Origin of the sequence: Nocardia sp. CC213A (assembly GCF_030766805.1) — a bacterium.
Classification (GTDB): domain Bacteria; phylum Actinomycetota; class Actinomycetes; order Mycobacteriales; family Mycobacteriaceae; genus Nocardia; species Nocardia otitidiscaviarum.
This window is the reverse complement of record NZ_JASFXA010000019.1, coordinates 56525-170603: the sequence shown is the minus strand read 5'-3', so window position 1 is coordinate 170603 and position 114079 is coordinate 56525. Positions and strand designations below refer to the sequence as shown.

The 114079-nt window shown below is 69.1% G+C and carries 102 protein-coding genes; 53 read left to right on the top strand and 49 right to left on the bottom strand.

Annotation, left to right across the window (positions count from 1 at the left end; translation table 11 throughout):
- Both QJS31_RS29280 and QJS31_RS29275 read right to left on the bottom strand, forming a co-directional pair.
- On the bottom strand, positions 1-1231 hold a 1231-nt coding region (locus QJS31_RS29280; protein ID WP_306358225.1), incomplete at its 3' end, for a hypothetical protein.
- A gap of 164 nt (positions 1232-1395) precedes the next feature.
- Complete coding sequence (locus QJS31_RS29275) at positions 1396-3627, bottom strand: MMPL family transporter (protein WP_306358224.1); 2232 nt, start codon at positions 3625-3627, stop codon at positions 1396-1398.
- 99 nt (positions 3628-3726) lie between these two features.
- On the opposite strand from QJS31_RS29275, the gene QJS31_RS29270 reads away from it, so the two are divergent.
- The gene (locus tag QJS31_RS29270) at positions 3727-4341 is read left to right on the top strand and encodes a TetR/AcrR family transcriptional regulator (RefSeq protein WP_282780007.1); all 615 of its coding nucleotides are present in this window, start codon (positions 3727-3729) and stop codon (positions 4339-4341) included.
- A 152-nt stretch (positions 4342-4493) separates the two neighbouring features.
- A complete protein-coding gene (locus tag QJS31_RS29265) occupies positions 4494-5744 on the top strand; it encodes an MFS transporter (protein WP_306358223.1) in 1251 nt (416 codons plus the stop codon).
- A 54-nt stretch (positions 5745-5798) separates the two neighbouring features.
- Here QJS31_RS29265 and QJS31_RS29260 read toward each other — a convergent pair whose 3' ends face one another.
- Both QJS31_RS29260 and nhaA read right to left on the bottom strand, forming a co-directional pair.
- Positions 5799-6257 (bottom strand): hypothetical protein, encoded by a 459-nt coding sequence (locus QJS31_RS29260; protein ID WP_282780003.1) that lies wholly within the window; start codon positions 6255-6257, stop codon positions 5799-5801.
- A gap of 303 nt (positions 6258-6560) precedes the next feature.
- Positions 6561-7886: a Na+/H+ antiporter NhaA gene (nhaA, locus tag QJS31_RS29255; protein WP_306358222.1), complete on the bottom strand. Its 1326-nt coding sequence runs from the start codon at positions 7884-7886 to the stop codon at positions 6561-6563.
- Between the two features lie 194 nt (positions 7887-8080).
- On the opposite strand from nhaA, the gene QJS31_RS29250 reads away from it, so the two are divergent.
- The 6 genes from QJS31_RS29250 to QJS31_RS29225 all read left to right on the top strand — a co-directional run bounded on the left by QJS31_RS29250 (position 8081) and on the right by QJS31_RS29225 (position 13446).
- Complete coding sequence (locus tag QJS31_RS29250; RefSeq protein ID WP_306358221.1) at positions 8081-8863, top strand: superoxide dismutase family protein; 783 nt, start codon at positions 8081-8083, stop codon at positions 8861-8863.
- Positions 8864-8959: 96 nt separating this feature from the next.
- The gene (locus QJS31_RS29245; protein WP_306358220.1) at positions 8960-9379 is read left to right on the top strand and encodes a PRC-barrel domain-containing protein; all 420 of its coding nucleotides are present in this window, start codon (positions 8960-8962) and stop codon (positions 9377-9379) included.
- A gap of 11 nt (positions 9380-9390) precedes the next feature.
- A complete protein-coding gene (locus QJS31_RS29240; protein WP_306358219.1) occupies positions 9391-9948 on the top strand; it encodes a hypothetical protein in 558 nt (185 codons plus the stop codon).
- Between the two features lie 136 nt (positions 9949-10084).
- Positions 10085-10660, top strand: a complete 576-nt coding sequence (locus QJS31_RS29235) for a vitamin K epoxide reductase family protein (protein WP_282779994.1) — start codon at positions 10085-10087, stop codon at positions 10658-10660.
- Complete coding sequence (locus tag QJS31_RS29230) at positions 10657-11019, top strand: SPW repeat protein (RefSeq protein WP_282779992.1); 363 nt, start codon at positions 10657-10659, stop codon at positions 11017-11019. Before QJS31_RS29235 ends, QJS31_RS29230 begins: the two co-directional genes overlap by 4 nt.
- Positions 11020-11151: 132 nt before the next feature.
- Entirely contained in the window at positions 11152-13446 is a 2295-nt protein-coding gene (locus QJS31_RS29225) for an esterase-like activity of phytase family protein (RefSeq protein ID WP_306358230.1), read from the top strand.
- 32 nt (positions 13447-13478) lie between these two features.
- Here QJS31_RS29225 and QJS31_RS29220 read toward each other — a convergent pair whose 3' ends face one another.
- Positions 13479-14147 (bottom strand): response regulator, encoded by a 669-nt coding sequence (locus QJS31_RS29220; RefSeq protein ID WP_282776606.1) that lies wholly within the window; start codon positions 14145-14147, stop codon positions 13479-13481.
- Complete coding sequence (locus QJS31_RS29215; protein ID WP_306358218.1) at positions 14144-15712, bottom strand: sensor histidine kinase; 1569 nt, start codon at positions 15710-15712, stop codon at positions 14144-14146. Before QJS31_RS29215 ends, QJS31_RS29220 begins: the two co-directional genes overlap by 4 nt.
- Positions 15713-15870: 158 nt before the next feature.
- Here QJS31_RS29215 and QJS31_RS29210 point away from each other — a divergent pair, with 158 nt between their 5' ends.
- From QJS31_RS29210 to QJS31_RS29190, 5 genes are all read left to right on the top strand, one after another.
- Positions 15871-16875 carry a Bug family tripartite tricarboxylate transporter substrate binding protein gene (locus tag QJS31_RS29210; protein ID WP_372341719.1) on the top strand — a complete coding sequence of 335 codons (1005 nt, stop codon included), beginning with the start codon at positions 15871-15873 and terminating at the stop codon, positions 16873-16875.
- A complete protein-coding gene (locus QJS31_RS29205; RefSeq protein ID WP_029926703.1) occupies positions 16872-17393 on the top strand; it encodes a tripartite tricarboxylate transporter TctB family protein in 522 nt (173 codons plus the stop codon). Before QJS31_RS29210 ends, QJS31_RS29205 begins: the two co-directional genes overlap by 4 nt.
- A gap of 1 nt (position 17394) precedes the next feature.
- Positions 17395-18900, top strand: coding sequence for a tripartite tricarboxylate transporter permease (locus QJS31_RS29200; protein ID WP_306358216.1), 1506 nt, complete (start codon positions 17395-17397; stop codon positions 18898-18900).
- A gap of 96 nt (positions 18901-18996) precedes the next feature.
- Entirely contained in the window at positions 18997-19515 is a 519-nt protein-coding gene (locus QJS31_RS29195; protein WP_306358215.1) for a TrmH family RNA methyltransferase, read from the top strand.
- 145 nt (positions 19516-19660) lie between these two features.
- A complete protein-coding gene (locus QJS31_RS29190) occupies positions 19661-20185 on the top strand; it encodes a DUF5753 domain-containing protein (protein ID WP_282776617.1) in 525 nt (174 codons plus the stop codon).
- 7 nt (positions 20186-20192) lie between these two features.
- Here the strand turns inward: QJS31_RS29190 and QJS31_RS29185 are convergent, their stop codons facing one another.
- The 3 genes from QJS31_RS29185 to QJS31_RS29175 all read right to left on the bottom strand — a co-directional run bounded on the left by QJS31_RS29185 (position 20193) and on the right by QJS31_RS29175 (position 22246).
- Entirely contained in the window at positions 20193-20654 is a 462-nt protein-coding gene (locus QJS31_RS29185; RefSeq protein ID WP_282776619.1) for an SRPBCC family protein, read from the bottom strand.
- Complete coding sequence (locus QJS31_RS29180) at positions 20635-21540, bottom strand: RNA polymerase sigma-70 factor (protein ID WP_282776621.1); 906 nt, start codon at positions 21538-21540, stop codon at positions 20635-20637. Before QJS31_RS29180 ends, QJS31_RS29185 begins: the two co-directional genes overlap by 20 nt.
- A 115-nt stretch (positions 21541-21655) precedes the next feature.
- Positions 21656-22246, bottom strand: coding sequence for a phosphoribosylanthranilate isomerase (locus QJS31_RS29175; protein WP_306358214.1), 591 nt, complete (start codon positions 22244-22246; stop codon positions 21656-21658).
- 69 nt (positions 22247-22315) lie between these two features.
- On the opposite strand from QJS31_RS29175, the gene QJS31_RS29170 reads away from it, so the two are divergent.
- Positions 22316-23035, top strand: coding sequence for a TIGR02206 family membrane protein (locus tag QJS31_RS29170; RefSeq protein WP_282776673.1), 720 nt, complete (start codon positions 22316-22318; stop codon positions 23033-23035).
- On the opposite strand, the gene QJS31_RS29165 is transcribed toward QJS31_RS29170, so the two are convergent.
- Positions 23016-23579 (bottom strand): type 1 glutamine amidotransferase domain-containing protein, encoded by a 564-nt coding sequence (locus QJS31_RS29165; RefSeq protein ID WP_282776625.1) that lies wholly within the window; start codon positions 23577-23579, stop codon positions 23016-23018. The genes QJS31_RS29170 and QJS31_RS29165 overlap by 20 nt on opposite strands.
- 4 nt (positions 23580-23583) lie before the next feature.
- Here QJS31_RS29165 and QJS31_RS29160 point away from each other — a divergent pair, with 4 nt between their 5' ends.
- From QJS31_RS29160 to QJS31_RS29140, 5 genes are all read left to right on the top strand, one after another.
- The gene (locus QJS31_RS29160) at positions 23584-24966 is read left to right on the top strand and encodes a hypothetical protein (RefSeq protein WP_306358213.1); all 1383 of its coding nucleotides are present in this window, start codon (positions 23584-23586) and stop codon (positions 24964-24966) included.
- Positions 24967-25111: 145 nt separating this feature from the next.
- Positions 25112-25978 carry a metal ABC transporter substrate-binding protein gene (locus QJS31_RS29155; RefSeq protein ID WP_143984292.1) on the top strand — a complete coding sequence of 289 codons (867 nt, stop codon included), beginning with the start codon at positions 25112-25114 and terminating at the stop codon, positions 25976-25978.
- A complete protein-coding gene (locus QJS31_RS29150) occupies positions 25975-26739 on the top strand; it encodes a metal ABC transporter ATP-binding protein (RefSeq protein WP_282776629.1) in 765 nt (254 codons plus the stop codon). The genes QJS31_RS29155 and QJS31_RS29150 overlap by 4 nt, the downstream gene beginning before the upstream one ends.
- A gap of 2 nt (positions 26740-26741) precedes the next feature.
- On the top strand, positions 26742-27626 hold the full coding sequence (locus QJS31_RS29145; RefSeq protein ID WP_282776631.1) for a metal ABC transporter permease: 885 nt from the start codon (positions 26742-26744) through the stop codon (positions 27624-27626).
- 45 nt (positions 27627-27671) lie between these two features.
- Entirely contained in the window at positions 27672-28181 is a 510-nt protein-coding gene (locus QJS31_RS29140) for a nitroreductase family protein (protein WP_306358212.1), read from the top strand.
- A 7-nt stretch (positions 28182-28188) separates the two neighbouring features.
- Here QJS31_RS29140 and QJS31_RS29135 read toward each other — a convergent pair whose 3' ends face one another.
- The 9 genes from QJS31_RS29135 to QJS31_RS29095 all read right to left on the bottom strand — a co-directional run bounded on the left by QJS31_RS29135 (position 28189) and on the right by QJS31_RS29095 (position 38000).
- Positions 28189-28926: a DJ-1/PfpI family protein gene (locus QJS31_RS29135; RefSeq protein ID WP_282776635.1), complete on the bottom strand. Its 738-nt coding sequence runs from the start codon at positions 28924-28926 to the stop codon at positions 28189-28191.
- A gap of 15 nt (positions 28927-28941) precedes the next feature.
- On the bottom strand, positions 28942-29898 hold the full coding sequence (locus QJS31_RS29130; RefSeq protein WP_306358211.1) for a GlxA family transcriptional regulator: 957 nt from the start codon (positions 29896-29898) through the stop codon (positions 28942-28944).
- A 77-nt stretch (positions 29899-29975) separates the two neighbouring features.
- A complete protein-coding gene (locus QJS31_RS29125; RefSeq protein WP_306358210.1) occupies positions 29976-31598 on the bottom strand; it encodes an FAD-binding oxidoreductase in 1623 nt (540 codons plus the stop codon).
- A gap of 69 nt (positions 31599-31667) precedes the next feature.
- Positions 31668-32702 (bottom strand): Gfo/Idh/MocA family oxidoreductase, encoded by a 1035-nt coding sequence (locus QJS31_RS29120; protein ID WP_306358209.1) that lies wholly within the window; start codon positions 32700-32702, stop codon positions 31668-31670.
- Between the two features lie 99 nt (positions 32703-32801).
- The gene (locus tag QJS31_RS29115) at positions 32802-33581 is read right to left on the bottom strand and encodes a MerR family transcriptional regulator (RefSeq protein ID WP_282776641.1); all 780 of its coding nucleotides are present in this window, start codon (positions 33579-33581) and stop codon (positions 32802-32804) included.
- 89 nt (positions 33582-33670) lie between these two features.
- Complete coding sequence (locus QJS31_RS29110; RefSeq protein ID WP_306358208.1) at positions 33671-35188, bottom strand: NAD(P)/FAD-dependent oxidoreductase; 1518 nt, start codon at positions 35186-35188, stop codon at positions 33671-33673.
- Positions 35185-36105, bottom strand: a complete 921-nt coding sequence (locus QJS31_RS29105; RefSeq protein ID WP_282776644.1) for a ferritin-like domain-containing protein — start codon at positions 36103-36105, stop codon at positions 35185-35187. Before QJS31_RS29105 ends, QJS31_RS29110 begins: the two co-directional genes overlap by 4 nt.
- A 1-nt stretch (position 36106) precedes the next feature.
- Complete coding sequence (locus QJS31_RS29100) at positions 36107-37000, bottom strand: SDR family oxidoreductase (RefSeq protein WP_306358207.1); 894 nt, start codon at positions 36998-37000, stop codon at positions 36107-36109.
- 1 nt (position 37001) lies between these two features.
- Positions 37002-38000: an alpha/beta hydrolase gene (locus QJS31_RS29095; protein ID WP_306358206.1), complete on the bottom strand. Its 999-nt coding sequence runs from the start codon at positions 37998-38000 to the stop codon at positions 37002-37004.
- 188 nt (positions 38001-38188) lie between these two features.
- Here QJS31_RS29095 and QJS31_RS29090 point away from each other — a divergent pair, with 188 nt between their 5' ends.
- The 3 genes from QJS31_RS29090 (at position 38189) to QJS31_RS29080 (ending at position 39114) form a co-directional block, all read left to right on the top strand.
- Positions 38189-38356 (top strand): hypothetical protein, encoded by a 168-nt coding sequence (locus QJS31_RS29090; protein ID WP_186000576.1) that lies wholly within the window; start codon positions 38189-38191, stop codon positions 38354-38356.
- A gap of 41 nt (positions 38357-38397) precedes the next feature.
- Positions 38398-38784 (top strand): 50S ribosomal protein L7/L12, encoded by a 387-nt coding sequence (gene rplL / locus QJS31_RS29085; RefSeq protein ID WP_282776649.1) that lies wholly within the window; start codon positions 38398-38400, stop codon positions 38782-38784.
- A gap of 102 nt (positions 38785-38886) precedes the next feature.
- The gene (locus tag QJS31_RS29080) at positions 38887-39114 is read left to right on the top strand and encodes a hypothetical protein (RefSeq protein ID WP_282776651.1); all 228 of its coding nucleotides are present in this window, start codon (positions 38887-38889) and stop codon (positions 39112-39114) included.
- A gap of 18 nt (positions 39115-39132) precedes the next feature.
- Here the strand turns inward: QJS31_RS29080 and dapA are convergent, their stop codons facing one another.
- Positions 39133-40071, bottom strand: coding sequence for a 4-hydroxy-tetrahydrodipicolinate synthase (gene dapA, locus QJS31_RS29075; protein WP_306358205.1), 939 nt, complete (start codon positions 40069-40071; stop codon positions 39133-39135).
- Positions 40072-40090: 19 nt separating this feature from the next.
- Between dapA and QJS31_RS29070 the strand changes: the two genes are divergently transcribed.
- Positions 40091-40960: a LysR family transcriptional regulator gene (locus QJS31_RS29070; protein WP_282776654.1), complete on the top strand. Its 870-nt coding sequence runs from the start codon at positions 40091-40093 to the stop codon at positions 40958-40960.
- A gap of 135 nt (positions 40961-41095) precedes the next feature.
- Here the strand turns inward: QJS31_RS29070 and QJS31_RS29065 are convergent, their stop codons facing one another.
- Complete coding sequence (locus tag QJS31_RS29065; protein ID WP_306358204.1) at positions 41096-42247, bottom strand: serine hydrolase; 1152 nt, start codon at positions 42245-42247, stop codon at positions 41096-41098.
- A 424-nt stretch (positions 42248-42671) separates the two neighbouring features.
- Between QJS31_RS29065 and QJS31_RS29060 the strand changes: the two genes are divergently transcribed.
- Positions 42672-43238, top strand: coding sequence for a hypothetical protein (locus tag QJS31_RS29060; protein ID WP_282776657.1), 567 nt, complete (start codon positions 42672-42674; stop codon positions 43236-43238).
- 161 nt (positions 43239-43399) lie between these two features.
- Entirely contained in the window at positions 43400-43591 is a 192-nt protein-coding gene (locus QJS31_RS29055; RefSeq protein ID WP_029926649.1) for a hypothetical protein, read from the top strand.
- Positions 43592-43604: 13 nt separating this feature from the next.
- Here QJS31_RS29055 and QJS31_RS29050 read toward each other — a convergent pair whose 3' ends face one another.
- On the bottom strand, positions 43605-44747 hold the full coding sequence (locus QJS31_RS29050; protein ID WP_306358203.1) for an acyl-CoA dehydrogenase family protein: 1143 nt from the start codon (positions 44745-44747) through the stop codon (positions 43605-43607).
- Between the two features lie 70 nt (positions 44748-44817).
- Between QJS31_RS29050 and QJS31_RS29045 the strand changes: the two genes are divergently transcribed.
- Together QJS31_RS29045 and QJS31_RS29040 are read left to right on the top strand one after the other, a co-directional pair.
- A complete protein-coding gene (locus tag QJS31_RS29045; RefSeq protein WP_282776661.1) occupies positions 44818-45420 on the top strand; it encodes a TetR/AcrR family transcriptional regulator in 603 nt (200 codons plus the stop codon).
- A gap of 547 nt (positions 45421-45967) precedes the next feature.
- Positions 45968-48445, top strand: coding sequence for a phosphoketolase (locus QJS31_RS29040; protein ID WP_306358202.1), 2478 nt, complete (start codon positions 45968-45970; stop codon positions 48443-48445).
- A 9-nt stretch (positions 48446-48454) separates the two neighbouring features.
- Here QJS31_RS29040 and QJS31_RS29035 read toward each other — a convergent pair whose 3' ends face one another.
- Together QJS31_RS29035 and QJS31_RS29030 are read right to left on the bottom strand one after the other, a co-directional pair.
- Positions 48455-49036 (bottom strand): TerD family protein, encoded by a 582-nt coding sequence (locus tag QJS31_RS29035; RefSeq protein ID WP_282776664.1) that lies wholly within the window; start codon positions 49034-49036, stop codon positions 48455-48457.
- A 79-nt stretch (positions 49037-49115) separates the two neighbouring features.
- Positions 49116-50135: an LLM class flavin-dependent oxidoreductase gene (locus QJS31_RS29030; RefSeq protein ID WP_306358201.1), complete on the bottom strand. Its 1020-nt coding sequence runs from the start codon at positions 50133-50135 to the stop codon at positions 49116-49118.
- A gap of 104 nt (positions 50136-50239) precedes the next feature.
- Between QJS31_RS29030 and QJS31_RS29025 the strand changes: the two genes are divergently transcribed.
- The 3 genes from QJS31_RS29025 to QJS31_RS29015 all read left to right on the top strand — a co-directional run bounded on the left by QJS31_RS29025 (position 50240) and on the right by QJS31_RS29015 (position 52850).
- Positions 50240-51805 carry an adenylate/guanylate cyclase domain-containing protein gene (locus QJS31_RS29025; RefSeq protein WP_306358200.1) on the top strand — a complete coding sequence of 522 codons (1566 nt, stop codon included), beginning with the start codon at positions 50240-50242 and terminating at the stop codon, positions 51803-51805.
- Positions 51806-52059: 254 nt separating this feature from the next.
- Positions 52060-52440, top strand: coding sequence for an RNHCP domain-containing protein (locus QJS31_RS29020; protein ID WP_306358199.1), 381 nt, complete (start codon positions 52060-52062; stop codon positions 52438-52440).
- On the top strand, positions 52440-52850 hold the full coding sequence (locus QJS31_RS29015; protein WP_306358198.1) for an RNHCP domain-containing protein: 411 nt from the start codon (positions 52440-52442) through the stop codon (positions 52848-52850). The genes QJS31_RS29020 and QJS31_RS29015 overlap by 1 nt, the downstream gene beginning before the upstream one ends.
- Before the next feature lie 100 nt (positions 52851-52950).
- Here QJS31_RS29015 and QJS31_RS29010 read toward each other — a convergent pair whose 3' ends face one another.
- Entirely contained in the window at positions 52951-53235 is a 285-nt protein-coding gene (locus QJS31_RS29010) for a hypothetical protein (RefSeq protein WP_039818931.1), read from the bottom strand.
- Between the two features lie 358 nt (positions 53236-53593).
- Here QJS31_RS29010 and QJS31_RS29005 point away from each other — a divergent pair, with 358 nt between their 5' ends.
- Genes QJS31_RS29005 through QJS31_RS28995 form a run of 3 tightly spaced genes read left to right on the top strand, consistent with a single transcriptional unit; the run spans position 53594 to position 61984 of the window.
- Positions 53594-54223, top strand: coding sequence for a GNAT family N-acetyltransferase (locus QJS31_RS29005; RefSeq protein WP_306358197.1), 630 nt, complete (start codon positions 53594-53596; stop codon positions 54221-54223).
- Between the two features lie 55 nt (positions 54224-54278).
- Entirely contained in the window at positions 54279-60620 is a 6342-nt protein-coding gene (locus tag QJS31_RS29000; RefSeq protein WP_306358196.1) for an SDR family NAD(P)-dependent oxidoreductase, read from the top strand.
- Complete coding sequence (locus QJS31_RS28995; RefSeq protein WP_306358195.1) at positions 60617-61984, top strand: aminotransferase class I/II-fold pyridoxal phosphate-dependent enzyme; 1368 nt, start codon at positions 60617-60619, stop codon at positions 61982-61984. Before QJS31_RS29000 ends, QJS31_RS28995 begins: the two co-directional genes overlap by 4 nt.
- 6 nt (positions 61985-61990) lie before the next feature.
- Here the strand turns inward: QJS31_RS28995 and QJS31_RS28990 are convergent, their stop codons facing one another.
- Positions 61991-62980 (bottom strand): polysaccharide deacetylase family protein, encoded by a 990-nt coding sequence (locus QJS31_RS28990; RefSeq protein ID WP_306358194.1) that lies wholly within the window; start codon positions 62978-62980, stop codon positions 61991-61993.
- Between the two features lie 106 nt (positions 62981-63086).
- Here QJS31_RS28990 and QJS31_RS28985 point away from each other — a divergent pair, with 106 nt between their 5' ends.
- On the top strand, positions 63087-64694 hold the full coding sequence (locus QJS31_RS28985; RefSeq protein WP_306358193.1) for a putative glycoside hydrolase: 1608 nt from the start codon (positions 63087-63089) through the stop codon (positions 64692-64694).
- A 22-nt stretch (positions 64695-64716) separates the two neighbouring features.
- On the opposite strand, the gene QJS31_RS28980 is transcribed toward QJS31_RS28985, so the two are convergent.
- The 5 genes from QJS31_RS28980 to QJS31_RS28960 all read right to left on the bottom strand — a co-directional run bounded on the left by QJS31_RS28980 (position 64717) and on the right by QJS31_RS28960 (position 68294).
- A complete protein-coding gene (locus tag QJS31_RS28980; RefSeq protein ID WP_306358192.1) occupies positions 64717-65571 on the bottom strand; it encodes a 3-hydroxyacyl-CoA dehydrogenase in 855 nt (284 codons plus the stop codon).
- Positions 65571-66221, bottom strand: coding sequence for a TetR/AcrR family transcriptional regulator (locus tag QJS31_RS28975; RefSeq protein WP_282776769.1), 651 nt, complete (start codon positions 66219-66221; stop codon positions 65571-65573). The genes QJS31_RS28980 and QJS31_RS28975 overlap by 1 nt, the downstream gene beginning before the upstream one ends.
- 125 nt (positions 66222-66346) lie before the next feature.
- Positions 66347-66847 carry a hypothetical protein gene (locus QJS31_RS28970; protein WP_306358191.1) on the bottom strand — a complete coding sequence of 167 codons (501 nt, stop codon included), beginning with the start codon at positions 66845-66847 and terminating at the stop codon, positions 66347-66349.
- Between the two features lie 86 nt (positions 66848-66933).
- Positions 66934-67410, bottom strand: a complete 477-nt coding sequence (locus tag QJS31_RS28965) for a PaaI family thioesterase (RefSeq protein ID WP_306358190.1) — start codon at positions 67408-67410, stop codon at positions 66934-66936.
- A gap of 35 nt (positions 67411-67445) precedes the next feature.
- Positions 67446-68294 (bottom strand): SGNH/GDSL hydrolase family protein, encoded by an 849-nt coding sequence (locus tag QJS31_RS28960; protein ID WP_306358189.1) that lies wholly within the window; start codon positions 68292-68294, stop codon positions 67446-67448.
- 436 nt (positions 68295-68730) lie between these two features.
- Between QJS31_RS28960 and QJS31_RS28955 the strand changes: the two genes are divergently transcribed.
- Genes QJS31_RS28955 through QJS31_RS28945 form a run of 3 tightly spaced genes read left to right on the top strand, consistent with a single transcriptional unit; the run spans position 68731 to position 71308 of the window.
- Positions 68731-69696, top strand: a complete 966-nt coding sequence (locus QJS31_RS28955) for an alpha/beta hydrolase (RefSeq protein ID WP_306358188.1) — start codon at positions 68731-68733, stop codon at positions 69694-69696.
- Between the two features lie 58 nt (positions 69697-69754).
- Positions 69755-70351 carry a QsdR family transcriptional regulator gene (locus QJS31_RS28950; protein WP_039818920.1) on the top strand — a complete coding sequence of 199 codons (597 nt, stop codon included), beginning with the start codon at positions 69755-69757 and terminating at the stop codon, positions 70349-70351.
- 57 nt (positions 70352-70408) lie between these two features.
- Positions 70409-71308, top strand: a complete 900-nt coding sequence (locus tag QJS31_RS28945; protein ID WP_282776757.1) for a DUF3558 family protein — start codon at positions 70409-70411, stop codon at positions 71306-71308.
- Positions 71309-71321: 13 nt separating this feature from the next.
- On the opposite strand, the gene murJ is transcribed toward QJS31_RS28945, so the two are convergent.
- Complete coding sequence (gene murJ / locus QJS31_RS28940) at positions 71322-72932, bottom strand: murein biosynthesis integral membrane protein MurJ (protein WP_306358229.1); 1611 nt, start codon at positions 72930-72932, stop codon at positions 71322-71324.
- Positions 72933-74021: 1089 nt separating this feature from the next.
- Here murJ and QJS31_RS28935 point away from each other — a divergent pair.
- The 4 genes from QJS31_RS28935 to QJS31_RS28920 all read left to right on the top strand — a co-directional run bounded on the left by QJS31_RS28935 (position 74022) and on the right by QJS31_RS28920 (position 77538).
- A complete protein-coding gene (locus tag QJS31_RS28935) occupies positions 74022-75023 on the top strand; it encodes an alpha/beta hydrolase (protein WP_306358187.1) in 1002 nt (333 codons plus the stop codon).
- A 191-nt stretch (positions 75024-75214) separates the two neighbouring features.
- A complete protein-coding gene (locus QJS31_RS28930; protein WP_282776754.1) occupies positions 75215-75595 on the top strand; it encodes a hypothetical protein in 381 nt (126 codons plus the stop codon).
- Positions 75596-75798: 203 nt separating this feature from the next.
- Complete coding sequence (locus tag QJS31_RS28925) at positions 75799-76089, top strand: hypothetical protein (protein ID WP_306358186.1); 291 nt, start codon at positions 75799-75801, stop codon at positions 76087-76089.
- 9 nt (positions 76090-76098) lie between these two features.
- Positions 76099-77538: an HNH endonuclease signature motif containing protein gene (locus QJS31_RS28920; RefSeq protein WP_306358228.1), complete on the top strand. Its 1440-nt coding sequence runs from the start codon at positions 76099-76101 to the stop codon at positions 77536-77538.
- Positions 77539-77682: 144 nt separating this feature from the next.
- On the opposite strand, the gene QJS31_RS28915 is transcribed toward QJS31_RS28920, so the two are convergent.
- The 4 genes from QJS31_RS28915 to QJS31_RS28900 all read right to left on the bottom strand — a co-directional run bounded on the left by QJS31_RS28915 (position 77683) and on the right by QJS31_RS28900 (position 82204).
- Positions 77683-77895, bottom strand: coding sequence for a DUF397 domain-containing protein (locus QJS31_RS28915; RefSeq protein WP_282776751.1), 213 nt, complete (start codon positions 77893-77895; stop codon positions 77683-77685).
- A complete protein-coding gene (locus QJS31_RS28910; RefSeq protein WP_282776749.1) occupies positions 77892-78767 on the bottom strand; it encodes a helix-turn-helix transcriptional regulator in 876 nt (291 codons plus the stop codon). Before QJS31_RS28910 ends, QJS31_RS28915 begins: the two co-directional genes overlap by 4 nt.
- Before the next feature lie 561 nt (positions 78768-79328).
- On the bottom strand, positions 79329-80846 hold the full coding sequence (locus QJS31_RS28905; protein ID WP_306358185.1) for a YfcC family protein: 1518 nt from the start codon (positions 80844-80846) through the stop codon (positions 79329-79331).
- Complete coding sequence (locus QJS31_RS28900; protein WP_282776745.1) at positions 80843-82204, bottom strand: M20/M25/M40 family metallo-hydrolase; 1362 nt, start codon at positions 82202-82204, stop codon at positions 80843-80845. Before QJS31_RS28900 ends, QJS31_RS28905 begins: the two co-directional genes overlap by 4 nt.
- 139 nt (positions 82205-82343) lie before the next feature.
- Here QJS31_RS28900 and QJS31_RS28895 point away from each other — a divergent pair, with 139 nt between their 5' ends.
- Complete coding sequence (locus QJS31_RS28895) at positions 82344-83336, top strand: LLM class F420-dependent oxidoreductase (RefSeq protein WP_306358184.1); 993 nt, start codon at positions 82344-82346, stop codon at positions 83334-83336.
- Positions 83337-83350: 14 nt separating this feature from the next.
- Positions 83351-84889, top strand: coding sequence for a serine hydrolase (locus QJS31_RS28890; RefSeq protein ID WP_306358183.1), 1539 nt, complete (start codon positions 83351-83353; stop codon positions 84887-84889).
- Here the strand turns inward: QJS31_RS28890 and QJS31_RS28885 are convergent.
- Positions 84859-85668 carry an SAM-dependent methyltransferase gene (locus QJS31_RS28885; protein WP_282776741.1) on the bottom strand — a complete coding sequence of 270 codons (810 nt, stop codon included), beginning with the start codon at positions 85666-85668 and terminating at the stop codon, positions 84859-84861. The genes QJS31_RS28890 and QJS31_RS28885 overlap by 31 nt on opposite strands.
- 161 nt (positions 85669-85829) lie before the next feature.
- Here QJS31_RS28885 and QJS31_RS28880 point away from each other — a divergent pair, with 161 nt between their 5' ends.
- On the top strand, positions 85830-87977 hold the full coding sequence (locus QJS31_RS28880) for a bifunctional diguanylate cyclase/phosphodiesterase (RefSeq protein ID WP_306358182.1): 2148 nt from the start codon (positions 85830-85832) through the stop codon (positions 87975-87977).
- A 7-nt stretch (positions 87978-87984) separates the two neighbouring features.
- Here the strand turns inward: QJS31_RS28880 and QJS31_RS28875 are convergent, their stop codons facing one another.
- Entirely contained in the window at positions 87985-88938 is a 954-nt protein-coding gene (locus QJS31_RS28875) for a DNA polymerase domain-containing protein (protein WP_282776737.1), read from the bottom strand.
- Positions 88939-88963: 25 nt separating this feature from the next.
- Positions 88964-89872, bottom strand: a complete 909-nt coding sequence (locus tag QJS31_RS28870) for an AraC family transcriptional regulator (protein ID WP_306358181.1) — start codon at positions 89870-89872, stop codon at positions 88964-88966.
- A 73-nt stretch (positions 89873-89945) separates the two neighbouring features.
- On the opposite strand from QJS31_RS28870, the gene QJS31_RS28865 reads away from it, so the two are divergent.
- Positions 89946-90632, top strand: a complete 687-nt coding sequence (locus tag QJS31_RS28865) for a class I SAM-dependent methyltransferase (RefSeq protein WP_306358180.1) — start codon at positions 89946-89948, stop codon at positions 90630-90632.
- A 68-nt stretch (positions 90633-90700) separates the two neighbouring features.
- On the opposite strand, the gene fadD32 is transcribed toward QJS31_RS28865, so the two are convergent.
- Positions 90701-92572 (bottom strand): long-chain-fatty-acid--AMP ligase FadD32, encoded by a 1872-nt coding sequence (gene fadD32 / locus QJS31_RS28860; protein WP_372341720.1) that lies wholly within the window; start codon positions 92570-92572, stop codon positions 90701-90703.
- Between the two features lie 102 nt (positions 92573-92674).
- Positions 92675-93922, bottom strand: coding sequence for a KasA/KasB family beta-ketoacyl-ACP synthase (locus QJS31_RS28855; RefSeq protein WP_282776732.1), 1248 nt, complete (start codon positions 93920-93922; stop codon positions 92675-92677).
- 262 nt (positions 93923-94184) lie between these two features.
- On the opposite strand from QJS31_RS28855, the gene QJS31_RS28850 reads away from it, so the two are divergent.
- Complete coding sequence (locus QJS31_RS28850) at positions 94185-95525, top strand: AarF/ABC1/UbiB kinase family protein (protein WP_282776731.1); 1341 nt, start codon at positions 94185-94187, stop codon at positions 95523-95525.
- A gap of 49 nt (positions 95526-95574) precedes the next feature.
- Here the strand turns inward: QJS31_RS28850 and QJS31_RS28845 are convergent, their stop codons facing one another.
- The 3 genes from QJS31_RS28845 to QJS31_RS28835 all read right to left on the bottom strand — a co-directional run bounded on the left by QJS31_RS28845 (position 95575) and on the right by QJS31_RS28835 (position 98899).
- Positions 95575-96408, bottom strand: a complete 834-nt coding sequence (locus QJS31_RS28845) for a DUF72 domain-containing protein (protein ID WP_306358179.1) — start codon at positions 96406-96408, stop codon at positions 95575-95577.
- A gap of 177 nt (positions 96409-96585) precedes the next feature.
- Positions 96586-98091 carry a glycerol kinase GlpK gene (glpK, locus tag QJS31_RS28840; RefSeq protein WP_282776728.1) on the bottom strand — a complete coding sequence of 502 codons (1506 nt, stop codon included), beginning with the start codon at positions 98089-98091 and terminating at the stop codon, positions 96586-96588.
- A gap of 43 nt (positions 98092-98134) precedes the next feature.
- Entirely contained in the window at positions 98135-98899 is a 765-nt protein-coding gene (locus QJS31_RS28835; protein ID WP_282776726.1) for an IclR family transcriptional regulator, read from the bottom strand.
- A gap of 200 nt (positions 98900-99099) precedes the next feature.
- Here QJS31_RS28835 and glpK (QJS31_RS28830) point away from each other — a divergent pair, with 200 nt between their 5' ends.
- The 4 genes from glpK (QJS31_RS28830) to QJS31_RS28815 all read left to right on the top strand — a co-directional run bounded on the left by glpK (QJS31_RS28830) (position 99100) and on the right by QJS31_RS28815 (position 104898).
- Entirely contained in the window at positions 99100-100617 is a 1518-nt protein-coding gene (gene glpK, locus QJS31_RS28830) for a glycerol kinase GlpK (protein WP_282776725.1), read from the top strand.
- Positions 100618-100665: 48 nt separating this feature from the next.
- A complete protein-coding gene (gene glpD / locus QJS31_RS28825; protein ID WP_029926585.1) occupies positions 100666-102345 on the top strand; it encodes a glycerol-3-phosphate dehydrogenase in 1680 nt (559 codons plus the stop codon).
- Positions 102346-102566: 221 nt separating this feature from the next.
- Positions 102567-103385, top strand: coding sequence for an MIP/aquaporin family protein (locus QJS31_RS28820; RefSeq protein WP_282785483.1), 819 nt, complete (start codon positions 102567-102569; stop codon positions 103383-103385).
- An 88-nt stretch (positions 103386-103473) separates the two neighbouring features.
- Positions 103474-104898 (top strand): WGR domain-containing protein, encoded by a 1425-nt coding sequence (locus QJS31_RS28815; RefSeq protein ID WP_282785482.1) that lies wholly within the window; start codon positions 103474-103476, stop codon positions 104896-104898.
- Between the two features lie 104 nt (positions 104899-105002).
- Here QJS31_RS28815 and QJS31_RS28810 read toward each other — a convergent pair whose 3' ends face one another.
- Complete coding sequence (locus QJS31_RS28810; RefSeq protein ID WP_282785481.1) at positions 105003-105311, bottom strand: hypothetical protein; 309 nt, start codon at positions 105309-105311, stop codon at positions 105003-105005.
- Positions 105312-105698: 387 nt separating this feature from the next.
- Here QJS31_RS28810 and QJS31_RS28805 point away from each other — a divergent pair, with 387 nt between their 5' ends.
- Entirely contained in the window at positions 105699-109049 is a 3351-nt protein-coding gene (locus QJS31_RS28805; RefSeq protein WP_282785480.1) for a BTAD domain-containing putative transcriptional regulator, read from the top strand.
- A gap of 172 nt (positions 109050-109221) precedes the next feature.
- Here the strand turns inward: QJS31_RS28805 and QJS31_RS28800 are convergent, their stop codons facing one another.
- The 3 genes from QJS31_RS28800 to QJS31_RS28790 form a co-directional block, all read right to left on the bottom strand.
- The gene (locus tag QJS31_RS28800; RefSeq protein ID WP_029926580.1) at positions 109222-109557 is read right to left on the bottom strand and encodes an Lsr2 family protein; all 336 of its coding nucleotides are present in this window, start codon (positions 109555-109557) and stop codon (positions 109222-109224) included.
- Between the two features lie 142 nt (positions 109558-109699).
- Positions 109700-110248, bottom strand: coding sequence for an Rv3235 family protein (locus QJS31_RS28795; protein ID WP_282786006.1), 549 nt, complete (start codon positions 110246-110248; stop codon positions 109700-109702).
- A 106-nt stretch (positions 110249-110354) separates the two neighbouring features.
- Positions 110355-111872, bottom strand: coding sequence for an NAD(P)/FAD-dependent oxidoreductase (locus QJS31_RS28790; RefSeq protein WP_306358178.1), 1518 nt, complete (start codon positions 111870-111872; stop codon positions 110355-110357).
- Between the two features lie 70 nt (positions 111873-111942).
- Here QJS31_RS28790 and QJS31_RS28785 point away from each other — a divergent pair, with 70 nt between their 5' ends.
- Both QJS31_RS28785 and QJS31_RS28780 read left to right on the top strand, forming a co-directional pair.
- Entirely contained in the window at positions 111943-112965 is a 1023-nt protein-coding gene (locus tag QJS31_RS28785; protein WP_282786008.1) for an AraC family transcriptional regulator, read from the top strand.
- A 103-nt stretch (positions 112966-113068) separates the two neighbouring features.
- A complete protein-coding gene (locus tag QJS31_RS28780) occupies positions 113069-113257 on the top strand; it encodes a hypothetical protein (protein ID WP_228808054.1) in 189 nt (62 codons plus the stop codon).
- A 1-nt stretch (position 113258) separates the two neighbouring features.
- Here QJS31_RS28780 and QJS31_RS28775 read toward each other — a convergent pair whose 3' ends face one another.
- Positions 113259-114062: a nuclear transport factor 2 family protein gene (locus tag QJS31_RS28775; protein ID WP_306358177.1), complete on the bottom strand. Its 804-nt coding sequence runs from the start codon at positions 114060-114062 to the stop codon at positions 113259-113261.
- Between the last annotated feature and the right edge of the window lie 17 nt (positions 114063-114079).

Below are 114079 nucleotides of genomic sequence, written 5' to 3'. Positions count from 1 at the left end.
GCGTCGACATCGAGACCGGTCGCCCGGTGCCGGTGACACCGGGCACCGGTGCGCCGCCGGTCGCCGCCGCGGGTGCCGCGCCGCCGGAGCCCGCTGCGGTGCCACCGGTGCCGCCGGATCCGCCGGACCCGTTCGGCTGCGTCGGAATGTCGATCCCCGCCACCATCACCTGGGGTTCGGGCAAGGTGGGCAGCCGACGCATCGACCACGGCAATCCCGAGCCGTAGGTCTGGTACATGTTCCGCCGGTACTGCGGAGTGGGGTCCACCACGGTCGTATCCGAGCTGTAGGTCGTCATATTGCCCACACCGACGCCCACCATCTCCAGCCCGCCGGGTTCGATGGTTCCGGCCGGGTTCTCCGCTTCCTGCGGCATGCTGACCCGGGTCGCCTCCAGCCACCCCGACGTATACGCGAGATTGTCGCCCATCAGGCGCATGCTCTCCCACAGCGTCGACATACTGCGCGTGTAGTTGTGCACCGACGCCACCGCCGCCTCGCCACCCGCACCGCGCCACTGCTCGGCGGTGACCGAGTCCATGCGGTTGATGAACTCGAGGAACGTCTCCCGCAGCTGATCCGCCATCCATTCCCAGATACCGGACCAGTTCGCCGTCCGCTGCGGCGATGACGAATCGGCGATGCTCTGGCCGAGTTCGTAGAGGAATTCGTACGACTTGTTGGCGGCGCTCTCGACCGTGACAGTCGTGACGTCGAAGGCGTCGTGGTTCTGCAACCGCTGCGTCTGGGGTGTGATGTCATGTGCGGTGCCATCGGCCGGGACGGAGTATTCGGACCGGCTGTCGAGCGGTCCGGGGATCGCGGTTCGCTCCGGCGGCCCACCGGGCAGTTCCGTGGGGCGCTCCGGCACCGAGAGATCATCGAAGCTGTCGGCGTTCTCGCCCTCGGCGATGGCGTAGGTGCGCCCGGCGGCGACGAACGTGTCGACCATATCCTCGAGAATGCCGATATGGCTCCCGAGCAGTCGGTGCAACTCGCTGCCCTTCATCGCGAATCTGGAAGCCAAGGTGGAGCCGGAGGACAGATTCGAGACCGGCTCGTTCTCCTCCACCTGCTCGGCGACCAGCCGGATCGCGCGCAGTTCGCCGATCACCGCCGAGGCCAGTTCGGCGGCCTCGTACGCGGCGTCCGGTTCGAATTCGAGTTGCCCGGTCTGTGCGCGTTCGCGGAGCACCGGCCAGGGGTCCGTTGGGTTCTGGGTCTCGCTCATGTGATCGCTCTCCTACTGGTGATCGACCGGACATCGCTCGGAATCGCTGTGCACGAGCAGATTTCGACCCCATGGTGCGGCGGTACCCGGCCCGCCAACCAGGGCCGCGCCAAGCCTGGGCCGGGGATGCCCCGGATGGGCGATCGACCGCACCCCGAAACGACCTAACCGACCGGAATCCACGGCTCGCCCCCTGCCCGCACCGGCGGCCCGGGCGCGTCATCGGCATGGGAATCGAAGCGGGCGGCCAGTTTTCGCAGTGGTGCGGGGGCCCACCAGTTGGCGCGACCGGCCAGGCGCATGAAGGCAGGCACCAGGATCGCGCGGATGATGGTGGCGTCGACGATGATGGCCACCGCCGTGCCGATGCCGAGCATCTGGAGGTACATGACGCGGCCGGTGGCGTAGAGCGAGAAGGAGACGGCCAGGATGACCGCGGCGGCGGTGATGAGCGGGGCGGCGCGTTGCAGGCCCTCCAGGACGGCGCGGCGGTTGTCACCGGTGGCGCGGTAGCGCTCGGCGATGCGGGACAGCAGGAAGACCTCGTAGTCCATGGACAGGCCGTAGGCGACGCAGAACAGCAGGATGGGGAAGGCGGGGTCCAGGGTTCCGATCGGGGTGAAGCCGAGAAGCGTTGCGAGCGCGCCGTTCTGGAAGACGACAACCAGCGCGCCGAACATGACCGACAGGCTGAGCAGGTTCAGCACAATGGCTTTCAGCGGAATCAGCAGACTGCCCGACATCAGGAACACCAGCACGAAGGTGACCACCGCGATGAGCACCGCGACCAGGGGGATGCGGTCGGTCAGCGTCGCACGGAAGTCGGTGAGTTCGGCCGGGTAGCCACCGACCAGCACGGTGTCGAACGGCGCGGGGACCGCGCGCAGCTGCGCCACGAAACCGGGGACGTCGGTGCCCGCGAGCACCTCCCGCAGCGGAATCGCCTCCAGCCGCGCGCCGCTGTCGCCGACGAACCGTTCCGGATGCGGCGCGGCGCGCACCTCACGACCGTCCACGTAGACGCCGGCGGCCGAATTCACCTGTGCCACACCGTCGACGCGGGACAGCTCGGCGGCATACCGGGCGATGCCGTCCACACCAGCCTGCCGACCGTCCGGCGCGACGAAGTGGATGGCGTCATTGGCTTCGACGGTGAAGCCCGCGCGTAGTTCGTCGTACGCCTGCCGGGTCGAGGCGCTGGGCGGCAGCACGCGATCGTCGGGCAGACCGATGCGCATACCGAGTGCGGGCGCGGCGAGGGCGGCGATCAGCAGCAGACCGGCGATCGAGAATCGCACCGGATAGCGCATGACCGCATCGCCGAAGCGATACCAGAAACCGCGCTCGGTCTCGGCGGTGGCGCGGGGGCGACGCGGCAGCGCGCGATGACCGATCACGGCCAGCGCCGCGGGCAGCAGCACCAACGCACCGAGGCAGGCCATCAGCACCACCAGCACACCCGCGTACGCGAACGACCGCAGGAACGAGTACGGGAAGACCAGCAGCACCGCCAGCGCCGCGGCGACCGTCGCGCCGCTGAAGAGCACCGTGCGTCCGGCGGTGCGCACCGAGGTGATGACGGCATCGGAAACCGTTGCACCCCTGCCGAGTTCCTCGCGGAACCGGGTGATGACGAACAGGCTGTAGTCCACGCCCAAGCCGATCCCCATCACCAGCGTGATATTCGCCGCGAAGGTCGAGACGTCGGTGAGGGCGGCGACCCCGCGCAGCGCGGCGAGGGTGGCGACGACCGAGAACACGCCGACGCCCAGCGTGCACAGGGCGAGCCGGGTACGACGGAACAGCAGCAGCAACAGCAGCAGCATCACGGGCAGGATGATCATCTCGGCGCGCAGGAAGTCCTGCGCGGCCTGGGCGCTGATCTGGCCCGATGCCGCCTCCGCGCCCGCGACCTGAACCCGCACGACATCTTCGGCCCTGGTGTACGCGGGCAGCAGCCGATCCACGATCTCGGCCCGCGCGGCGGTGGCGTCGCCCGCGACGTGAGCGAGGACCACCGCCTGCCGCCCGTCCGCGCTGCGCATGGTCGGGTCACCGTCCTGCGACCAGTACGACCAGGCATCGGCGACCGCGGGGTCGGCGCCTAGTTCCGCGGTGAGTTCGCGCCCCGTGTCGGCGACGGCGGCATCGTCCACACCGCCCGCGGCAGCCGTCACGAGCAGAATGAAATTGGCATTGCCCGTGTGGAATTCGCGCTGCAAGAGCTCCTGCGCACGCACCGATTCGGTGCCGGGAGCCTCCCATCGGTTCAGGATCATCGCACCCATCGCGCCCGCGCCGATCACCGCAAGCACGATGGTGAGCAGCAGCCCGGCGGCCAGCACCGGCCGGGGTCGGTGGGCGAGAAGGGTGCCGAGTCGGTGCAGTACAGGCATGGGTGGACTCCGTCGGTCTGCTAGCCTTGGCGAATACGAGATACCTCTCGTGTTTTTGAAATTACGAGAGATCTCTCGTATTTGTCAACAGGAGGTGTGGTGCCCGAAGGCCGTTCCGTCCGCCGCCAGGAGCGCGGCAGGCAGCGCATGTCCGTCATCCTGGACGCGGCACTGGAACTGTTCGGCGAACTCGGCTACGAGGCGACCTCGACCAATGCCATCGCCACCCGCGCCGGGGTCTCCCCCGGTTCGCTCTACCAGTTCTTCGCCAACAAGGAGGCCATCGCGGAGGCCCTCTCGACCCGACTGGTCGACGCCTTCCGCGCCGCGCACGCCTCCGCCTTCGATCGCGCCGACCTCGCCGACCTCCCCCTCGACGAACTCGTCGATCACCTACTGGACCCGCTCATCGCCTTCAACCTCGACAACCCCGGCGCCAAGGCCCTGTTCACCAACCCCGACATGCCCGCCAGCCTCGCCGCGGGCACCAGACCCCTCCAGCAGGCCGTCCTCGGCCGCGCCGAATCGGTCATCGCCGTCCGCTACCCCGACCTGCCGATCGAGGACCGCCGCCGCGGCGCGCTCATCGCGGTGCAGATCGTGCGGGCGACCATGCCCGCCATCATCGCCGCGACCGAACCCGAACGCACGGCCCTGATCCGCGAGACCAAACGCGCCCTGCGCGGCTACCTCACCGAACTCGCTCCCCGCTGAGGCGGTGTTACACCCATCGACAGTGGGCTAGGGACGATGGTCATCAGGGTCGAAACCCACCGCCTCTGCTGACGACCACGCGGTGCGGCCGATGCTCGAGGTGCCGACGAAACGGACGGCACCGATGACACGACCGGATGCGGGATGTGGCGATGAGCACAGCCGAAGAGAACCTGGAAATACCTGCGACAGAACCGGTTCCGCCCACCGAGAAGGCCGAGCCCACGTCGGCGCGGGGACTCCTGATGCTCACCCTGGCGACGGTCGGGTTCGCGCTGAACTTCTGGGCGTGGGCGCTGTTGAGTCCGTTGGGACCGTCGTTCAAGGATGCGCTGGATTTGAGCTCGTTCGCACAAGCGGCACTGGTCGCGGTGCCGGTGGTGGTCGGATCGCTGGGGCGAATCCCGGTCGGTGCGTTGACCGATCGCTTCGGTGGGCGGGTGATGTTCCCGCTGGTGTCGATGTGCACGATCATGCCGGTGCTGTTCGTGGGGCTGATCGGCCATCAGTCGTTGGCCACGTTGCTGGTGGGCGGGTTCTTCCTCGGAATCGGCGGCACCGCCTTCGCGGTCGGCGTGCCATTCGTGAACTCCTGGTTCCCACCCGGACGGCGCGGGCTCGCGATCGGGCTGTTCGGTGTGGGCACGGGCGGCACCGCGATCAGCGCGTTGACCACCGTCGCGCTGGTCGACGCGGGTTCGGTGTCGACACCGTTCCTGGTCACCGCGGCCGCACTGCTGATCTACGCGATCGTGGCGGCGCTGATCCTTCGTGATGCGCCCGGCCGGGTCGTCCCGACCGAGCCGCTGACCCGACGGCTGAGCTCGACCGCGCGCATGACGGTGACCCGGCAGGCGGCGGTGTTGTACGCGGTGACGTTCGGCGGCTACGTCGCCTTCTCCGTGTACCTGCCGGCCTATCTGAAGACCGCGTACGGGCTGACACAGGCGGACGCGGCGGCGCGGATGGCCGGTTTCGTCCTGCTGGCGGTGGCCATGCGTCCGGTCGGCGGCTGGCTGGCCGACCATCTCGGGCCGATTCGAGTGCTGGCCACCGCCATGGCCGTGGTGACCGTCGCTGCCGCGGTACAGGCATCCACGCCCGCCTTGATGCCGGTGGCCACCGCGGCGTTCCTGTCGATGGCCGCGGCGCTCGGCGCCGCCAGCGGCGCGGTGTTCGCACTGGTGGCCCTGCTCGCCCCGGCCGAACGGGTCGGATCGGTCACCGGAATGGTCGGCGCCGCGGGCGGTCTGGGCGGCTTCGTGCCGCCGCTGGTGATGGGCGCGGTGTACGGGGCGCTGGGCTCCTACGGGCTCGGATTGGCCGCGTTGGCGGTGGTGGCGGCCGCCACCGGCGTGTTCACCCTCACCGCCGTCCGCGAACAGTCACCAACGCCCGCGTGACAGCACGCGGGTAGCGACTGCCGACCACCTCGTCGGTGCTGCTACTCGCGGCGATCAGCTACCGAAACCGACCAGTGCGTCGGACAGGTTCTGCACCTCGAGCACCTCGAGTGCCTGCTGGCGGATATCCGGGCAGGTGTTGGTGGTGGCCTCGTCGACGATGGTGGTATCGGCGATCACCTCGTCGTTGAGCCCGTCGTTGCGGACTGCCCAGTTCTGCACGGTGCCGTTGAAGGAGACCTTGGCCAGTGTCGCGCCCTGGTCGCGCCAGTTGTCGAGTTCGGGCTCGATCATGTCGCAGAGTTGCTGGGCTGCGGCGGGCGTCACCACGTCCTCGTCCCCGCCGGGAGTGGTCGTGGCCGTCGCCGTGGTGGTGAGATCCGGTGTGGTCATGGTGGTGGTGTCCTGGACACCGGGCTCTTCGTCGTCGCCGCAGGCCGCCAGCATCGCCCCGGCCGCGATGAACCCGGCGGCCACGGTGGTACGAACGATCTTGTTGCAGGACATCGGCATAGCCGCCTCCTCGTAGTTTGGGAACCTCTACGGCGGCGTTACCCAGCCCCGGCCGATTGATGCGGGCGTTGCGTCGCGCCGTAACGGGTGATGGTCGACGAGTGATGCTCGCCGGAGCGGATGTGATCGCGCCCCGACGCTGTCCGGCTCCCCGTATTACCCACGCCCCAGTTCCGACAGGCTGTTCACGGCGCGTTCGGCGGCGGTGTAGCTGTCGAACTCGGCCACCGTGACAAGATCCGTGGTCTTCTCGAATTTCGTGGTCATCGCTTCCTCCCCGAGGTCGGGTGTTGTCGTTGTCGTTCATTCGTGCTGTTTCTCTTGTTCGGCCTCTTCCTCATGCTCGGCGCGCCGGTAGGCGCGGTTGCGGATGCGGAGGATGACGGCGGCCAGGACCGCGGCGGTCAGGGAGCCGCACAGGACGCCGATCTTGGCGTGTTCGGCATGCGGGCTGCCGGGGCCGAAGGCGAGTTCGGAGATGAGCAGGGAGACGGTGAAGCCGATGCCCGCCAACAGGGCCGCACCGTAGACGTCGATCCAGCGCAGTCCGGGGTCCAGCCGCGCGCGGGTCCAGCGGGCCGCGGCGAAGGTCGTCCCGAAGATGCCGAAGGACTTGCCGAGCACCAGACCGGCGACAATGCCGATCGCCACCGGGTCGGTGAGCGCCTCGGTGAGACCGCGCAGCCCGCTGACCGACACCCCGGCCGCGAACAGGGCGAACACCGGTACCGCCAGTCCGGCCGCGACCGGTCGCCAGCGTTCCTCGAGCCGTTGCGCGGGATAGGGGTCGCGATCGCCGCCGCGCACCGGGACCACCGCGCCCAGCAGCAGTCCCGCGACGGTGGCGTGCACGCCGGCCCCGTGCACCATCGCCCAGGTCACGATCGCCAGCGGTAGCAGCAGCCACCACCTTCGCGGCCAGCGCCGCACCACGAACGCGAAGGCGAGCAGGGCGAGCAGCGCACCACCGAAGTACGCGGGGGTCAACGTCCCCGAGTAGAACACGGCGATGATGGTGATGGCGATGAGGTCGTCCACGACCGCCAGCGTGAGCAGGAAGGTGCGCAGCGAGGGCGGCAGATGGGTGCTGATCAGGCCGAGAATGGCGACCGCGAAGGCGATATCGGTCGCGGACGGAATGGCCCACCCACGCAGCGCGTCCACCCCCGTGCTCACGATGATCGCCACGTACACCAGCGCGGGCACGATCATGCCGCCCAGCGCGGCCGCCACCGGCAGGATCGCCCTGCGGAAGCGGCTCAGCTCACCGGTCACGAACTCCTGTTTGAGCTCGAGCCCGGCGACGAAGAAGAAGATCGCCAACAACCCCCCGGCCGCCCACTCCCCCACCGACAGGTGCAGATGGGCGACGTGCGGCCCGAAGGTGAAATCACGGACCGTGGCGTAGGCGTCCTGCCAGGGCGAGTTCGCCCACGCCAGGGCGAGCACCGTCGCCGCGAGAACCAGTGCGCCGCCGACGGTTTCGCGGCGCAGCAGGGCGGCGACCCGGGTGTCCTCGGGCGGCGGCGGAATCGGGAACAGCAGATTGGTCGACGGCTGGCTCGCGGCCACCGACGAGCCGGTCGCGGCCTCCCGGGGCGACCCGTCCCGACCCCCGTTCGACGCCATCCGCATCCCTCCGTCGCAGTGTCGAATCGTCGGCTCTCGATATGCCGCGACTACCCGGTGCACCCGGCTTCAACCGAATGATCGCGCCGACCCGAGCATTACCGCCGCCACAGTGGTTAACCGCCCGACAGAGGCCCCGAAGACGAGATCAACCCGAACGACACCCTCAGCATCCGAGAAACAGGAGTGAGCCCATGCCGCGTAGTCAGCCACGCGCACACGCCGGTCGGTCGCCACGCCGCACGGCGCTGCCACACCGGAGAACGACGCCTCGCGACCGGCTCCGACGAGCCACCCGCTCCCATCTGGTCACCGCCGTGCTGGCGGTGGGCTGCGCGGTCGGCCTCACCGCCGGATGCGTGGCCGATCAGCAGCCCAGCGACACCACGGGCACGATGCCCTCGGTGTGGACCGGCAGCACGGTACCGTCGGTGATCGGGGAGACTCCCGGAGACCCTGGACACTCGCCCGGCGGGAACTTCATATCCGCCGGCTTCATCGATGCCGAAGGACGCCCGGCGGGCACGGTGACGTTCATCGAACGCCCCGGCCTGGTGGAGATCCGCGCCGAGGTACACGGCATGGATCCCGGCTTCCACGGCTTCCACATACACGAGCGCGGCGAATGCGAGCCGAACTCCGCCCCGCCCGGAGGCGGCGAGCCCGGGGCGTTCCTGTCGGCCGGGGGCCACCTGCAGGTCGGCGGGCATTCCGGGCATCCCGCGAGCGGCGATCTGACGTCCGTTCATGTCCGCCCCGACGGCCGCGGGCTGCTGGTGACCACCACTTCCGCGTTCACTCTGGCGGATCTGCGCAACGACGGTGCCGGGCGCGCGGCGGTGATCCACGCGGGCGAGGACAACTTCGGCAATATCCCGAGCCGCTACACCCTGCCGGGCGGCGGCGAGGTGCCGGATGCGGAAACGCTGTCCACCGGCGACGCCGGACAACGGGTCGCCTGCGCCGCCATCTCGTGAGCCCCGGCGTTTGACGGCGACGTCATCGGGCATCTCGCCGATGACAGCAACCTCGAACCGCTCGCGGGCTGTCGGGCGGGCGGAAAGGAAGCCGAGATGGCCGAACAGCGACTTCCCACGCTCATCGATCTCGATGACACGGCGCTGCAACCGCGCAGCGTCGCGGACGATATTCGCGGCCGGACCGTCGTCGACCGCAGCGGTGACGAGATCGGCGAGGTCGACGGCCTCGTCATCGACGAGCACGAACAGCGGGTGCGGCTGCTGCGCATCGGTTCCGGCGGCCTGCTCGGGATCGGCAAGACCAAGCGCCTGGTACCGGTGGAGGCGATCACCCGTATCGACGACGAAACGGTGCACATCGACCGCACCCGGGAGAGCGTCGAGCAGAGCGCTCCCTACGACCCCCCGCTGCACGATCCGCATTCCTACTACGAAAAGCTGTACGGCGGTTACGGATACACGCCGCCCTGGGTGCCGAGCGTAGAACCCCGCTACCCGCCGCCACAGTTCTGAAGGGGGCCGGTATGCCGAGACGACCGGCGGTCACGGCCGCGGCCGCGCTCATCCTGGTGGCGGGACTGCTCACCGGGTGCGGCGCGGGCCAGCTCTCGCAGACCAGTATGGACAAGAACCCGGTCAACGGCAGCAATGCCGAGGCCGGTGATATCGCGTTGCGCAATGTGTATCTCGCGGCGGAGTCCGTGGGTGAGCGGATCGGCGACTACGGTTCGGTCAGCCTGTCGTTCACCGCGATTCACACCGGCATCGGCGCTCCGGACCGGCTGCTGGCGATAGCCTCGGCGGCCGCCGAGGAGGTGCGGATCGAGGCCGAACCCGACGAGTTGGTCATCGACGCCGGTACCGCGATCGCCGCGGGGCAGCCGATCGAATCGGTGGATCCGGCGACCGCACCCGACGAGCCGTTCACCGTCGTGGTGCGCCCGGTCGCGGGCGCGCTGCGACCCGGGGTGGCGCTGCCGTTCACCTTCGTCTTCGAACGCGGCGGCGCGGTGACCTTCGGAGTGCCGTTCGACGTGTGGAGCAAGGGTGAACCCCCGTCACCGACCCGGCCGCAGCGCTGACCGACGGCCGCGCAGCGGACCTCCCGCCCGGGCCAGGGAGCCGGAGGGACGGATCCGGAGCAGGAGAGGCAACGATGCGCGACACGGCCTTCGGAACACCGATCGACATCGCGACAACCACTCGGCCGGTGTGGCGATGAACGGCTCCGCGCGGCGGTCCGACGCCATCCCGCCGCGCTGGAGGTGGAACCCCTCCTCCTGGTCGCAGCGACTGCCGATCGTGGGCATCGCGCTGGTGGGCTGCGCCATCGCCACCTATCTCGCGCTCTACCAGTACGACGTGGTGCCGACCGTGTGGGAGCCGTTCTTCGGTGACGGCAGCCGCGTCATTCTGGACTCGAAACTGTCGTACGTGCTGCCCGTCTCGGATGCGACGTTGGGCGCGCTCGCCTATCTGGCCGACGCCGTCTCCGGCGCGTACGGGGGTGTGCGCCGCTGGCGGACCATGCCGTGGATCGTGGTGGTGTTCGGGATCGCGGTCGGCCCGCTGGGCACCATCAGCATTCTGCTGGTGATCGCGCAGCCGGTGCTCTACGGCGCGTTCTGCACATTGTGTCTGGCCTCGGCCGTCATCTCCATGGTGATGATCCCGCCCGCCATGGACGAGGTGCTGGCGAGCCTGCAGTATCTGCGGCGGGTGCACGATCGCGGCGAGTCGGTGTGGCGGGCGTTCTGGGGGCTGGCGCAGCGAGAGCAGGAGGCGGCGTCATGATTCCCCAGTTCGGCGTCGCCGCCCTCGGCATCTGGCTGATGAGTTCGCCGGCCGTCCTCGACTACGGCGCACCGGCGGCGACCAGCGACCGCATCGCGGGGCCGGTGCTCGCGGCGATCGGCTATCTGGCCGCCTACGACATTCTGCGGGGGATGCGCTGGCTCAATCTGCTCACCGCGGGTTGGCTGCTGCTGGCTCCCTGGATCCTCGACTTCCCTTCCGCGGCAACGGTGAACAGTCTGGTCGTCGGAGTGCTCACACTGGTGCTGGTCCCGTTGAGCCGGTCCCCGCGCCAGCGGTTCGGCGGCGGCTGGGCCGGTCTGCTGCGCCGCGATCCGGACGCCACCGATACCGGCTGAACCGCCTCGCGGCCGACCGCACGGCCGCGAGTTCATTCCATCGCTACCTGATGGCTACCCGTCTCCGCCACGATCACCGGGTTCCCCCGTCCGAGGGGAGAAGTTCGTTGCGAGGAGTACGGTGTGGCCGGGATGAGACGGTGGCGACTGGGTGCGGCGGTCGCCGCGGTGGCGGTGCTCGCCACCGCGTGCGGATCCGACGACCGACAGGCGGGTCCGACGGCCGCACCGGGCTGGGAGCGCGACGCCGCGAACAGCTACCACCGGCTGGCCACCTATCCGATCGTCGAGAACCGACCGGACGGGGCGGCGGCCGACGCGGAAACCTCCGCCGAGATCTCCGCGGTCACCGCCGACGGCAAGACCCTGATCTACACCGACGCGGCCGGTAAGCGCATCGGCTTCGTCGACCTCAGCGATCCGGCCGCTCCCAAGGGCACCGGTTCGGTCTCGCTGGAGCAGTTGGGCCACGCCGACGACCAGCCCACCTCGGTGGCGGTCGCCGGTGATTACGTGCTGGTCGTGGTGGACAGCAGCGGCGGCGACTTCACCGCGCCGTCCGGGCGCGTGGACGTGGTGCGCATCAGCGACCGCACCAAGGTGCACAGCATCGACCTGGGCGGACAGCCCGATTCGATCGCGGTCAGCGAGGACGGCACCCGCGCTGCCATCGCCATGGAGAACCAGCGCGACGAGGAATTCACGCCGCCGGGCGGCGAGAAGGGCGATCTGCCGCAGCCGCCGACCGGCTTCGTGCAGCTGCTGAACCTGACCGGCGCGCCGCAGCAGTGGGCGGCCACCCCGGTGCGCATCGACGAATCCGCCGCCCGCGCGGCGGGCTTGGCCGCGCCCGAGGATCTCGAGCCGGAGTACGTGAGCTTCAACGCGCGCGGCGAGGTGGCCGTCACCCTCCAGGAGAACAACGGCATCGCGATCATCGACGCCGCCGCCGGCACCGTGCGGAAGGTGTTCTCCGCCGGGCGGGTATCGGCCGAGGGCATCGACACCGAGAAGGACGGCCGGATCGACCCGAGCGGCTCGCTGAAAGACGTCCCGCGCGAACCGGATTCGATCGCATGGATCGGCGACGACCACGTGGTGACGGCCAACGAGGGCGACTGGAAGGGCGGCTCGCGCGGCTGGACCGTCTTCGACGCCGCCTCCGGGGCGGTGGTCTGGGACGCCGGTAACTCGTTCGAGCGGCTGGCGGTGCGCGTCGGCCTCCACAACGACGATCGCGCCGGAAAGAAGGGCACCGAACCCGAGGGCATCGCGGTCACCGAACTGAACGGTGTCCCGGTGGTGCTGATCGGTTCGGAGCGTAGCAATTTCGTCGCGGTGTACGACGTCTCGAATCCGGCCGAGCCGGTGTTCCGGCAGGTGTTGGCGACCGGTGTCGGTCCCGAGGGCATCGTCCCGATTCCGAACCGGAATCTGCTGGCCGTCTCCTCCGAGGTGGACGACGCGAAGGCCGGGGTACGCGGCACCGTCAGCCTGTTCGGCTACGGCTCCGACTACGCCGACGGCGGCACGCCCGAGTTCCCGTCGATCGTGTCGGCCGATGCCGACGGCACGCCGATCGGCTGGGGTGCGCTCGGCGCGCTGAGCCCCGACCCGGCCGCCGCCGACCGGCTGTTCACCGCCACCGACAACGCGTACGGCCCGGCCCGCATCCTCGGCCTGGACGTCTCGGTCGTCCCGGCCGTGATCGACGCCGACATCGCCGTCACCGACAACGGCACACCGGCGGAACTGGATATCGAGGGTCTGGCGGCCCGCGCCGACGGCGGCTTCTACCTGGCCGTCGAGGGCGAGGACGGCCCCGGCAACCAGGTGCTGCGGGTGGCGGCCGACGGTGCGATCGAACAGCGGATCCAGTTGCCCGCCGAGATCGCGGCCGGGCTCGGCAAGCAGGGCCTGGAGGGCATCGCGGTGCAGGGCTCCGGCGCGGACGAGACCGTGTGGGTGGTGCTGCAGCGCGAGCTGAAGTCCGATCCGGAGGGGGTGGCCCGCATCGGCAAGTACCGGCCCGAAACCGGCGAATGGCAGTGGTACGGCTACCGATTGGACGGCACCGACACCAAGGGCGACTGGATCGGCCTGTCCGAGATCGCGGTCGACGGCGATGCCCTGCTGCTGTTGGAGCGCGACAAGCTCAGTGGCCCGAACGCGGCGCTCAAAACGGTCACCCGGGTCGCCATCCCGACCGAGGCGGGTGTGACCGGCACCGCCCAGCCGACCGTGCTGGACAAGACGACCGCCCACGACCTGCTCCCCGACCTGCGCGCCACCAACGGCTGGGTGCAGGAGAAGGTCGAGGGGATGGCCGTCGCGGGCAATGGCGAACTCTACGTCGTCACCGACAACGACGGCCTGGACGACGCCACCGGCGAAACCGTGCTGCTGCGCCTGGGCACGCCGGGCTGATCCCGGAACCGGTCGGAATCCCTTCCGGCTGCTCAGGATCCGGTCCAGCGGTAGCGGCGTTCCGGGCGGCCCGTGCCGCCGTAGCGGAGTCGGACCTCCGCGCGGCCGGTGTCCACGAAGTACTCCAGGTAGCGCCGGGCGCTGACGCGTGAGAGCGCGGCGGCGTCGGCGCATTCCTGGGCGGAGAGATCGGTGTCGGCGGCGCGCAGGACGCGGGCGACCAGGTCGGCGGTATGCGCGGTCAAGCCCTTGGGCAGGGCGATGGTGCCGCTCGGGCGGGCGCCGAAGACCTGGTCGATATCGGCCTGGGCGGCGCGGTCGAGTCCGCTGAGTTTGGTGTGCAGGGCGGCGAAGTGGCGGAGCTGGTCGTGCAGCGCGCCGTAGGTGAACGGCTTGATCAGATAGTGCAGGACGCCGCCGCGCACCGCCGCGCGAATGGTGTCCACGTGGTCGGCGGCGCTGACCACGATGACATCCGCCTCGGCGGTCTCCCGGATACCGCGCAGCACCGACAGGCCGTCGATATCGGGCAGGTAGATGTCGAGCAGCACCAGATCGGGACGCAGCTCACCGATCATGCGCAGTGCCTCGCCGCCGCTGTGCGCCACCCCGGCGACCTCGAAACCCGCTGTGCGGGAAACGTATCCGCTGTGCACCCGGGCGACCATGAAGTCGTCGTCGACGACCAGCACCCGAATCATTTCGACACCACCGGGGTGAGCGGGAGGGTGGCGGTGAAGACCGCGCCCTCGGCGTTGTGCACCGACACCGAGCCACCGCGCCGCACGCAGGTCTGCCGGGTGATGGCCAGTCCGAGCCCCCGAGCGCCGCCGCGCTCGGCGGCCTTGGTGGTGAAGCCGTGCCGGAAGACCTCCTCGGCGATCTCGGGTGCGACACCGGGACCGGAGTCGCGCACCACCACCCGCACCGCCCCGTCCACCCGGCGCAGATCGACCTCGATCCAGCCCGGACCGCGCAGCGCGTCCAGCGCGTTGTCCACCAGATTGCCCAGCACGGTCACCAGATCGGCGGAGAGCGCGTCATCCACCTCGGGCAGCGCGGTGCTGGGCGACAACCGCAGTCCCACACCGTGTTCGGCGGCGGGACTGGCCTTGGCGATGAGCAGCGCCGCCACCGCCGCGTCGCCGATCCGCTCGGTCACCTCGGCCTGCCACTGATCGCGTCCCGCGCTCACCACCTCGACATAGCGGCGCACCTCGTCGTATTCGCCGAGTTCGATGAGTCCGGCGATGGTGTGCAGGCGATTGCTGAACTCGTGCGCCTGGGCGCGCAGCATATCGGTGGTATTGCGGTTCTCGGTCAGTTCGTCGCGCAGCCGCATGAGTTCGGTGCGGTCGCGCAGGGTGATCACCGCGCCGAGGGTGCGCTGATCCCAGCGGATCGGGGTGCGGTTCATGATCAGCACCTTGCCGCGGCGCAGTCCGACCAGATCGGTGCCCGCCGCCCGGCCGGTGAAGACGTCCAGAATCCGATCGTTGAGCCCCAAGGCGTGCACGCTCGCCCCCACCACGTCGCCGAGCGACAGCAGCGCCTTGGCCTGGTCGTTCACCAGGGTGATGCGCTGCTGCTGATCCAGGCCGACCACGCCCTCGTGGATGCCGTGCAGCATGGCCTCGCGATGCTCGACGAGTCCGGTGATCTCGGCGGGCTCCAGGCCGAGCGTCTGCCGCTTGACCCACCACGTCACCGACAGCGAGCCCGCGATCCCGAGCACGCAGGCCAGCCCCAGCAGTCCGAGCAGGCGCGGGAACGATTCGGTGAGGATGGTCAGGAAGCCCGGAAGTTGTTTGCGCGCGGCGACATAGCCGACGAGTTCATGACTGCCCTGCCCGATCACCGGCACATGCGCCACCACCGCGCCGTCGATATCGCCGACCCAGGCTCGGCCCTCGGTGACCGTCGAATCGGCCAGGGCCAGCGGCTCGCCGATCTCCGCCGGGTCCTGCGAGGTCAGCACCGTGCCGTCGGTTCTGGCGATGACGACCACATCCGCACCGGACGCCACCTGCGCCACGGTCGCGAAGGGCGCCAGCCGCAGATGCTGTTTCGGATCGGCGAGCAGCACGCGCAGGCTGGGATTGGCGGCGACGTCCTCGGCGATGCCGAGCATGCGCCGCGACTCGGTGGCCCGGAAGGTCTCCCCGACCTGCGCGACCACCACCGCCGCGACCGCGGCGAGCAGGACCACCACGATCGTCAGTTGCAGGGCCAGCAGCCGTCGTGCCAGCGAGCCCTTCTTGCCCACGTGTTCTCGTACCTCCCGGCCTCATCGCCCGTCGCCAGTCTCACCGCCCGACGGTCCCAACCGGACCGTTTTCGCCGCGAACACTATGAACAAAACGAACATTTCTGACGCAAGGCAGACAGCGCGCAGTGGCCCTGCTCACAATTCGACCCTGTTCGATGGTGAGAGATGAGGGATCGACAGTGCGAAAATCCACAATGCTGGCCGGACTGGCGGCCGCTGCCGTCGCGGCCCTGACCCTGACCGCGTGCGGCAGCACCGCGGCCGGAGGCGAGACGTTGAGCGGCGTCCGGATCATGGTGCCCAACTCCCCCGGCGGCGGCTACGACATCACCGCGCGCACCTCCGCGAAGGCCATGGAGGACGCGGGGATCGCGCGCTCGGTGGAGGTGTTCAACCTGCCCGGCGCGGGCGGCACCGTCGGTCTGGGCCGTCTGGTCGGCGAGGACGGCAACGGCAAACTGGTCATGCAGATGGGCCTGGGCGTGGTCGGCAGCGTCTACACCAACAATTCGCCCTCCACGCTGACCGACACCACGCCGATCGCGAAGCTGATCGAGGAACCCGACATCCTGGTGGTGTCGAAGAATTCCAAGTACACCAGCATCGACCAGCTCGTCGCGGACTGGAAGGCGAATCCGGGCGCGGTGCCGGTGGGCGGCGGCTCCTCCCCCGGCGGTCCGGACCACCTCGCACCCATGCTGGTGGCGAAAGCCGTTGGCATCGAACCGAAGTCGGTCAACTACATCCCCTTCGACGGTGGCGGTGAACTGCTGGCCTCGGTCCTGGGCGACAAGATCGCGTTCGGCGTCTCCGGGGTGGGCGAGTACCTCGACCAGATCCAGGCCGGTGAGTTGCGGGTGCTCGCCGTGACCGGACCCGAGCGCATCGCCGACGTGGACGCGCCCACCCTGAAGGAGGCGGGCATCGACGTCGAGTTCACCAACTGGCGCGGGGTGGTCGCACCGCCGGGCATCAGCGACGCCGACCGCACCGCACTCATCGACGCCTACACCCGCATGCACGATTCGCCGCAGTGGCGCGACGCGCTCGCCGCCAACGGCTGGGACGACGCCTTCGTCACCGGCACCGAGTTCGGCACGTTCATCCAGCGGCAGACCGACCAGGTCGGCTCGGTGCTGAAGGATCTGGGACTGGCATGACCGAGCGACCCGGGCGCACCTCGACGCTGGCCTGGTGGCGTGAGCGGTCCGAACTCGGGGTGTCCGCCCTGCTGGCCGGGGCGGGTGCGCTGGTGATCGTGGACGCGCTGACCATGTCGGCCGACTTCACCCAGCGCGGCCCGGTCGGGCCGCGCGCGGTGCCGGTGGTCGTCGGCCTGCTGCTGATCGTGGTCGCGGTGGTGCTCGCCGTGGATGTGCTGCGTGGCGGGCGCGGCCCGGCCGAGGCCGGTGAGGACATCGATCTGTCCACACCCGTGGAGTGGCGGACGGTACTGCTGCTCATCGGGGTGTTCGTCGCCAACATCATGCTCATCGACGTGGTCGGTTTCCCGATTTCGGGCGGGCTGCTGTTCTGGGGTGCGGCATACGCGCTCGGCAGCCGGCACTACGTGCGCGATCCCGTGATCGCGATAGCGCTGTCGCTGCTCACCTATATCGCATTCGTCCGGCTGCTCGGGGTCATGTTGCCGGGCGGCCCACTGGAGGGGCTGATCTGACGTGGATGTACTCGGGGATCTACTCGCGGGGTTCGGCACGGCGCTGACCCCCACCCATCTACTGCTCGCGGCCGTCGGGGTGCTGCTGGGCACCGCCATCGGCGTGCTGCCCGGCATCGGGCCCGCCATGGCGGTGGCGCTGCTGCTGCCGATCACCTACAGCATCGAGCCGACCGGCGCGTTCATCATGTTCGCCGGTATCTATTACGGCGGCATGTTCGGTGGGTCGACCACCTCCATCCTGCTGAACACGCCCGGCGAGACCGCCTCGGTGGTCACCGCCATCGAGGGGCATCCGATGGCCCGCGGCGGGCGCGGCGCGCAGGCGTTGGCGACGGCGGCGATCGGCAACTTCATCGGCGCGCTGTGCGGCACGCTGCTGCTGGTGCTGCTGGCTCCGGCGGTGGCGAAGGTGGCGGTGAATATCGGTGCGCCCGACTACTTCGCGGTCATGCTGCTGGCGTTCATCGCCGTCACCTCGGTGCTCGGCAGTTCGCGGGTACGCGGATTCGCTTCGCTGGGAATCGGTTTGGCGATCGGACTGATCGGGCTGGACCCGATGACCGGTCAGCAGCGGCTCACCTTCGGCTCCCTGCACCTGGCCGACGGCATCGACGTGATCGTGGTGGCGGTCGGACTCTTCGCGGTCGGCGAGGCGCTCTGGGTGGCCGCGCATCTGCGCCGACAACCGGCCACGGCCGTACCCGTCGGTCGAGTGCTGTTGAGCAAGAGCGACTTCCAGCGATCCTGGAAGCCGTGGCTGCGCGGTCCGCTCATCGGCTATCCGTTCGGCGCGGTACCGGCGGGCGGCGCGGAGATCCCGACCTTCCTGTCCTACGCGACCGAGCGGAAGCTGTCCAAGCATCCCGAGGAGTTCGGCAAGGGCGCGATCGAGGGTGTCGCCGGACCGGAGTCCACCGCCAGCGCGTCGGCGGCGGGCACGCTGACCACCATGCTCACCCTCGGCCTGCCGACCACGGCGACGGCGGCGGTCATGCTGGCGGCCTTCCAGCAGTACGGGATTCAGCCGGGGCCGCTGCTGTTCCAGCGGGAGTCGGAGTTGGTGTGGACGCTCATCGCCAGCCTGTTCATCGGCACCGTGCTGCTGCTGGCGCTGAATCTGCCGCTGGCGCCGCTGTGGGCGAAACTGCTGCTCATCCCGCGCCCGTACCTGTACGCGGGCATCCTGTTCTTCGCCAGCGTCGGCGCGTACGCGGTGAGCGGCGACACCACCGACCTGATCCTGCTGCTGCTGATCGGCATGCTCGGATTCCTGATGCGGCGCTACGGAATTCCGTTGCTGCCCGCCATTATCGGAGCCATTCTGGGGCCGAACGCCGAGCAGCAGATGCGCCGCGCGCTGCAGATCAGCGACGGTGCGCTGAGCGGCCTGGTCAACACCTGGTTCTCGGTCACCGTCTACGCCGTGATCGCCGCCATCCTGGCCTGGCCGCTGGTCGCCCGACTGCTGCGGGCGCGCCGCGACACCTCGGTTGGCGTATCGTAGAGACACCATTCGAACCCACGACGGCCGCCGATGCGCCGCGAGCATCGTTGCCATGAATCTCGTTCTGTCCCCGGGGAAGGCTCTTCCCGCCATCCGATGACGGCCGCCCGGCTGCGCACCCGCCGCGAACTGCGCACCCAACGCCGCCCCCGCGCACACGGCTGCTGGAACCACCTCATCGCCGCCCCGCTGTGGCCGAAGCACGGCGTGAACCTCGGCACCCTGCTGCGCACCTGCGACGCCACCGGCGCCTGCCTCGCCGTCCCCCGCCTCCCCTGGGTCCCCGAGGCCCTGGAACGCGGCAACACCCTGCGTCACCGCCAGTGCGTGCACTGGGTATCCGGCCGCGCCGACCGCTGGCTCGACCGCCAACGCACCGGCGGCGCAACCATTCTCGGCGTGGAACTCACCGACGAGTCCATCCGCCTCGCCGACCTCACCGCCGCCCGCCGCCGCACCGTCGTGGTTCTCGGCAACGAGGGCTACGGCATCCCACCGGAAGGTCTCGATCACCTGGACACGGCGGTTGAGATCCCCATGGTCGGCACGGGGGCGAGTCTCAATGTGGCGGTGGCGGGTTCGCTGGTGCTCTACAAACTCGCGGGGTTGTGCTGAGCCCGCATCGAGCCTGGTCGCCTGCGTCTTCAAGCGGGCCAGCGGCGGGCGGCCGAACTTCGGTTCGTAGACGATCATGTCCGCGAAGTCGTAGCCGAGTCGTACCGCGAGCCTGCGGATCTCATGCTGATCTCGGAGCCGTGCGGTGCCGGATACGTTGGTCCGGAGATATCCGATCGCCGTCGGTCTGCCGGTCAAGGGTGCGCTACTCAGGCGCCATATCGAGTTCTACCAAGTGCCCGATGATGTGGACGAAGGCGTCGCCAAGAGAATGGAGCGCCAACGGGTCCTCTACCAGCGCGACCATCGCTTCCACTTTCTCGTCAGCGAGCAGTCGCTGTACACGACGGTGGGCAGCGATGAGATCATGAGAGGCCAACTCGACCGGATGGCGTCGATCATCGGCATGCCTCGGATAACGCTCGGAGTGATCCCGGCAACCGCCGAAGCTCTCATCGTGTCAACGAGTTTCGTCATGTTCGACAACCGCATGGTCATGGTCGAAGGAACAGCCGCTGAGTTGACCATCACGCAGCCGAGAGAAGTCTCGATCTACGGCCGCGCATTCGACATGCTGGCGAGCCAGTCGGTGACGGGCGAGCCCGCACGCGCAATTATCCGGAAGGCCCTCGGTATTCGGTCTCGCGCCGACAACCACCCCGACGACTGAACTCGGACTATGAACTGTGGTCCTGACCCGTCCGCAGCTCGGCGTTCGCCTCGTCAAGTACCCGTTTGAACACGTAGGTGAGGATCGGGCGGGCGATCAGTCGGGTCAGCAGTGCCCCGAGTAACGGGAAGCGGAGTTCGACCTGCGTCGACCAAACCACGCGGGTGCCGCCCGGGACCGCGGTGAAGGTGACGCTGCCGCCCTCGTGACGGGCGGGCGGAATCGCGCGGTAGACATGGAATTCGAACGAGTGCGGCGGGTCGTAGGCGGTGATGCGCTCCCAGAACCAGCCGACCGCCCAGCCCAGCACTCGCACCGCGCCGACCCCGTACGGTGCGTCCGCGCCGGGCCGGGCGAGATGCTCGTGCAGCACGAAGCCGACGCGAGTGTAGTTGTGCGCATTGCTCATCCAGTCGAAGACCGCGTGTGGCGGTGCTGCGACGATGCGTTCAACCGTGATCGTTTCCATGAGTTTCCCTCCCGAGAGTGAGTGGTTGCAAGGTCCTGGCCGCGCGCAGTTTCTCCGGATTGCGGACCGCGTAGAGCCTGGTGACGCGGCGGTCGGCGATTTCGAACATGAGGATCGAATCGAGGACGCCCTCCGAGTGGAACAGCACGGCGGGCAGCGCGTTGTAGGTGCCGAATTCGGCTGTCATAGCGGCCATCTGCCTGCGGGCCAGGCCGGAGCAGAAGGCAGCGACACGCTCCGCGCCCGCGATCGGACGCCCCGCGGCGCGCACACGGCCGCCGCCGTCGGAGATCTGGACGACATCCGGTGCCATGAGGTCCAGCAGCGCCGCGATATCGCCGGTCTCGGCGGCACGCAGAAACTGCCCGACTACCTTCGGGGCGGTGTCGTCGAGTTGGAAGCGCTGGCGGCGGGCCTGCACGTGCCGCCGGGCCCGATGGAGGATTTGGCGGACCGTGACATCGGATTTTCCGACCATGTAGGCGATTTCGACCTGGCTGTACCCGAAGACCTCGGCGAGCACGAAGACGGCGCGTTCGGTCGGGCCGAGCGTCTCCAGGATCAGCAGCATGGCCATCGACACCGATTCCGCGAGCACGGTGTCGGCGCTGGCATCCGGGCCGGTGCGGATGGGCTCGGGTAGCCAGCTGCCGATGTAGTCCTCCCGTCGCCGCCGCACCGTACGCAGATGATTGAGCGACTGCCGGGTCACCGTCTGCACCAGGTACCGGCGCGGATGCGCCACCGTGGCGGCGTCGACATCCCGCCAGCGCAGATAGCTGTCCTGCACTACGTCCTCGGCGTCGGCGGCGCTGCCGAGTATCTCGTAGGCGATGGTGAACAGCAGTGGCCGCAGTTCGGCGAATTCCTCGTCCCCGGTCGTCACGATCGCACCCTCCCTTCGTTCGCCAGTCGAACACAGGGACACCGCTCGGCGCGACAGCGTGACGTACCGGCGCTGTGCCCTCGGTCACAAGGAGGGGATGAGAGGGGAGCCGTGATCAGGAGCGGGCCGCGGCGACGAACTCGCGCATGCGGCCGTGGTCCTTCACGCCCCGGCTGGACTCCACGCCGCTGGACACGTCCACTCCCCACGGGCGGGCGACGGCGGCGGCCTCGGCCACATTGTCGGGGGACAGGCCGCCCGCGAGCAGCCACCGGCCGGTCGGCCGGTCGGCGGTCAGGGCGGTGAGGTCCCAGCGTTCGCCGGAACCGGCGACGGGGGAATCGAGCAGCAGCCATTCCTCGCCGTACGCACCGGTGCGCACGTCGGTGTCGGCGGTGAGCGAGGTGGCGCGCAGCAGGCGCAGGTCGGACAGTTCGTCGAAGGCCGCGCGTGGGTACCCGCCATGCAGTTGCAGCGCGTCCACCCCGGCCGCCCGCGCCAGCGCACCCGCCTCCGCCGCGGGGATGCCGTGGACGACGCCGACCGACAGCACCGTCGGCGGCACCTCGCGCAGCAGTCGCCGCACCACCTCGACCGAGACCTGCCGGGGGCTGGCGGTGAAGACGAACCCCACGGCGTCGGCACCGGCGGCGACGGCGGTCGTCACATCGGCCTCGGTACGCAGGCCGCACAGCTTCACGAACATGGGAAAACCCTAGGCGACGCGATGCGGGCGCCGACGCGGCCCGTCCTCCGTAGAGTGTCGACTGTGGACCTGCTGGCGGCGCGGTCGGAGTTCTCGGCCTACGGACTGTCGCACTGGATCGTGCTGGCCGTCTTCGCGGTCGGCGCGGTCGCGGTCGTGCGGATCGGGCGCGCGCACCGAAACGACCGTGCGGCAAAACTTTTCACCCGGACTTTCGGCGCGGCCACACTGCTGTCGTACGGGGTGATCTATGTCGTCGCCCTGATCCCGTTCACCGTCGACCGCTCGATACCGCTGCGGCTGACCGACCTCGCCACCCTCGTCGCCGGGTACGCCCTGTGGTCGCACGCCCGGTGGGCCTACGCGCTGACCTACTACTGGTGTCTCACGCTGAGCACCCAGGCGCTCATCTCCCCGGCGCTGGAGAGCCGCGACTTCCCGTCCGCCGAATTCATCGCCTTCTGGGTCATCCACCTGGCCGTGGTCTGGGCGGCCATCTACCTGACCTGGGGAATCGGCATGCGCCCCGACTGGGGCAGCTACCGTTTCGCGGTGGCCGCCACCCTGATCTGGGTCGCGGTCACCTACGTCGTCAATACGCTCACCGGCGCCAACTACGGCTTCGTCAACGCCAAACCCAGCACCCCGTCACTGCTCGACGTGCTCGGCCCGTGGCCCTGGTACCTGGCCACCGTCGCGGCCATCCTGCTCACGGTGTGGGCCCTGATGACCTGGCCCTGGACCGTGCGGCGGCCGGAGCGGAGCGAGGTCAGCCACCCAGGTCGGTGAGGATGGCCCCGGTGAAATCGTCCAGGTCGCCGGGGTTGCGGGAGGTGATCAGGGTCCAGCCGTTCGCGGAGCGGACCATCGGCTCATCGGTCCACTCGCCGCCCGCATTCCGGATATCGGTGCGCAGGGACGGGTACGAGGTCAGCGACCGCCCGCGAATCAGATCCGCCTCCACCAGCAGCCACGGCCCGTGGCAGATGGCGGCGATCGTCTTGCCCGCCGCGGCGAACGACCGCACCACCTCGACCGCGGGCTCGGTGAGCCGCAGCTTGTCGGCGTTCACGGTACCGCCCGGAATCACCAGGGCCGCATAGTCTTCCACGGCGACCGAATCCAGGCTCGCATCCGGATCGACGGCGATCGCCTGTTCGGTGTCGTGCAGGACGGTCCGCACCGCCTCCTTCTCCGGGGCGGCGTGCACCACCTGCGCACCGCTGTCGCGCAGCCTGCGCACGGGGACGAGCAGCTCGTCGCGTTCGACACCGCGATCCGCCGCCACACCGCAGGTCGCTCGGTCATTGCCGAACCGGCTGGATTGGGTCATTGTTGTGGGTGTGCGGCGCCTGCGCGCGGGACTCGAAGCCGGAACGGTGTGCCTGACGGCCGCCCTCGCCGGGCTTACCGTCATGGTGCCGATCGACCCCCTCGAAGACGCGACTCCGCAGTCGGTGGCCTCGATTGACCTGGCCGTGTTCCAGGTGCCGCGGGCCACCATGGCGGCGGCCTTCGTGACCATTCTCGCGGCGGTGTTCGCCTTGATGATGCGCAGTGCCGTCGCGTGGGCCACCATCACACTGACCGGTATCGCCCTGCTGATCGATCAATTGCTGTGGAGTAGCTCGATCGCGGCGGAGGCAACGCTCACCTATATCGACTCGGCCCTGGCCGGGGTGCTGATGGGCGTGGTCGGCACGCTGGCCTGGCCCCGGAGAGCGACCGCGAGCGGATTCCTGTTCGGCGCCATGGCGGGCATTCTGCTGGGCGATTTCACGCCCGCGCCCGCCCCCGGTGAATCGCCCTCGCCGGTGGACCGGCTGCTGCTGGACGCGCCCTCGGTGGGGCTGTCGACGGTGCTGGTCGTGGCGGCCGGGGTCTGCGCTTTCGAACACCGGCGGCAACCGATGACGGTGCGTCGACTGGTCGATGTGGTGCCGCTGCGGTCGATTCTGGCGGCTGGCATCATCTTTCCCACCATCCTGCTGACCTCGGAGTGGTTCGCGCGCGACGGCCGGGACCTGTCCGTGCTGACCGTCGGCGTGCTGGTCATCGTGGTGGCGGCCACCGTCGCCGCGCTGTTCCTGCCCGGCCGCGACGGTCTGCTGTTGCTGCTCATGGTCGCGTTCGCCGCGGCCGGGAGCACGCCGGTCACGGTGCCGCGTCCCGACTGGGTGGTTCCGCTGTTCGTCGCCGCCATCGGACTGGGTCTGTACGTCGGATACCGCCGCGGGCTGCCGCTGGTGGCGGCGGCGCTCACGGCGGTGCTGGCCGTGGCCTCGGTGCTGGCGGTCGCCGCCGGGGTGCACGGCGAGGTGCCCGCCGTCGTGGGTGGTCTCGCGGTGGCGTTCGTGGGCGGCTACTGCCTCGGCGCGGCGACGCCGCTGTTTCCCACGGTGCCGCCGCTGTGCATCGCCGTGCTGTTCGTGCCGTCGGCGGCGGTCGCGTTGTGGGGCAGGGATTTCGAACGGGTCGCCTATTCGCCGGGCTGGTATCGGCCGACCGAGCCGGTGCGCGCGCTCGCGCCCGGACTGGTCGCGCTGGCGATCACCGCGGGCTGCACGGTCGGCATGCTGCTGGTGTATCGCCTACGGCCGAACACCAAGGAGGCGATCCGTCGCCGCTGGGCCCGGATCCGGGAGACGGCCGTCGCGACCTCCGCACTGCCCGGTGCGGTGGTGGTTCGGCCGAGCCGTCCGGAGCCGCCACCAGCATGACCTACCGGTCGTTACTGTTTCTTGGGAACTCTGGACTTGAAATTTAGGTAAGCCGAACTTTACGATTCGACAGGTGAAGGTTTGGCTCCACCCGCTGCATCGTTCGATTTTCCGCGCGTTCGCCCTGACGCTGCTCGCCGCCGCCATGGTGGCCGTGAGCGCCTGCGGCAGCCCCGCCGGCCGGGACGGGAAGCCGGTGGTGCTGACCACGTTCACCGTGCTCGCCGATATCGCCCGCAATGTGGCCGGAGAGCATCTCACCGTCGAGTCGATCACCAAGGTGGGCGCGGAGATTCACGGCTACGAGCCGACTCCGGGCGATATCCGCACCGCGTCGACCGCCGACCTCATCCTCGACAACGGATTGAATCTGGAAGCGTGGTTCGCGCAGTTCGTCGCGGATCTCGATGTCGAACACGTGGTGGTCACCGAGGGAGTCACGCCCATTCCGATCGGCGAGGACGCCTACGCGGGCAAGCCGAACCCGCACGCGTGGATGTCGCCGCTGAACGTGAAGATCTACGTGGACAACATGATTCGCGCGTTCTCCGAACTCGATCCGGAGCACGCGGCCGACTTCCGGGCCAATGGCGCGGCCTATCAGGCGCAGTTGCAGCAGGTGCACGACGAACTGACCGGCACCCTCGCGGCGCTGCCCACCAACGAGCGCGCCCTGGTGACCTGTGAAGGCGCGTTCTCCTACCTCGCCCGCGACGCCGGACTCACCGAGAAGTACATCTGGCCGGTCAACGCCGAACAGCAGGCGACGCCGCAGCAGATCACCTCGGCCATCGAATTCGTGCGCGCCAACCGGGTTCCGGCGGTGTTCTGCGAGTCGACCGTCTCCGACGCGCCCATGCAGCGTGTCGTCGAGGCCAGCGGTGCGCGTTTCGGCGGCACGCTGTACGTGGATTCGCTGTCCGAGGCCGACGGCCCGGTCCCGACCTACCTGGACCTCATCCGGCACGACGTCCGGACGATCACCACCGCGCTGAGGGGAGCCCAATCATGACTCGCGCGATCGAGACACCGGCCATCGAAATATCCGATGTCGCAGTCCATTACGGTGAGGTGCTGGCGTTGGACGGGGTCGATCTCAGCCTGCGTCCCGGCCGGGTGTGCGGGCTGATCGGGATGAACGGCTCCGGCAAGTCGACACTGTTCAAGGCCATCATGGGCCTGGTGCAGCCGGACCGGGGCACGGTGCGCGTGAACGGCGGCGCGCCCGTGAGCGCGCGCCGCTCCGGCGCCCTCGGCTATGTGCCGCAGAGCGAGGACGTGGACTGGAACTTTCCGCTCTCGGTGCGCGATGTGGTGATGACCGGGCGATACGGCCGGATGGGGTTCACCCGTCGGCCGCGCCGCGCCGACCGCGAGGCGGTCGCGCACGCGCTGGAGCGGGTGGAACTCACCGAGCTGGCCGACCGGCAGATCGGTCAGCTGTCCGGCGGACAGCGCAAGCGTGCCTTCGTGGCGCGCGGAATCGCCCAGGGCGCGACGATTCTGCTGCTGGACGAACCGTTCGCGGGCGTCGACAAGCGGTCCGAGGCCACCATTTCGGCGCTGCTGCGCGAACTGGCCGACGAGGGCGCGACCGTGCTGGTGTCCACCCATGACCTGCACGCGCTGCCCGCGCTGGCGGACGAAGCGGTGCTGCTCATGCGCCGGGTGCTCGCACACGGCGATCCGAGCGAGGTGCTGCGGCCCGAAAAGCTGGCGCTGGCATTCGGTGTGGATGCCACCGACAGCGGTGCACTGGCGCAGGCGAGTTGACCATGACACTCACCGAACTGTTCGCCGATCCGCTGCGCTACGAATTCATGGTGCGCGCCCTGGCCACCACCGTGATCACCGCCGTGGTGTGCGCGACGCTGTCCTGCTGGCTGGTGCTGATCGGCTGGTCGCTCATGGGCGACGCCGTCTCGCACGCGGTGCTGCCGGGCGTGGTGCTGGCCTATATCGTCGGCGCGCCGTTCGCGGTGGGCGCGGTGATCTTCGGTTTCCTCGCGGTCGCCCTGATCGGCGTGGTGCGCGATACCAGCCGGGTGAAGGAGGACGCCGCCATCGGCATCGTCTTCACCACGCTGTTCGCCCTCGGCCTGGTGCTGGTGTCGGTGACCCCCAGCAATACCGACCTCAACCACATCATCTTCGGCAACCTGCTCGGTGTCGGCCGCTCGGAACTGATCCAGATCGCGATCCTCGCCGCCATCGTCATGGCCGCCCTGGTCCTCAAACGCCGCGACTTCACCCTCTACGCCTTCGACCCCACCCACGCCCACGCCCTCGGCCTGCGCCCCCGCCTGCTCGGCGCCGCCCTGCTGGGACTGCTCGCCCTGACGGCGGTCCTCGCCCTGCAAGCGGTCGGCGTCATCCTGGTGGTGGCCATGCTCATCATCCCGGGCGCGACCGCGCATCTGCTCACCGACCGCTTCGGCCACATGCTCCTCATCGCGCCCACCGTCTCGGTGGTGTGCTCGGTCGCCGGTCTCTACATCAGCTACCACGTCGACACCGCGCCCGGCGGCATGGTCGTCGTGGTCCAGGGCATCGCCTTCACCCTGGCCTACCTCTTCGCGCCCACCCGCGGCGTGATCACCCGGACCGTCACGGCCCGCCGCCGCGGCCGAACCCGGGAGGCCACCGAGGTGCCGGTGTGACACCGTGCTCCGAAGCGGTGACCGCCGGTCGCTAGCATCACCGCGATGCGCGAATCCCTGGAACCCCTGCGAGCCCTGCGAGCCGTCCGGCACTACCGGCCCGACCCCGTTCCCCGGGAGTCGGTCGAGCGGATCGTCGAGGCGGCGCGGTGGACGGGGTCGGCGCGGAATCGGCAGCCGTGGCGGTTCGTCGCGGTGACGGATGCGGCGCTGCGGGTGGAGTTGAGTCGGTGCGGGGCCTATGCCGTGCATCTGGCGGCGGCTCCGGTGGTGTTGGTACTGGCGTCGGTGGCGAACGAGTTCTCGGACACGCTGTTCGACATGGGGCGGGTGACGCAGTCGGTCTGTCTGGCCGCGCGGGAGCTGGGGTTGGGGTCGTGTCCGACGACTTTCCATCCGGCGGAGAATGTTTCGCGGGTGGCGGCGCTGCTGGGGCTGCCCGCGGAGTGGCTGCCCCGGCATGCGGTGGCCATGGGGTATCCGGCGGCGATGCCGTCGCCGTCGGCCGTTCCGACCGGTCGCCTGCGCACGGCCGAACTGCTGCGCTGGATGTGAACGCGCGCTACACCTTCGCGCGCTTGGCCGCGCGGTCGCGGATCCGGTTGAGGGTGAGCCGCCACATGGCCGTGGCGACGTCGAACGGGACGCGCGGGGTGACAGCGCGGGTGGACATCTCGAGGCGGGTCCGGCGGAGCAGGGCCGCGGGTGCCTTGTCGGGGTGGCCGGTGTCGAAGGGCGGCTGCGGGTCGTATTCGATGACCAGCTGCGCCATTTCGGCGCGTTCGGTCCCGGCGATCTCGCCCACCAGCCAGAGGCCGAGGTCGATTCCGGCCGAGACCCCGGCGGCGGTGACGATCTTGCCGCTGCGCACCATGCGGTCGTGCGGGCGGGATTCGGCCCCGAAGGCGGCCAGCGCCGGCTGCGCCGACCAGTGCGTGGTGGCGGGATGCCCGCGCAGGATGTCGGCCGCCGCCAGCACCAGCGCACCGCTGCACACCGAGGTGGTCCACCGCGTGTTCGGGTGCACCGCGCGCAGCCATGCGATGAGCTCACCGTTGGCCATGGCCTCGGTGGTCGCCGCCTCCGAGCCCGGAACCAGCACCAGATCGGGTGCGGGTGTCTCGGCGAAGGTGTGGGTGGCCCCCAGGACGAGCACCCCGCTGTCGGAGACGATGGGGCCGACTTCATTGGAGACGAAACGCAATTCGCTGTCGGGCAGGTAGCGCAACACCTCGTAGGGGCCGATGGCGTCCAGCACGGTCATGCCCGGATACAGCACGATGGCGGTCTGAAATGTCATGGGGGCGTTCTCTTTTCAGTTGTGGGCGAAGCGGGCGCGGTATTCGCCGGGCGGTATGCCCAAGTGCCGGTGGAAGATCCGGTAGAGGGTTTCGGGGCTGCCCAGGCCGACGGCGGCGGCGACCCGGGACAGCGGTTGATCGGTGGTCTCCAGCAGTCGCCGGGCCGCGCCGATGCGGACCCGCTCGACGTAGCGGGCGGGGGTGGTGCCGATCTCGTCGGCGAAGACGCGGGAGAAGTGGCGGGTGCTCATGCCCGCCCGCTGTGCCAGGGTGGCCAGGGACAGATCGGCGGTGAGGTTCTCCTCCACCCAGACCTGCAGCTCGCGCAGCGACCTGCGCCGGCAGGGTCCGGCGGCGATCGGCGCGCTGAATTGGCTCTGCCCGCCGGGGCGGTGCAGGTAGACCACCAGCCAGCGGGCCACCTCGCGGGAGAGTTCGGGACCGTGGTCCGCGCCGACGATGGCCAGGGCCAGATCGATGCCCGCGGTGACGCCCGCCGACGTCCACACCGGCCCGTCCCGGACGTAGATGCGGTCGGGTTCGGTGCACACGGCCGGGAACTCGCGGGCCAGCATCTCCCCGCCCGCCCAGTGCGTGGTGGCCTTGCGGCCGTCGAGCAGGCCGCTGCGAGCCAGCAGGAACGCGCCGGAGCACACCGAGCCGACGCGCTCGGCGGAGTTCGCGACGCGTCGAATGCCCGCGATCAGTTCGGCGTCGCGGCTGGCGTTCCAGGCGCTGAGTCCGCCGACCACGAGCACCGTGTCCACCGGTTCGGACCAGGTGTCGAGCGCATGTGCGGCCGTGACCTCGACACCGCTGGCCGAACGCACCGGCCCGGATCGCACCGCGGCGATCTCGACCCGGTACCCCGGACGCGCGCCCATGAGCGCCGCCGAGGAGAACACGTCGGCGGGTCCGGCCAGGTCCAGAAGCTGGAATCCGTCGAAGACAACGAACAGCACCACCCGCATATGCCCAGCCTCGCGTGCGTCGGCCGTGGCGTCAACGACACGACTATGGCAGATCCAGCCATGCGCGGCGGTGAGGGCTACGGGTGGCCCACCGTCGCGGGTGGATCGAGGAGAACGCCGGGGTTGAGAATGCCCGCCGGATCGAGTGCCGCCTTCGTCGCCCGCAGGGCGAGTGCGAACGGTTCGGGTCGCTGCCGGTCGTACCAGGGGCGGTGATCGCGACCGACGGCGTGATGGTGGGTGATGGTCGCGCCCGCACCGGCGAGTGCCTCCGAGACCGCCGCCTTGATGTCGTCCCACTGCGCCACGGTGCTGCCCCACCGGCCCGCCGCGTAGACGCCGAAGTAGGGCGCGGGGCCGTCCGGGTAGACGTGGGTGAAGCGGCAGCTGACCAGGCCGGTGGTGCCGGTCGCCGCGAAGGCGGCGGTGGCGGCGGCCAGCACGGCGGCGCGCAGTTCCTCGAAACGATCCCAGGTGCAGGCGGTTTCGAAGGTCTCCACGATCATGGACTGCGCGGCCAGGGCATCGCGCTGATAGGGCATGCGCAGGAAGGACGAGCGCCATACGTCCGAGGCGCCGGAACTCACCTTCGCCTCGGCGGTGTCGGAGACGCGCACCCCGTCCGGCACCCGCCCGCCGTAATCGGCGCAGATCTCGACGGCCCGCGCCATCGGCGCGTCGACCGGATGGTCGGCGGATTCGAAGCCGAGCACGAGCACCCCGCCCGCGGTGCCGGTTCCGGCATTGAGGAAGGCTTCCACCGGGTCGAGGAGGCGGCAGTTGGCCGGGAACAGGCCCGCCTGCGCGATGACCCGGGTGGCGGTCACGGCGCGCGCGTAGTCGTCGAAGTGCACCGAGGCTCCGGCCCGCCAGCGTGGCCGGTCCTGCAGCCGCATCCACGCCTCGGTGATGACGCCGAGGGTGCCCTCCGAGCCGAGGAACATCCGGTCGGGTGACGGTCCGGCGCCGGAACCGGGCAGGCGGCGCGATTCGCTGATCCCGGCCGGTGTGACGACGCGCAGCGATTCCACCATGTCGTCGATGTGGGTGTACACGGTCGAGTAGTGCCCGCCCGCGCGCGTGGCGAGCCAGCCGCCCAGGGTGGAGAATTCGAAGGACTGCGGGAAGTGGCGCAGCGTCAGCCGGTGGTCGCGCAGACCGGCTTCCAGTGCGGGACCCAGGATTCCGGCCTGAATGCGGGCGGCCCGGCTGGTGCGGTCGATCTCGACGATCCGGTCCAGGCGGCCGAGGTCCAGTGCGACGACACCGGAATAGTCGGCGGCACAGCGTGGTTCGACGCCGCCGACCACGGAGGTGCCGCCGCCGTACGGGATCACCGCGATATCCGCGCCGCCGCACCAGTCGAGAACGGCGGCGACGTCGGATTCACCGCGCGGCCGCAGCACCAGGTCGGGTACATGGTCGATGCGGCCCAGCAGATTTCGCACCACGTCGTGGAACGCCTGACCGTGCCCGTGTGCCACCCGATCCTCGCGATCATCGGAGGCCAAGGGCGCCAGGGATTCCGGGGCGTGTATCCGAGGGGCGGGGATATCGAGCTCGGCGAGTTCGGGCGGTTCGTGCACGCTGAGGTCGGCCCCGGGCAGCAGCGCCGCCACCCGCGTGGTCAGCGCCTCGCGTTCCGCACCGGTCACCGCGTCGGCGCGGGTGCCCCACCCCCACCAGGATCGATCCGCCATGTCCCGCCTTTCGATCGACAGCGAATTGACCCGATAGTAAATTACCCATCGGTCAATTGATAGCTGGATTCACGAAGACGCGGACGCACGGGCTCGCTCCAGGACGCGCAGCGCCGCCACGGCATCGCGCGGGTCGACGGGAACCGGAGCGCCGTCGATGAGCGCGGCCGCCATACCGCGATAGAAGGCGGGATAGTCGCCCGGCTCGCTGACGATCCGGCGCGTATCCCCCTCGGTGCCGAACCAGCCCCCGTGCTCGACATCGACCGTCCCCCAGGGTTTTCCGTCATCGGGTCGACGCCCGTCGCGCAGCGCCTGCTCCTGCGGGTCGAGACCGTAACTGACATAGCCGTTCTCGGAGCCGAGCACCCGGAAGCGCGGACCGAGCTGGGCTGCCACGGCGCTCATCCACAGGTGCGAGCGGACGCCGGAGGCGTGGGTGAGCGCCACGAAGGCATCGTCGTCGGCCTGGACGCCGGGCCGGCGGCTGTCCAGTTCGCAGTACACGTCGGTGACCGGTCCGAACAGGGTGAGCGCCTGGTCGACCAGATGACTGCCCAGGTCGTAGAGAATTCCCGCGCCTTCCTCGGCGCTGCCCAGCTCCCGCCAGCCGCCCTTGGTCACCGGCCGCCACCGCTCGAACCGGGATTCGAAGCGCCGCACCTCCCCCAGCCGACCGTCGCCGATCAGCGCCGCGATGGTGCGGAAGTCGCTGTCCCACCGCCGATTCTGGAACACCGACAGCGCCAGCCCGGCCCGCTCGGCGGCCGCCACCACCTGTTCGCCCTCCGCCGCCGTGAGCGTGAACGGCTTGTCGACCACCACCGGCAGCCCCGCCTCCAGCGCCCACACGGCCAGCGGGGCGTGGGTGCGATTGGGCGTCGCGATGACCACCAGATCGATGCCCGCCGGATCGGCGAACAGCTCCTCGACCGCCGCCAGCACCCGCACCCCCGGATGCTCCCGCCGCGCCTGCTCGCCGCGTTCGGCCGACGAGGTGACCACCGCCGCCACCCGCAAGCGCGGATCGGCGGCGATCAGCGACGCATGGAACACCGCACCGGCCAGCCCGTAACCGATCACCGCCACACCGAGTTCACGCACCTGATGCCCTTTCCGCCGACAACCTCACGTCCACGCCACCGTAACCGGCCCGCCGCACCCCGATGGGCCGTAGGCCAGCGTGCGGGCGCGGCCGTTCCGCTAGTCCTTCGGTTGCTTTGTCGCACCGCGCTTTTCGGCGGCCGTCTCCAGGTAGGCGCTGAGTTCGCTCTGCAACACCCGGTCCAGTGCCTGGGCCAGGGTGTTCTGCACCGCCGTCACACCCAGCTCCCGCAGGTGATTGAGCATCTTGGTGGTGGCGGCGACCTCGGCATCGCTGTCGGGCAGCCAGCCGGCACCGTGCTCGGCGACGATGTGGTCCTTGGCCGCGGTGACCATGAGCCGGGCGATGTCGTCCACGCGACGACCGACGGCGGCATAGACGTCGATCAGGGACTCGAGCCCGAATCCGTAGCCGTGCAGCGCCCCGAAGGTCTCCAGCAGTTCCGGCTGAGTGAATTCGACCGTCTCGGCGTGCAGCCGGATCAGTCCCAGCTCGGCCAGCCGTTCCAACTCGTCGCCGGTCACCGGGGCTCCGTCGACACCCCCCAGGAAGGTGTCCACGAGCTCACGCGGCACCTCCAGTGGTGCGGCGCTGCTGCCCCAGGTGGCGGTGACCGCCTGTTGCAGGCCGAGCACCTCGGTGAGGTCCTTGCCGGTCTCCCAGCTGGTGATGAAGTCGGCGATGTGCGCGGTGGTGAACCCGCGCTGCAGCAGGGCGTCGATGATGCGCAGCCGGGCGAGGTGCGAATCGTCGTAGATGAGTGCGCGGCCGCTGCGCCGGGTGGGTGTGGCGAGCAGGCCGCGCTCCTGATAGGCGCGCACATTGCGGGCGGTGGTTCCGGCGGCCCGCGCGAGATCGTCGATGCGGTATTCCGCCATCCTCGTCTCGCCCTCCCTGTGTCGCGGTTCGCCCGGACGCGTCGCCCGTGCGCCGGTCGGCGGCACGGGCGTCACGCTCGGAGACGACATTAGCCGAGGGAGACGGCGATTCCACGGTCGGCACTCGCGGGTGCCGCATCGCGCGGGGTGAGTACGTAGTCGTCGAGTTCCACCCGGGCCAGCTGGCGTACGAACTGGGTGCCGAAGCCCGGGTACATGGTGGCGTTGAAGCCGTCTTCGGTGAGGTACCAGCTGCGGCAGCCGGAGTTCCAGGTGGTGGCCGACAGCCTGCGCTGGATGCGCGCGTTGTAGCGGTCCTGCCGATCGCGACGCACCTCGAGCATGCGCAGATCACGGTCCAGCAGCATGCCGATGGCGTCGGTGAGGTATTCGATCTGCGCCTCCATGTACACCAGCGCCGAGTTGTGGCCGGGTCCGGAGTTCGGGCCGAAGGTGAGGAACAGGTTCGGATAGCCCGCCACCGCGACGCTCTTGAACGCGTATGCGCCCCTGCTCCATTCGTCGCCCAGCACCCGTCCGTCGCGTCCGGTGACCGGAATGGGAGCCCCGGCCTTGGACACGTCGAAGCCGGTGGCGAACACGATGCAGTCGAACCGGTGCTCGATGCCCTCGGCGGTGCGGATGCCGTGCTCGCTGAGCCGCGCGATCGGCCAGGTGATGAGCTTGCAGTTCTCCCGTTGCAGTGCCGGGTAGTAGTCGTTGCTGATCAGCAGGCGCTTGCAGCCCGCCCGGAAGTCCGGGGTGAGCTGACGGCGCAGCCACGGGTCGCGTACCTGACCGCGCAGATGCAGCCGCGCGACCGATTCCACCACCCGGGTCAGCGGCGAATTCCACACCACCCCCAGCGCCACCGACTCGTGGCCCCAGAACCAGGCGTCGCGCGCGAGCTTCTGGGTGATGGGCGCCTGCCGGTACAGCGCTCGGGTGGCACCGCTGGTGCGCCGGTTGGCCCGGGGCAGCACCCAGCCCGGCGTGCGCTGGAAGACCTTCACCGCCGCCGCCCGGTCCACGAGTTCGGGAATGATCTGCACGGCGCTGGCGCCGGTGCCGACAACGCCGACCTTCTTACCGGTGAAGTCGTAGTCGTGATCCCAGCGGGCACTGTGGATCTTGTGGCCCGCGTAGTCCTCGATGCCGGGGATGTTCGGGAAGCTGGCATTGGACAGCGGTCCGGAGGCGATGACCACGCTGCGCGCCTTCACCTGTCGGCGGCCGCCCGCGAAGGCGATGTCCCAGAGCCCGCTCACCTCGTCGAACACCAGACCGCTCACGGTGTGGTCGAAGCGAATATGGGGGTGGATGCCGAACTCGTCCACCATGGATTCGATGTAGGCGAGGATCTCCGCACTGCCGGAGTAGGTGTGCGACCAGTCCGGATTGGGTGCGAAGGCGTACGAGTACAGCCGCGACGGGATGTCGCAGGCCGCGCCGGGATAGGTGTTGTCCCGCCAGGTGCCGCCCACCCGGGTGTCCCGCTCGAACAGTTCGAAGTCGGTGATCCCCTTCTGCCGCAGGCGGATCGCGGTGCCGATGCCCGCGAAGCCCGCGCCGATGATCGCCACGTCCAGTGGCTGGCCCGTGCTCATGCGACCGGCTCGTAGGTGAGTTCGGAGGACCAGGTCGGCCGCGGCCCGAGGAAGCGGTCCGGGATGCGCGCGGTCAGCTTGACCATGGCGTCGGCGAACAGGTGATACGGGTGATCGCGGTTGATCACCCAGCCGCTGTGCATCTTGACGATGCGGTACATGGGCACGCGATTGGCGATCGGGGTGCGCTCGCCGACGGCCTTGAATCGCCGCATGGCCGCGTACAGCTTCTCCTCGTCCACCCCCATGGCGACGATATTGTCGCGCATCTTGTTCAGCAGCGGCACATAGCTGAGCACGCCGACGAGGAACGAGGGTTTCGCCCAGCCGCCGACCAGATCGATGGCGAGTTTGCGGGCGGTGGCGTGACCGAGCAGCTCCATCACCGCGTAATCGGTGGCCAGATGCCGTGATTCGTCGGCGTTGATCTTCTTGAAGACCTCCTGCGCGACCGGGTCGGTGATCTCGTCGGTGACGAACTTGATCAGCGCGCCGTCCAGCGCCACCTCGAGCATGGGGATGACGGTGCCCAGGAACGACAGCGACATATCGTCGGCGTGCGAGTCCAGGAACTCGATCACCAGCTTGACATTGATGTTCGGCTCGGGGATCTCGTCGCCGTCGAGCATGCCCCAGCGGCGCATGAGCGCGAGTTCGGCATTGGCGTGCCGCTGCTCCTCGGCATGGAAGTACTGGTAGATCTGCTTCAGCGTCTCGGTCGGGGCCTTCTTGGCCATGGCCGCGAAACCGCGCGCCCCGACGTTCTCGATCCACATGAGATCGGCCATGAAGGGTTTCAGCTTGGCGTGCAGTTCGGGCTCGATGAGCTCGGCTCCCGGTGCGTCCCAGTCGATGTCGGCGAGCGCCCACTGCCGGGACTTGATCTTGGCCAACATGGCCTCGAAGTCGAAGGACATATCAGACTCCTGTCTGTTCCAGCGGTGCGGCCTGGGTCGAATCGTCCTGCGGGAGAATTCGATTCAGCACACCGAGGGCATGGGTGTAGAGGGCGGGGAAGGACCGCTTGAGCAGCCAGACGGCGTGGGCGTCCAGCTGCGGCAGCACATAGAGGCGGCCGCGGTCGTTGGCGTCGAGGGCGGTGCGGGCGACCCGTTCGGGAGCGAAGCCGGTTCGGCGCATGAGTTCGTCGGCCAGCCGGGCCGAGGGTGCGCCGATGCGGCCGTCGCGCACCACATTCGTCTTGACGAAGGTGGGGCACAGCACCGTCACCGCCACGCCGGTGCCGGACAGTTCCGCGGCGAGGGTCTCCGACAGCGACATCACCCCGGCCTTGGAGACGTTGTAGGCGGCCATCCCCGGGGCCGCCGCGAATCCGGCGGCGGAGGCGACATTGACGATGCCACCGCGACCGGCCGCACGCAGCCGCGGCGCGAAGATCTCACAGCCGTGCACGACACCCCACAGATTGATGCCGAGCGCCCACTCCCAGTCGGCGAAACCGATATCGCCCACCGGCTTTCCGCCGATGCCGACCCCGGCGTTGTTGATCACCAGGGTCGGTGCGCCGCCGAAGATGAGCTCGCTGTGCAATGCCAGGCTCTCCACGTCCTTGCGGCGGGAGACATCGCAGAAGATCGCGTGGGCGGGTCGGCCGTGCGTGCGCTCGATCAACCGCACCGTGTCGTCGGCGCGATCTTTGTCGATGTCCGCGCACACCACGTCGCCGCCGCGCGCGGCGACCTCGAGGGCGAAGGCCCGGCCGATGCCGCTGCCCGCGCCGGTGACCACGGCACGCGCACCGTGTGATCGTCGACTGCCGAGTACCGGCAGCACCGCGTCGAGAATCAACATGTCAGCCCACTTTCGTCCGGTCGGCGGCCGCCGCGGCGAGTGCGTCCGCGACGAAGCCCCGCGTGCGCCGAAGCGCCTGCGCCGCTTCGGGAACCAGCAGCGGCAGGGCCTGGAATACATGGATGCGACCGGGCCAGAGTTCCAGATCGCAGCGCACCCCGGCCGCGACGGCCATATCGCGCAGGTGCCGGGCGTCGTCGGCGAGCATCTCCCCCGCACTGGCCTGCACCAGCAGCGGCGGAAGTGCCGCACCGCGCGGCACGGTGAGGCGCAGCCGCGGCGAATCCGGATGCTGCCCTTCGGTGTAGAGCTCGATGAGCCGGCGACCGGTGCGCGCCGGGGCCATCGGGTCGGGAACTTCGCGGTCGCGCCGCTCGGCCATGGTCAGGGTGAGGTCCATGAGCGGCGAGTACATGAACGCGCCCGCCGGTTGCGGCCGATCCCCCGCCGCGTTCTGCAACAGCAGGTCCAGGGTCAGATGTCCGCCCGCGGAATCGCCGCCGATCACCAGGTCCTCGGGACGGTGCCCCTGGTCGAGCAGCCAGCGGTATCCGGCCGCCACATCTTCGGCCGCCGCTGGGAAGCGGTGTTCGGGGGCGAGCCGGTAGTCGATCAGGAAGACCGGCAGTCCAGTGAGTTTCGACAGCCGCGACGCCAGTCCGCGATGGGTGCGCGCCGAGCACACCACGTAGCCGCTACCGTGGATGTAGTAGATCGCCCGCGGCCCGTGCGCGACTCCGGCCGCGCGCACCCACTCGCCGCGCAGCGCGCCGGAGCGGACCGGGGTGACCCGCGTCCCCGGCAGGGGCGGCCCGAAGGCGGCCATCACGCCGGCGATCAGCCCGCGGCCCAGTTCGATGCCCACGCGATTGCGCGGCAGCAGTCCATTGACCCGGCGTAATCCGACCACCGACGCCGTCGCCGCGAGCCGCGCTTGTCGCGAGGCCGAGGCGGGTATCGCCGCCGATGCGCAGGTCGCCGTTGACCTTGCTCTCGTCATAGCAAGAGAATCATCCCTGAATGTGCCATTTGTCAATGGCACATTTTGTACTGAGGACAGAAAAGGGGCTCCGACCGGCGCGGCCGCGTAACGATCCGAGGAACAAATGGGTACGGCGGACTGATCGGATACGGAACGGGGAATCAAGAGACGCACAGGATTTCCGCGAACGGCCCGAGGAGGACGACATGGGCGAGCCGGTATGCGTCGATTGCTGGCGCCGGGACAACCTGACCTTCGCGCAGCGGCTGGACCCCGCCTTCGTCACCCCCGGCCCGGCGCACCGCTGCGCCACGCACCGGGCGTTCCTCGAGGATCTGCACAAGGGCCCCGAGCACACCCCGCGCGCCGCGTAGCCTGGAGATATCTCCAGGTCGGGCCGCATAGGGGAATGATCATGGCCAAAATGACCATCGACGAACTGCTCGATGTTTTCAAAGGTATGACGCTGCTGGAGCTTTCGGCCTTCCTCAAGGCGTTCGAGGACGAATTCGGGGTGACCGCCGCCGTGCCCACGGCTGCCGCCGTCACCGCCGAGGCGGCCCCGACCGCCGAGGCGGCCGATGAGCGGACCGAATTCGATCTGGTCCTGGAATCCTTCGGCGACAAGAAGATTCAGGTCATCAAGGCGATGCGGGAGGTCATCCCGGGCCTCGGCCTCAAGGAGGCCAAGGATCTGGTCGAGTCCGCCCCGGCGCGAATCCTGGAACAGGTGGACCAAACCGCCGCCGAGACCGCCAAACTCAAACTCGAAGCCGCCGGAGCTCGTGTCGCCCTGAAGTAATTCGACACACCCGGAAGCCCGGCTGCGGCCGGGAACGCCGTCCATGTGTCAAAGTCGGAGCCGTACTCCTCCAGGCCGGACGACCACAACGGGAGCAACGGCATGAGCGACAACGGTAAACCCAGTGTTCTCGGGCGCGTCTCGCCCACGCAGTGGGTGGCACTCGGCGTGACCGCGTTGGCGGTTCTGTTCGTCGTGCAGAATCGCACCAAGGTGTCGATCGAGCTGCTGTTCATCACCATTCGTTCGCCCATGTGGCTGGTTCTACTGGCCATGTTCGCGCTCGGCTGGGTGGCGGGAGTACTGACGCGTCGGCGCAAGCGGGGCTGATTCGTCGAGTTGTACCGATTAGAGCTCGGCGGCAAGGAGATCGAGGGCGGCCACGGCCGCGCGCGCGCTCTCCTCGGCGGCGGGTAGCAACGGAAGCCGGACCGAGGCCGTGGGGATGCGGCCTCGGTCGGCCAGTACCGCCTTGACGACGGTGGGGTTGGGTTCGGCGAACAGGGCCGCTGACACACCGGCCAGGGCGTTGCTCAGATGTCGGGCCTTGTCGATGGGGCCGTGCCGCCAGGTGGAGACCAGCGCGGCGAAGGCGTCGGTGGCCACGGTGGCCGAGGCCAGAATCGCACCCGACGCACCCAGGGCGAGCAGGGGTGCGGCGAAGAGGTCGTCGCCCGCCAGCACCGCGAAATCGGCTGGGCGGGTGCGCATCAGGTCGACAGTGGTCTCGTCGACCGCGCCGACGGCATGTTTGACGCCGACGATGTTCGGGATGGCGGCGAGTGCCCGCAGCGTTTCCGGGCCGAGGGTGCGGCCGGTGCGATACGGAATGTTGTAGACCACCAGCGGCACCGGGCTGGTCGCGGCGAGACGCCGGAAATGCGCCAGCACACCCGCCTCGGTGGGGCGGATGTAATAGGGAACGACGGTCAGCGCGGCGGCGACCGCCGAGTCGAGACCCGCCAGCGCGGCCAGTGAGGCGGCGGTGGAGTTGGTGCCCGCGCCGACGATCAGCGGAGCGTCGTGCTCCCGGCACACCCGCGTGCAGATATCGACGACGAGCGCGCGTTCGGGCTCCGTGAGGGTCGCGGCCTCCGCCGTGGTGCCGAGTGCGACGAGACCGGTCGCGCCCTGCTCGAGGGCGGAATGCGCCAGCCCGGCCAGGGCGTCGGCGGCAATGGTGTCGTCGGCGGTGAACGGCGTGACCAGGGGCACGAAGAGTCCGGAGAGCGTCATGGCATGAGCCTCCCGCGCGAGGCTCATTAGGTCCAGTTCACGTTTCTTCATGGGAGCGTAAGCTGAACTGATGCTCGATGTGCGCAAACTGCGCCTGCTGCGCGAACTGGCGCGCCGGGAGACCATCGCGGCGGTCGCGGAGGCGTTGAACTTCACTCCGTCCGCCGTCTCCCAGCAGCTGACCGCGCTGGAGCGGGAAGCCGGAGTGCCGCTGCTGGAGCGCACCGGCCGCCGCGTCACCCTCACCGCCGCCGCGCACGGCCTGGTCGAGCACACCGAGACGATTCTGGCGGTACTGGAGCAGGCCACCGCCGAATTGGCCGCGGGCCGTGCGGCATTGACCGGCCGACTGCGAATCGGCGTCTTCCCCACCGCGATTCGCACCATCCTCGCACCCGCCCTGGTCACCCTGAGCACCGCACACCCCGAATTGGAACTGTCGGTCACCGAGCTGGACCCGGCGCTGGCCCCCGGGGCGCTGCGCACCGACACCCTCGACATCGCCCTGGTCCAGGAATACGACTACGTGCCCGTCGCCCCCGACCCGGCCCTCGACACCGAGCCGCTGCTCGAGGAGACCGTCTACCTCGCCGCCCTCTCCCCCGCCCCGCTGCCCACCCACCGCGACACCCCCTGGATCGCGGGCACCCCGGGCACCCTCTGCCACACCATGACCATCCGCACCTGCCAGGCCGCCGGATTCACCCCCCACATCCGCCACCACGCCGACGATTTCGACGCCGTCCTCGCCCTGGTGGCGGCGGGCCAGGGCGTGGCGCTCATCCCCCAACTCGCCCTCCACACCCCACCCGCCGCCATCCACCTCACCCCCCTCGCCACCCGCCGCCGCACCCACATCGCCTACCGGCGCGGAACCGCCCACCACCCCACCATCCACGCGGCCCGCCTCGCGTTGACGCAGGGCGACGACGTGAGCTGATACCCGTCCGCCCGGGCCGGATACGAACCGGCACCGCGGGCATCGCCCGGCCATCAACGCCACCGCTGACACCACGAGAGTTCGTACGCCGCGCTCGATATCCGGACCGGGCGCACGACTACGGCCGCCTGTGGTTCAGGCGGCCCCGCAGATGGCGGTGTCGAAGACGGTTTGGGCGGTGGCGGTGACCTCGGGGTCTTCGGCGCGGAGGTTGGAGATCACGGTGACGGCGCGGCCGGTGGGGGTGACGCCGTTGAACGTGCGGAAGCCGGGAATGGAGCCGCCGTGGCCCCAGACGTCGGTGTCGCACGGGACGGGCTGCTGGGTGAGGCCGAGGCCGTAGGAGAGACCGGGGCGGTTGGTCAGGGGGCGGGGGTTGGTGCGCATGGCGTCGAGTTGAGTTGGGGGGAGCAGGTTTTCGGTGAGAAGTGCGGTGAAGAAGCGGTTCGTGTCCGAGCCGGTGGAGATCATGGCGCCGGCGCTGCCCGCCCAGGAGGGATCGAAGCGGGTCAGGTCCAGGGGTTCGCCGTCGAGCTGTTCGTAGCCGTGCGGGTGGGGAATGCGGATGTCGGTATCACCAGGGGTGGGGAAATACGTGTCGTGCAGGGCCAGCGGGCCGGCGATCCGGCGGGTGATTTCGTCGGCGATGGCGTGCCCGGTCAGCCGTTCGACGAGCATGCCGAGCACGAGGTAGTTGGTATTGCTGTATTCGGCCCGAGCACCCGGGGCGAAGCGCGCGGGCATGGTCATGGCGCGGCGGACCAGGTCCGCGGTGTCGAACCGACGGGTCAGCAGACTGTCCGAATCATCTTGCAGTTCCGGCAATCCGAGGTACTCGGGCAGACCGCTGGTGTGCTGCAGGAGGTCGCGCACGGTGATGCGGTCGCCGTCGATGCCGTCGCCACGCACCACACCGGGCAGATAGCGTTCGACGGGGCTGTCGAGCTCCACCGAGCCCTCCGCCACGAGCTGCATCACGACGGTGGCGACGAATGCCTTGGTATTGCTGCCGATCCGCACATGTGCGTCCGGGGGAAAGGGCGCTCCGGTGGCGATATCGCCGACACCGGCGCTGGCACTCCACTCCCGGCCCCGCTCGGTGACGACGACCTGGACTCCGGGTATCCCCGCCGCCACCGCGGCACCCAACGCCCGCCGCACCGCCTCGCGGGCCTCGGCCGACAACGGTCCGGGAGATTCCGCCGGATCGTCGGCGCAGCCCGCCGCACCGACCACCCCGACGACAGCGGCCACCGCCATGATGCGACGAAGCACGGTCATCGCCATGAGTTGTTCTCCCACCAGTGTGAAGGCATGCTCCGACGCTAGCCGCACGATGACCCGTCGGGCGTCGCCCACGGGGTGCACACCCGGTCATACGCCGGATGTAGTCGAGATCCGGGGGAACCCCGGCGCCGACGCCCGCGCCCGCATGGGACTTCGCGACGGCACGTGGGCGTGCGGGCCGCCGACGCTGACAACCGCCCTGACGAGCCCGTGCGCCGGGGCGGGTTATCGTTGATTCGTCACGTGGCGACGGCGTGCGGGGTTGGCTCCGGTATGCGGTGGTCGGAGCGGTAAACGGGCGCGGTGGTGCCGAGGGAGGATACGGACGTGCGGAATGCGATCAGGAAGAAGGTCCGAGGTCGGTTCGGGTCGGCGGCGGTCGGGGCGCGGGTGGGCGCCATAGCGCCTGTCGGTGGCTAGTTCGATGTCGGATCGGGACGTGCCGGGGCGGGGTGGCCCGTCGGAGCCCGGGGAGCCGGGGTTCGACGCGGTGGAGCATTTGCGCAGGAAACTGGAGGGGATGAAGGCCGCCGAGAGCGGGGCGTCCGGTGCAGGGGCGTCCGAGGCTGGCAAGCCGGTCCGGCTGCCGCGGCGACCGCGGCGGATGTCCGAGGAACCCGGCGAGCAACCCCGCAAGACATGGCGGTCGGAAGGCGGCGGATCGGTCTACGATCCCGCACCCACCAGGCCCGTGCTGCGCTCGGAATTGCAGCGGGAGACGGGTTGGTGGCAGGCCGGACCCGGCTCGGCCTGGCTGCCGACCGTGCGACCGGATGCGGCGGACGCCGAGCAGGACGCGAGCGTGATCGACTTCGGCGCGGCGCGACGGAAGCGGGATGGGGCCGAGGGCCGAGCCCGGGGCGGCCGACGCATGGCCAAACCGCGCAGAATCGGCTCCGACGCGGGCTCCAGCACCGACGGTGACCAGGGCGAAGGTCGCCCCGACGACACCGATCCCCGGGAACCGAACGGCCCCGGCCCGCAGCGCTGACGCGCCGGTAATCGGGTAATGGAGTACCGCACCGGCCGAGCGGGTAACGTCGGCGGCAGTCGAACCCGATCGTCGGCCGTCACGCGGCGGATCGTGATCGCGTATCGGCCCTCGATCGCAGGCACAAGGTTTTCGGTCGGGGCTACCCGCAAGGAGCCTTCATGACCACGGCCCGCAGCAATTCCTACCCGGATCCGGTGATCGGTTTCGCCGACGCCCGCGCCGCAGAGAAGGCGGCCCTGCTCGAGCGCAACGCCCTGGCCGCGAAAACAGTCGCCGTCCACGCGCGCAGCGCCGCCGAGTGCACGGAACTGCTGGCCATGCTCGGCCTCGATCTGGCCGATCTGAAATAGGCGCGCGCAGCCGCTACCTCCCCGCCAGATCGCGGGCGATGACCAGGCGCTGGATCTGGTTGGTGCCCTCGAAGATCTGCGTGATCTTGGCTTCGCGCATATAGCGCTCCACTGGGAAGTCCTGGGTGTAGCCGTAGCCGCCGAAGACCTGAACGGCGTCGGTGGTCACCTTCATGGCGGCGTCGGTGGCCACCAATTTGGCGACGCTGGCCTGACGCGAGTACGGCAGTCCGGCGTCGCGGCGGCGGGCGGCGTCGAGGTAGGTGGCGCGGGCGGAGTCCACGGCGGCGGCCATATCGGCGAGTAGGAAGCCGAGCCCCTGGTGGTCGATGATGCGGCGGCCGAACGCTTCGCGGTCCCGAGCGTAGGCGACGGCGTCGTCCAGGGCGCGCTGCGCGATGCCGGTGGCCACGGCCGCGATGCCGAGGCGGCCGGAATCGAGGGCGCTGAAGGCGATGGACAGGCCCTGGCCGGGGTCTCCGATGCGGCGCTCGGCGGGCAGGAAGGCGTCGCCGTAGGCGGCGGAGGTGGTGGGGACCGCGCGCAGGCCCATCTTCTCCTCGGGCTTGCCGAAGGTCAGGCCCGCGGTGTCGGCGGGCACCAGGAAGCAGGACACACCGCGGGACCCTTCGCCCGTGCGGGCGAACAGGGTGTAGTAGTCGGCCCGGCCGCCGTTGGTGATCCACGCCTTGGTGCCGGTGATCCGGTAGCCGCCGTCGACCTCCACCGCCCGGCAGCGCAGCGCCGCCGCATCGGATCCGGCATGCGCCTCGGACAGACTGTACGCGCCGATCAGGTTGCCGGACAACATCTCCGGCAGCCATCGCTGCCGCTGTTCGGCGGTGCCGTAGGCGAACAGGGGATGGCAGGACAGGCTGTGCACGCTCACCGCGACCGCCACCGCCGCCCAGCGCGCGGCCAACTCCTCGAGCACCTGGAGGTACACCTCGTACGGCTGCGCGCCGCCGCCGAACTCCTCCGGGTACGGCAGGCTGAGCAGCCCGGCCGCGCCGAGCGCGCGGAACGCCTCCTCGGGGTAGCGCTGTTCCCGCTCGAACTCGACGACGTGCGGTTCGAGCACCTTGTCGGCGATATCGCGGGTCAACTCGAGCAGATCCCGGGCCTCCGGGGTGGGCAGCATACGGTCCACGGCCATGTCGACACATTACGTCCAGCACCTGATTGCGTGCAAGACAGCACGTAATTTAAGCGTCTAGACTGGGCGAATGGTTTCATCGCCGCCTCCGAACAAGCATCAGGAGAAGAGTCTGCGCACCCGCGCGCTGTTGTTGGACGCCGCGATCGACAGTCTGGCCGAGGTGGGCTACGGCAGCGCCTCCATCGCCGACATCACCGCTCGCGCCGGGGTGACCCGCGGTGCGCAGCTGCATCACTTCCACACCCGCCAGGAACTGTTCGCACAGGCCATCGGCCACCTCACCCAGCGGCAGCGCGAGGCCATGCGGCGCCGCCTGCGGTCGCTGTCGGCCACCGGCGCCGGTGCGGTGCTGGTGGAGCTGGTGACCGCCACCTTCGCGGGCAAACTGGGCCGCGCGGCGGTGGAGCTGTATGTCGGCATCGCCAACGACCGCGAGCTGCGTCGCGAAATGCTGCGGGTGCAGCACGAGCTCACCACCGAACTGCTGGACGCCTGCGCCGCCCGCATCGATTCCGGCATCACCACCGATCGCCTGGAGTCGGCCTTCTGGCTCACCATCAACCTGGTACGCGGCACCACCCTCGACGAGATGGTCGGCCGCGATCGCACCCGGCGCAAGCAGGTACTCGCCGACTGGACCGAACTCGCCGACACCGCACTGCGCAGGTGATCGAGAAGTACATATGATCGAGAACCCCTGGGTCACAGCAGTTCCCGGCTGACGAGCGAAAGCCGACCGAGTCGGGCGAGTGCCTCGACCCGGCCCGGTCGGCCGCCTCCGCCGCGACTGGAGAGCTCCTCGTGCCGGATGGGATGCTCGGCCCCATGGGCTCCCGGCACGAGGGTGGCGGCGGATAGGTGCGCCGGGCCCGGCGGCGGGGGTTTCGCAGGGTTACACCGCGGGGCGGGCGCACGATCCGGTGTCGCGCTCACGCTATTCCGAAGACGAAGGGCCGCACAGTGATCCGGCTCGACTCTGGCATAGTTCACGATCGCCGCCGACCGGGACAGTGAATCCTCCAGAGTCGGCACCGGGGCGTTGGGGTGTGCGGCGTCGGCCGCGCTTCCCGACGCCGCACCCGGCGAACGGTAGGGGATGTTCGCGCCGGAGCGCCCCGGCGACGGTCATGATCGGGAGAAGTCACGACCGGCCAGTAGAGTGGTTGTCGAATTCTCCATCCGACGTGGTCCGAAACGAACGTGAGGAGAGTCGGCGCATGGCTCAGCAGGCCCAGGCCGAGGGCGCTACCGGCGACACCGCGGCCGACAATGTGGACAGCAGCGGCGGGCGTACCGTCGCACCGCGACCGTATCGGCTCGGCGAGGCGTCCGGCCCGCTGTCCCGCGCGGAACTCACCGCCATCGACGCGTGGTGGCGGGCGGCGAACTACCTGTCCGTCGGCCAGATCTATCTGATGGACAATCCGCTGCTGCGCGAACCGCTGCGCCCCGAGCACATCAAACCGCGCCTGCTCGGGCACTTCGGCACCGTGCCCGGACTGAATCTCGTATGGGCGCACGCCAATCGGGCCATTCGCCAGCGCGATCTCGACGCGGTCTTCGTAGCCGGACCGGGCCACGGCGGGCCGGGGCCGAACGCGTGTGGCTGGCTCGAGGGCACGTATTCCGAGCTCTACAGCGATATTCCGCGTGATGCCGAGGGTATGCGTGCGCTGTTCGCCCAGTTCTCCTTCCCGGGCGGAGTACCGAGCCACTGCGCACCCGAGACGCCGGGTTCCTTCCACGAGGGCGGCGAACTCGGCTATTCCCTGCTGCACGCTTACGGTGCGGCACTGGATAATCCGAGGCTCACGGTGTTCTGTGTCATCGGCGACGGCGAGGCGGAGACCGGGCCGTTGGCGGGCAGCTGGCACGCCAACAAATTCCTCAATCCGGCCCGGGACGGGGCCGTGATCCCGATTCTGGCGCTCAACGAGTACAAGATCGCCAACCCCACCATTCTCGCCCGGATTCCGGAATCGGAACTGCTGTCACTGCTGCGGGGATACGGGTACGACCCGGTCGTGGTGGCGGGCAGCGATCCGGCGGCCGTGCACCAGGCCATGGCGGCGGCCACCGACTCCTGCCTGGATCGCATCGAGCGGATGCAACGCGCGGCCCGGGGCGGTTCCGACGGCGGCCGGCCGAGCTGGCCCATGATCGTGCTGCGCACCCCGAAGGGCTGGACCTGCCCGCCGATCGTGGACGGCGATCCGGTGGAGGGCACCTTCCGGGCGCATCAGGTGCCGCTGGCGGCGGCCCGCGACAATGACGCCCACCGCGCGGTGCTCGACGACTGGCTGAAGTCCTACCGGCCCGAGGAACTGTTCGACTCCAACGGCGGCCCGGTGCCCGAGCTGATCGAGCAGTCCCCCGTCGGCGACCGCCGCATGAGCGCCAATCCGGTCGCCAACGGCGGCATGCTGATCCGCGATCTGGCGCTGCCGGACTGGCGCGACTTCGGGGTCGAGGTGGCCCGGCCCGGCGCGGTCAAGCATGAGGCGACGCGGGTGCTGGGCGGCTGGCTGCGCGAGGTCACCCGGCGCAATCCGGACAACTTCCTCACCTTCGCGCCCGATGAGCTGGCCAGCAATCGGCTGCAGGACATTCTGGAGGTCACCGGGCGCGACTGGCAGGCCGAGATCGGCGAATTCGACGTCAAGCTGGATCGCACCGGCCGGGTGATCGAGGTGCTGTCCGAGCACATGTGCCAGGGCCTGCTGGAGGGCTATCTGCTCACCGGCAGGCACGGGGTGTTCACCTGCTACGAGGCGTTCATCCACATTGTCGACGCCATGTTCAACCAGCACGCCAAATGGTTGGACGCCAGCGCGCAGGTACCGTGGCGGCGGCCCATTCCGAGCCTGAACTACCTGCTGTCGTCCCATGTCTGGCGGCAGGACCACAATGGCTTCACCCATCAGGATCCCGGATTCCTGGACGTGGTGCTGAACAAGAGCCCCGAGATCGTCCGGGTGTATCTGCCGCCGGACGCCAATACGCTGCTGTCCACCTACGACCACTGCCTGCGCTCGCGGCACTACGTGAATGTCGTCGTGGCGGGCAAGCAGCCGCAGGAGTCGTGGCTGTCGGTGCCCGAGGCGGCGCGGCACTGCGCGCGCGGGGTCGGCATCTGGGAGTGGGCGGGCCACAACGACACCGTGGGCGGCACCCCGGACGTGGTGCTGGCCTGCGCCGGCGACGTGCCCACGCTGGAGACCCTAGCCGCCGCCGCCATTCTGCGAGATCGCCTGCCGGAGCTGCGGATTCGCGTGGTGAACGTGGTGGACCTGATGCGGCTGCTACCCGAGAACGAGCATCCGCACGGACTGCCGGACAGCGAATTCGACACGCTGTTCACTCGGGACCGCCCGGTCATCTTCGCTTTCCACGGCTACCCCTGGCTGATCCACCGGCTCACCTACCGCCGCACCAACCACGATGAGCTGCATGTGCGCGGCTACAAGGAGAAGGGCACCACCACAACGCCTTTCGACATGGTGATGCTCAACGACCTGGACCGCTACCACCTGGTCACCGACGTCATCGACCGCGTCCCGTCCCTGCGCGAGATGGCCGCTGGGCTACGCCAGGAGATGGTGGATGCCCGCTGGAACGCGCGCCAGTGGACGCGCGAACACGGTGCGGACATCCCGGTGGTCGCCGAGTGGACCTGGCCGGACCCCAGCCGCTGAGGGCCGGGATCAGGCCAGAGCGAAATGCAGCAGCGCCTGCATATCGCCCTGCTTGATCTTGCCCTTGCGGTCCAGCACTTCCAGCTGCCAGTTCGGGCCGTTGCGGAAGGCGCGGGCGATGGCATTGGCGTTGTCACTGCCCAGCAGCGACGGCCAGATGTCGGCCACCTGCTGGGAGGTGCCGCCGGTGGCGTCGTAGATCTTGAACGAGATGTTGTTCGCCTTCTCGAAGGAGCTGCCCTTCTTGAACGCCGCGGCCACGAACACGATGGAGTCGATGGCGGTCGGCACATTGGCGAAGGTGACGTGCACGGTCTCGTCGTCTCCGGAGGCGGCGCCGGTCTGCTCGTCGCCGGTGTGCACCACCGCGCCGTTGCCGAGCGGGTCGAGGGAGTCCAGTCCGGCGAAGCGCACCGGATCGCCGCCCTGCATGAGAATGGCCACCAGATCCAGGTCAACCCCCTTCTTGCGGCGCGCCATACCCAGCAGGCCCCCGCTGGCACCGGCGGACGGATCCCAGCTCACTCCGACACTCATCTTGGTGATGCCCGCGAGATCCGCGGCCCCGTCTTCTTTCTTGAGCGTAATCACAGCTCACAGCCTACCGACGATTCGTAACCCGGTGCAGTGCAGCTTTTTCCGGGCAACCAACGGCCAAACAGCCGATGCACTAGGCGAAAACAGCAGGTGAGCGCGTGGTGAGGCCGACGGCGGCGGCCAGGCGGCGATGTGATTCCAGCCGAGCCGTGCGATCGTAAGTGCTGGTGTGGACCAGGATTTCGTCGGCCCCCGTGCGCGCGACCAGCTCCTCCAGCTCGGCCACGACCATCTCCTCGGTGCCGTGGATGTGGCCGCGCAGCGAGTCGGTGAAGATACCGCGCTGCTTGTCGGTCATGGCGATGCGGTCGATCTCCTCGGGCGCGATCAGGGGCGGGAACTCGCCGCGGGTGCGCGACCAGGCGGCCGACCACGCCTCGGGCAGCAGCAGGCGATGGGCCTGCTCCGGGGAATCGGCGACGACGGCGGAGGTGGACACCACGACGTAGGGCGTGGCGTCGTATCCGGGCCGGAAGTCGTCGCGGTAGCGCTCGATGGACCGCACCATGGCGGATGTCCCGGCGGCGGGAGCGATCACCAGCGGCAGCCCGAATCGGGCCGCCCGCTCCGCACCCGAACCGACGGCCAGCAGGAAGGCCGGTATGCGCAGGCCCTCGGTGGGCCAGGCGTGCACGCCCGCGCGACCGGTGGCCAGATAGTCCAGCAGTTCGGTCAGCTGGGCGTCGACATCATCGGCATCGTCCCTGCCGTGGCCGAGGGCGCGCCGCACGCCCCCGGTGAAGCCCACGGAGCGACCCAGACCCATATCGATGCGACCCGGATACAGCGACTCGAGCACGCCGAACTGTTCGGCCACCACCAGCGGCTGGTGATTGGGCAGCATGACCCCGCCGGTGCCCACCCGAATGTGCGCGGTGGTGGCGGCGACCCCGGCGGCCAGGACGGTCGGCGCGGATCCGGCCACCCCGGGCACGCTGTGATGCTCCGAGACCCAGAAGCGGTGGTAGCCCCACCGTTCGGCGAGTCGGGCGAATTCCACGGTCTCCCGCAGCGCCTCCGGATGATTCTGCCCCTGTCGCACCCGCGAGCGGTCCAGGATGGAGAAGCGGACGGCGGCCAGTGGAGTACTCATATCCCATGCCAACGCCTGGCGATCCCGGTGATTCCGGCGCGCGCGAGCAGGCGCGCCCGGACGCCTCCCAGCAGGCGGTTCGTGATCACGCCTAGGCTGCATCCATGGTCGACAGCGATGTGACGCCCAGGGCGCTGGGCGCGGCCCCGTTCGGGTCGCGCCTGCTGGGGCCCGCCGATCAGGGAGCGACGTCGCGGCGGGTGCGCGTGCAGCTGCTGCTGACCGTGCCGGTGCTGTTCGCGAATCTCACCGGTGTGGTGGTGGCGGCCCTGCTCATCGGCTTGGTGCTGCCGGGTCCGTCGGTGTTCACGCAGGACCTGGTGCTCCTGAACTTCGTGGCCGTCCCGGTGTACGTGACCTTCGCCCTGGCGGTGGGTTTCGTGTGGGGCACGCTGTCTGGACTGCGGACGCTGCGCTGGGCCACCGATCCGGAGCGGATTCCGAACGAGGCGGAGCGCATCGCGTCGTCGAAGGTACCGCGACGGCTGGTGCATCAGCAGGCGCTGCTGTGGTTCGGCGGGATGGCGGTGCTGACGCCGCTGTACGGCCTGGTCGATCCGGCCTTCGTGCCCAAGATCATTCTGGGGGTCGGGTTCAGCGCCGTCGTGGTCTGCGCCAACAGCTACCTGATCACCGAATTCGCCCTGCGGCTGGTGACCGCGCGGGTGCTCGAGGCCGAACCGCGCCGACGGCAGCGCGGCCTCGGCGTCTTCGGCCGATCGCTGCTGGTGTGGGTGCTGGGTTCGGGCACGCCGGTGGCGCTGCTCATGATCGTGGCGGTGCTGGCACTGTCCGGGGTGAACGTCAGCACCGAGCGGCTGGCGGTCTGCGTGCTCTCGCTCGGCGGGGCGACGCTGGTCTTCGGCCTGCTGCTCATGACGCAGACGCTCGCCGCCACGGTCGCGCCCATCCGCAATGTGCGCACCGCGATGCGCCGGGTGGAGGATGGCGATCTGCAGGTGGCGGTCACCGTCTACGACGGCACCGAACTCGGTGAGTTGCAGAGCGGTTTCAACCACATGGTGGCGGGACTGCGCGAACGCGAACAGATCCGGGATCTGTTCGGCCGCCACGTCGGCCGCGATGTGGCGGCGGCGGCGCTGGCCGGGCAGCCGGAGCTGGGCGGGGAGGAATGCGAGGCGGCCGCGCTGTTCGTCGACGTCATCGGCTCCACCGCCATGACCGCGACCCGGCCCCCGCACGAGATCGTCACCATTCTCAACGAGTTCTTCGGCATCGTGGTGGACGAGGTGGAGCGGCACGGCGGACTGGTCAACAAGTTCGAGGGCGATGCCGCGCTGGCCATCTTCGGCACCCCCGCGCCGCTGACCGACGCCGCGGGCGCCGCGCTCGCGAGCGCCCGCGCCATCCGGCGGCGATTGTCCGGCGCCGCCATCGAATTCGACGCCGCCATCGGTGTCGCGGCCGGACGGGTGGTGGCGGGCAATGTCGGCGCGCACCGCCGCTACGAGTTCACCGTCATCGGAGATCCGGTGAACGAGGCGGCCCGCCTGTGCGAGCTTGCCAAACAGGACGACGGCCGCGTCCTGGCCTCCGCCACCGCCGTGGACAGCGCCGAACCCTCCGAGCGCAAGCATTGGGACCCGGGCGAATCGGTGACGCTGCGCGGCCGCGTCCGCGAAACCCGCTTGGCCCGACCTCGCACCTGACGGCCGGAAATCCGGTGGCGGCCGGAGCGCGGCCGCTGCTACGGTTGCCGCCGCGCTGTTCGCGCACACCGAACTCACCCACCGGAGGGGATGATTTATGAGCCAGCCCGCGCCGAGAGCGCCTCATGGTGTGGCCTCGGCCCGAGATATGGCCGCCCACAACCGGATACGTCCGTAACGACCTGCGTCACCGAGGCGCACTCGGCCTACTCCTGCTGTCTGCACATCAGCTCTCGGCTTAGGAGTGATCCGGGTTGTCCGACACTTTCTCCACCCAGCACGATCCCGGTCCGACCCTGCGGACCGGAACCTTTCCCTGCCTGCGCTGCGGTCTGACCGTGGCCGTCCTCGCGCCCGACGGCAGTCGGCGCAATCACTGTCCCAGCTGCCTGCACTCCCGGCACATCGTCGACCACGTCGACGGCGGTGTCTCGGACTGCCGGGCGCGCATGGCTCCGCTGTCGATCGCGGTGTCGCGCACCGGTGAGTGGGGCATCGTGCACCGCTGCACGCGGTGCCACGAGTTGGCGCTGCATGCGGTGTGCGGCGACGACAATCAGCTGATCCTCATGCGATTGGCCGTGCGTCCGCTCGCCGAACCGCCGTTCCCGCTCGAAGTGTTCGGCGATCTGTGATGCCGCGCCGGATCAAGGCGGCATCGCGGCGCGAACAGCGTGGGAAAACCGTCCCGCACGGCCGCGCGAGCACATCCGGCGACGCCTTCCGGTGTGTGGGCTGCCGGCTCGACGTGCCGGTCGCCGCGCCGGGCACCGCGCATCGCAACCATTGCCCGCACTGCCTGGCCAGTCGCCATGTGGATCGAGTTCCGGGTGACCGGTCCGCGACCTGCCGCGGGCGAATGCGGGCAGTGAGCATGTGGGTGCGCGATGACGGCGAATGGTCGCTGGTACACCAGTGTCTGGCCTGCGGAGTGCTGAAGGTGAACCGGGTAGCCGGGGACGACAACGCCCTCGCGCTCATGCGGATCGCCCTGCGCCCGCTGGCCGATCCGCTCATCGCACGGCGCGTCCTGCGGGCGCTGTAGCGGGGCCTCCGTTCGGCCGCGGCGCAACCGTCGCGGCCGAACGGTGACGCGGCGATGCGGGTTTCGCGGATCGGGACGGCGCGGATCGGCCGGTCCCGGTTCAGTAGCCCGTGCCGCCCGCGCAGAAGGGCTGGCAGGCTTCGGGGTGCGGGGGCAGGGTCGGTGGCCCCGCACCGAATTCCGCATTGCTCACCAGCACCATCAGCAGTACCGCGAGGGCGATCACGGCGGCGCAGGCGACAGCGATGATCGCCCAGTCGAGCTGCTGGTAGGTGACGATGGTGGCGGGCGAATCCTCGGGATTCTGGTATTGCGTTACCTCTGGCGGGCTGGACAGCTGGTCGATGACGCCGCTTCCCCAGCCGTATGCCGATGTGGGTGGCACGGAGCTTGTCCCCATTTCCGAACGAGCATTGTCGTGTTCAGGGCCGGGACCAGGCTACACGCTTATAGCGGCTATGCATAACGGTTCGAAGAATGAGAAGTATGTCCGGAATTCAACCGTCTGGGTCAATTGCGAAGTCCCGCAGGGGCATTGTCAGAGCGGGCCACTCTAGAACATGTTCCTTCGCGATGCAATCCAGCGGTGAATTGTTCTATGCCACAACGGTTACCGGTGGCGAGATCAGTGAACGCGTGTAACCTACTGGCAAGTAGCATCCTCGGCTACCGTCCAGTAGGGCAGGCAGGGACAGTTCGGCATCGGGGGTCGGACTATGGGCACGAAAATGTAAGGGACAGACTTGAATCAGTCGGCCACTCCGACTATTCGCCGGGCCACCGAGGCTGACATCGACGAAATCGTTCGCGTTGTCGCGGCGGCCTTCGCCACCGACGATCCGATCGAGGAGTACGTCTTCCCGGATGCGGCGATCCGCGAACGTCGCACGCCGGGCATGCTGCGGACGATGATCCGGCACCGCTTCCTACCCTGCGACGGCGCGATCGTCGCCACCCTCGACGACCGGGTGGTCGGCGCGATGCTGTGGTACCCCGCCGGATACCGCAAATCACTGTGGCGCGAAATGGTTTCGGGACCACAGCTGCTGTGGGCCATGGGACCGGCCACCGTGCGGGGCATCCACGTCGACGAGGCCATCGCCAGGGTCGCACCCGCCGAACCGCACCACCTGCTGGTCTATCTCGGCATCGATCCGGACATTCAGCGCAGTGGGGTGGGTCGCGCGCTGGTCGACTGGGTCGACGCGCAAGCCGACCGGGAATCCGCGCCGGTGTGCGGGATAACCAAGGACGACAACGTTGCCTACTATCGCCGCTTCGGCTTCGAGTTCGTCACCAAGGCTCGGATCGGAAAGACCGGTCCGGAGCTGAATTTCGTCCTGCGCCCGCCGGTTCCGGTTCACGCGGATTGACGAACAGCGGGGGCTATCAGCAGGTCCATTCTCCAGTTTCGCCGAGGAGCTCGTCGTGTCGGACATCGCCATTGTCGGAATCGGCTGCCGTTATGCCGGTGGCATCGATTCACCGGAATCGTTCTGGGACTTCCTGGTCCGCAAGGGCGACGGGGTGGTCGACATCCCGGAATCACGCTGGGACTATCGCCGCTACTACGACCCGGATAAACGCACCCCGGGTCGAATGTACACCCGGCGCGCCGCGTTCATGACCGGTGACCCCTGGGAATTCGATCCCGACTTCTTCGGCATCTCGCCGCGCGAGGCCGCGGCCATGGATCCACAGCAGCGCCTCGTACTCGAGGTGGCCTGGGAGGCGCTGGACGACGCCGGAATGGCGGGACGCATCACCGGCGCGCCCGTCGGCGTGTACCTCGGCGCGTTCACCCTGGACCAACTCGCGGTGTCCACCACCAACGCCGCGCTGCCGTACGTGGACATGCATACCGCGGTGGGCGCGTCCTACACCATGCTGTCGAACCGCATCGCCTACGCGCTCGACCTGGTCGGCCCGGCACTGACCGTCGACACCGCCTGCTCGTCCTCCCTGGTCGCGCTGCATCTGGCCTGCCAGGCCCTGGACAGCGGCGACTGCACGGTGGCGCTGGCCGGTGGCGTCACCATGCTGCTCGGCCCGGAACCCTTCGTCTCCATGTGCAAGGGCGGGTTCCTCGCCGCCGACGGGCGCAGCAAACCCTTCGACGCCGCCGCCGACGGGTACGGCCGCGGTGAGGGCTCGGGCATGGTGGTGCTCAAGAAACTCGCCGACGCCGAGCGCGACGGCGACCGGGTGTACGCCGTCATCAAGGCCACCGGCTCCAATCAGGACGGCCGCACCACCGCCATCACGGTGCCCAATGCCGATCTCCAGGAGGAACTGGCCAAGACGGTGACCCGGCGGGCCGGTATCGAGCCGCACCAGGTCACCTATGTGGAGGCGCACGGCACCGGCACCCCGGTGGGTGACCCGCTGGAACTGCGGGCCATCGGCAATGCCTACGGGCGGGTACCGGGCCGCACCGCGCCGCTGGGCGTGGGTTCGGTGAAGGCGCAGCTCGGGCACACCGAAGCGGCGTCCGGCATCGCCAGCATCATCAAATCCGCGCTGGCCGTCGCCAACCGCACCATCGCCCCGCAGGGCTGGCTGAACGAGCCGAATCCGGACATCCCGTTCGACGAACTGGGGATCCGGCTCCAGCTGGAAGCCGAGCCGGTCGGTCCGGAGGTCGAGCGGATGACCGTGGCCGTCAACGGCTTCGGCTACGGCGGCACCAACGCGCACGCCATCCTCCAGGAGTACGTGCCCACCGCGGCCACCCCGCGTACCCCGAAACACTTCGGGGTGCTGCCGATCTCATCACGCAACGAGCAGGCCGCCCGCGAACTGGCCGAGGGCTTCGCCCAGCTCATCGCCGAGGGCGCGGACCCGGCCCGGCTGGCCGAGGCGGCCTGGACCCGGCGGCGGCATCACCCCTACCGCACCGCCCTGACCTTCGGCGACGACACCGAATTGGTGCGCGGCCTGGTCGATTTCGCGCACGGCTCCGGCCGCGGCGCGACCAAGACGGTGGCCCGCAAACATCCGGAACCGGTCTTCGTCTGCACCGGCATGGGGCCGCAGTGGTGGGCCATGGGCCGGGAACTGCTCGAGGCCGATGGCGTCTTCGCCGCCGAGGCGAAGCGCATCGACGCGGTGTTCACCGAGATCGCCGGATGGTCGATCGTCGCGGAGCTGCTGCGCCCGGAAGAGGAATCCAAGGTCACCACGACCGCGGTCGCGCAGCCCGCCAACTTCCTGGTGCAGGTCTCGCTGTTCGCCATGCTGGCGGAGCTGGGCGTGCATCCGGCCGCGGTGGTCGGGCACAGCGTCGGTGAGGTGTCGGCCGCCTACGTCACCGGCATGCTGTCACTGCGCGACGCCCTCCTGGTCAGCTACCACCGGGCCCGCTTGCAGGCCACCACCGCGGGATCGGGCGGCATGCTGGCCGTCGGGCTCCCGCTCGCCGCCGCCCGGGAACTCATCGCCGGTGACGAGCTGGTGGATGTGGCCGCCGTCAACAGCCCGAGCGCGGTGACGCTGGCCGGGGCCGCGGCGCGCCTCGACGAGATCGCCGAAACCCTCACCGAGCAGGGCACTTTCGCCAAGCGCCTGCACGTCGAGGTGCCGTATCACAGCTACCTCATGGAGCCGATCCTCGGCGAACTGCGCACGGCCCTGGCCGATCTCACCCTCGCCGAGCCGCGCATTCCGCTCTGGTCGACGGTCACCGGGGAACGGGTCACCGCGGGCGACTGGGATGCCGAGTACTGGTGTGCCAATGTCCGGCAGCCGGTGCGCTTCGCCGATGCCGTCACCGCACTGGTCGGGGCGGGCAGCCGGGTGTTCCTGGAGGTCGGCCCGCATCCGGTGCTGGGCGCGAACATCCGCGAAATCCTGATCGGCGCGGGCGAATCCGGCACCACGGTGCCCACGCTCCATCGCAAGCAGTCCGATGCCGAGAGCATCCGGCAGACCATCGCCGGGCTGTACACGGCCGGGGCCCTCGATATCGACGCGCTCTTCACCGAGACCGTGACCCCGCACGTGGACCTGCCGCGCTACCCGTGGCAGCGGACCCGGTTGCGGAACCTCAATCCCGTCTTCCAGCAGCGCCGCCACGGCACCCCCGACGGCTACCCGATGCTGGGCGATCCGGACCTGGACAACTCCACCACCTCGTGGCGCCTCCAGCTCAGCGTGGGCGCGATGCCGTGGCTGGCCGACCATGTCGTCGGCGAGGCACGCATCCTGCCCGGCGCGGCCTACCTGGACGCCGCGCTGAGCGCGGTCGCGCTGCGCACCGAATCCACCCGGGTGGCGGTGGAGGAGGTGCGCTTCATCGCACCGCTGGTCATCGACGAGGGCGCGGCACCGGTCGTGGAACTGCGGGTGGAGGAGTCCACCGGCCGGTTCACCATTCGTTCCCGGGATATGGCCGGGTCCCTCTGGACCACCCATGCCACCGGGCGGCTGATCCAGGGCGGCGTCTTCGAGTCCACCAAGGTGGAGCTGCCCGACGTCGACGATATGTACGCCTTGGATCCGGCGGCGTTCTACGACGGGCTGGCGGCGCGCGGACTCCGGTACGGTCCGACCTTCCGCCGCGCCACCGCCGTCCGCGTCTCCGGTTCGACCGTGGTCGCCACCCTGGACGGTTCGGTGGCCCGCGACTCCGGCCACCTCGCCCACCCGTGCGTGGTGGACGCCGCGCTGCAGAGCGTGGCGGCGCTGCTGGCGGGCACCGGCGGCGCGGACGACGGCGCCATGGTGCCGGTGGCCGTGGACGGGGTGCGAGCCTTCGAGACCATTCCGGACGAGGTGACGGTGGTGGCCCGGCTCGACACCACCGGCGCTCCCGTCGCCGATATCGATCTGCTGGACGCGGAACAGAATGTGGTCCTGCAGATCGTCGGCATGCGCTTCGGTTCCATCGCACCGGGACGCGGTGCGCTGCAACGGATGACCGACATCTTCTTCGAGGACCGCTGGGAGCTGCGGGATCCGGTGGACCGCGCTGCGCTGCCGTCGCCGGATGGTGCCTTCACGCTCGTCGTCGAGCTCGGCCCCGAGGTGAGTGATCGTGCCACCGCCGTGGCCGCGACCGCGCCGCGCTCCGAACTGTTCGCAACCGGCGATCCGAACCGCGACGACCTGGAAGACGCTGTCCTGGAGCGACTTCGCGCCGCGGTCGCCACCGAGGGCGTGGAACGCCTGCATGTGGCCGTGGTGGCGGGCACCGCGTACGCGGATCTCGACGCCCTGTGGACGCTGCGCCGCCTGGCGGTCACCATCGAGGGCTTCCTCGAGGTGTGGCTGGAACAGCGCGGTGACGAGATGCCCATGACCGGTGACGGTTCCATCCACGTCAGCCTGATCACCGAACGCGCCTACGCCCATCCGGACGAGGACGCCGCGCCGAACCCGTCTCAGGCCGCGCTCGCCGGTGCCCGCCGCGTCCTGCTCAACGAGCAGCCGCGACTGCGCTGGCGGCTGGTGGACGTCGAACCCGAGGTCTCCACCTCCGATCTGGCGGCGGAACTGGCGGTTCCCGGTGCGTTCGGCTACGACAACGCCGACGAGGTGATGCTGCGCAACGGCCTGCGCTGGGTGACGGTCGTGGCCGCCACGCTGCCGGAACGGCTCGACAAGCTGGACGAGGCGGTGCCGCTCACCGATCCGGAGGCGAATTTCAGCCTGGAACTGCCCAAGTCGCGGGTGCTCTCGTGGCTCGGCTGGCGGCGCTGCGGGCGGCGGGAACCCGGACCGGGCGAGGTGGAGGTGCGGATCAGCGCCATCGGCCTCAACTACAAGGATCCGCTCAAGGTGATCGGCGTGCTCACCGAACAGGATATGGCGGAGACCTTCTTCGGCACGCTGCCCGGCATGGAGGGCGACGGCGTGGTGGTGCGGGTCGGATCCGGGGTGGACGATCTGGCCGTCGGCGACGCAGTGACGCTGACCTCCAAGGGCATGATCAGCCGCTATCACACCGCACCCCGCGACCTGATCATCAAGTACGACACCGACGCGGAACCCGGATCATGCACCAGCGGAACGGCTTTCGCCACCGCCGACTACGCGCTGCTGGAACTGGCGCGGGTGCGCGCGGGCGATGTGGTGCTGGTGCACGGCGCGGCGGGCGGCGTCGGCTCGGCGGCCGTGCAGATCGCGAAACTGCACGGCGCGACCGTGATCGGCACCGCGAGCACCGACGAGCGGCGCGCCTACGTACTCGACCAGGGTGCGGATCAGGTGCTGAACTCCCGCTCGCTGAACTTCGCCGACGACGTGCTCGGACTCACCGACGGGCGCGGCGCCGACGTGGTGATCAGCACCGCCCCCGGGGAGATTCTGCGCCGGAACTTCAAGGCGGTGGCCGAATTCGGCCGCATCGTGGAGATCGGCAAGGCCGATATCTACGGCGGCGGCGTGCTCGATATGCGACTGTTCGACAAGAACGTCTCCTATCACTCCTTCGATCTGGACCGCATGCTGGCCAAGCGTCGCGCCGAGACCATGCGCGTGATCGGCCGGGTCAACGAACATCTCGCTGCCCAGCGCTACCGACGGCTGCCGTTCGAGCTGTACGGCACCAATGACGTGACCAAGGCGTTCGAGGATGTGGCCCGCTCCACCCGGCTGGGCCGGATCGCGCTCAGCCTCGACGACCCGGCCCCGCTGGTGCGCCCCGACACCCGCCCGGTGACCGTCGATCCGGCGGCTCGCTACCTCATCACCGGCGGTTTCGGCGCGTTCGGCCTGGCGGTCGGGCGCTGGCTGGTCGGTCGCGGCGCACGCCACCTCACCCTGCTCGGGCGTGGTGGTGCGCGCACCGACGCCAGCCGCGCCCAGCTCGCCGCCTGGCGGGAGCAGGGCGTCGAGATCGTCACCGAGCAGGTGGATGTCACCGACGCCGCGGCGATGGCGGCGGTCCTCGCCCGGGCGCACGACGCCGACCATCCGCTGCGCGGCGTCTTCCACACCGCGGGCGTGGTGGACGACAAGCGCGTCTCGGTCATGGACCGCGACAGCCTGGCCGCGGTGTACCGGCCGAAGATCGAGGGCGTGCACGCACTGCGCCACGGCATCGCCGCCGTCGGGGCGGAACTGGATATGTTCGTGCTGTTCTCCTCGGGCAGCGCCATATTCGCGGGCACCGGGCAGTACTCCTACACGGCCGCGAACATGGCCCTGCAATCGGTCGCGGACGTGGTGGCGCGCGGAGGCGGCGAGGTGCTGGCGGTCGGCTGGGGCCACATGTCCGGCGGCGGCATGGCCGAGGCGGACGAGAACGTGGCGCGCTACCTGCGCACCACCGGTTTCGACGCCATCGATATGGACGAGGGCACCGAATTCCTGGAGAAGGCACTGGAACTCGATATCCACCACCAGGTGGCCATCATTCCGGTGGACTGGCGCACGGTCGGCAACACCGCGCCGATCTTCGGCATGACCGGCCGGGTGGCGGCGCTCATCGCCGCGGCGGCCGAGGACGACTCCGCCGCCTCGCATCTGGTCGCGACGCTGCGCGAACTCGACGAGGCACAGCGCGGGGATGTGGTCGCCCACATGTTGGCCGAGCAGTTGGCCGCGGTCATGGGAGTGGACGCCGACTCGATCGACATCCACATCCCGGTGCCGGAACTCGGCCTCGACTCCCTCATGGCGGTCGAATTCGGCGCACTGGTCGGCAAATCCGTGGGCGTGGACCTCATGTCGCTGAAGGTGGGCCGGTCGTTCACGCTGGCACAGGCCGGCGCGCGGGCCGCGGAGGTACTGGTCGGCGGCGAGCAGGCCGGAAAGGAAGCAGCATGAGCGAATCGGCACGTGAGTTGGCGCGGAAACTACTCGCCGACAAGCGCGTTCACCACGAACCCACCGCCCGGACCGTGACCGCGCGACCGGCGGCCGCCGCACCGGCACGCCCCCCGCGCGGGCCGGGCCGACAGTTCGCCGATCACCCGGAGGTGGCGGCGACCGTGCGGAAGCAGGCGGCCATCAAGGCCATCAGTGCGCAATCGGGCCTGACCAACCCGCTGTTCCTGCCGCGCGAGAGCCCGAACGACACGGTGATCCGGGCGGCGGATCGGGAGTTGGTGAACTTCAGCGCCTACAACTATCTGGGCCTGTCCAGCCATCCGCGGGTGGTGGCGGCGGCCAAGGACGCACTGGACCGCTACGGCGCGTCGGCCTCGGCCAGTCGTATCGTCTCCGGCGAGATCCCGCTCTACGGTGACCTGGAACGACGCCTCGCCGACCTGTACGACCAGGGCGATGCCATGGTCACCACCAGCGGTTACCTCACCAACGCCGGTGTGATCGGCTTCCTGCTGCGCGAGGGCGATGTGGCGATCTGTGACTCGCTCATCCACGGCAGCGTGGTCTCGGGAACGCAGTGGGCCGGATGTCGGCGGGTCAACTTCCGGCACAACGACCCGGATTCGCTGCGCTCGGTGCTCAAGATGTCGCGCGGCGGCTTCGACCGGGCCCTGGTGGTGCTGGAGGGGCACTACAGCATGGACGGCACCATCGGCCGGGTGGCCGAACTGGCGGCCGTCGCGCGGGAATTCGATTGCGCGATCATGGTGGACGAGGCCCATTCGCTCGGCGTGCTCGGTCCGCGCGGGCTCGGCATTCGCGAGCACTACGCCATGGCCGGGGCCGACGTCGACATCTGGATGGGCACCCTCTCCAAGGCGCTGGGCAGCTGCGGTGGGTTCGTGGCCGCCGACGCCGATCTCATCGGGGCCATGAAGGCGAGCGCGCCGGGCGTGGCCATGCTCACCGGCGGTCCCGCGCCGTCCACCATCGCCGCCGCGGCGGCGGGCCTGGACCTGCTCGAGGCGGAACCGGAGCGGGTGCGGCGGCTGTGGAGCAATACCCGGACCTTCAACGACGCGCTCCGCGAGCGCGGCCTGGATCTCGGTGATTCCCAGGGAACTCCGATCGTGCCCGTCATCGTGCCCGGTGAGCTCCGGGCCGGATTCGTCTCCGCCACCCTGCTGGAACGGGGCGTGTACGCCGGAGCCATCTCGGCTCCGGCGGTGCCGGCGGGCAAGGAGCGGCTGCGGTTCTTCATCACCTCCGAACACACCGGCGAACAGCTGCGGTCAACGGCCGACCTGCTCGCCGAGGTGCTCGAGCTGGCGGATCGGATTCCGGAGCTGTCGGCGGTCTGACGGCGATCAGTACGGATTGGCCCGGTCCGCCCAGCGGGCCGCCAGGTCACCGGACAGGTGACGCGGGAAGGAGATCCGCGCCGGATCGCCGTCGGAGGTGTAGCGCTGCTCGGCCAGCCGGTCCAGCCAGTAGGCGGAATCGAACGGCACCGTATCGCGGCCCGACCGGATGCGCGGCACGGCGGCCGGATCGACCGGGCCGTACGGCGACGGCGCGGGGTTGGAGCCCACCAGCATGACGGCCTCGAACGCGTAGGAGGTGCCGTCCCAGCCGCCGGTCGCGGCCAGTGCCCGATCACCGGGAAAGATACCCAGCGGCAGGGCCATGGCACGCACCGGCTGGTCCGGGACCGCCGCCGTGATGGCGCGGACGTTCTCCACCAGCTCCCGCTGCACGCCCGCCGCGTCGAGGCTCGCGAGGTTGGCGTGCGAGGCGGTGTGCGCGCCGATCTCGTAGCCGTGCGCGGCCAGCCAGGGCAGCGCCCGCTCCTCCCCGGCGAAGGGGTCGTTGTTCACGAAGAAGGTGGCGGTGGGGGCGAAATCGGGGTAGCGGAACCGGAATTCCTCCAGGATCCCCACGGCGCTGTCGGGTGTGGGGGCGCCGTCGGCGGTGAAGGCGAGCTGGCTGGTGGTGGAATCGTCGAAGGTGAGCACCACCGGATGGGTGCCCGCGGGGATGTCGATCGTCCCGGAGATGTAGTCGGACACCGTGATCGGGCGGTAGTCCTCCCGGTACAGCCGCTCCAGCTCGGCGCGGAACTCCTCCGGCGTCTGGTCGTATTCGCCCGCGGGCGCGGGCGACAGCTGGTGATACATGAGCACCGGGACGAGTCCGAGCTCGTTCGCGCCGACCGCCGCCGGATCGGGGGCGGCCGTGGTGGTCGGGGCCGCCGTCTCGGGCCGGGGTGTGGGCTCACTGTCCTGCGGCGCCGCGCAGGCGGCGAGGGCGAGGCCCACCGCGGCCAGGCGCGCCAACATCAGCGTCTTTCCGCGCATCTCACCAACTCTAGTGTCAGGCAATCGATTTGGTACCAGAGTTGTGAAGATGGCATGACGGACGGCCTTCCCGGTAGAGACTGGGGAGGCAGTCGAACGAGAGTGGGTGTACGGGTTGTTGAGGCGGATTCCGCGTGCTGGACGGATGCGGGCGGCGGTGGTGGTCGCGATCGCGGTGGTGATGATCGTGGTCATCGCGCTGACGGCGGGGGCGCTGCGCGGTGACCCGGAGGGGATGGCGCTCAACGGACTTCCCGACGGGGTCGTGAACGCCGCCGCGCTGCGGGAGCTGACGCTGGTCGTGGACGCGAGCGGCCACGACGCCGAGGCGGTACGGCTCGAACTCGACGGGAAGGCGGTCACCGGCGAGGTGTCCGGTGACACCGTGGTGTTCCGGCCGGGCGAGCTCGCCGACGGCCCGCACACCCTCACCGCGGAGATTCCGCCGGGCGGACCGTTCGGCGCGCTGCGCACCGGTCCGGGCACGACGGGCACCTTCACCGTCGATGCGCGACCGCCGTCGCTCGAGGTCGCCCAGCCGGAGACGGTCGGGTCCTACCGCGAACCGGTGACCCTGAGCGGCACGGTCTCCGGCGCGGACAGTCTCACCCTGGACGGGCGGCCGGTCGAGGTGGCCGACGACGGCACCTTCGAACTCACGCTGCCCAACGCCCCGGTCGGCGCGGCACTGGTGGCCGCGGACGCGGCGGGCAACGAGACCAGGCAGCCCATCACCACCCGGGTGGAGGTGCCGCGAATTCGCGCGGTGCACGTGACCGCGCACGCCTGGTCGCACGACGGTTTGCGGGAAGCGGTGCTGGATCTGGCGCGCGAGGGCCGGATCGACACCGTGCAGCTCGACATCAAGGACGAGGACGGGGTCGTCGGCTACGACTCCCGGGTGCCGCTGGCCCGCGAGTCGGGTGCGGCGACCACCATCTACGACGCTCCGGCGGCCCTGAAGACGCTGCACGACATGGGGTTGCGGGTGGTCGGCCGGATCGTGGCCTTCCGCGACCCGACCATGGCGGAGTGGGCCTGGCACAGCGGCCGCCGCGACTGGGTGATCCAGAACGGCGGCGGCGCACCGTATTCCAGCCACTACGGGGCCATCGCGTTCACGAACTTCGCCCACCCCGAGATTCGCAGGTACAACATCGATCTGGCGGTGGAGGCCGCGCGGCTCGGCTTCGACGAGGTGATGTACGACTACGTCCGTCGCCCCGACGGGTCGCTGTCCAGCATGGCCTTCCCCGGCCTGACGGAGAACGCCAGCGTCTCCATCGCCGAATTCCTGCGCGAGAGCCGCACTCCGGTGCGCGACGCGGGCGCGTACCAGAGCGCCGCGGTCTTCGGCATCGCCTCCACCCGCCCCGACCAGATCGCCCAGGACATCCGGCTCATGGCGCCGCACGTGGACTACGTCGCGCCCATGCTCTATCCCTCGCACTGGAATCCGGGCGAGTACGGCGTGGCCAATCCCAACGCCCAGCCCTACGACATCATCTTCCGCTCCCTGGAGGACTTCCACCGCCAGGTGGAGGGCACCAATGCCAAGGTGATCCCGTGGCTGCAGGACTTCAGCCTCGGCGTCACCTACGGCGATGCCGAGGTCCGCGCCCAGATCGAGGCCACCGCGGCCCGCGGCATCGACAGCTTCTTCCTGTGGAACGCCGCCTCCCGCTATCACGGCGGCGCGATGGACCCGAGCTGATCGGGTCCGGGCCGAGCGGGCGTCAGTACTTGTAGAAGCCCTCGCCGGTGGCGATGCCGAGCTTGCCCTTGTCGATGTAGTTGTCCTTCAGCCACTTCGCCAGCTGCCGACCGTTCTCGTCGCCATTGGCGAGGATGTTGTAGGGGGTGGTGAGGCCGATGACGTCGAGAATCTGGAAGGGGCCCATGGGGGCGCCGGTGGCGATGCGCCAGGTCTTGTCGACCGCCTCGGGTTCGGCGTATCCGCCTGCGGCGAGGGCCATTCCGGAGTTGAGGAAGGGCACCAGCAGGGAGTTGAGGACGTAACCGGCCTTCTCCTTGTGCAATTCGATCGGGACCATGCCGATGGCCGCGGCGAAGTCGACGACCGCCTGGAAGACCGCCGGATCGGTGTCGGTGGTGCCCATGACCTCGCCGGTGTTGAATTTCCACACCTGGTTGGCGAAGTGCAGGGCGAGGAACTTGTCCGGCCGCCCGGTGAAGTCCTTCATGGCGCTGGGCAGCAGGGTGGAGGAGTTGGTGGCGAAGATGGTGCGTTCCGGCGCGAGCTTGCCCAGTTTCTCGTAGGTCTCCTGTTTGATGGACAGCACCTCCGGCACCGCCTCGATCACCAGGTCGGCGTCGCGCACCGCATCGCCCAGATCCGAGGTGAGCGTGATGGAGTCGGCGGTCTGCTCCGCCTTGCCGTCACCGCCGCCCTGCACATCGGAGCGGTAGATGCCCGCCAGTTTGGCGAACCGCTCGCGCGCCGCGTCCAGCGCCTCACCGTCGATGTCGTAGGCGGTGACGTCGAATCCGCTGAATGCCGTCTGGAAGGCGATCTGCGAACCCAGCACTCCGGTCCCCAGCACGGTGACCTTGCGAATCTCGATGCTCATCATTCTCCTTTCCGCGCCAGGAATCCGGCGACGATCTGTGCGATCTGCCCCCGCAGGTCCGCGGCGGCATCATGGCCCGCATGGGCGCCCGTCGAGGGCTGGGCGAGCGCCAGATGCAGGACGGCGAACACACTGCGTCCGGCCAGCTCGGCCCGCTCGTGCAGGTCCGGCAGCTCGACCCCGCGCGATCGGGCCGATGCCGCGAGTATGTCCGCGATGGTGGATTCGAGCCGCTGCACGAGGGCGAGCCCCTCGGCGCGGTACTGCTCGGTGGGCGGCCCGAACAGCAGTTCCCGCTGATAGGCAATGGTGTTCTCGACCCGGCGGGCGGCGAGGTCGAGCACCGGGCGGACCAGTGCGGTAATCGCCGCCCCGGGATCGGTTCGCTCGCGCGCCACCCGCTCCCCGGCGTCCAGTGCCGCCCGGAACTCCTCGTTGTAGACCATGAGCAGCAGCTCACCCTTGGATGCCGCATACCGGAACAGCGTTCCGGCGGCAATATCCGCGCGATCGGAGATCTGCTGCGTGGTCACCCGCTCGAATCCGTATTCGGCGAAGAGATGCGCGGCCGCCTCGAAGATGCGGCCCTGCTTGTCCAGCATCTTCCGAGCCCGCCGCCCGCCCCGCACGTCCCGAGGCGAATGAACCATGTGCACCTCCCGGTTCATCAGTGAGCACACTCATTAATGAGCGTACTCGCAGCAACCGATTGCGCAACCCCTCCCAGCTTGCCCGCGCCGACGCGCCCTGTCGATGAAGATGTTCGCGACACACCTCAGGCGTCGTCGGCTCCGGCCGCCGCCCAGGCGAATTCGAATTCGTCGCGGCTGATGGTGTGCCGCGCCAGCTCCGGGTCGTAGAGGTCGACGGGCGGATGCGCGGGCCATTCGTCGGCGCCGGTGCGCAGTACGGTGCCGTCACCGGCGATGGCCACCTCGCGTAGTCGGTGGCCGTCGGGGCCCAGCTCCATGAGGGCGACGAACGCGCCCTCGCTCTGGCGCAGGTGCACGATGCCCCGGCCGACGAGTGCGCCGAAGCCGGGCCGCGACCGCTGCGCCCGGCGTTGATCCCGCAGGTCCCGCAGGCCCGGCGGCACGTCGTCGGCGTCCACGGCGGTCTCGTCGAGCCGCAGATGCCGCGCCTGCTCCAGCAACTCCTCGTCGTCGATCACCTCGACTTCGGCGAAGGTCTCGAGGATTTCCCGGGGCGAACGCGCCAGCACCCACCACCAGGCCCGGCTGATTCCGTAGTCGTGCAGCACCAGAAACCGATCCATGCCCCCATCCTGGCGAACGAGTCGGCCGCGGGGCTACATTCCGCCCGAAAGGCGGGCTGGTGTATCGGAGTCAGCCGGGCAACGTGCTACTTGCCGTGGGCGCGCAGCTGGTACAGGCCCTCGGTCTCGGCGACCAGCACACCGTCGGCGTCGGTGACGACCGCGCGCAGCGTGAAGTCGGATTTGCCGTTGGCGGCGGCCTCGGCGGCGATGCGGGCGATCTCCTCCTCGCCGAGGGTGGCCTCGGCGCGCACATCGGTGCGGGCGGGCTTGCGGAAGGCGATCCGCAGATCCTTGACCAGGGGGTAGTACTCGGCGCTGTCGAAGCTGGCGATGGCGATCGCGCCGCCCAGGATCTCGGCGACCGTGAACAGCACCCCGGCGTAGATCGCACCGAAGTGGTTGGCGTTGCCCTCGGCGGGCACGGTGGTGGCCGCGAAGCCGGGCCGTACTTCGAGGGCGCGCACTCCCATGCGGTGGGCGGCCGGAATGGTGAATTCCAGCGCGCCGTTGATCACGTCTGCCAGCGGTGGGGTGGCGGTCCCGACTTCGTTGTCACTCATACCCGCAAGTATGAACTGATGGCAGGTGATGTCAATCAGAGGGGCAGAACTCCGGCGGCACGCACGGCCTCCACCACCCGGTCGGCCACGCCGCGCATGCCCTGCACCGTCGGGTGGTACGGCACCAGAGTCTCGGTGGCCAGCAGCGGATCGAACCAGCGCACCCCCGCGGGCGCGCAGGCGTCGCGGCCCGCCGAGGCGGCGACGGTGTCCACATAGAGCGCGCCGACGGCCGCGGCCGCGCGGGCCACCACCGCATTGAGGCGTTCGAACTTGGATTGGATGTAGGCGGCGTCGGCCGGGGCCAGCCCGAGCGTCTCCGGGCAGCCGCCGTCGCGCAGATAGCGCGGCCAGCCGTCGACCACCAGCGCGGCATGCGGCGCGCGGCGAGTGATCTCGCGCAGGGCGGCGGCATACGGCGCGGCGATGGCGTCGATATCGGCATCCCAGCCGTCGGCGGTTCCGGCGCAGCCACCGCGCGCCGCGGCCAGGTAGCAGTCCAGCAGATGGGCGGTGAACCGGGCGTCGTTCGCGCCGATGTGCAGGGTCACCAGGCGGGTGTCCGGACCGAGCGCGTCCAATTGCGGTGGCACACCGGCCGCTTGGGACTGGGTGAGATGCGGAATCCTGGCCGAGCTGCAGGTCCGGTCGTCCAGGCGCAGGCCGAGCCGCGCGGCCACCAGATGCGGGTAGTTGGTGGTGGAGCGTGCGCAGCTCAGGGGTGCTGAGGTGTCGAAATTGACGATGCCGGTGGTGGCCGCGCCCGAATCGCCGAGGGCGACGTACTCCGCGCCGCCGTCGGCCGGGGCGGCCGTCGCGGTCGCCAGGGACAACACCGTCGCGGCGACGCCCGCCAGTGCCGCGGTGATGGTTCTCGAGCTCATCGAATCTCCTCCTGGGTCCGGCTCACATTCTGCGGCCGGGTGACGCGCGTCCCAATGGGCGGGGCCACACCGGAGACGGGCGCGGACTGTGTGGCCCAACAATGCGGGCGGCCCGGGGGCGCGCGACGGTGGACGCACGTCGCCACGAGCGCGGTCGAGCGATTCCCGCACCGGCCGCCCGGACGAATCGACACCAGGAGGAACCTCGATGCGGAGGGCCTTGGCCAGACGAACCTCGACCATGCGGACCGGGATGGCTGGACATCATCGGCGAAGGCGGACGCTGCGAACAGATCGCGGACGAACACGGCTGGCTGGGCCGGTGCGGGCCGGTCTGGCCGGGCCCACGTCGAGACGGGCAGCGCGCCGGGCGATCCGCCCTCGGACGCCGACCACAGCGGTGCCGTGCGCGGTCGCGGCGCTGGTGGTGGCAGTCGTGGTGACCATGTTGGGGAGTGCCGGAACCGCGGCGGCGCAGGAACCGGCGCAACCGCCCGTACCGACCGTCCAGAGCCTGTTCAACACCCGGGGACCGCATCCGGTGGCCACGCCGGTGCGCGTCGATCCGTGCCGGGAATCGGTGTGGGGCACGGTGCAGCAGCTCGCGGTCCACGCCCTGGGCAATCGCGACGAGCTCACCTGCACGCAGGCATTTCCGAACGGGCTCGATTCTCCCCTCGGGGTGAACGTCTACCACCCGGCCGATATCGCCGCATTGTCGCCCGCACCCCTGATCGTCCTGACGCCCGGCTATCACGCCAATCCGGGCATGTACGACGCCATGGCGCGACAGTGGGCGAGTCACGGCTTCGTGGTCGTGCTCCCCTACGAGTTCTTCAACTCCCTGATCCACGTCCCGGCACTGGGTGTGGTGGCGGCGGCGGTCGCGCACCGGGATCCGAATTCCCCGCTGCACCACCGCATCGACCTCGGCCGCACGATTTTCGCCGGACATTCGGGCGGGGGCCAGGCGGCGTTGCAGGCGGGGGCGGTGTTCCCCAGTATCGCCGGACTCGTCGATCCGGGGCTGAGGGTCGCCGGGGTGCTGGCCGTGCAACCCGGTCCGCTCGCCATCGGGGCGTCGATCGGGGTGCCGACGCTGTTCCTCACCGGCTCCGACGATTTCGTGGTTCCCGATGGCGCGTGGGTGCGCTGGTGGCAGTACGACCTGACCGTGCACGCCCCGGCCTGGATCGCGAACGCCCGTGGGGTAAGCCATTTCTCGCCGGTGGACGGGCTCGCGCACTATCGTTCCGCCGGAGTGGCGGTGGCCTGGCTGCGCTATCTCGCGCTCGGGGACGAGACGGCGAAACGGTATTTCGTCGGACCCGAGTGGCTGCTGCCCGCCGACGACACGTTCGTCAGTGTGGAGCGCAACTCCCTGGCGAGCGCACTGCGCTAACCACGGGACCGCGAGCACCGAGTTAGATACATGAGATACACGCCGTATCATTTTCTCGGTGAGTACTCGGCAGCAGCCCGCCCGCTCCCCCGGGCGTCCGGCCTCGGCCACCAAGGCGGAGGTCGTCGAACTCGCCCGGCGGGCCTTCCTGGCGGGCGAGCGCGTCGACGTCCAAGCCGTCGCCGCCGAACTGGGCCTGAGCCGGGCCTCGATCTACCGGTGGTTCGGCTCCCGGGACGGGCTCATGGGCGCGGTTCTGGCCGATGAGTTCGAGAGCCTGCTGCGGCTCGCCGACAGCCGCCGGAAAACCACAGGCGCACACCGCATCCTGGAGGCCCTGGACCGCACCAACCACTGGCTGGCCGCGAGCGCGCCGCTGCAGCGGTACCTGGACAACGAACGCCTGGTGGGATTGAAGGTACTGACCGCCAGCGACGGACCGGTGCAGCCCAAGGCCGTCGCCGCCGTGGAGGACCTCATCACCCGCACCGAGGACGAGGACGGCTACCACGCCATCCTGGACCGGCAGCTGCTCGCCTACACTCTCATCCGGCTGTTGGAAGCGTTCCTCTACAACGACACGGCGGCCGGTATCCGCGGCGACGTGGACCGGCTGCGGCAGGTGCAGGCCGCGCTGCTGGGCATCCCGGAGTAAGGCCCCCGGCGCGGTCGCATCGATCACCCGCGAGCAGGGCTGGTGCGAGGGGGATACATGCGGAAGACCATGGTGATCGCCACGGCGACACTGTTCGCAGGACTCCTGTCCGGTTGCGCGAAAGACAGCCCACCGGAGCCTGATTCGTCCCCTTCCGCGGGCGCGTTCCTCGGCGAGTGCGGCGGCGCGCGCGACGACGACATCCGCACCATCACCGGCCTGCCCACCCTGGCGGCCGTCGCCCGCAACGGCCTCAAATGCGTCTGGGAATCACCCGGCCGGGACCGGCGGGTCATGTTCACCTGGTTCCGCGACAGCCCCATCGAACGCGAACGCACCATCGCCAGCATGAGCGGAAAGACCGTGGCGGACTTCTCCATCGACGGCTTCCACGGCTTCACCGCCAACGCGACGAGCCTGTGCCAGGTCGCGGTCCAGGACGGCGCGGACTTCTTCCACTGGCTCGTCCTCGCCCCCGGCATCGACTGCACGGTCCTGCGGCCGCTGGCCCGGCTGACCGTGGACCGGGCACACACCTGGGCGCCGGCCCCCACGCGACCACCCGGACGCCTCGACGAACTACTCCACGAATGCACGGCGGTCCCGCCGGACGACATCATGTCGACCGTCGGCGAATCCGGCCGGTCGGAGATGTATTTCCATGGGGCCGTGTGCATGTGGCGCATCGGCGGCCGCGTGGACTTGACCTTCGGCTGGCTGGAGAACGGCTCGGTGGAACGGGAGGAGGGGATAGCGCGACAACTCGGCTACCAGGTCACCGCCATCACTTCTGCTGGCTGGCAAGGCTTTTCCCAACGGCGGCCGGGTCATCCCGCTACCTGCGGGGTCACCACCAGCGATTCGGGCGCGGTCACCTGGTGGGTGCAGTCGGCCACCGGCGATCCGTGCGATACCGCGCAGCGCCTGATGGCGCTCACGGTGCGGCGCAGGGTGTGACGGGCCGGACCGGTCACGAACGGATCAGCAGCGTGCGTGCCGCGCGGATTTCGGGAATGCCGATCATTCGTGCGGCGAGCAGGAACACCGCCAAGCCGACTGCCGCTCCCACGGCTACCGTGGCGAGGTGTTCGATGGTCGGTGCGCCGATCGTCGTCCGGACGAGTGCGACGGCAGCACATCCCGCGGCTCCGGCGAGCGCCGTGGCCCACATGACGCGGTGCACGGTGGCGGCGACAGCGGTGAAGCCGAGCGGCCCGTACCGCCGACGCAGCAGAATGTGCCCGGTCACCGCACCGGCAACGTAGGCGAGCGAACTCGCGACGCTTAGCATCACGATCACGGCGTGGTCGGTCAGCACGGTCGCCGTCAGAACCAGGATCGTCACCTTCGTCGCGACCATGACGATATTGATCACGGTGGGGGTGCGAGTGTCGTTGTAGGCGTAGAACACTCGCATCTGCAGCATGACCAGCGCGAACGGTGCGAGCCCGAAGGCCGAGCACGCCACCGCCGTACCGATCAACCGTGCGGCGTCGGCGTCGACACGACCGGTGAACACCAACGCCGCGAACCCCGGCCCCAGCAGGCTCATCGCCATGGTCACCGGAATCAGCGCCACGGACAGATAGCGGGCCCCACGGGCGAGATCGGCGGTCACCGCGGCATGGTCGCCGAACGCGGCGGCACGCGAGATTCGCGGCATCAACACCGTCAGCACCGACGCGGCGAGAATGCCGTAGGGCACCTGGAACAGCAATTCGGCGTAGGTGTAGACGGACACCCCGCCATGGTCGAAGGCGACTCGCATCGTGATCGCGACACCGATCTGGCTGATCACGGCATACGCCAGCAGCCATCCCAGGATCGGCAGCCCGGAACGCACCGGACGCCACGTACAGGGCAACGGCCGCACCCGCCAACTCCACGCGAACCCATTGCGCCGCAACGCCGCAACCACCCAGGCGGCCTGCCCCGCGATCCCCACGGTGGTGCCGATCCCGATGGTCAGGACCTGCGCGGTGGTCATGGAGGCGGGCGTGAGGGTGACCGGTCCCGGCAGTAGCACGAACACCCCGCAGGTGGCCAGCACGATCACGTTGTTGACCACCGGCGCCCAGGCCGCCGTGGCGAAGCTGTCGCGGACATTGAGCACCGCGCCCACGACGACCGACACCCCGTAGAAGAAGATCTGCGGCAACAGCAGATACGCCCACCACGTGGCGAGATGACGCTGTTCGGAGTCGGTCACGAACACTCGGACGATCAGCGGAGCGCACACCACGGTGAGCACCGTGATCAGCGCCAGTGCGAGCACCGCCGCGACCATGACGCGCTGGGTGAACTCGCGGGACCGCTTGCGGCCCCGGCGCCGAGCCCTGGTCAACAACGGAACGACAGCGCTGGCCAGGACACCACCCAGCAGCAGTTCATAGAGCATGTTCGGCAGATTGTTCGCACCGTTGTAGGCATCACCGACAGCCGCCGTCCCCAGCACGGCGGCGATGACGATCGTCCGCGCGAACCCCGTGACTCGGCTGACCACCCCGGCGAGAGCCACCTGCCCACCCGCACGGGCAAGCCCTGAAGCACCCGTACCCGCCTCAGCACCAACGCCTTTCAGTTTGACCGTTGCGGCGGTGCGGCGCGGCGCTCGGATCGGTAGCGGCTGTGTCGCGAAGCTACCGTAGTCGTTCACTGCGTCCCCCTCATCGCGAATCCGAACCCGACCCGTCCAGATTACGGATGCGACAGACCGGCACCCTCTGGTCACTCGCGCCGAGGTGCCGCCCACAGGCCGTTACGTCGGCCGGGACACGGCCGACGAGTGCGCGCGATGCCGAATGCCGTGAGGGTCGGAGGATCAAAACCCCGGCTTCACCAGGCAAGCCGATAACTTGGTGCCGTGAGCGATGGTGCGCTTAGGCCCGAGTGGTGTGTGGTCGCGTCGTTGTTGCCTTACCCGTACAAGGAGTCGGGTCCCAACGCTGTCCTGCGCAGCCACAAGATCTTCCCAGCCGGGGCGAAGCTTCATGTGATCGGCGGCTTCGCGGGTAAGGGGTCATGAGGTGGTGACCGTGGTTGGTACTGGCCACCGACGCCGGTATGTCACCGCCCACATCCAGGCTCGATACCTCGGAAATTGGCGTGTGGCTCTGATCTACCGGCCCGAGGTGCTGAGGGCGATCCATCAAGCCGAGATCGATGACCGGTGGAGCGCTCATCGCTGGAATCAGCAAGGCTTCGAACTGGATTCACCCGAGTATGGCGAGTATCTCCGGCGGATCGCGGAGGGCTTTCGGCCCACTCATCGGGACAGAACCGACGACGGGTAGTGCCTGTCGTGGCTGGCGGTCGGCGCGAACGCCCGATCACACACGCCCCCACCTGCCGCTGATCGCGCGGTTTGGCGCGGGCTGAGGCATCCGCCGACGAATCTGACGTATTGTGCACCTCACTCGACTGCCGGCGGCTTACCGGTCGGCGCGCTGTCCGTACTCTCGTCAACTTCGGACAGCAGTCCCGAGCCTGTGATTTCCACTATCCCGAGTCAGTACTGCTCCCGATGGCTTGACGTCGGCCTCCTCCCATCCGCCTGTGTGATCTGTTGCCGTCCGTTTGACAGCGCCCCGCTCGAGGTTCCCAATTGGGCGTATGTCCAGATAACCCATGCTCCCGCCCCGGAGCAGCGTGTTTCCGCACAGGAGTGGTGATGAACCTTCGTCGTCTCGTACTCACTGCCATGTTCGCCGCCGCCTGCGCCGTGGCGACCGTCGCGACACCCGTCGCGCACGCCGAACCCGACCGGGTGCCGGAGACCGTCGATATCGCCTGTGGCGATGCGGTCCGACATCTGAAGGCCGACTGGTATCTGCCCGATGGACCAGCCGGTGGCCTGGTCTGGCTGCAACACGGTTTCGCGCGGAGCAATGCGAATGTGGCCAGCCTCGCCGAGCATTTCGCGGCTGCCGGATACGTCGTCTTCGCTCCCTCTCTGCCGTTCATGGACCCGGCCGGATGCACCCTGCAGAACCTCGGCGACAACACCGGATTCCTCGGGAACATCGCCGATCTGTTCGCCACCGACGCCGAACCCACCAACTCGCTGGCGCGCAGTTTCGCGGCGGCTACCGCGACGGCGCACCGCCCGGATCTGCGACTGCCGCGGCAGACGGTCTTCGTCGGGCACTCAGCCGGCGGCGAAGCCGTCGAATACGTCGCGCGCCGACTGCACACCGACCACCCCGCCGCCTTCGCCGACCTGCGCGGACTCGTCCTGCTCGACCCGGTGAAGTCCTTCCTCGGTGACAACACCGACCAAGCCCTCACCGATCTCGACCACACCGACCTACCGATTCTCGATATCGCCGCGAAACCCTCACCATGCAATCTCTTCGGCGTCGGCACCGACACCCTCCAGCGCCTGCTGCACCGCCGCTACCTGGGCATCCGCATCGGTACCGGAGTACACACCGACGCCGAAGGCCCCAGTGGCGACACTCTGGGCAACCTGGTGTGCGGCGACCCGAGATCGGTGAACATCTCGACCCTGCAGACGCTCGCGGTCGGCTGGGCCACCGACTACTTCACCGGCACCAGAACCGCCGACTACTATCCCGCCCACGCACCCACCGCCGATGCCGCCGCCGCGCACTCGGCGGTCACCGACGTGGTTTCGGCCGCACCCGAGGCGGAGATTCTGACCGGGGCGTAGCGGAGGCTGCTCGGTACGCCGGCTATGCCCGGTATGGATTCCCGCAAAGGTTGGGCTTCGCCGCGGTCGGTCACCGTCGACTACGTCCGTATTCGAACGAGTCGGGCACCGCTGGGAACAGCTAGCGTGAGATTCGCTCCGCCCCTGGCTGAACAGCCGGGTCATCCGATCACTCGACAACGGAGGGTGCGATGTCCACAGAGGTCTACCTGATTGCTCTCGACGATCAGGGGTTACCCGGAGTTCTGGACCCGGCGGTAGTCGAGAAGATATTCGGCCGGCACGGCGTCGACGTCGTCGGCACCGACGCAGTCGTCAGCGATCCTGACATCGAAAACGCCTGGACCGAGGTCACCGGACTGGGCAGCGGGGTGCTGACCTTCTGGCGGCCTGCTGGCAGGCTGATCTGGCGCATACTCTTCGATCTGCTGACCGAGTGTCACGGTTTTGCCTACGACACCGGTGGTTCGCTGATAGTCGGCAATGACGAGTCTCTCCGCCGCCTGCGCGCGTCGGGCAATTGGGACGCCGACGATGCCAGGACTGTCACCTCACCGGACGAACTGGGCTGATTCTGAACCAATGCGTGGAGGCATCGCCATTCAGCCGATTCGATCGCGTTGTCGTCACCGACGGCTTCGAACATCCCGGCGTACCAAGGATCATCACGCCGAGCATTCGATCAGCTTCGTGCTATCTCGAAAGCTTGAATTTCTTCGGCATGTCGGTCTAGCTGAGGTTTCGTGTCGCGGTCGCGGACGGTAGATTCGAACACATGAGCGAAACCGTCGCGGGCGAGGCCACCAGCTACGAGCTGGTCGCGCGGCTGCGGGAGGTACACGCGCGGATCGCCGCCGCCCAGGCCGAGGAGGTGGCGTTGATGACGCGGCTGTATCGGCTGCGGCGCGCCCAGCAGCTCGAGGCCGGGGTCGCGGCGCGGCATGCCGGGGAGTCGGCGGCGACCGAAATCGGTGTGGCGGTGCGGGTCTCGCAGCGCAGCGCGGACGGGCTGATCGCGCTCGGGATGGGATTGGGGCGGTTGCCCGCGACCCGCCGGGCGTTCTGACAGGGGCGCATCGATCTGGCGCGGGTACGCGCGATCCACGACACTCTGGTCAACACATCCGACGACACCGTCGCGGAGTTGGAAGAGACGGTGGTCGCTCGTGCCGAAGGGTGTGATCCCGCGCGGTTGCGGCGCACCATCCGCAAGCGACTGCTCGAGCTCGACCCCGCCGGGCAGGCGCGGCGGCGGCGTGAGGCCGAACGCGAACGGTACGTGGCCGTGCGTGCGGCCGACGACGGGACCGCGCTGGTCGATGCCGTGTTGCCCGCGGCCGGGGGGTGGACGTTGTTCGAACGGTTGCGGGAGATGGCTGTCAGTCAGTGTTGTGCCGCCGATCCGCGCACGATGAACCAGCGGCGTGCCGATGCGTTGGTGGCGTTGGCCGACGGGAGCGGGCAACTGACCTGCGGCTGTGCACTGCCCGAGTGTGCCCGCCGGGACTCGACCACGCCGGTGCCGGTCGCGCGGCGGGCGTTGGTGCAGGTCGGTGTCAGCGCGGCGACCCTGGCGGGGGTGCAGGACAATCCGGGGTTGTTGGCTGGGTTCGGTGCGATCGACGCCGATCTGGCGCGGCAGATCGCCCGCCACGCCCGCTTCCATGTGATCACCGAAACCAGCGACGAAATCAGCAGCGACACCAGCACACCCGACACCGCAGGATCGCCGACCATCGAAACCACCGACGGGAACCATGCACCGGCAGCGGTCGAATTCGCCGACGGCAGTCCTGTCATCGGCGAACCCGCCGACCCTGGCCGTGTACCCGCAGCTCCGGACGCCGCTGAGAACGGCCTGGCCACGATCGACGACACCGCGACCATACCCCCACGCCACATGAATCCCCCACCAACGGCGACGGACTCACCAGAATGGGCGGCGGACTCACCAGAATGGCGATACCGCCCCAGCACCACCGTCGCCGCCCGCGTACTAGCCCTCGATGGAACCTGCCGCGCCCCCGGCTGCCCGGTCCCGGCCGCGGCCACCGACCTCGACCACCAACAGCCCTTCGACCACCACTCCCCCGCCACCGGCGGACCCACCACCGTGCACAACCTCGGCTGCCGCTGCCGCCGACATCACCGCCTGAAAACCCTCGCCGACCACGGCATGAACGGGTGGACGGTCACCCACCATCCGCATCGGCGCATCGAATGGCGCACCCCCACCGGCGACACGATCACCACCAGCCCCGAAGGCGCCAAGTTCCTGTTACCGCATGCGCCGGTGGCCGCCACCCTACTGGAACCCGTTGATCCACAACCCGATCCACCGCTACTCGACCCGGGACCGGCGGTCAACGCGCTCACCGAACTACTCCACGTCTACATCCCACCAGGGCGACGACATTTGCGCACTCACCGCGACGTCCATCACACCATCACTGTCGGAGGCACCTTGTGCAGCGTCGGCGGCTCCGATCGGGATGCAGACCGCCCGCCCTTCTGAGTAGAACCGGGACGGACCGGTCGATGTGCACTGGGCAGGAAATGACGGAAACGATGAAAGTCGGTCTCGAACATGCCGAAGCACCCGCGAACACCGCTGACCTCGACCGGCTCGCGCGGCTGCTGGAGCAACCTCTACATCAGGTCAACTCATGCCGGTATCGAATTCGCCGGTCTGCACACCGGTTACGAAGGCATCCCACTCGCCAGGCGTGAATACCAGCGCAGGTCCCGCAGAGTCCTTCGAGTCCCTGACTCCCACTACTCCGCCCGCGAGGTGCGCCACTTCCACACACTCGCCCTGTGCACTGCTGTGACTGCTCTTGAACCACTCGGCCTTGGATAGGTCGACGTTCACGCGCGGTACTCCTTTGCCGTCGCCGACACGATGTGCCTGGTCGTGTCGGGATCCAACGCTACACGGCTGATCTCGGCCAGAGCTTCGCGATAACGCGTCACTTCCGCTTCCCGTTCGAGGTAGAGGTCTCCGGCCCATTCCTCGACATAGATCACAGGTGGTTCGGCCATTCCGGTGGCGGGCAACTTGGGAAACTCCAGCAGGACGAACGAACCTACGCGGGAACCCAGGTGCCCTGCCGCATCGAACGAGACCATCCGAACGGTGACGTTCGGCAGTTCACTCACTTCGAGGAGCCGCTCGAGTTGTTCGGCCATCACGCCCCGGCCGCCGATCTGGTCACGAATTACGGCCTCCCACAGGATCACATCCAGGTCGAAGTCGACATCACGCATACGTGACTGCCGCTTCTCCGCGACCTCGATCAGCTTCTCGACCTGCCCGGTCGGCATGTCGGGCGTCTCCAGCCAGGCCATCGCACGGCGATACGCGGGAGTTTGGAGCAGACCGGGCACAATGGCGGTCTTCCATGCGGTGACTTTGCGGGCAGCGGCCTCCAAACCCATGTAGTGATCGAACCCCGGGCGCATCTCATCGGCATAGGCACGCCACCAGTTCTTCTGCGCCGAGTTGAGTTCCTGGGCCAGCCCGAGCATCACTCGGCGGTCCTCGTCGCCCACACCGTATGCATCAGAGAACGCATTGACCCACAGTTGGGGAACTTTGGTTTTCAGACCATCTTCCAGACGCCCGAGAGTTTGCTGTGAGGTCTCCACGATCTGTGCTGCTGCATACCTCGTTAGCCCCGCGCGGGCGCGATGCTGGGCAAGCAGTCGTCCGAGCGCTCTACTCGCAAGGGTCGATCCAGCCATAGCCATTAGCCTCGCTATTGACGGGGGCGAGATTTGGAAGTATCCGAGCTGGGTGTAGCCGTTCTGAAAGTTTGGCATCCCCGCCGTGTTTCGCACAAGGTGGAAGTTCCATCTCTTCGCCGGCGGGTGTCTACTGAGTTCACCCCGGATGGCCGGGAAAACCGAAACCCCCGAGCCGCACCACAACTCGGATCGCTGAGTGTGCCCACGCAGTACGGCGGTTCGGGGAACACGCGAAGTACCGGCCATCAGGGGCTCCATCACCCACACCACTCAGAGGTCGATGATGTTGGTAGCCACAGACAACCCGACGGCGTACGACGACTGCAATCGGGTGCTGATGCCCGTGGAGCGAGGCAGGCACCGCCGGGCCGGGAAGCATCGGAGGTGACCGAGATGGGGATGACGTACGAAGCTCCGCGCGCTGTCGAACTGGCGGACTGCGACCTGGACCCGGCCACGATCCGGACGTTCGAGGAGTCGACAGTGCTCGCGCTGCATCGGGATTGCGGTCCGGAGCGGTGTCGGCTCGCCGAGCGGTGGTCGGCGAACACCAGCGTCTCAGCCGATCCAGGCCCCCACCGCCAGGAACAGGCAGATGAGTACGAGCAGGATGCCCATGAGCGGACCCACGAACCGGACGTAGCGGTCGTAGCGCACCTTCGCCAGGGCGATGCCGCCGGTGACCACCGCCGTGGTGGGGGTGACCAGGTTGGCCCAGCCCGAGGCGGACTGCCAGGCGGTGACGACCAGGGAGCGGGGCACGTTCGCGAAGTCGGCGAGCGGGGCCATGATGGGCATGGCGAGGGTGGCGTGGCCCGAGGTGGAGGGGATCAGGAAGGCGAGGGGGACGTTCACCAGGAAGACGCCTACCGCGAAGAGGGCCGACGAGGTGCCGGTGACGACACCCTCGAGGGCATGTAGGACGGTGCTGGTGATCTGGGTGTTGTTCATGATCACCGTGACGCCGCGGGCGAGGACGATGACTATGCCCGCGCCGACGAAATCACCGAAGCCCTTGCCGATCTCCTCCGTCATGCGGGTTTCGCCGAGACCGCCGACCAGGCCGATCACCACCGCGCCCACCAGGAACAGGGCGGTGAGTTCCGGGAAGTACCAACCCAGTTCCCACGGGAACGGTGCGGCGTCCGGGCCGTTGATCACCTCGGCCCACGGGATGATGGAGAAGATCATGAAGACGAAGGTCAGCACCACCAGCCACAGCACGGCCTGCTGGCGGCGGGTCATCGGATCCGGTTCGTGGTCTTCGGCTTTCACCTCCCGGTCGCCGGGTTGCCAACCGGACCACGATTTCTCGGGGTCGCGCTGGACGCGGCGCGCGTACCAGAGCACGTAGCCGACGGTGACCGCGGTCAGCACCACCAGCATGACCAAGCGCAGCACGATGCCGTCACCGATGGGGATGCCCGCCGCCGAGGACGCGGTGCCGGTGGCGAACGGGTTCACCGTCGAGCACAGCACGCCGACGCCCGCACCGCAGATGATCGCGCCGACCGCGGTCATGCGGTCGTAGCCCAGGGCCAGCATGAGCGGCACCAGCAGGGCGTAGAAGCCGAGCGTCTCCTCCGCGAATCCCTCCACCGTGCCCGCCAGGGCGAAGACCACCATGATGCCGACGATCAGCAGGAAGGAACGCCGCCGCAGGGCGTAGGCCAGGCGGCCGATGCCAGCGTCGAGCGCGCCGGTGCCGAACGCGACGGTGATGAAGGCCCCGACCGCCAGCACGAACAGGAAGACCGCCGCCGCGCCGTAGAGCGCGCCCGACATATCGGGGCCGACCTGGCCGGTCGCATCGTCCTGCACGCCGTAGAGGCCGTTGATGGGAGCCAGGAACAGATCCCGCAGCCGGTCGCCGACACTCCGCGACTCGTCGAGGCGGTGATAGGTTCCGGCGACGGGGCGGCCGGTGTCGTCGTGGTCGTAGGTCCCCGGCGGAATCACGAAGGCCGCCAACCACACCAGGACCGTGACGCCCGCGAGAATCGTGTACGTGGAGGGGAATGTCCACGTGCGGTCGTGCTCCGGCGATGCGGGATCGGCGGTGGCGGTATCGCTCATCGGCCCGCCCGTTCGGCGAAGGCGCGGGCGAACAGTCGGAAGAACTCCGCCTCCGCCACCGCCACATTGCGCAGCTCGCTGAGCAGCACCCGCTCGTTGTAGCCGTGCATATTGCACTTGGCGTCCTCGACGCCCAGCATGAGCACCTCGGCGTGCGGCGCGGCCGCGGCCAGGGAGTTGGTGAGTGGAATCGAACCGCCCATGGCGGAATCCACCGCGTCGGTCCCCCACGCCTTCGCCATGGCCGCGCGCATGGCGGTGTAGGCGGGGCCGTCGGTTCCGGCCGCGAAACCGGTGCCCACATCGCCGCCGCTGACCGTCAGCGGGATGCCGAAGGGCCGGACCCGGCGCAGATGCTCGATCACCGCGCGCTGTCCCTCCGCCGGGTCCTGCTCCGGGTGCACGCGAACGTTCAGGTAGGCGCGGGCGTAGGGCACCACCGCCGACGCGGCGGTCTCCACGGCCGGGGCGTCGAGTCCGATCACGGTGATCGCCGGGCCGTACCAGATGCGCTCCCCGATGGGTCCGGTGCCGAGCAGCGGCATATCCGGCGTCATCCCGGTGATCTCGGCGAACTCGGTCTCGGTGTAGTCGGCTCCGGTCCAGGTGTCGCGGCGCAGTCCGGGCACCGCCACATTGCCGTCGGCGTCGTGCAGGGTCGCCAGTCCGGCCATGAGCGCCAGCAGGGCATCCGGTGCGGCCCCGCCGAATTGGCCCGAGTGCACGGGCGCGGCCAGCGTCCGCACCTCCACGAAGACATCGGCCACCCCGCGCAGCGCGGTCACCAGGGTCGGCGTGCCCGCCCGCAGATTGCCCGCATCGCAGATGAGCATGGCGTCGGCCTGGAACAGCTCGGGATGCGCGGCCGGATAGTCGTCGAAGTCGGAGCCGTACTCCTCCTGACCCTCGATCACCACGATCACGCCCACCGGCGGGGTGCCGCCATAGGCGCGCAGCGCGGCGATATGGGCGATCACATTGGCCTTGCAGTCGGCCGCGCCGCGTCCGTAGATCGCGCCGTCCCGCTCGGTCGGCCGGAACGGCGGGGTGTGCCACAGTTCCGCGTCACCCGGCGGCTGAACGTCGTAGTGCGCGTACAGCAGCACGGTCGGCGCGTCCTCGGGGGCGGGGATGCGGCCGTACACGACCGGGGCGGTGCGCGGCAGCTCGAGGACCCGAATGTCGCCGACTCCAGCTGATCGCAACTCCTCGGCAACAAAGTCGTGAGCGCGCTGCACATTCTCCCGCGGGTAGTCGGGGAAGGCGATGGAGGGAATCGATACGAGCCGCTCGAGCTTGGCTTTCAGCTCGGGCATGAGGGCGTCTACGGTGGCGGCGAGATCGGTGCGAGGCTCCACGATTCCTCATCGAACCACCCCGCAGGCAAATCTCAGCAAACCTATGGCGAGTTTTATGCAACGGAGATCGGAGCTCCGGCCTTGTAGCGTCGGAACGGCAGACTGGAACGACAGCGGATCACACACGAAGGAGATATCCGTGCGCTTCGGCATCTTCGTCCCGCAGGGCTGGCGGCTCGACCTGGTCGGCATCGACCCGGCCGAGCAGTGGGCGGTCATGCGCGATCTCGCGCGACGCGCGGACGCCAACCCGGATTGGGAGTCGATCTGGGTCTACGACCACTTCCACACCGTGCCGGTGCCCACCGAGGAGGCCACCCACGAGGCGTGGACGCTCATGTCGGCCTTCGCCGCGAGCACCGAGCGGGTGCGCCTGGGCCAGATGTGCACCGCCATGGCCTACCGCAATCCGGCCTACCTGGCCAAGGTCGCCGCCACCGTCGACCATGTGTCGGCGGGCCGGGTGGAGATGGGCATCGGCGCGGGCTGGTACGAACACGAGTGGCGCGCCTACGGGTACGGCTTCCCGCCCGCCGGTGAGCGACTGGGCCGCCTGCGCGAGGGCGTGGAGATCTTCCGGCAGGCGTGGAGCACCGGCGCGGCCACCCTGGACGGCAAGTACTACCAGGTGAACGGCGCGATCGTGCGGCCGCTGCCGATCCAGGAGGGCGGTATTCCGCTGTGGATCGCGGGCGGCGGGGAAAAGGTGACGCTGCGCATCGCGGCCCGGTACGCGCAATACACCAATTTCGCGGGCGAGCCGGAGCAATTCGCCCACAAGTCCGAACTGCTGCGCGGTCACTGCGCCGAGGTGGGCACCGATTTCGACGCCATCACCCGCTCCTCGAATTTCAATGTGGCCATCGGCGCGACCGAGGCGGAAGTGGAGGACCGGCTGGCGGCGCTCACCGCGCGCCTGACCCCATTTGTGGGGGCAGACAATGCGCAGCAGCAGGTCAACGATATGTTGCGGGGCACCGCCACCGTCGGCACCCCGGAACAGGTCGTCGAAAATCTGTCCCGCGTACGCGGACTCGGCCTCGGATATGCCATTCTCAATTTCCCGGAGGCGGCCTATGACACCTCCGGAATGGAGTTGTTCGAGCGCGAGGTGATCCCAGCGCTGCGCTGAGATCGGGAGAAGGTATGCGGAAACTCGCGGACACGGTGCGGATCTCGGGCTCGGCGGTTCTCGCCGTGATCGCGATGCTGCTGCTGCCGGCCCTGCCGCCGTCGGTCGCGGTGGCGTCGGCACAGACCGGGGAGGTCGATCCGGCCGAGATCGACCGGTTCCTGACGGACTATCTGGCGCGCACCGGACTACCGGGCGCGGCGGTCGCCCTCACCCACGGCGACCGGGTGGTGCACGTGGCGGGCTACGGCCGCGACTCCACCGGCGCGGCCATCACCGCCGACAGTCCGATGCCGGTGGCCTCGCTGAGCAAATCCTTTGCGGCGCTGGCCGTCATGCAGCTCGTCGAGGCGGGCCGGGTGGATCTGGACGCGCCCGTGCGGCGGTATCTGCCCGAGTTCGGCATGGCCGATCCGCGCGCCGAGTCGATCACGGTGCGGCAGCTGCTGAACCAGACCTCGGGCATGTCCGACCGCGCCTTCCCGGATCTCAAACGGCCCCAGGCGCATTCCCTCGCCGAGGCGGTCGATCGGCTGCACGGCGCGGCGCTGGCCGACGCACCCGGCACCGACTACCACTATCACAATCCGAACTACCAGGTCGCGGCGCGCCTGGTGGAGATGGTGAGCGGCCGGCCCTACGCGGAATACCTGCGCGAGCGGGTCTTCGGGCCGCTGGGCATGGACGCGAGCACCACCGTGGACCGACCGCGGGACGCCAACCTGCCGCGCGGCCACATCCGCCTGTACGGGAAGGCGATCGCGGTCCCCGAGATCGACTGGTTCGTGGGCGGCAGCCACGGCATCGTCACCACCGCGGCGGATCTGGCGCAGTGGCTCATCATGCAGAACAACGGCGGCCGCGGGGCCGGTGGCCAGCAACTGGTCTCCCCCGCCGCCGTCGAACTCATGCACACCCCGCCGCGCGGCTCCCACTACGCCATGGGCTGGCAGGTCGACGACGCCGAACCCGGACGGCTGTACCACACCGGGTCCTGGTTCACCTACACCGCAGAGCAGGTGCTGCTGCCCAAGACCGGGTACGGCATCGTGGTGCTGACCGATATGGGGATGGCGCTGGAGTCGGACCCGTCGATCATCGGCGACGGACTGGTCGACATCGCCCGGGGCGACCAGCCGACGGTGCGGCGACCGGCCGGAATCTACGCCGACTGGGGACTCGCGGCGGCCACCCTCGCCGTGGCGGTGCTGGCGGCTATCGCGGTCGCGCGCTCGCGCCGCTGGGCGCACCGGCAGCGCGAGATGTCCCTGCCCGGTTGGCTCATCGTGCTGCGGCAGCTGCCGTATCTGACGGCCGTGCCCGTACTGGCCTTCCTGCCCGGACTGGGCAGTTTCGTCTTCGCCGGACGGGTGGGCGGCTTCCAGCACGTGCTCTACGTGTTCCCGGCCGTGCTGGTCTTCCTGGCCGTCGCGGTGGCCGCCGGGGTCACGGTCATCACCGCGCGCGCCGTCCGCCTGTGGACCACCCGGCCCCGGCGGACGGACGGCGCGACGGGTTCGGCTCAGCCGTCCTTGCGGGCGACGCCGCCGTAGGCGCCCGAGCGCCACGGCTCCGCACCGACATCGGCCGGATTCTCCGGCCGCCACAGCGGCAGGTGCACCAGCCCGGGCTCGAGCTGCGTCCAGTCGCCGAAGTAGGTGACGATCTCGTCGCGGGTGCGCAGCGAGATCTCGGTGGAGGTGCGACCGGACAGCTTCTGCCCCTCCAGCACCTCCGCCGGCTGCCCGTCGGCGGTGGCGTGGGTGATGGCCACATAGCTGCCGGGGACACACGGCTTCAGCAGGCGCGCGACGGCACCGGCGGGATCCGCCTCGTCCGGGACGAAATGCAGCACGCCGAGCAGCAGCACCGCCACCGGCTTCGAGAAGTCGATGAGTTCGCCGACCACCGGATCGGTCAGGATCCGCTCCGGATCGGCGACATCGGCCTGAATGATCCCGGCATTCGGATTGCCGCCCAGAATAGCGATACTGTGCGCCACCGCGACCGGATCGATATCCACGTACACCACGCGCGCCTCGGGATTGCGGGCTTGGGCGACCTCGTGCACATTTCCGACGGTGGGAATGCCCGAACCCAGATCCAGGAATTGGGTGATGCCCTCGTCCACCAGGAAACGCACCAGGCGGCGCAGCAGATCCCGGTTCGCGCGCATGGTTTCGGCGATATTGGGAGTGAATGCTTCGATCTGGCGCGCCAATTCGCGATCGATCTCGAAATTGTGCATGCCGCCGACGAAGTAGTCGTATACGCGGGAGGCACTGGGACGATCCAGATCGATCCCCTCGGGAGCCCAACTCGGCCTGGTCATCGCGAACCCTTCTGACAGCGAAAAAGTAAACACATCGTTCGCCTCGTTCACACCATTCACCCGGAACGGTTGTGATTCGCCACGAACAATCAAGCGCCGCAATGGTATCCCAGCGGGAGGTGATTCGCCGCCGTACGACGGTAGGGCTACGATCGATCCCCATGGCGTGGGAAGCCGGGGGTGAGCGGTACTCGGGCGGCCCACACGCCGACCTCGTCGAGCAGTGGGTCGCCGCACTCACCCGTGGCACACGCGATCACGTGGTGCCGATGAGTCGTGCCGAGACCCGGACGCTGCTCACTCGATTCGCCCGCGAACTCGACGCCGCCGCGCGGGATCCGGCATCGGATCGGCGGATCGCGGAACTGGGCGCGGAACTGGCGCGGGCCCACTTCGTGGGTGACGAGGTGCTCGGGCGCAGTGTCGCCGTGCTCGAGGAGTACTTCGCCGAGATCGCCGACGACGTCCCCGCGGACCGGGTGGCCATGCTGCTGGCCGCCTTCACCACCGGCTACGTGCGCGCCTTCCGCGCCTGGCTGCTGGCCGAACAGGAGAGCGTGCGCGTCGCCGACATCACCGCGCGCCGACTCGTCGAACAACGATTACGCGAGAGCGAGGCCCGCTTCCGGGCGGTCTTCGCACAGGCCGGAATCGGCACCGGACTCTCCGATATGACCGGCCGCATCATCGAGGTCAACACCGCGTTCGCGCAGATGCTCGGCTACACCCCCGCCGAGATGCTGCGCCTGTCCGTCACCGATCTGGGGCACCCCAGCGACGATCCCGGCATGTGGAAGCTGTACTCGGGGGTGCTGCGCGGCGATCTGGACAATGTGCAGCTGGAGAAGTGCTATCCGCACAAGGACGGGCACGGGGTCTGGACCAATATCAATGTCTCGCTCATCCGCGACGAGCGCGGCGAACCGCAGTACACCCTCATTCTCGTGGAGGACATCTCCGAGCGGCGGGCGTTGCGCGAGCGGCTGCACTACCGCGCCAATCACGACCAGCTCACCGGACTGGCCAACCGCACCCGCTTCTTCGACGCCCTCACCACCGTGTTCGCCGACCCCGGCGTGCGCGTCGGGCTCTGCTACGTCGACCTCGACCACTTCAAGACCGTCAACGACACCTTCGGCCACGCGGTGGGCGACGAACTGCTCGCCCAGGCCGCCACCCGCCTCACCACCTGCGCCACCGGGCCCGGACAGCTGGTGGCCCGCATGGGTGGCGACGAATTCGTCATCCTGGTGCCGCACAGCGGCGGCGCGGACGAGGTCGCCAGCCTGGCCCGCTGCGTGCTGAAGGCCTTCTCCCGCCCCTTCCACGTGCACGGCTATCGGCTGTCGGTCACCGCCAGCGTCGGCGTCATGGAGGACCGCGCCGGACACACCACCGCCGAGGAACTGCTGCGCTCGGCCGACTCCAGCATGTACTGGGCCAAGGCCGCCGGGCGCGGCCGCTACGAGATCTTCGACGCCGCCCGCAGCCATCGCGAGCACACCCGCGTGGAACTCACCGCCGCCATGCCCGACGCCCTGGCGCGCGGGGAGTTCTTCCTCGACTACCAGCCCATCGTGGCACTGGACGGGTCGGGCATGGTGGCGGTGGAGGCGCTGGCCCGCTGGCGGCATCCCGAACTCGGCATCCTGCCGCCCGCCCGCTTCGTGGACCTGGCCGAGGACAACGGTCATATCGGCGCGCTGGGCTCGCTGGTGCTGCATCTGGCCATCGCGGACAGCCGGGTGTGGAGCGAGCGCTACCCGGCGCTCACGCCACTGGTGAGCGTGAACGTCTCGGCCACCGAGGTCTCCGATCCGGTCTGGCTGGACCTGGTGCAGCAGGCCATCGCGGACAGCGGACTGAAACCCGAACAGCTGCAACTGGAACTGACCGAACGCGCCTTCATGGCCACCACCGGACGGCCGCTGCACGCGCTGCGCACGCTGGCCGAATCCGGGGTCCGCATCGCCGTCGACGATTTCGGCACCGGCTATTCGAATTTGGCCTATCTCGGGCGGCTGCCGCTGCACACGGTCAAACTGGCAGGCCCGTTCGTGCGGCACCTGCGCACCCCCGATGCCATGGAGGCGGCGGATCTGCGCATCCTCGAGACGATCATCGCGCTGGCGCACGATCTCGGGTACACCGTCACGGCCGAGTGCGTGGAGACACGACATCAGGCCGACCAGCTGCGGGCGTTGGGTTGCGATACGGCGCAGGGGTGGTACTTCCACCATCCGATGCCCGCCGCGCGGATCACCGACCTGTTGGCCGAGGCGGAAGAGGCGGCGGCACACCAGCTCTGACCGGCGGCTAACTCTCCCGCTTCGCCCGAGCCCGGCGCTTGCCCTCGTGCATGGCCTGCACCCGTGCCACCGGAATGGTGTGCCCCTCCTCGAGCAGGTCGGCCGGAATTCGTTGCGGCGCGGGCATGTTCTCGGCCCACGGGTCGCGGTCGCCGAGGGTCTTCGGCACGGTGTGGATGGTGAAGTCGCGCGGATGGACGCTGCCGAGATCGGCCCAGTCCACCGGGAAGGACACCGTCGTGCCCGGACGGATGCGGGGGCTGTAGGTCGAGACGACCGTGGCACCGGCCGCCCGGGTGGAGTCCAGGAAGACCTTGCCGCCCCGGTCTTCTCGAATGAAGGCGGTAGTGGCCAATACCGGATCGAGGCGTTCGGCACGGGCGGCGATGGCCCGGGTGGCCGCGGCGGCGTCCTCGATGGGCAACCCCGGCTCGATCGGGACGAAGATGTGCACCCCCTTGGAGCCGCTGGTCTTCACGGCTCCCGCGAGCCCGTCGGCGGCGAGGGCGGCGCGCACGAGTTCGGCGGCCCGCACCACCACCGCGAAATCCTCGCCCGCCGGAGGATCCAGATCGAGGATCAGATGCGTCTGCCCCAGGCTGTGGTCCACCGGGACGAGGGTGGGGTGGTACTCCACCGCCCGCTGGTTGCCGAACCACAGCAGGGTGCGGATGTCGTCGCACAGCGCGTAGGTCACCTCGCGGTGGGCGCTGTCGGCCCACAGGGTCACCCGGTTGACGAAGTCCGGCGTGTACTTGGGCAGGTTCTTCTGCATGAACGGGTCCTGGCCCGGTCGCACCCGGACCACCGACAGCGGCCGGTCGTGCAACTGCCGGATGAGCCGGTCGGCCATGGCCTCGAGGTAGTCGATCAGGTCCCGCTTGGTCGCGTCCGCGCCGTCGAAGAGCGCGACGTCCAGGTTGGTCAGCCGCACGCCCCGCCGGGTCTCTTCGGTGCCCATCGCCTCACTGTAACGGCGACCACCGTCATGCGGCGGCCACCCGATCACGCCAGGCCCGCGGTGGCATGCCGTTCTCGCGGCGGAACACGCGGGTGAAGTAGCCGGGATCGGCGATGCCGACCCGGCGCGCCACCTCGGTGACGGACAGGTCCGGATCGGACAGCAGGCGGCGTGCCTCGCTCATCCGGCGCTCGGTGATCCAGTCCTGCACGGTGCGTCCGGTGCGGCGGCGGACCAGGGTGGTGAGGTAGGCGGGGGTCATGCCGACGACGCGGGCCACATCGCGCAGCGACAGCGGTTCGCCGAAGCGTTCCTCGATCACGTCGAAGACCTCGGCCAGCACGGTCTCACCGCTGCGGCGCAGCTCGCCCACCACATCGGCGGCCAGCCGCGCCATGTCCACCAGCAGCAGGGTCAGGTGAGCGGTGGCGGCCTGCCGGTAACCGGCTGGGCGGGTGGACAATTCCGTCTCGATGGCGGCGATCGCGCGCTCCCACGTCGGCTGTCGGTCCGCGGGGAGGCGCAGGCGCAGCAGGCCGCCGGGGCGGCCGTGCAGGAACGGGTAGAGCAGCGGGTGTCCCCGCCAGGCGGGCCAGGGCGCGCGGCCCTCGCCGCCCAGGATCGCCGGGTCGAAGAAGAGGCCGCGGGCGTCGGTGAAGGTGTGGGTGTCGGTGGTGTCGACCACCTCGCCCAGGCCGACCACGAAGATATCGCCCGCGCGCAGCTCGAACCGGCGACCGGCGGCGCGCAGCAGGCCGCCGTCGCGGATCACGTAGAGCAGCACCGGGAACTCGTGGATGTGGGCGTGACCGGGGGTGGGGCGCGTCGACCGGGTGAAGCGGGCGACCGACAGCGGGGGCATCGCCGGATCCGACCGGTAGCGGTACACCGGCACCCCCGCCGCGTAGCGGACCGGCAGCGCATGCTCGGACATGTGACGAAAGATAGTCCCATTACTGCCGAGAATCGACCAATTCACCAGAGCATCGAGGCCACACCATGGAGGCATGACGAAAAATAATCCCGCTTCGGATATCGATATCGTCCGTGCGATGGGCAACCGGCAGGACTATCTGCCCGCCGCCGGACGCAACGGCCTGCTGCCCTTCTACGATCTGCTGACCCGGGCACTCGGCGTCCCCGCGGTCCATCGCACCCTGATCGCGCGGGCGGGGCTGCGGCCGGGCACGCAGGTCGTCGAAATCGGCTGCGGCACCGGCAATCTCACCGTTCTCGCCAAGGACACCCACCCGGGCATCGAGATCACCGGCACCGATCCCGATCCCCTCGCGCTCGCCCGCGCCGAGCGGAAGACCAAGGGCCGCAGCGGGATCGACTTCCGGCACGCCTACGCCCAGGACCTCCCCTTCCCGGACGCCAGCGTCGACCACATGCTCTCCGCCTTCATGCTGCACCACCTCCCCGCCGACGTGAAGTCCGATGCGGCGGCCGAGGCACTGCGCATCCTGCGGCCGGGCGGACAGCTGCACATCGTCGACGTCGGCGGCCGCATGACCACCGCCGACGGCTTCATGGCCCGGCGCATGCTGAAGGGCGGTCACGTCACCGACAATCTCGGCGACGGCATTCCGCGCCTGCTGCGGACGGCCGGGTTCGACGCCGAGGAGATCAGCTGCACCGTCACCCGCCGCCTCGGACGCGTCACCTACTACCGGGCCACCCGCCCCGCATAGCGCACCCGCGACGCGAGAGAGGGGCGCGGGTCACCCCGCACCCCTCTGCTCACGACGACGCTCCGCGCTCAGTCCGCCTGGTCGGGGAAATCCTTCTGCTGGTATCCCCCGCGCAGCGTGCCTTCCACATACGCCGCTCGGCAGGCCCGCCGCGCGATCTTGCCGCTGGAGGTGCGGGGAATCGAGCCCGCGGGCACCAGCAGCAGATCGCGCACCGTCACGCCGTGGCGCTTGGCGATGGCGGCGCGCACCGCCTCGGCGATGGGCCGCGGATCCAATTTCGCCGCGCCCGTACCACGTTCGGCGACCACCACGAGCACCTCACCGGACTCGCCGGGGCCGGATTCGACCTCGGGCGGCAGCTGGTCGGCCGGAACCGAGAAGGCCGCGACGAAGCCCGGCCGCAGCGCGGTGCTGGCCTCCTGCGCGGTGTACTCCAGATCCTGCGGATAGTGGTTGCGGCCGTCCACGATGACCAGATCCTTGACGCGGCCGGTGATGTAGAGCTCGCCGTCGAGATAGGCGCCGAAATCCCCGGTGCGCATCCACTTCGCGCCCGGCGCGGTGCCCTCGGCGTGACTGCCCATGGGCTGGCGGGCGGTCAGGGTGTTGTGGAAGGTCGCGATCGACTCCTCCGGCCGACCCCAGTAGCCGATGCCCATGTTCTGGCCGTGCAGCCAGATCTCGCCGACCTCGCCGTCGGGGCGTTCCTTGCCGTTCTCCGGATCCACGATCACGGCCCATTGCGACAGCGCCACATAACCACAGGACACCTGGGCCACGGCGCTGTCGGCGTCCGGCTCGACCGGCGTCATGCGCCCGGCATTGAGCTCCCCGCGGTCGACGTAGACCACGCGGGCCTCGTCCTCGCGCTTGGTGGCCGAGACGAACAGGGTCGCCTCCGCCATGCCGTAGCAGGGCTTGATGGCCGTCCTGGGCAGGCCGTAGGGCGCGAAGGCGTCGTTGAACTTCTTCATCGACGCCACCGACACCGGTTCGCTGCCGTTGATCAGGCCGATCACATTCGACAGGTCCAGCTCCTCGCCCGGCTTGGGCAGTCCGCGCAGCGCGGCGTGCTCGTAGGCGAAATTCGGTGCCGCCGCGAAGATCTCGGCCCCGTCCTCTTGCGCCGCCAATTCCTTGATCCAGCGGTACGGGCGGCGCACGAAGGCGCTCGGCGACATGATGGTGATGAACTTGCCGCCGATGGTCGGCAGGATCACCGTCAGCAGCCCCATATCGTGGAACAGCGGCAGCCAGGTGACGCCGCGCGCGTTCGCCGTGATGCCGATGGCGTCGATCATCTGCAACAGGTTGGTCGCCACCGCCCGGTGGGTGATCTCCACGCCCGCGGGGGTGCGGGTGGAGCCGGAGGTGTACTGCAGGTAGGCGACGCTGTCGATGTCGAGTTCCGGGCGCACCCAGGTCTGGCCGACGGTGTCCGGAATCGCCTCCACGGCGAGGATGCGCGGCCGCTGCGGCGCGGGCAGGTGGCGGAACAGCTCCCGCACCCCCGCCGCCGCCGAACCGACCGTGAGGATGGCCGTGGGCTCGCAGTCGCCCAGCACCGCGTGCAGCCGATCCGAATGGCCCTGCTCATCCGGATCGAACAGGGGTACGGCGATATTCCCGGCGTAGACCGCGGCGAACATGCCGACGATGTAGTCCAGGCCCTGCGGGGCCAGGATCGCCACCCGGTCGCCCGGCCGCGTCACCTGTTGCAGCCGGGCCGCCACGGCCCGCAGCCGGACGCCGAACTGCCGCCAGGTGAGCTCGTGGTACTCGCCGTCGCGTTCCCGCGAATAGTCGATATAGCGGTAAGCGAGATCGTCCTGATTCGTCTCGCTGTGTTTGTCGACGACGTCGATCAGGGTCCAGTCGCCCGTGATCTTGATATTGCCGTGCTCGTCCAGATAGTCATCGAAGGTCTCGCCGATCATTCCCTATCCTTTTTCAACGCACTCCATCGTGCAGTGACACCGAACAAAGATCGACACACACCAAAGCTGGGAAACAGTAGCAGGTGTGGTGATCGGCGACACTCAGTACCGGCCGAATGCCAGCGCGACGTTGTGCCCGCCGAATCCGAAGGAGTTGTTGACCGCGTAGTCGATTCGCCCCGTTCGGGCCTGCCCGCGCACGACGTCGAGATCGATTTCCGGGTCCAAATTGTCCAAATTCAGCGTGGGTGGGATCACCTCGTCGCGAATGCTCATCACGGTGATGACCGATTCCAGCGCGCCCACCGCGCCGATGGAGTGCCCCAAAGCGGATTTCGGGGCGTACACCGAGGCGTGGTTGCCGATCGCCTTGTGGATGGCGTTGCACTCGGCGGTATCGCCGATGGGCGTGGCGGTGGCGTGCGCATTGATATGCGTGACATCGGTTTTCGTGATGCCCGCGGTCTCCAGCGCCCGGGTCATGGCCCGCGCCGCGCCGGTGCCCTCCGGATCGGGGGCCACCAGATGGAAACCGTCCGAGGTGATTCCGGCGCCCATGAGGCGGGCGTGGATGGTCGCACCGCGCGCCTTGGCGTGCTCCTCGGTCTCGATCACCATGAGCGCACCGGCCTCGCCGAAGACGAAACCGTCACGGTCCGCGTCGAACGGGCGCGAGGCCGACTTCGGGTCGTCGTTGCGGGTGCTCATGGCCCGCATCATGGTGAAGGCCGCGATGGGCAGGGCCTGGATGGACCCCTCCACGCCGCCGGTGACGACCATGTCGGCATCGCCCATGACGATCATGCGCCAGGCATTGGCGATCGCCTCCGACCCCGAGGAACAGGCCGAAACCGGGGTCGTCACACCGGCCTTCGCACCCAACTCCAGACCGACGCAGGCGGCGGGGCCATTGGGCATCACACACTGCACGGTCAGCGGGGACACCTTGCGGTAGCCGCCCTTGGACAGTTTGTCGCGGGCCACGATCAGCGACTCCGCGCCACCGAGACCGGTGCCGATGGAGACGCCGAGGCGGTTGGTGTCCACCTCGGGATTGCCGGCGTTTCGCCAGACCTCGCGGCCGAGGACCGTCGCCATCTGCTCGACGTAGGACAGCCGCCGCACCTCACCCGGAGTGAGGGAGGCACCGGGAGACACCTTCAGGTGGCCGCCGATGCGCACCGGCAACTCGAAATCGTCGATGAAGGAATCGTCGAGAACATCGATTCCGCTCTCGCCGCTCAACAGTCCCTTCCAGGTGGAATCGATATCACCCGCGATGGACGTGGTGGCCGCGAGGCTGGTGACGACGACATCGGGGAAGCCGTCCGCGCTCGTATAAGAACTCATCTGTCGCTCACTCTCCGTAACACGCCTGGTCAGTGGCCATAACGCCCCGCGCGCACGGGCGGCGGGAGCGGGAAAGCGGTGGTGCGGAAAAAGCTCGAAAACTACGGTCGCCGGAAGATTGCCCCACATTATCGGGCGTCGATCGAACCGGTCTCCCCGGCGACACGCACGTGAACCCTACACAACCCTCGCCTTGACGCCGCAGAACCCGTCTGGGACAGTGGCGACCAAGACGATCGGGTGTGGGTGTGAGGACGTGACTGTGGCCGGAACCAGACGCAAGGGGATCGCACGCGGGGCCAGACTGGCGGCCCTGCCGATGAGCATCATGGCCAAACGCGCCGCGGCCCTCGGTACCCGGATCATCACCGGGGCCGAGCGCGGCGAACTCGACGAGAAACTTATCGCCGAGGCCGCCGACCAGGTGTTCACCGTGCTCGGCGAACTCAAGGGCGGGGCCATGAAGGTCGGGCAGGCGCTGTCGGTCATGGAGGCCGCGGTACCGCCGCAATTCGCCGACCGCTATCGGGAGGCCCTGGTCAAACTCCAGGCCGAAGCACCGCCCATGCCGGAGGCGGACACCTACCGCATGCTGACCCAGCAGCTGGGCACGCGGTGGCGCGACCGCTTCCGCTCCTTCGATCCGAAACCCGTGGCGGCGGCCAGCATCGGACAGGTGCACCGGGCGGTGTGGTCCGATGGCCGCGATGTCGCGGTGAAGGTGCAGTACCCGCACGCCGAGGAGTCCCTGAAGGCGGATCTGGCGCTGCTGAAGATGTTCTCGTCGGTGTTCAACCTCATCCTGCCCGGGGCGGATGTGAAGGAACTGGTCGACGAGTTCATCGACCGCACCCACGACGAGCTCGACTACCGCATCGAATGCGACTATCAGCGGCGGTTCGCCAAGGCGCTGGGGCCGGACGATCCGAAGTTCTTCGTACCCAAGGTGGTCGCCTCCGCGCCCAAGGTCATGGTCACCGAGTGGATGGACGGGATGCCGCTGTCCAAGGTGATCACCGGGGGCGATCGGGAACAGCGCGACCGCGCCGGAATCCTGCTGTGGGAGTTGGCGGTATCGTCGCCCGCACGGTTCGGCATCCTGCACTGCGATCCGCACCCGGGCAACTTCCGGCTGCTCGAGGACGGGCGGCTGGGCATCATCGACTTCGGCGCGTGCACCGAAACACCCAACGGGCTACCGTCTTTCATCGGCGAGACCGCGCGCTACCTGCTGGCGGAGGACTTCGACAGGGCGGTCGACGTGGTACGCCGCTCCGGGTTCGTGAAGGAGGGCACCACCGTCGATATCGGCCCGCTGCAACGCACGCTGGGGCCGCTGGTGGCGCTGCTACGCGAGGAGGAGTTCCACATGACCCGGCAGGTGCTCCAGGATCAGGCGCAGCGCTCCATGGACGTGCGCAATATGTCGATCAACAACGCGCTGGCCTTCAAAGCGACACCGGAGTTTCCCGAGATGCCGATGATCGGGCGGGTGCTCGGCGGGGTGGCGGGCATCTGCGCGCAACTGGACACCACGGGGCCGTTCCTCGCCCTGGTGCGCGAATGGGTGCCGGGATTCGTCGAGACCGACGACGCGGCCTGAGACCGGGAGCGCAGACGCGGCTCATGGCTCATGGCTCATGGCTCATGGCTCAGAACAGCGTCATGGGGTCCGTCTGCTCGGGCTCGGGCAACGCGGGCAACTCGGGGACGCGGGTGCGTACCTCCTCGTGGAACGCCCGTGCCAGCGGTAGCGAACTCGCATTGTCGGGGGTGTGGATGAAGACCGTCGGAGATCGCCCCTCCCGCAACCACTCCGCCGTGACATCCACCCACGGCCGCCAACCGGCGACGGTGCGATCGTCGTCGTCGCGACCGTGGTAGCGCACGATCGGGAACTCGGTGAGCGCCGCGGTGCGGCGCGGCAGATTCGGCTTCTTCGACCGCGCCTCGTACTCGGCGGGACTGGTGGCGGGACCGTCGAAAAGTATTGCGGTGTCGAACGGTATCCACTCGGCGTCGACGGTCGCCAGCGCGCGCTCCAACTGCTGGGCGGCTCGCTCGTCGGTGAAGAACGCCGGATGCCGGACCTCCACCGCGCAGCGGCCGGGAAGGGTCCGCAGGAATCTCGCCAGTGTGCCGAGATCGCTCGGGCCGAACGAGCCCGGGAGCTGAACCCAGAGCGCGTGCAAACGTGGGCCGAGAGGTTCGACGGCGTCCAGGAAGGTCCGCAATTCCCGCTCGGCTCCGTGCAATCGGCGCTCGTGGGTGACGGTCTTGGGGAGTTTGAGGACGAAGCGGAAGTCGGGGGCGGTCTGCTCGGCCCACTGCTCCACCGACTTGCGGGCGGGGGTGGCGTAGAAGGTGGTGTTGCCCTCTACCGCGTTGCACCAGGTCGCATAGCTGTGGAGGCGGCGTGAGGGGGTGGGTTGGTGATCGCGCCAGGCCGGGTGGGTCCACATTGCGCATCCGACGTGCAGTTGCATGGACATGACGGTAGCGGGGGCTCTGACCGGGTCACGCATCGCGCAGGGCTTCCACCTGATACCGGTGCAGGCCCCGGCGTCCGATCATGCGGGCAGGTTCCGGTCACCGATCTCGATGAGCAGGCGATGTGACACCGAACCACAGATACTCAGACAAGAAATGTCCCATTCTTCGGCTCAGCTCTTGCCTCGAAACCATCCGAATGTCAGCTCGACGGCCCGCCGCCAGTTCTCGTATTCGGTTTCCCGCAATCCGGCTTCCATGGCGGGAATCCACTGCGCCGCTACTCGCCGATTGCTACGCAGACCTTCCAGATCCGGCCAGTACCCCACTGCCAGTCCGGCCGCGTAAGCAGCTCCGAGGGAGACGGTTTCGGCGACTATCGGCCGTTGCACGGGGATGTCGAGTACGTCGGCGATGATCTGCATGAGCAGGTTGTCGGAGGTCATTCCGCCTGCCACGCGCAGGGATTGGGCGTGCAGGCCGGAATCGGCGTTCATGGCCTCGACCACGTCGCGGGTCTGCCAGGCTGTCGCTTCCAGGACCGCTCGGGCGATGTGGCCCTTGGTGACGTAGGAGGTGAGGCCGATGAGCAGGCCGCGGGCGTCGCTGCGCCAGTGGGGTGCGTACAGGCCGGAGAAGGCGGGGACGAGGTAGCAGCCGCCGTTGTCTTCCACTGTGCGGGCGAGGGTTTCGATTTCGGGGGCGGAACCGATGAGGCCGATGTTGTCACGCACCCACTGGACCAGCGAGCCGGTGACGGCGATGGGGCCCTCCAGGGCGTACACCGGTTCCTTGCCGACCTGGTAGCCGATGGTCGTCAGCAGTCCGTGTTGCGAACGGATCAGCTCGCGGCCGGTGTTCATCATGAGGAAGCCGCCGGTGCCGTACGTGCATTCGGTCTCCCCGGGCGCGAAGCAGGTCTGGCCGAACAGGGCCGCGTGCTGGTCGCCCAGTGCCGCCGCTATGCTTATGCCCGGCAGCACTTTTCGAGCGGTGCCGAACGACCCGGTGGACGGTTCGATGCGCGGCAGCATCGCCTTCGGGATGTCGAAGAACCGCAGCAACTCGTCGTCCCAGGCCAGGGTGTCGAGATTCATGAGCAGGGTGCGGCCCGCGTTCGTGACGTCGGTGACGTGCTCGCCGCCGTCGACGCCGCCGGTCAGGTTCCAGATGAGCCAGGTCTCCATGGTGCCGAACAGCACCTCGCCGCGGTCGGCGCGGACGCGCAGGCCGGGCACCGTATCCAGCAGCCAGCGCAACCGGGGAGCGGCGAAGTAGGTCGCCAGCGGGAGGCCGCAGAGTTCCCGGACACGCTGCGCCCCGGGCATTTTCGAAAGCTCCCGCACCACCGGCTCGGTACGCACGTCCTGCCAGACGATGGCCCGGCCGATGGGCACCCCGGTGCGCCGGTCCCACACCACGGTGGTCTCGCGCTGATTCGCGATGCCGACGGCCGACACCTGGTCGATCTCGATACCCGAATTCCGCAGGGCGGCAGGCACTATGCGTTCGACATTGCGCCAGATCTCCTGCGCGTCCTGCTCCACCCAGCCGGGGCGCGGGTAGTGCTGGCGGTGCTCGCGCTGGGCCACTCCGGCCAGGCGGGCGCGCTGGTCGAACAGGATGCACCTGGTCGATGTGGTGCCCTGGTCGATGGCCAGCACATACCGTTGCGTCATTCCCGGCTCCCGAGGTTACGTTCGAATATCACTGGACCGAATATCACTGCGCCGCACCGAGATCCCGTGACACCGCATGCGCCGCGTCGCGGACGCGGTCGACCAGGGGGCGGCGCGGGTGCGACCGGGCGTCGCAGAGCCGGTCCACGGGGCCGGAGATGCCGATCGCGCCGACCACCAGGCCGCCGCGGGAACGGATGGGGGCCGCGATGCCCGCCTCGCCGGTGTGGAACTCCTCCATCTCACCCGCCCAGCCGGCGCGGCGCACCTCGGACAGGGCCCGGTTCAGCGTGCCGCGGTCGGTGATGGTGCGGTAGGTCGACGCGGTCAGGGTCGCACCGCGCAGACCGGCGGCCAACTCCGCGTCGTAGGCCAGCAGCACCTTGCCGAGGGCGGTGGCATGCGGCGGCAACGACTCCCCCACGGCCAACGCCTGTTCGGTGTTGTCGGGACGGAAGACGTGGTGCACGACCACCACCGCAGCGTGCTGGGGCGCGGCGATGCGCACCGCTTCCCCGGTGCGTGCCGCCAGGGCGTCGGCCCAGTTGATGGCGCGCGAACGCAGTTCGTTCGCGTCCAGGTAGCCGCCGCCGAGTTGGTCCAGCGCCGCGCCCAGGAAGTACTTGCCGGTCGCCGGGTCCTGGTCGACGAAGCCGACGCCCTGCAGGGTGCGCAGGATGCCGTGCGCCGTCGGCTTGGCCAGGCCGAGCGCCGCCGCGATCTCGCCGACGCCCATGCGTCCGGAGCCGCGCGCCAGCAGGCGGAGCACGGCGGCGGCGCGCTCGATGGACTGGATGGGACCCGGCACGTCACGAACCTATCCGTTCGGAATTCGCCGGACGGTAGCGACACCTGTGACCGAGCAGCCACCGAAACGTTCGACATTGTCGAACGCGTCCACTGTTGAGCGCACTCATCGACTCGTAGATTCGTGGTCGAACGTGGCCGCCACCCGCGTCCACCAGGGCATACGACGGGCTCAAAGGTGAGCCTTTCGAAAGGGACACGATGAGCCGATACATCGGAGCCATCGACCAGGGAACGACGAGCACTCGTTTCATGGTCTTCGACCACGATGGCAACGAGGTTGCCCGCCACCAGCTCGAGCATGAGCAGATCATGCCGCACGCCGGGTGGGTCGAGCACAATCCGGCCGAGATCTGGGAGCGCACGCGCACGGTCGTCAAAACCGTGCTCACCTCCTCGAACCTCTCCGCCGCCGACCTGGCCGCGGTCGGCATCACCAATCAGCGCGAGACCACCATCGTGTGGGACCGGCGCACCGGCCGCCCCTACTGCAACGCCATCGTCTGGCAGGACACCCGCACCGATCGCATCGCGGCCGAACTCGACCGCACCCACGGCGAACTCATCCGCCGCAAGACCGGCCTGCCGCCCGCCACCTACTTCTCCGGCGGCAAGCTGAAGTGGATCCTGGAGAACATCCCGGGTGTGCGAGAAGACGCCGAGCGCGGCGACGCGCTGTTCGGCACCCCGGACACCTGGCTGCTGTGGAACCTCACCGGCGGCATCCACGGCGGCGTGCACGTCACCGACCCCACCAATGCCTCCCGCACCATGCTCATGGACCTGGAAACCCTGGACTGGGACGACGAATTGCTCGCCGTGTTCGGGGTGCCGCGGGCCATGCTGCCGACCATCGCCCCGTCGTCGAATCCGGAGATGTTCGGGCTCACCAACCCCGACGGCCCGTTCAAGGGCGCGGTGCCGCTCACCGGCATTCTCGGCGATCAGCAGGCCGCCACCGTGGGACAGGTGTGCTTCCGGCCCGGCGAGGCCAAGAACACCTACGGCACCGGAAACTTCCTGCTGCTCAACACCGGCACCGATATCGTGCGCTCGCAGCACGGACTGCTCACCACCGTGGCCTATCGGTTCGGCGACGACGCGCCGGTGTACGCACTGGAGGGCTCCATCGCCGTCACCGGTTCGGCGGTGCAGTGGCTGCGTGATCAGCTCGGCATCATCGCCGGGGCCACCCAGAGCGAACTGCTCGCCAGCCAGGTGGCCGACACCGGCGGGGTGGTGTTCGTGCCCGCCTTCTCCGGACTGTTCGCGCCCTACTGGCGCTCCGACGCCCGCGGCATCATCATCGGCCTGTCGCGCTACAGCACCAACGCCCACATCGCCCGGGCCACGCTGGAGGCCATCGGCTACCAGACCCGCGACGTGGTGGAGGCCATGGAGGCCGACTCGGGGGTCAAACTCGACACCCTGCGGGTGGACGGCGGCATCACCGCCAACGAACTGTGCATGCGGTTGCAGTCCGACATCCTCGGAGTTCCGGTGTCGCGCCCCGTGGTTCGCGAGACCACCGCGCTCGGCGCGGCCTACGCCGCCGGGCTCGCGGTCGGATTCTGGAGCAGCACCGACGAACTCGTCCGCAACTGGCACGAGGACAAGCGCTGGGAACCCACCTGGTCCGAGGAGCAGCGCGAAAAAGGTTACGGCCGTTGGAAGAAGGCCGTGGCGCGCACCCTCGACTGGGTCGATCTCGACGACTGATCCCCGGCCCCCACAAGACTTATCACCCTGGAGAACAAGGAGATTCCCGTGTCTGCACGCTTGGATCGCGCCTACCGCGACGACGCCATCGCGCACCTGGAGGACACCGAGATCGACGTCCTCGTGGTCGGCGGCGGCATCGTCGGCGCCGGGGCCGCCCTGGACGCCGCCGCCCGCGGCCTGAACGTCACCCTGGTGGAGGCCCGCGACTGGGCGGCCGGTACCTCCAGCCGCTCCAGCAAGCTCATCCACGGCGGGCTGCGCTACCTGGAACAGCTCGACTTCGCGCTGGTGCGTGAGGCTTTGAAGGAACGCGGCCTGCTGCTGAACAAGATCGCACCGCATCTGGTGCACCCGGTCTCGTTCCTGTTCCCGCTCCAGCATCGGGTCTGGGAGCGCGCCTACATCGGCGCGGGCGTCGCCCTCTACGACACCCTCGGCGGCGCGCGGGCAGTGCCCATGCACAAGCACCTGACCCGTTCCGGCGCACTGGAATTGGCCCCGGCGCTCAAGGACGACGCGCTCACCGGCGCGATCCGCTACTACGACGCCCAGGTCGACGACGCCCGCTACGTCATGACGCTGGCCCGCACCGCCGCCAAGCACGGCGCGACCGTGCTCACCCGCACCCGGGTGACCGGCCTGCTGCGCGAGGGGCAGCGCGTGATCGGCGCGACCGTCATGGATCTGGAGACCGGCCGCGAATACAACGTGCGCGCCCGCAGCGTCATCTCCGCCACCGGCGTGTGGACCGACGAGATGAACCGGATGACCGGCGTGGACTTCCCGTTCCACGTGCGCATGTCCAAGGGCGTGCACATCATGGTGCCGCGCGAGCGGCTGAACATGGACACCGGCATCATCATGCGCACCGAGAAGAGCGTGCTGTTCGTGATCCCGTGGGAGCAGCACTGGATCATCGGCACCACCGACACCGACTGGGCCTTCGACAAGGACCACCCGGCCGCCAGCGCGGCGGATGTGCGCTACATCCTCGACCACGTCAACACCCTGCTGAAGGAACCGCTCACCGAGGACGACATCGTCGGCACCTACGCCGGGCTGCGTCCGCTGCTCTCGGGCGCCTCCTCGGACACGTCCAAGCTGTCGCGGGAGCACGCGGTGGCCGAGCCGGTGCCGGGCCTGTTCGTCATCGCGGGCGGCAAGTACACCACCTACCGGGTGATGGCCGCCGACGTGGTGAACGCCGCGGTCGAGGGGCTCGGCAGCGGTGTCGCCGACTCGGTGACCGAGCATCTGCCGCTGCTCGGCGCGGCCGGATACCAGGAGATGCTGGCCGATATCCCGGGCGTCGCCAAGGACGCGGGCCTGCCGGTGCAGACCGTCGAGCACCTGCTGGGCCGCTACGGCGCGGTGGCCAAGGATCTGTTCGAGCTCATCGCCCGCGATCCCGCACTGCGCCACCCGATTCCGGGCGCGGAGGACTACATCGGCGCGGAGGCCGTCTACTCGGCCACCCACGAGGGCGCGCTGCATCTCGACGACATCCTGACCCGCCGCACCCGCATCTCCATCGAGGTGGCCGACCGCGGTCTCCGCGCCGCCGCCGCGATCGCCGAACTGGTGGCCCCGCACCTGGGTTGGGACGCCGAGCGGACCAGCGCGGAGGTCAACCGCTACAACGACCGGGTGCACGCGGAGCTGGCCGCCAACGAAGCCCGCGACGACGAGTCCGCGAACGCCGCCCGGCTGGTGGCCGCCCGCTGATCGGCCGCCGCCGTACCCCTTCACGCCGCCGCGCCGGAACGTCGGTTCCGGCGCGGCACAAGCGTTTTCAGCGCCCGGGGCCGGCGGGGCGAATGTGGGATTTATCATGCCCCATTCGAGATGATCGTGTGTGTTTCCAAGAGTTTGCTGAGTGAGAATCGTAGAGTCATTTCAGGCCCGGGGTCGCATCCGCGTCCCCCCGCGGATCGGAGGCTCTATTCATGGATTTCGGCACGATATTCGCGAGTGAGGCACTAGGCACAGGTATCTTGATCCTGCTCGGCGCCGGTGTTGTCGCCAATGTGTTGCTAGCCAAGTCGAAAGGCTTCGACGGCGGCTGGCTGCTCATTTCCTTCGGCTGGGGTCTCGGCGTCTTCGCGGGTGTCTATGCGGCCTACAAGACCGGCGGCCATCTGAATCCGGCCGTCACCTTCGGCAATCTGTTCGCCGGATTCGACGAATACGCGCCCGGCGTTCCGGTGAACGCGGCCAACACCCTGGCCTATCTCAGCGGCCAACTGGTGGGTGCGTTCCTCGGCGCGTGCGTGGCCTACCTCGCCTACAAACGACACTTCGACGCCGAACCCGACGAGGAGAAGAAGCTCGGGGTGTTCTCCACGGTGCCCGCCATCCGCTCCTACCCGTGGAACTTCCTCACCGAGGTGATCGCCACCTTCGTGCTGGTCTTCGTCATCGTGGCCTTCGGCAAGACCCCCAGCGGCCTGGGCCCGCTCGCCGCGGCCCTGCTGGTCGTCGGCATCGGCGCATCCCTGGGCGGCCCCACCGGGTACGCCATCAACCCGGCCCGCGACCTCGGCCCCCGTATCGCCTACGCGCTGCTGCCCACCCAGCACTCCGCCGAGGTGCCGCCCAAGGCCGTGTCGGCCGACCTCGGCGTGGGCGTCGGCGGCCACCGCGACCTGCCCGACCGCGAAACCGCCCACCGCAAGGACCCCGACTGGGCCTACGCCTGGGTGCCCGTGCTCGGCCCACTGCTGGGCGGCGCGCTGGCGGGTTTGGCCGCGCAGGTCTTCCTCTGAGGCCCGATCCGATACAACCGCAGCGAATGTCGGTGTGCCCTGCTAGCTTTCGCAGCGATTTCATCTGACGAAGGCACGGAGCTACAGCATGACCAACGGGGGCACCACCTATCTCGAGCTGTCCGAGGACAGCGGTTCGGCGCACAAGTTCTACGAAGTGGCCGTGGTGGGCACACAGGTGACCATCCGCTACGGACGCATCGGGGAGAGCGGGCAGGTGAAGGTGAGCTCGTTCGCCACGCCCGAGAAGGCGCGGGCGGCGGCGGACAAGAAGATCGGCGAGAAGCTGCGCAAGGGCTACGCCGCCGCGGTCATGGGTGCGCGCGCCGCGCGCCCGGTGGCCCGACGGGCCATCGTCAGTCAACGCTCCACCGCGAAATCCGCACCGGTACTGTGGACTTTCGATTCCGGGGCCGCAGCCTTCGGCATCTTCGTGGACGAACACCGATGCTGGGTCGGCAACGAGCGTGGGGACGTCTTCACACTGACCCCGCACGGAGAGGTCATCGGCCGCTTTCGGCTGCCCGACTCGGTGAAGTGCATCGTGGCCGACGACTTCTGGATCTACGCGGGCTGCGACGACGGCCGCGTCTACGACCTGTCGGGCAAGGTACCGCGCGCCGCCTACGATATCGCCAGCAATACCGATATCTACTGGCTCGACATCCACGACGGCCTGCTCGGCGTCTCCGACGTGCAGGGCGGACTCACCGTCATCGACCATGAGGAGCAATCGCTGTGGTCGCGGCGCAGCAACGGCGATTCCGGCTGGATGGTGCGCATCGACGACGACGGTGTGTACCACGGACATTCGGACGGCGTCACCAGGTACGACCTGGCCGGGGGCGAACGTCGGTGGCAGGTGCGCACGGGCGGCGCGGTGCTGTTCGGATGGCAGGAGAGCACGGCGGTCTACGCGGGCACCAGCCACAACCAGGTGCGCATGGTGGCCAAGGACGGGCAGGCCGAACGCACCTACCAGTGCGATGCGGCCGTATTCTCCTGCGCCACCTCGCCGGACGGCCGCTACGTGTTCGCAGGCGACAACTACTCCTCGGTCTACTGCTTCACCGCCGACGGACAGCGGCTGTGGAAGCTGGGCACCGGCTGCGGTTCGGCGTACTCCATGCAGTACCACGACCAGCGGCTGTATCTGGTCACCACCAGCGGCGCGCTGGCCTGCATCGATGTCAGCGAGGACGCCGTCCACGACGCCGAACAGGGCGTGCTGCCGCGGACGGTATCGGTCAAGGCGCCGGAGATGTCGGCTGTCACGCCCAGCGCCACCGTGGAGGTGGCTTCGGACGCGGGCAACGGCATCGTGGTGGAGTGCGTGCACGAAGGTGGCGGTCTGCGCGTGCACGTGGTGTCGCCGGGCTACCGGCCCGAGTGGAACGTGCAGTTCCCGCGCGACATTCGCGAGGCCGGAGCGCGCTATGTAGTGGACGCGGTGGCCGAATCGGGCCGCGGCGGGTTCTACCGGGTACGCGGGGACATCCGCCGCCTGAACTAGCGCTCACCCGCAGGTCAGCGGACATGCCCGCGAGCCGGAGCGACCGGTGTTCCGCCGCCACGTGACGGCGGCGCCATCGGCCTGCTCCGCCTCTCGGCGGGCCGCTACCGCGCGGTGCCGTCCTTCGGGTGCGCGGTCGGGAAGGCGACGGCCGCCATGCGGGCGGCGTGGGCGTCGCCGTGCACGAGGGTGAACGGGGCGTAATCGCGGACGTGGCCTTCGGCCCAGTCCCACAGCGCCTCGGGATCGACGGCCACGCCACGCTGCAGGATCAGCCGCCAGCCCTCGCTGCGCCGCTCCCAAATATCACCGTCTCGGTCCAGGTAGAAGCCGGAGATCTCGGGTTCCACCATGGGCATCGCCTGGTCCCGCATCACTTCGCCCCCTGTCAGCCACTCGAATCGCGTCAACATTGCTAGGACCTCCTTTGAATACTTCCCCTTGGAATTATTCGCCATCGATCTTCCGATTCACTTCCAGCCCGATTCGCCAGGCGCGTCGCGAATGGAAATAGGCGGGGGAATTTCGATGGGAGGACACCGTGGATTTCATGATCTCACGAGCTTGTGATGGATGTCATAACCCGCACGAGCGGGGGAAATATGCGCTCGACTCACCGCCGCCCACTACTGGACATGCGTTCAGATGACACCGATCCAGGGCAATTTCGAGTCCTCGAAACTGCGATAACCATTCGGCAACTATTCAGCATAGTTTTGGCATCGCTGATTTGTGGGATGATAATCCTCTTTTGAGGCGGACGACCGGTACCGCCTACCCGCGCGAGAAGGGTTTCGGCGATGGCAGGACCGCACGTCAGGGTGCTCGGACCCCTGCACATGTCCATCGACGGACGCGAGGTCCCGCTCGGCACCCCGATGCAGCGGGCCGTACTCGGCCGCCTGATCGTCGCCCGCGGCCAGGCCGTCAGCACCGAACGGCTGATCGAGGACCTCTGGGCCGGATCACCACCACCCAAGGCGGCCACCGTCCTCCAGGTCCACATCCACAATCTGCGCCGCCTCTTCGAACCCGATCGCCCCCGCCGCGCCCCGTCGAGGTTCATCGTCTCGGAATCCTCCGGCTACGCCTTGAATCTGCCGCCGGAAGCGGTGGACGCCTGGCACTTCGAGGAATTGCTGCGCGCTCATCAGGAACTGCTCAACGACGCCGACCAGCGCGCCGACACCCGCGACCGCAGCCACCTGTTGGAGAATGCGCTCGCCTGCTGGAACGGTCCGGCGTTGGAAGCGTTCATGGACACCGAATGGGCTGTGGCGGAAGCGAATCGGCTTACCGACCTGCGTCTGACCGCGGCCGAGCTGGACGCCCAGGCGAAACTGGATCTACAGCGTCCCGGCGATGTGGTCATCGAACTGCGGCAGCTGTTCGACGAGCATCCCGGGCGGGAGGAAATCGCCCGGCTGCTCGCGCTCGCGCAGTATCAGCTGGGTCAGCAATTGGAGGCACTCGCCACCATTCGCCGCTGCCGCGAATTTCTCGCCGAGGAATTCGGCGTCGACCCCGGTCCCGGGCTGCGCGTGCTGGAAACCGCCATCCTGAACCACGCCTCGAACCTGGCCGGAGCCGCCGAGCCGCCGACCACCACGACCGCCACCGCGAACGCCCCCACCACGAACGCCAGCGCGCACGCCATCGACGACGAGACCGCCGTCGGTCGCGACGGCGGCGGGATCGCGTGCGCCACGGACTATTCCGGCGAACTCGCCGAGGTGCTCGCGGTGGCCGAGGCCGCTCGTGGCGGCCGCCTGCGGCTGGCCTGGGTGACCGGGGAGGCGGGGTTCGGCAAGACCACCTTCGCCGAGTCCGCGCTGGCCCGGCTGCGCGGCAACGGCTGGACGGTCGCAGCCGGAGCCTGCCCCGAGGTGGACGGCGCACCCGTGGCCTGGGCCTGGTCGGAAGTGGTGGCCGGACTGGACACCACTGCCGCACCGGAACCGGCGGCGGATCCGTTCACCCTGTCGCGCACCGTGACCCAACTCTGCGCGAGCACCGTGGCGCCGGTCGCGCTGCTGCTGGAGGATCTGCACCGCGCCGACACCGCCACGCTGCAGGTGCTGCGGCAGGTCACCAGCTGGCTGCGCGACCAACCGGTGCTGATCCTGGTGACGCTGCGGCGCTCCGAGGGCGGCCCCGACACGCACGCCACCACGGCCGCGCTGGCCCAGCACACCGCCGCGTGGCTGGAACTCACCGGCCTGGACCGGACCGGCACCCGATCCGTCGCGCTGGCCGCGGGACTCACGGCGCTCGACGATGCCGCCCTGGACCGGATGCACCGGCGCACGGGCGGCAATCCGCTGTTCGTACGGGAATCGGCGCGACTGCTGGCCGCGGGTGGCGATCCCGACGCGGTCCCCGACGCCGTGCGCGAACTGGTCGACAGTCGCATCGCGCGGCTGCCGTTCGGTGTCGCCGAGGTGTTGCGACAGCTGTCCGTCTGGGGCGACGAGGTGGAGCTGTCCCGGCTCGCTCCGGCCGCCGGAATGCCCGAGGACGCGCTCATCGACATGGTGACGGCCGCCGAATCGGTGGGCCTGGTGCGCACCGACCGCGCGGGTCGAATCCGCTTCGAGCACAGCCTGATCCGTGACACTGTCTATCGGGGCATTCCGTCGCTGCGACGGGCGCGCATGCACTGGTCGGCGCTGGAGATCCTGGAGCGGCGGCGCCGCGACGGCCCGGCCGCGGCCGACCCGCTGCTGCTGGCCCGGCACGCCGTACTCGGTGCGAGCGCCGAGACCGCCCACCACGCCATCGACCGGGTGCGGGCGGCGGCCCGTCACTGTATGGATCACGGCATGCGCTCGGCGGCGGTGGAATTGAGCCACTCGGTCATCGAACTGCACGAGCTGGCCGGGCACGACGGCGAGCACGCCGACCGCCGCGACCGCACCGCGCTGCTCGACGCGCTCTGTGCCCTGGTGACCGCGCTGGCCGACAACGGATCTCAGCGTGACGCCCGGGCCGCCCGCGACCGGGCGTTGGAGCTGGCCGAACGGATCGGCGGCGACGAGCCGGTGATTCGGGCGCTCACCAGTTGGCGCGCACCGGTCATCTGGCCCGTTCGGGAATGGCGGGAATCGAGCGCGCACTTCTTCGAAGCCCTGTGGCGGGTACTGGATTCCGCCTCGGGTGCGGAGCGGGTGCGGTTGCTGCTGGCGGCGGCCTTCGAAATCGATGCGGAGAACCGCGAGAGCTATCACCACCTCAGCGCCCAAGCCCTCGCGGCCGCACGCACCCTCGGAGATCCCGAGTTGCTCTGCGCCGCGGTCAACGCGGTCACCTATATGGACTACGACTACGGTCCCGAGCACGCGGCGCTCACCGCGGAACTGGAAACCGTATCCACCGCAGCCGGATTCACTGAATACCAGGCGGTGGCACATCATTTGCGTTTTCGCAGCGCCTTCGCCGCCGGTGAGCTGGCCGAGGCCGATCGGCACGCCGCGCTGGCCGTAGAACTCGCCGACGAGGGACAGCTGCGGCCGCTGCTCGATATCGCCTGCTGCGCCGCGGCGAGTATGGAACTGCTGCGCGGCGATCTCGACCGGGCCGAGCAGCTGTACGGCGAATTCATCACACGCATAACGCATTCGGGCCTGACCAATGCCGCCGAGGCCGCACTGGCCGGTCGTGTCGCCCTCGCCTGGGCACGCGCCGATCTATCGGGCATGGTCGACGACCTCGCGCACGCCTACGCGGCGCTGCCGGACGTGATGTCGCACATCTACGCGATCGCGCTGGTACACGGCGGCGACCGCGACGCGGCGCGTGCGGTGTACGACGGAGCCAAGCCGCCCCAGGACGGCATCTACCCCGTCACCATGTCGGTTTTCCGCGCGGCGGCCGCGATCCAGTTCGACGACGAGGACACCATTCGCGAACTGTACGACTACCTCGTACCGCACGCGGGCAAGATCGTCGGACTGGAGATGGGCGTGGTGACGTTCGGGCCGGTGGAGGCCGTACTGGCCAGCCTGGCGGTGGCGTTGGACGATCACGAGGCCGCGCTCGCCCACGCCACCCGGGCCCGCGCCGTCCTGGACCGCGCCCGCACCGAGTTGCGGGCGGTCTCTCCGCCCCGGGTGGACGATCGCGCGACCGGCTGCCGCACGCGGGCCACGTAGGGCACACAATCCGCACCACGCCGACTGCCGACGTGCCGATTCTCCCGGATGTGCGTATTCGCCGGGAACGCGCTCTTCGACGCGATTGTCGTGATATGGCGAGCGCCGGTGACCCGCTGCGGGATCACCGGCGCTGGCCGAATTCCGGAGTTCCGGATTTCCGGACCGGCTTTTACTTCGCCTTGTGGTACGCCTCGACGATCTCCGCCGGGATACGGCCACGCGAGGAGACCTGATGGCCCTGGGCCCGCGCCCATTCGCGGATCGCGGTGCTCTCCTCCCGATCCACCGCGGGACGGGTCTTGCCGCTCGTACCCTTCCGCTTGGAACGGCCGACCTTGCGAGCCTTCTCGGTCCACTGCTCCAGCGACCCGCGCAGCTTACCGGCGTTCTTCAGCGACAGGTCGATCTCGTAGTCCATGCCGTCCAGCGAGAAATAGACGGTTTCATCGGCCTTCGATTCGCCGTCGTAGTCGTCGACCAGAGTCACGGTGACTTTCTTCGCCATGGACTGCCCTTTCACGTTGATGCCGCTTTTCGCCGGAAATATTATGCCCGGGACGGATAGAATTCAAACCCGGCGCGATTGGAATTCGCAACCATCAGGCTATTCGGCTATTACCGGGCAGCCGGGTAGGAGCCGCGCGGCGTCACCGCACCCGGAATGCGGTCATCCGCCAACCGCGCCGACCACGGGCAATGCGGGCGGCCAGGGCGAAATGCCGGGCACCGCGGTCGTAGGCGGCGTACACCTCGGCGTGCACGGCATCGACCATCACTACATCGACCCTGGTCAGCACCGCCGTGCCGAGCGAGCGGCCCGGCACCAGCCGCGCGCCCACCAGGGTGCGCACGGCCGCCACCACCCCGGAATCGGCGACCGCGGCCAGTTGTGCGACCGGTCGGCGACCGTCCAGCACTTCCACGGCGAACTGCACCGTCCGCCATGCGAAATTCCGTGCCCCGGAACAAACTTCGACTTCGCTCGCGGCAATTTCCGGATGCGTGCCGCGCACCACCCGTTCCAGCCCCGGGCCCAGCGCGCGGGCATCATTGCGCGCCGTCCGGGTGTCATTGCGGGCCACCCGATTCCGACACGGCGGCGGGGATTGGGCGTCGAGCGTCACATGTGCGCAGCAGGGCGTCAGCGGCGGCTCCGGATCGGGCGCCGGGGACAGATACCGGCCTCGAAATGCCATATGCCCGCTCCCCCATTCACCGGTGGATTCCCGCGCGATGCGATTGCGCCAGCATCGCACGGTCCGACAGCTCCGTAAAGGACCTGATCACCGGCCTGACGAGCATTCACGGCGTGTTGAGCGCGGCTCGCCCCGACAGCGCCGGCTTCGCGCACTCGGCTCCCGGGTGCGGCCGCAGTGTCCTGCCCAGATCCGTGCGCAGCGTGGTGGCGACATCGAGCAGATAGTTCTGCCGCACCCGCCACGGATGCCGGTCGCCCTGGCGCGGAAAGTCCCCGATGGAGCGCTGAATGTACCCGGATGCCAGATCCAGCAGCGGTCGCTCGGCAAGCGGGCCGTCGGCATGCGGCGCCACGGCGGCGAAGCCGTGGCGATCCATATACGACAGCACCTTGCACACCAGGCGCGAGGTGAGGTCGGCGCGCAGCGTCCAGGAGGCGTTGGTGTATCCGATGCACACCGCGAAATTGGGGACGCCGGTGAGCATGGTGCCCTGCCAGACGAAGCGCTCGCTCAGACGCACCGGTTCACCGTCCACGGTGAGGTCGATGCCGCCGAAGGCCAGCAGCCGCAGTCCGGTGGCGGTGACCACCACATCGGCTTCGAGCACCCGGCCCGACTGCAGCCGAATCCCCTCGGGCACGAAGGTTTCGATGTGATCGGTGACCACCTCCGCCCTGCCCTTGCGCATGGCCTTGAAGAAATCGGCGTTGGGCACCGCGCACAGCCGCTGATCCCACGGATCGTAGTCGGGCGTGAAGTGCTCGGCGACCAACCGCTCGTCCTTCAGGATGCGCGTGGTCAGCCCGGTGAGCAGCTTGCGCGCGGCCTCCGGACGACGACGACAGTACTGGTAGAAGCCGATGCCGAACAGAATGTTCTTGGTGCGGATGACGCGGTGCGCCAACCGTGGCGGCAGCAGGGCGCGCAGCCGGTCGGCCACCTTGTCCCGGCCCGGCACCGCGGAGATCCAGGTCGGTGAGCGTTGCAGCATGGTCACCCGCTCGGCCCGCTCGGCCATGGCCGGAACCAGGGTGACGGCGGTGGCGCCGCTGCCGATCACCACGACCCGCTGTCCGGTGTAATCCAAGTCCTCGGGCCAGAACTGCGGGTGCACGACCCGGCCCGCGAAGTCGTCGATACCGGGGAACTCGGGTGCGTGGCCGCGGTCGTAGTCGTAGTAGCCGGAGCAGGAGTAGAGGAATCCACAGGTGAGTTCGGCGCGCTCGCCGTCGCGATGCTCCAGGGTGAGCGTCCAGCGGGCGGCGGCGCTGTCCCATTCGGCGGCAACGACCTTGGTGCCGTAGCGGATATGCCGGTCGATGCCGTTCTCGGTGGCGGTCTCGGTGATGTAGCGCAGGATGGACGGCCCGTCGGCGATGGACTGGGCATCGCGCCAGGGCTTGAAGGGGTAGCCGAGGGTGAACATATCCGAGTCGGAGCGAATACCCGGGTAGCGGAACAGATCCCAGGTGCCGCCCAGTGTCTCGCGGGCCTCGAGGACGGCGTAGCTGCGGTCCGGGTGCTCGGTCCGCAGGCGGTAGGCGGCTCCGATTCCGGACAGTCCCGCGCCCACGATCACCACGTCGAGGTGCTCGACCCGTCCGGTTGTGCGCTCACTCATGATCTCCAGTCTGGGGCCGTCCCGCCCCGGCTTCTTGACTGTGCGCGACAAGTATTTGATTCTGAACGACATGTCGGTCATCAGGTCCGCCGGATTGCGCGGCTTCCGCGCCACGGTCGCGGAACTCGGCGGCGACGCCGAGGAATTCGCGCGCGCCTGCGGGCTGCCCGTCACCGCTCTCGACACCGACGACCTGCTGGTCTCCGACTACGCGGTGGGCGCGGTGCTGGAGCTGGCCGCGCATCGGCTGCGCTGCCCCGACCTGGGCCTGCGCATCTCCCGCCGCCAGGATCTGGCCATGCTCGGGCCGCTGGCCCTGGCCATCGGCAACTCCCCCACCCTCGCCGATGTCATGAACTGCACCGCCCGCTATCTGTTCGTGCACGCCCGCGCGCTGAGCCTGACGGTGGAACCGGACCCATACGGGGATGAGCGGGTGATCGCCCTGCGCTACGGCGTGCCGCCGGGCACGCCGAGCCCGGTGCAGGGCACCGACCTCGGACTGGCCTTCGTGCACCACACCATCCTGCAGCGGCTGGCGACGGAGCGGTACGGCCTGCGCTCGGTGGAGTTGCCGTATCGGCCCGCCGCACCGCTGTCGGTGTACGAGGAGTTCTTCGGCGCACCGGTGCGGATCGAGCGCCCGGCCGCACTGCTGCGCGTGCCCAGCAGCCTTGCCACCCGGCCGCTCTCGGGCGGGGACGCCCATCTACACCGGCTGGCCATGGCCTTCCTGGCCGAACTCACCGGCGGCGCGGGCACCGAGATCGCACCGCGGGTACGGGCCGCGGTACAGCGGCTGCTCGGCACGGCCGCACCCGAAATCGGCGCGGTGGCGCGACTTCTGACGGTGCATCCGCGCACGCTGCAACGGCGGCTGGCGGCGGAGGGCACCTCGTTCGCCGCCATTCTCGACGAGGTGCGCCGGGCGGAGGCCCGCCGTTATCTCACCACCACGGATATGCCGATGAGCCAGGTGGCCTCGCTGATCGGTCTGTCGGAACAGGCCGTTTTCACTCGTTGCTGCCGACGCTGGTGGGGCGTGACGCCGACGACGGTGCGGCGCAGCGGAAGTCGCGGACCGCGATCGTGAGTCACGCGGTGGATCGGACAAACACGGCGGAATACCAACACAGTTCGCATACGGACGCGTGTCGTCGATCTTCGCTGGAAGTTTTCCGATAAGGATGGGAAGGGTGAATTGCCCCTCCTGCTCCTGGCCCTCGCCCGCTTCCGCCGTCTCCGGTCACCGTGGTGTGCGCTATCTGCGCTGCGTCTGCGGGCAGTGGTTGATCGCGGTGCACGGCAGAGTGGTGGGCACCGCCGGGGGCAGCACCTTCACCGGCACCGACGTGGTGAACGAGATCGTCGGAGCGAAGCGGTGATTCAGCGCGCCAGGTAGATTCGCGCCGCCTGCACGCGGGTGCCGTGCTCGGCGAAATCGAGTTCCGCGATGCCGCGACCGTCGGGAGTGTCGACGGTCGCGGTCACGGTGCGGCCCGCCGCGATGGGTTTGCGCCAGCGTAGCCCGGTCGCCCGCACGGCGAAGTCGTCGACCGACATGCGGTCTCCCACCGGCCATTCCAGCCGCGCCACCGGTGCGAGTACCGCGCGTAGGCCCGTGGCGTCGCCGCGGCCGGCGGCATCGAGCAGGCGCGCCGCCGCTCGCTTGCCGCCGGAGCCCACGCCACCGAACGCCCGCAGGAAGCCGAGCGCGCCGCCGACGCCCTGATTGCCGATCAGCTGCGGGCCCAACTTCATTCCGGCCTTCATACCCGGCACACCCGCGCCCAGCAGTCGCGTGATCATGCCGGGCAGCTCCCAATGCGCCCGCAAGGCAGCGATTCTCAGTCCGCCGTCGCCCTCGGCGATGTCGTAGCGCAGATGCATGGGCACCGGCAGTGTGACGCCGGTCGACATGGTGGTGTGGATGGTCAGATCGCGGAACACCGTCATGCCGCACACCACGTCGTGATCCACCTCGAAGGCGATGTCGTTGGGCGCGATGAAGGTGTCATAGAACCGCTCCAACGCCGCCCGTCCCCGATGCGGGCGGGAGCCCACCGGATCCTCCACACCGGCGCCCGCCGCGAACAGGTCCACCCAGGCGGACCGGTCGTGGGCGGCGACCGCCTTCGGGGACGCCTCGACGGTCGCCAGCAGCTGCGCTGCGGTCGGATTCGCGGACACGATTCTCCTCCACGGTG

Excerpts from the sequence above, each read along its gene's own strand:
- QJS31_RS29275 (WP_306358224.1), bottom strand. The coding sequence starts at position 3,627 with ATGCCTGTACTGCACCGACTCGGCACCCTTCTCGCCCACCGACCCCGG.
- QJS31_RS29265 (WP_306358223.1), top strand. The coding sequence starts at position 4,494 with ATGAGCACAGCCGAAGAGAACCTGGAAATACCTGCGACAGAACCGGTT.
- QJS31_RS29260 (WP_282780003.1), bottom strand. The coding sequence starts at position 6,257 with ATGCCGATGTCCTGCAACAAGATCGTTCGTACCACCGTGGCCGCCGGG.
- nhaA (WP_306358222.1), bottom strand. The coding sequence starts at position 7,886 with ATGGCGTCGAACGGGGGTCGGGACGGGTCGCCCCGGGAGGCCGCGACC.
- QJS31_RS29250 (WP_306358221.1), top strand. The coding sequence starts at position 8,081 with ATGCCGCGTAGTCAGCCACGCGCACACGCCGGTCGGTCGCCACGCCGC.
- QJS31_RS29245 (WP_306358220.1), top strand. The coding sequence starts at position 8,960 with ATGGCCGAACAGCGACTTCCCACGCTCATCGATCTCGATGACACGGCG.
- QJS31_RS29240 (WP_306358219.1), top strand. The coding sequence starts at position 9,391 with ATGCCGAGACGACCGGCGGTCACGGCCGCGGCCGCGCTCATCCTGGTG.
- QJS31_RS29235 (WP_282779994.1), top strand. The coding sequence starts at position 10,085 with ATGAACGGCTCCGCGCGGCGGTCCGACGCCATCCCGCCGCGCTGGAGG.
- QJS31_RS29230 (WP_282779992.1), top strand. The coding sequence starts at position 10,657 with ATGATTCCCCAGTTCGGCGTCGCCGCCCTCGGCATCTGGCTGATGAGT.
- QJS31_RS29225 (WP_306358230.1), top strand. The coding sequence starts at position 11,152 with ATGAGACGGTGGCGACTGGGTGCGGCGGTCGCCGCGGTGGCGGTGCTC.
- QJS31_RS29220 (WP_282776606.1), bottom strand. The coding sequence starts at position 14,147 with ATGATTCGGGTGCTGGTCGTCGACGACGACTTCATGGTCGCCCGGGTG.
- QJS31_RS29210 (WP_372341719.1), top strand. The coding sequence starts at position 15,871 with ATGGTGAGAGATGAGGGATCGACAGTGCGAAAATCCACAATGCTGGCC.
- QJS31_RS29205 (WP_029926703.1), top strand. The coding sequence starts at position 16,872 with ATGACCGAGCGACCCGGGCGCACCTCGACGCTGGCCTGGTGGCGTGAG.
- QJS31_RS29195 (WP_306358215.1), top strand. The coding sequence starts at position 18,997 with ATGACGGCCGCCCGGCTGCGCACCCGCCGCGAACTGCGCACCCAACGC.
- QJS31_RS29185 (WP_282776619.1), bottom strand. The coding sequence starts at position 20,654 with ATGGAAACGATCACGGTTGAACGCATCGTCGCAGCACCGCCACACGCG.
- QJS31_RS29175 (WP_306358214.1), bottom strand. The coding sequence starts at position 22,246 with ATGTTCGTGAAGCTGTGCGGCCTGCGTACCGAGGCCGATGTGACGACC.
- QJS31_RS29165 (WP_282776625.1), bottom strand. The coding sequence starts at position 23,579 with ATGACCCAATCCAGCCGGTTCGGCAATGACCGAGCGACCTGCGGTGTG.
- QJS31_RS29155 (WP_143984292.1), top strand. The coding sequence starts at position 25,112 with ATGGTGGCCGTGAGCGCCTGCGGCAGCCCCGCCGGCCGGGACGGGAAG.
- QJS31_RS29150 (WP_282776629.1), top strand. The coding sequence starts at position 25,975 with ATGACTCGCGCGATCGAGACACCGGCCATCGAAATATCCGATGTCGCA.
- QJS31_RS29145 (WP_282776631.1), top strand. The coding sequence starts at position 26,742 with ATGACACTCACCGAACTGTTCGCCGATCCGCTGCGCTACGAATTCATG.
- QJS31_RS29140 (WP_306358212.1), top strand. The coding sequence starts at position 27,672 with ATGCGCGAATCCCTGGAACCCCTGCGAGCCCTGCGAGCCGTCCGGCAC.
- QJS31_RS29135 (WP_282776635.1), bottom strand. The coding sequence starts at position 28,926 with ATGACATTTCAGACCGCCATCGTGCTGTATCCGGGCATGACCGTGCTG.
- QJS31_RS29130 (WP_306358211.1), bottom strand. The coding sequence starts at position 29,898 with ATGCGGGTGGTGCTGTTCGTTGTCTTCGACGGATTCCAGCTTCTGGAC.
- QJS31_RS29125 (WP_306358210.1), bottom strand. The coding sequence starts at position 31,598 with ATGGCGGATCGATCCTGGTGGGGGTGGGGCACCCGCGCCGACGCGGTG.
- QJS31_RS29115 (WP_282776641.1), bottom strand. The coding sequence starts at position 33,581 with ATGGCGGAATACCGCATCGACGATCTCGCGCGGGCCGCCGGAACCACC.
- QJS31_RS29110 (WP_306358208.1), bottom strand. The coding sequence starts at position 35,188 with ATGAGCACGGGCCAGCCACTGGACGTGGCGATCATCGGCGCGGGCTTC.
- QJS31_RS29105 (WP_282776644.1), bottom strand. The coding sequence starts at position 36,105 with ATGTCCTTCGACTTCGAGGCCATGTTGGCCAAGATCAAGTCCCGGCAG.
- QJS31_RS29100 (WP_306358207.1), bottom strand. The coding sequence starts at position 37,000 with ATGTTGATTCTCGACGCGGTGCTGCCGGTACTCGGCAGTCGACGATCA.
- QJS31_RS29095 (WP_306358206.1), bottom strand. The coding sequence starts at position 38,000 with ATGACGAGAGCAAGGTCAACGGCGACCTGCGCATCGGCGGCGATACCC.
- QJS31_RS29090 (WP_186000576.1), top strand. The coding sequence starts at position 38,189 with ATGGGCGAGCCGGTATGCGTCGATTGCTGGCGCCGGGACAACCTGACC.
- rplL (WP_282776649.1), top strand. The coding sequence starts at position 38,398 with ATGGCCAAAATGACCATCGACGAACTGCTCGATGTTTTCAAAGGTATG.
- QJS31_RS29080 (WP_282776651.1), top strand. The coding sequence starts at position 38,887 with ATGAGCGACAACGGTAAACCCAGTGTTCTCGGGCGCGTCTCGCCCACG.
- dapA (WP_306358205.1), bottom strand. The coding sequence starts at position 40,071 with ATGAAGAAACGTGAACTGGACCTAATGAGCCTCGCGCGGGAGGCTCAT.
- QJS31_RS29070 (WP_282776654.1), top strand. The coding sequence starts at position 40,091 with ATGCTCGATGTGCGCAAACTGCGCCTGCTGCGCGAACTGGCGCGCCGG.
- QJS31_RS29065 (WP_306358204.1), bottom strand. The coding sequence starts at position 42,247 with ATGGCGATGACCGTGCTTCGTCGCATCATGGCGGTGGCCGCTGTCGTC.
- QJS31_RS29060 (WP_282776657.1), top strand. The coding sequence starts at position 42,672 with ATGTCGGATCGGGACGTGCCGGGGCGGGGTGGCCCGTCGGAGCCCGGG.
- QJS31_RS29055 (WP_029926649.1), top strand. The coding sequence starts at position 43,400 with ATGACCACGGCCCGCAGCAATTCCTACCCGGATCCGGTGATCGGTTTC.
- QJS31_RS29050 (WP_306358203.1), bottom strand. The coding sequence starts at position 44,747 with ATGGCCGTGGACCGTATGCTGCCCACCCCGGAGGCCCGGGATCTGCTC.
- QJS31_RS29045 (WP_282776661.1), top strand. The coding sequence starts at position 44,818 with ATGGTTTCATCGCCGCCTCCGAACAAGCATCAGGAGAAGAGTCTGCGC.
- QJS31_RS29040 (WP_306358202.1), top strand. The coding sequence starts at position 45,968 with ATGGCTCAGCAGGCCCAGGCCGAGGGCGCTACCGGCGACACCGCGGCC.
- QJS31_RS29030 (WP_306358201.1), bottom strand. The coding sequence starts at position 50,135 with ATGAGTACTCCACTGGCCGCCGTCCGCTTCTCCATCCTGGACCGCTCG.
- QJS31_RS29025 (WP_306358200.1), top strand. The coding sequence starts at position 50,240 with ATGGTCGACAGCGATGTGACGCCCAGGGCGCTGGGCGCGGCCCCGTTC.
- QJS31_RS29015 (WP_306358198.1), top strand. The coding sequence starts at position 52,440 with ATGCCGCGCCGGATCAAGGCGGCATCGCGGCGCGAACAGCGTGGGAAA.
- QJS31_RS28995 (WP_306358195.1), top strand. The coding sequence starts at position 60,617 with ATGAGCGAATCGGCACGTGAGTTGGCGCGGAAACTACTCGCCGACAAG.
- QJS31_RS28990 (WP_306358194.1), bottom strand. The coding sequence starts at position 62,980 with ATGCGCGGAAAGACGCTGATGTTGGCGCGCCTGGCCGCGGTGGGCCTC.
- QJS31_RS28980 (WP_306358192.1), bottom strand. The coding sequence starts at position 65,571 with ATGAGCATCGAGATTCGCAAGGTCACCGTGCTGGGGACCGGAGTGCTG.
- QJS31_RS28975 (WP_282776769.1), bottom strand. The coding sequence starts at position 66,221 with ATGGTTCATTCGCCTCGGGACGTGCGGGGCGGGCGGCGGGCTCGGAAG.
- QJS31_RS28970 (WP_306358191.1), bottom strand. The coding sequence starts at position 66,847 with ATGGATCGGTTTCTGGTGCTGCACGACTACGGAATCAGCCGGGCCTGG.
- QJS31_RS28965 (WP_306358190.1), bottom strand. The coding sequence starts at position 67,410 with ATGAGTGACAACGAAGTCGGGACCGCCACCCCACCGCTGGCAGACGTG.
- QJS31_RS28960 (WP_306358189.1), bottom strand. The coding sequence starts at position 68,294 with ATGAGCTCGAGAACCATCACCGCGGCACTGGCGGGCGTCGCCGCGACG.
- QJS31_RS28945 (WP_282776757.1), top strand. The coding sequence starts at position 70,409 with ATGCGGAAGACCATGGTGATCGCCACGGCGACACTGTTCGCAGGACTC.
- QJS31_RS28935 (WP_306358187.1), top strand. The coding sequence starts at position 74,022 with ATGAACCTTCGTCGTCTCGTACTCACTGCCATGTTCGCCGCCGCCTGC.
- QJS31_RS28930 (WP_282776754.1), top strand. The coding sequence starts at position 75,215 with ATGTCCACAGAGGTCTACCTGATTGCTCTCGACGATCAGGGGTTACCC.
- QJS31_RS28925 (WP_306358186.1), top strand. The coding sequence starts at position 75,799 with ATGAGCGAAACCGTCGCGGGCGAGGCCACCAGCTACGAGCTGGTCGCG.
- QJS31_RS28910 (WP_282776749.1), bottom strand. The coding sequence starts at position 78,767 with ATGGCTGGATCGACCCTTGCGAGTAGAGCGCTCGGACGACTGCTTGCC.
- QJS31_RS28905 (WP_306358185.1), bottom strand. The coding sequence starts at position 80,846 with ATGAGCGATACCGCCACCGCCGATCCCGCATCGCCGGAGCACGACCGC.
- QJS31_RS28890 (WP_306358183.1), top strand. The coding sequence starts at position 83,351 with ATGCGGAAACTCGCGGACACGGTGCGGATCTCGGGCTCGGCGGTTCTC.
- QJS31_RS28885 (WP_282776741.1), bottom strand. The coding sequence starts at position 85,668 with ATGACCAGGCCGAGTTGGGCTCCCGAGGGGATCGATCTGGATCGTCCC.
- QJS31_RS28880 (WP_306358182.1), top strand. The coding sequence starts at position 85,830 with ATGGCGTGGGAAGCCGGGGGTGAGCGGTACTCGGGCGGCCCACACGCC.
- QJS31_RS28875 (WP_282776737.1), bottom strand. The coding sequence starts at position 88,938 with ATGGGCACCGAAGAGACCCGGCGGGGCGTGCGGCTGACCAACCTGGAC.
- QJS31_RS28870 (WP_306358181.1), bottom strand. The coding sequence starts at position 89,872 with ATGTCCGAGCATGCGCTGCCGGTCCGCTACGCGGCGGGGGTGCCGGTG.
- QJS31_RS28865 (WP_306358180.1), top strand. The coding sequence starts at position 89,946 with ATGACGAAAAATAATCCCGCTTCGGATATCGATATCGTCCGTGCGATG.
- fadD32 (WP_372341720.1), bottom strand. The coding sequence starts at position 92,572 with ATGATCGGCGAGACCTTCGATGACTATCTGGACGAGCACGGCAATATC.
- QJS31_RS28855 (WP_282776732.1), bottom strand. The coding sequence starts at position 93,922 with ATGAGTTCTTATACGAGCGCGGACGGCTTCCCCGATGTCGTCGTCACC.
- QJS31_RS28845 (WP_306358179.1), bottom strand. The coding sequence starts at position 96,408 with ATGCAACTGCACGTCGGATGCGCAATGTGGACCCACCCGGCCTGGCGC.
- glpK (WP_282776728.1), bottom strand. The coding sequence starts at position 98,091 with ATGACGCAACGGTATGTGCTGGCCATCGACCAGGGCACCACATCGACC.
- glpK (WP_282776725.1), top strand. The coding sequence starts at position 99,100 with ATGAGCCGATACATCGGAGCCATCGACCAGGGAACGACGAGCACTCGT.
- QJS31_RS28820 (WP_282785483.1), top strand. The coding sequence starts at position 102,567 with ATGGATTTCGGCACGATATTCGCGAGTGAGGCACTAGGCACAGGTATC.
- QJS31_RS28815 (WP_282785482.1), top strand. The coding sequence starts at position 103,474 with ATGACCAACGGGGGCACCACCTATCTCGAGCTGTCCGAGGACAGCGGT.
- QJS31_RS28810 (WP_282785481.1), bottom strand. The coding sequence starts at position 105,311 with ATGTTGACGCGATTCGAGTGGCTGACAGGGGGCGAAGTGATGCGGGAC.
- QJS31_RS28805 (WP_282785480.1), top strand. The coding sequence starts at position 105,699 with ATGGCAGGACCGCACGTCAGGGTGCTCGGACCCCTGCACATGTCCATC.
- QJS31_RS28800 (WP_029926580.1), bottom strand. The coding sequence starts at position 109,557 with ATGGCGAAGAAAGTCACCGTGACTCTGGTCGACGACTACGACGGCGAA.
- QJS31_RS28795 (WP_282786006.1), bottom strand. The coding sequence starts at position 110,248 with ATGGCATTTCGAGGCCGGTATCTGTCCCCGGCGCCCGATCCGGAGCCG.
- QJS31_RS28790 (WP_306358178.1), bottom strand. The coding sequence starts at position 111,872 with ATGAGTGAGCGCACAACCGGACGGGTCGAGCACCTCGACGTGGTGATC.
- QJS31_RS28785 (WP_282786008.1), top strand. The coding sequence starts at position 111,943 with ATGTCGGTCATCAGGTCCGCCGGATTGCGCGGCTTCCGCGCCACGGTC.